At 66.2% G+C, this 109,425-nt stretch carries 121 protein-coding genes, 4 tRNA genes and 4 pseudogenes (1 of these 129 only partly in view); 52 read left to right on the top strand and 77 right to left on the bottom strand.

Annotated features, from left to right (window positions below):
* Positions 1-137, top strand: partial view of a hypothetical protein gene (locus WDM86_23220; GenBank protein MEI9992925.1) — the 3' portion only. 184 nt of this gene lie to the left of the window's left edge; only the last 137 of its 321 coding nucleotides appear in the window; the start codon falls outside the window, past its left edge; the stop codon is at positions 135-137.
* A gap of 7 nt (positions 138-144) precedes the next feature.
* Here WDM86_23220 and WDM86_23215 read toward each other — a convergent pair whose 3' ends face one another.
* The 11 genes from WDM86_23215 to WDM86_23165 form a co-directional block, all read right to left on the bottom strand.
* Positions 145-1,749, bottom strand: coding sequence for an alpha-amylase family glycosyl hydrolase (locus WDM86_23215; GenBank protein ID MEI9992924.1), 1,605 nt, complete (start codon positions 1,747-1,749; stop codon positions 145-147).
* Between the two features lies 1 nt (position 1,750).
* The gene (locus tag WDM86_23210; protein MEI9992923.1) at positions 1,751-2,353 is read right to left on the bottom strand and encodes an ATP-dependent Clp protease proteolytic subunit; all 603 of its coding nucleotides are present in this window, start codon (positions 2,351-2,353) and stop codon (positions 1,751-1,753) included.
* A gap of 135 nt (positions 2,354-2,488) precedes the next feature.
* Entirely contained in the window at positions 2,489-3,253 is a 765-nt protein-coding gene (locus WDM86_23205; protein ID MEI9992922.1) for a Sir2 family NAD-dependent protein deacetylase, read from the bottom strand.
* A 71-nt stretch (positions 3,254-3,324) separates the two neighbouring features.
* Positions 3,325-3,753 (bottom strand): DUF3617 family protein, encoded by a 429-nt coding sequence (locus WDM86_23200; protein ID MEI9992921.1) that lies wholly within the window; start codon positions 3,751-3,753, stop codon positions 3,325-3,327.
* Between the two features lie 62 nt (positions 3,754-3,815).
* Positions 3,816-4,367, bottom strand: coding sequence for an SET domain-containing protein-lysine N-methyltransferase (locus tag WDM86_23195; protein ID MEI9992920.1), 552 nt, complete (start codon positions 4,365-4,367; stop codon positions 3,816-3,818).
* A gap of 73 nt (positions 4,368-4,440) precedes the next feature.
* Positions 4,441-6,222 carry a single-stranded-DNA-specific exonuclease RecJ gene (recJ, locus tag WDM86_23190; GenBank protein MEI9992919.1) on the bottom strand — a complete coding sequence of 594 codons (1,782 nt, stop codon included), beginning with the start codon at positions 6,220-6,222 and terminating at the stop codon, positions 4,441-4,443.
* A 111-nt stretch (positions 6,223-6,333) separates the two neighbouring features.
* A complete protein-coding gene (gene glpX, locus WDM86_23185) occupies positions 6,334-7,338 on the bottom strand; it encodes a class II fructose-bisphosphatase (GenBank protein ID MEI9992918.1) in 1,005 nt (334 codons plus the stop codon).
* On the bottom strand, positions 7,335-8,615 hold the full coding sequence (locus WDM86_23180; protein ID MEI9992917.1) for a homoserine dehydrogenase: 1,281 nt from the start codon (positions 8,613-8,615) through the stop codon (positions 7,335-7,337). Before WDM86_23180 ends, glpX begins: the two co-directional genes overlap by 4 nt.
* The gene (locus tag WDM86_23175) at positions 8,612-9,826 is read right to left on the bottom strand and encodes an LL-diaminopimelate aminotransferase (GenBank protein MEI9992916.1); all 1,215 of its coding nucleotides are present in this window, start codon (positions 9,824-9,826) and stop codon (positions 8,612-8,614) included. The genes WDM86_23180 and WDM86_23175 overlap by 4 nt, the downstream gene beginning before the upstream one ends.
* Before the next feature lie 114 nt (positions 9,827-9,940).
* The gene (locus WDM86_23170) at positions 9,941-11,665 is read right to left on the bottom strand and encodes a hypothetical protein (protein ID MEI9992915.1); all 1,725 of its coding nucleotides are present in this window, start codon (positions 11,663-11,665) and stop codon (positions 9,941-9,943) included.
* A gap of 7 nt (positions 11,666-11,672) precedes the next feature.
* Complete coding sequence (locus tag WDM86_23165; protein ID MEI9992914.1) at positions 11,673-12,932, bottom strand: OmpA family protein; 1,260 nt, start codon at positions 12,930-12,932, stop codon at positions 11,673-11,675.
* A gap of 177 nt (positions 12,933-13,109) precedes the next feature.
* On the opposite strand from WDM86_23165, the gene phaC reads away from it, so the two are divergent.
* Together phaC and WDM86_23155 are read left to right on the top strand one after the other, a co-directional pair.
* The gene (gene phaC, locus WDM86_23160; protein ID MEI9992913.1) at positions 13,110-14,990 is read left to right on the top strand and encodes a class I poly(R)-hydroxyalkanoic acid synthase; all 1,881 of its coding nucleotides are present in this window, start codon (positions 13,110-13,112) and stop codon (positions 14,988-14,990) included.
* A gap of 251 nt (positions 14,991-15,241) precedes the next feature.
* The gene (locus WDM86_23155) at positions 15,242-15,457 is read left to right on the top strand and encodes a hypothetical protein (protein ID MEI9992912.1); all 216 of its coding nucleotides are present in this window, start codon (positions 15,242-15,244) and stop codon (positions 15,455-15,457) included.
* On the opposite strand, the gene WDM86_23150 is transcribed toward WDM86_23155, so the two are convergent.
* The 3 genes from WDM86_23150 to argC are packed head-to-tail and all read right to left on the bottom strand — an operon-like array spanning position 15,454 to position 17,734.
* A complete protein-coding gene (locus WDM86_23150) occupies positions 15,454-16,053 on the bottom strand; it encodes an FMN-binding negative transcriptional regulator (GenBank protein MEI9992911.1) in 600 nt (199 codons plus the stop codon). The two genes, WDM86_23155 and WDM86_23150, sit on opposite strands and share 4 nt — an antisense overlap.
* Entirely contained in the window at positions 16,053-16,781 is a 729-nt protein-coding gene (locus WDM86_23145; GenBank protein ID MEI9992910.1) for a phytanoyl-CoA dioxygenase family protein, read from the bottom strand. Before WDM86_23145 ends, WDM86_23150 begins: the two co-directional genes overlap by 1 nt.
* Before the next feature lie 2 nt (positions 16,782-16,783).
* Complete coding sequence (gene argC, locus WDM86_23140; protein ID MEI9992909.1) at positions 16,784-17,734, bottom strand: N-acetyl-gamma-glutamyl-phosphate reductase; 951 nt, start codon at positions 17,732-17,734, stop codon at positions 16,784-16,786.
* Positions 17,735-17,953: 219 nt separating this feature from the next.
* Here argC and WDM86_23135 point away from each other — a divergent pair, with 219 nt between their 5' ends.
* On the top strand, positions 17,954-18,325 hold the full coding sequence (locus WDM86_23135) for a DUF805 domain-containing protein (protein MEI9992908.1): 372 nt from the start codon (positions 17,954-17,956) through the stop codon (positions 18,323-18,325).
* 110 nt (positions 18,326-18,435) lie between these two features.
* Positions 18,436-18,708 (top strand): hypothetical protein, encoded by a 273-nt coding sequence (locus WDM86_23130; GenBank protein ID MEI9992907.1) that lies wholly within the window; start codon positions 18,436-18,438, stop codon positions 18,706-18,708.
* 83 nt (positions 18,709-18,791) lie between these two features.
* On the opposite strand, the gene WDM86_23125 is transcribed toward WDM86_23130, so the two are convergent.
* Entirely contained in the window at positions 18,792-18,968 is a 177-nt protein-coding gene (locus WDM86_23125) for a hypothetical protein (protein MEI9992906.1), read from the bottom strand.
* A 36-nt stretch (positions 18,969-19,004) separates the two neighbouring features.
* Here WDM86_23125 and WDM86_23120 point away from each other — a divergent pair, with 36 nt between their 5' ends.
* Both WDM86_23120 and WDM86_23115 read left to right on the top strand, forming a co-directional pair.
* A complete protein-coding gene (locus tag WDM86_23120) occupies positions 19,005-19,277 on the top strand; it encodes a hypothetical protein (GenBank protein MEI9992905.1) in 273 nt (90 codons plus the stop codon).
* A 5-nt stretch (positions 19,278-19,282) separates the two neighbouring features.
* Positions 19,283-19,756 carry a YbjN domain-containing protein gene (locus WDM86_23115; protein ID MEI9992904.1) on the top strand — a complete coding sequence of 158 codons (474 nt, stop codon included), beginning with the start codon at positions 19,283-19,285 and terminating at the stop codon, positions 19,754-19,756.
* A 121-nt stretch (positions 19,757-19,877) separates the two neighbouring features.
* Here the strand turns inward: WDM86_23115 and rpsI are convergent, their stop codons facing one another.
* The 4 genes from rpsI to WDM86_23095 all read right to left on the bottom strand — a co-directional run bounded on the left by rpsI (position 19,878) and on the right by WDM86_23095 (position 22,500).
* Entirely contained in the window at positions 19,878-20,315 is a 438-nt protein-coding gene (gene rpsI, locus WDM86_23110; protein ID MEI9992903.1) for a 30S ribosomal protein S9, read from the bottom strand.
* 61 nt (positions 20,316-20,376) lie between these two features.
* Entirely contained in the window at positions 20,377-20,850 is a 474-nt protein-coding gene (gene rplM, locus WDM86_23105) for a 50S ribosomal protein L13 (protein MEI9992902.1), read from the bottom strand.
* A 137-nt stretch (positions 20,851-20,987) separates the two neighbouring features.
* Positions 20,988-22,022, bottom strand: a complete 1,035-nt coding sequence (locus WDM86_23100; GenBank protein ID MEI9992901.1) for an alpha/beta hydrolase fold domain-containing protein — start codon at positions 22,020-22,022, stop codon at positions 20,988-20,990.
* A gap of 109 nt (positions 22,023-22,131) precedes the next feature.
* Positions 22,132-22,500, bottom strand: a complete 369-nt coding sequence (locus WDM86_23095) for a PRC-barrel domain-containing protein (protein ID MEI9992900.1) — start codon at positions 22,498-22,500, stop codon at positions 22,132-22,134.
* Positions 22,501-22,585: 85 nt separating this feature from the next.
* Between WDM86_23095 and WDM86_23090 the strand changes: the two genes are divergently transcribed.
* The 9 genes from WDM86_23090 (at position 22,586) to WDM86_23050 (ending at position 27,720) form a co-directional block, all read left to right on the top strand.
* A complete protein-coding gene (locus WDM86_23090; GenBank protein MEI9992899.1) occupies positions 22,586-23,131 on the top strand; it encodes a hypothetical protein in 546 nt (181 codons plus the stop codon).
* Positions 23,132-23,141: 10 nt separating this feature from the next.
* Complete coding sequence (locus WDM86_23085) at positions 23,142-23,945, top strand: enoyl-CoA hydratase (protein MEI9992898.1); 804 nt, start codon at positions 23,142-23,144, stop codon at positions 23,943-23,945.
* Between the two features lie 29 nt (positions 23,946-23,974).
* Positions 23,975-24,298 (top strand): type II toxin-antitoxin system RelE/ParE family toxin, encoded by a 324-nt coding sequence (locus tag WDM86_23080; GenBank protein MEI9992897.1) that lies wholly within the window; start codon positions 23,975-23,977, stop codon positions 24,296-24,298.
* Positions 24,295-24,579, top strand: coding sequence for an XRE family transcriptional regulator (locus WDM86_23075; GenBank protein ID MEI9992896.1), 285 nt, complete (start codon positions 24,295-24,297; stop codon positions 24,577-24,579). Before WDM86_23080 ends, WDM86_23075 begins: the two co-directional genes overlap by 4 nt.
* Positions 24,580-24,583: 4 nt before the next feature.
* The gene (locus WDM86_23070) at positions 24,584-25,099 is read left to right on the top strand and encodes a CoA-binding protein (protein ID MEI9992895.1); all 516 of its coding nucleotides are present in this window, start codon (positions 24,584-24,586) and stop codon (positions 25,097-25,099) included.
* A gap of 2 nt (positions 25,100-25,101) precedes the next feature.
* Positions 25,102-25,410, top strand: a complete 309-nt coding sequence (locus WDM86_23065) for a hypothetical protein (GenBank protein MEI9992894.1) — start codon at positions 25,102-25,104, stop codon at positions 25,408-25,410.
* A gap of 61 nt (positions 25,411-25,471) precedes the next feature.
* Positions 25,472-25,699, top strand: a complete 228-nt coding sequence (locus tag WDM86_23060) for a hypothetical protein (GenBank protein ID MEI9992893.1) — start codon at positions 25,472-25,474, stop codon at positions 25,697-25,699.
* A 38-nt stretch (positions 25,700-25,737) separates the two neighbouring features.
* Positions 25,738-26,385, top strand: coding sequence for a glutathione S-transferase (locus WDM86_23055; GenBank protein MEI9992892.1), 648 nt, complete (start codon positions 25,738-25,740; stop codon positions 26,383-26,385).
* A gap of 63 nt (positions 26,386-26,448) precedes the next feature.
* The gene (locus WDM86_23050) at positions 26,449-27,720 is read left to right on the top strand and encodes an O-acetylhomoserine aminocarboxypropyltransferase (protein MEI9992891.1); all 1,272 of its coding nucleotides are present in this window, start codon (positions 26,449-26,451) and stop codon (positions 27,718-27,720) included.
* 102 nt (positions 27,721-27,822) lie between these two features.
* Here WDM86_23050 and WDM86_23045 read toward each other — a convergent pair whose 3' ends face one another.
* Positions 27,823-28,905 carry a COX15/CtaA family protein gene (locus WDM86_23045; GenBank protein MEI9992890.1) on the bottom strand — a complete coding sequence of 361 codons (1,083 nt, stop codon included), beginning with the start codon at positions 28,903-28,905 and terminating at the stop codon, positions 27,823-27,825.
* Between the two features lie 92 nt (positions 28,906-28,997).
* Between WDM86_23045 and WDM86_23040 the strand changes: the two genes are divergently transcribed.
* Positions 28,998-30,710, top strand: coding sequence for a hypothetical protein (locus tag WDM86_23040; GenBank protein MEI9992889.1), 1,713 nt, complete (start codon positions 28,998-29,000; stop codon positions 30,708-30,710).
* A 75-nt stretch (positions 30,711-30,785) separates the two neighbouring features.
* On the top strand, positions 30,786-31,004 hold the full coding sequence (locus tag WDM86_23035) for a DUF2842 domain-containing protein (protein ID MEI9992888.1): 219 nt from the start codon (positions 30,786-30,788) through the stop codon (positions 31,002-31,004).
* A gap of 64 nt (positions 31,005-31,068) precedes the next feature.
* Here WDM86_23035 and WDM86_23030 read toward each other — a convergent pair whose 3' ends face one another.
* From WDM86_23030 to WDM86_23020, 3 genes are all read right to left on the bottom strand, one after another.
* On the bottom strand, positions 31,069-32,214 hold the full coding sequence (locus WDM86_23030) for a thiolase family protein (protein MEI9992887.1): 1,146 nt from the start codon (positions 32,212-32,214) through the stop codon (positions 31,069-31,071).
* A 12-nt stretch (positions 32,215-32,226) separates the two neighbouring features.
* Positions 32,227-32,661, bottom strand: coding sequence for an OB-fold domain-containing protein (locus tag WDM86_23025; GenBank protein MEI9992886.1), 435 nt, complete (start codon positions 32,659-32,661; stop codon positions 32,227-32,229).
* 133 nt (positions 32,662-32,794) lie between these two features.
* On the bottom strand, positions 32,795-33,742 hold the full coding sequence (locus WDM86_23020; protein MEI9992885.1) for an aldo/keto reductase family protein: 948 nt from the start codon (positions 33,740-33,742) through the stop codon (positions 32,795-32,797).
* 81 nt (positions 33,743-33,823) lie between these two features.
* On the opposite strand from WDM86_23020, the gene WDM86_23015 reads away from it, so the two are divergent.
* Together WDM86_23015 and WDM86_23010 are read left to right on the top strand one after the other, a co-directional pair.
* The gene (locus WDM86_23015) at positions 33,824-34,561 is read left to right on the top strand and encodes a TIGR02206 family membrane protein (GenBank protein ID MEI9992884.1); all 738 of its coding nucleotides are present in this window, start codon (positions 33,824-33,826) and stop codon (positions 34,559-34,561) included.
* Complete coding sequence (locus tag WDM86_23010; protein MEI9992883.1) at positions 34,558-34,827, top strand: GNAT family N-acetyltransferase; 270 nt, start codon at positions 34,558-34,560, stop codon at positions 34,825-34,827. Before WDM86_23015 ends, WDM86_23010 begins: the two co-directional genes overlap by 4 nt.
* Here the strand turns inward: WDM86_23010 and WDM86_23005 are convergent.
* Positions 34,824-35,294: an NUDIX hydrolase gene (locus WDM86_23005; protein MEI9992882.1), complete on the bottom strand. Its 471-nt coding sequence runs from the start codon at positions 35,292-35,294 to the stop codon at positions 34,824-34,826. The two genes, WDM86_23010 and WDM86_23005, sit on opposite strands and share 4 nt — an antisense overlap.
* Positions 35,295-35,520: 226 nt before the next feature.
* On the opposite strand from WDM86_23005, the gene WDM86_23000 reads away from it, so the two are divergent.
* Positions 35,521-36,063 carry an NAD(P)H-dependent oxidoreductase gene (locus WDM86_23000; protein MEI9992881.1) on the top strand — a complete coding sequence of 181 codons (543 nt, stop codon included), beginning with the start codon at positions 35,521-35,523 and terminating at the stop codon, positions 36,061-36,063.
* 103 nt (positions 36,064-36,166) lie between these two features.
* Here the strand turns inward: WDM86_23000 and WDM86_22995 are convergent, their stop codons facing one another.
* The 15 genes and pseudogenes from WDM86_22995 to WDM86_22925 form a co-directional block, all read right to left on the bottom strand.
* The gene (locus WDM86_22995) at positions 36,167-36,331 is read right to left on the bottom strand and encodes a hypothetical protein (GenBank protein MEI9992880.1); all 165 of its coding nucleotides are present in this window, start codon (positions 36,329-36,331) and stop codon (positions 36,167-36,169) included.
* A 551-nt stretch (positions 36,332-36,882) separates the two neighbouring features.
* Positions 36,883-37,314 carry a hypothetical protein gene (locus tag WDM86_22990; GenBank protein ID MEI9992879.1) on the bottom strand — a complete coding sequence of 144 codons (432 nt, stop codon included), beginning with the start codon at positions 37,312-37,314 and terminating at the stop codon, positions 36,883-36,885.
* Between the two features lie 39 nt (positions 37,315-37,353).
* Positions 37,354-38,201 (bottom strand): annotated as a pseudogene (locus WDM86_22985) (IS5 family transposase).
* A gap of 28 nt (positions 38,202-38,229) precedes the next feature.
* Positions 38,230-38,739, bottom strand: a complete 510-nt coding sequence (locus tag WDM86_22980) for a hypothetical protein (protein ID MEI9992878.1) — start codon at positions 38,737-38,739, stop codon at positions 38,230-38,232.
* Positions 38,736-39,065, bottom strand: coding sequence for a hypothetical protein (locus tag WDM86_22975; protein MEI9992877.1), 330 nt, complete (start codon positions 39,063-39,065; stop codon positions 38,736-38,738). Before WDM86_22975 ends, WDM86_22980 begins: the two co-directional genes overlap by 4 nt.
* A 644-nt stretch (positions 39,066-39,709) precedes the next feature.
* Positions 39,710-39,789, bottom strand: a tRNA-Pro gene (locus WDM86_22970).
* A 109-nt stretch (positions 39,790-39,898) separates the two neighbouring features.
* Positions 39,899-40,144 carry a hypothetical protein gene (locus tag WDM86_22965; GenBank protein MEI9992876.1) on the bottom strand — a complete coding sequence of 82 codons (246 nt, stop codon included), beginning with the start codon at positions 40,142-40,144 and terminating at the stop codon, positions 39,899-39,901.
* A gap of 319 nt (positions 40,145-40,463) precedes the next feature.
* Entirely contained in the window at positions 40,464-40,649 is a 186-nt protein-coding gene (locus WDM86_22960; GenBank protein MEI9992875.1) for an HU family DNA-binding protein, read from the bottom strand.
* Between the two features lie 177 nt (positions 40,650-40,826).
* Entirely contained in the window at positions 40,827-40,931 is a 105-nt protein-coding gene (locus WDM86_22955; protein ID MEI9992874.1) for a 3-oxoacyl-[acyl-carrier-protein] synthase III C-terminal domain-containing protein, read from the bottom strand.
* 104 nt (positions 40,932-41,035) lie between these two features.
* Positions 41,036-41,164 (bottom strand): annotated as a pseudogene (locus WDM86_22950) (3-oxoacyl-ACP synthase).
* A gap of 22 nt (positions 41,165-41,186) precedes the next feature.
* Positions 41,187-41,801: pseudogene (locus WDM86_22945) on the bottom strand (beta-ketoacyl-ACP synthase 3).
* Positions 41,798-42,325: a hypothetical protein gene (locus WDM86_22940; protein ID MEI9992873.1), complete on the bottom strand. Its 528-nt coding sequence runs from the start codon at positions 42,323-42,325 to the stop codon at positions 41,798-41,800. The pseudogene WDM86_22945 and the gene WDM86_22940 overlap by 4 nt, the downstream one beginning before the upstream one ends.
* Positions 42,326-42,885: 560 nt before the next feature.
* Positions 42,886-43,023, bottom strand: a complete 138-nt coding sequence (rpmF, locus tag WDM86_22935) for a 50S ribosomal protein L32 (GenBank protein MEI9992872.1) — start codon at positions 43,021-43,023, stop codon at positions 42,886-42,888.
* 196 nt (positions 43,024-43,219) lie between these two features.
* A complete protein-coding gene (locus WDM86_22930; protein MEI9992871.1) occupies positions 43,220-43,759 on the bottom strand; it encodes a hypothetical protein in 540 nt (179 codons plus the stop codon).
* A gap of 2 nt (positions 43,760-43,761) precedes the next feature.
* Positions 43,762-44,178: a ubiquinol-cytochrome C chaperone family protein gene (locus WDM86_22925; GenBank protein MEI9992870.1), complete on the bottom strand. Its 417-nt coding sequence runs from the start codon at positions 44,176-44,178 to the stop codon at positions 43,762-43,764.
* Positions 44,179-44,383: 205 nt separating this feature from the next.
* Here WDM86_22925 and bamE point away from each other — a divergent pair, with 205 nt between their 5' ends.
* Positions 44,384-44,893 carry an outer membrane protein assembly factor BamE gene (gene bamE, locus WDM86_22920; protein ID MEI9992869.1) on the top strand — a complete coding sequence of 170 codons (510 nt, stop codon included), beginning with the start codon at positions 44,384-44,386 and terminating at the stop codon, positions 44,891-44,893.
* 70 nt (positions 44,894-44,963) lie between these two features.
* On the opposite strand, the gene WDM86_22915 is transcribed toward bamE, so the two are convergent.
* Entirely contained in the window at positions 44,964-47,105 is a 2,142-nt protein-coding gene (locus tag WDM86_22915; GenBank protein ID MEI9992868.1) for a sodium-translocating pyrophosphatase, read from the bottom strand.
* A 181-nt stretch (positions 47,106-47,286) separates the two neighbouring features.
* The gene (locus tag WDM86_22910; GenBank protein MEI9992867.1) at positions 47,287-47,676 is read right to left on the bottom strand and encodes a hypothetical protein; all 390 of its coding nucleotides are present in this window, start codon (positions 47,674-47,676) and stop codon (positions 47,287-47,289) included.
* Here WDM86_22910 and WDM86_22905 point away from each other — a divergent pair.
* From WDM86_22905 to WDM86_22895, 3 genes are read left to right on the top strand one after another with little or no spacing between them, the layout of a single operon-like run.
* A complete protein-coding gene (locus WDM86_22905) occupies positions 47,663-47,947 on the top strand; it encodes a hypothetical protein (GenBank protein MEI9992866.1) in 285 nt (94 codons plus the stop codon). The two genes, WDM86_22910 and WDM86_22905, sit on opposite strands and share 14 nt — an antisense overlap.
* On the top strand, positions 47,944-48,534 hold the full coding sequence (locus WDM86_22900; protein MEI9992865.1) for an arylamine N-acetyltransferase: 591 nt from the start codon (positions 47,944-47,946) through the stop codon (positions 48,532-48,534). Before WDM86_22905 ends, WDM86_22900 begins: the two co-directional genes overlap by 4 nt.
* The gene (locus WDM86_22895; protein MEI9992864.1) at positions 48,528-48,767 is read left to right on the top strand and encodes a hypothetical protein; all 240 of its coding nucleotides are present in this window, start codon (positions 48,528-48,530) and stop codon (positions 48,765-48,767) included. Before WDM86_22900 ends, WDM86_22895 begins: the two co-directional genes overlap by 7 nt.
* An 80-nt stretch (positions 48,768-48,847) precedes the next feature.
* Here the strand turns inward: WDM86_22895 and WDM86_22890 are convergent, their stop codons facing one another.
* Together WDM86_22890 and phaZ are read right to left on the bottom strand one after the other, a co-directional pair.
* Complete coding sequence (locus WDM86_22890) at positions 48,848-49,168, bottom strand: hypothetical protein (GenBank protein MEI9992863.1); 321 nt, start codon at positions 49,166-49,168, stop codon at positions 48,848-48,850.
* A gap of 212 nt (positions 49,169-49,380) precedes the next feature.
* Positions 49,381-50,322, bottom strand: a complete 942-nt coding sequence (phaZ, locus tag WDM86_22885; GenBank protein MEI9992862.1) for a polyhydroxyalkanoate depolymerase — start codon at positions 50,320-50,322, stop codon at positions 49,381-49,383.
* Positions 50,323-50,757: 435 nt separating this feature from the next.
* Here phaZ and WDM86_22880 point away from each other — a divergent pair, with 435 nt between their 5' ends.
* The gene (locus tag WDM86_22880; GenBank protein MEI9992861.1) at positions 50,758-51,414 is read left to right on the top strand and encodes a glutathione S-transferase family protein; all 657 of its coding nucleotides are present in this window, start codon (positions 50,758-50,760) and stop codon (positions 51,412-51,414) included.
* A gap of 27 nt (positions 51,415-51,441) precedes the next feature.
* Here WDM86_22880 and WDM86_22875 read toward each other — a convergent pair whose 3' ends face one another.
* Positions 51,442-51,819, bottom strand: coding sequence for a hypothetical protein (locus WDM86_22875; protein ID MEI9992860.1), 378 nt, complete (start codon positions 51,817-51,819; stop codon positions 51,442-51,444).
* On the opposite strand from WDM86_22875, the gene WDM86_22870 reads away from it, so the two are divergent.
* Together WDM86_22870 and WDM86_22865 are read left to right on the top strand one after the other, a co-directional pair.
* Positions 51,818-52,996, top strand: coding sequence for a multicopper oxidase family protein (locus WDM86_22870; GenBank protein MEI9992859.1), 1,179 nt, complete (start codon positions 51,818-51,820; stop codon positions 52,994-52,996). The two genes, WDM86_22875 and WDM86_22870, sit on opposite strands and share 2 nt — an antisense overlap.
* Before the next feature lie 192 nt (positions 52,997-53,188).
* Entirely contained in the window at positions 53,189-53,689 is a 501-nt protein-coding gene (locus tag WDM86_22865; protein MEI9992858.1) for a multicopper oxidase domain-containing protein, read from the top strand.
* 26 nt (positions 53,690-53,715) lie between these two features.
* On the opposite strand, the gene bfr is transcribed toward WDM86_22865, so the two are convergent.
* The gene (gene bfr / locus WDM86_22860; GenBank protein ID MEI9992857.1) at positions 53,716-54,138 is read right to left on the bottom strand and encodes a bacterioferritin; all 423 of its coding nucleotides are present in this window, start codon (positions 54,136-54,138) and stop codon (positions 53,716-53,718) included.
* Here bfr and WDM86_22855 point away from each other — a divergent pair.
* Complete coding sequence (locus tag WDM86_22855; protein ID MEI9992856.1) at positions 54,118-54,327, top strand: hypothetical protein; 210 nt, start codon at positions 54,118-54,120, stop codon at positions 54,325-54,327. The two genes, bfr and WDM86_22855, sit on opposite strands and share 21 nt — an antisense overlap.
* 211 nt (positions 54,328-54,538) lie before the next feature.
* Here the strand turns inward: WDM86_22855 and WDM86_22850 are convergent, their stop codons facing one another.
* Positions 54,539-55,264, bottom strand: coding sequence for an AMP-binding protein (locus WDM86_22850; protein MEI9992855.1), 726 nt, complete (start codon positions 55,262-55,264; stop codon positions 54,539-54,541).
* Complete coding sequence (locus WDM86_22845) at positions 55,203-56,135, bottom strand: AMP-binding protein (protein MEI9992854.1); 933 nt, start codon at positions 56,133-56,135, stop codon at positions 55,203-55,205. Before WDM86_22845 ends, WDM86_22850 begins: the two co-directional genes overlap by 62 nt.
* A gap of 602 nt (positions 56,136-56,737) precedes the next feature.
* Between WDM86_22845 and lipA the strand changes: the two are divergent.
* Positions 56,738-57,688 (top strand): annotated as a pseudogene (gene lipA, locus WDM86_22840) (lipoyl synthase).
* Positions 57,674-58,135 (top strand): type II toxin-antitoxin system RatA family toxin, encoded by a 462-nt coding sequence (locus WDM86_22835; GenBank protein MEI9992853.1) that lies wholly within the window; start codon positions 57,674-57,676, stop codon positions 58,133-58,135. The pseudogene lipA and the gene WDM86_22835 overlap by 15 nt, the downstream one beginning before the upstream one ends.
* Here the strand turns inward: WDM86_22835 and WDM86_22830 are convergent.
* The 3 genes from WDM86_22830 to WDM86_22820 all read right to left on the bottom strand — a co-directional run bounded on the left by WDM86_22830 (position 58,109) and on the right by WDM86_22820 (position 60,223).
* Complete coding sequence (locus WDM86_22830) at positions 58,109-58,345, bottom strand: CinA family protein (protein ID MEI9992852.1); 237 nt, start codon at positions 58,343-58,345, stop codon at positions 58,109-58,111. The genes WDM86_22835 and WDM86_22830 overlap by 27 nt on opposite strands.
* Positions 58,346-58,622: 277 nt before the next feature.
* A complete protein-coding gene (locus WDM86_22825; GenBank protein MEI9992851.1) occupies positions 58,623-59,072 on the bottom strand; it encodes a phosphatidylglycerophosphatase A in 450 nt (149 codons plus the stop codon).
* The gene (locus WDM86_22820) at positions 59,069-60,223 is read right to left on the bottom strand and encodes a bifunctional 2-C-methyl-D-erythritol 4-phosphate cytidylyltransferase/2-C-methyl-D-erythritol 2,4-cyclodiphosphate synthase (GenBank protein MEI9992850.1); all 1,155 of its coding nucleotides are present in this window, start codon (positions 60,221-60,223) and stop codon (positions 59,069-59,071) included. The genes WDM86_22825 and WDM86_22820 overlap by 4 nt, the downstream gene beginning before the upstream one ends.
* A 135-nt stretch (positions 60,224-60,358) precedes the next feature.
* Here WDM86_22820 and WDM86_22815 point away from each other — a divergent pair, with 135 nt between their 5' ends.
* The 8 genes from WDM86_22815 (at position 60,359) to WDM86_22780 (ending at position 69,967) form a co-directional block, all read left to right on the top strand.
* A complete protein-coding gene (locus tag WDM86_22815) occupies positions 60,359-61,474 on the top strand; it encodes an ATP-binding protein (protein ID MEI9992849.1) in 1,116 nt (371 codons plus the stop codon).
* A gap of 1 nt (position 61,475) precedes the next feature.
* The gene (gene ntrC / locus WDM86_22810; GenBank protein MEI9992848.1) at positions 61,476-62,924 is read left to right on the top strand and encodes a nitrogen regulation protein NR(I); all 1,449 of its coding nucleotides are present in this window, start codon (positions 61,476-61,478) and stop codon (positions 62,922-62,924) included.
* Between the two features lie 168 nt (positions 62,925-63,092).
* Complete coding sequence (locus WDM86_22805) at positions 63,093-65,345, top strand: PAS domain-containing sensor histidine kinase (protein MEI9992847.1); 2,253 nt, start codon at positions 63,093-63,095, stop codon at positions 65,343-65,345.
* Positions 65,314-66,726: a sigma-54 dependent transcriptional regulator gene (locus WDM86_22800; GenBank protein ID MEI9992846.1), complete on the top strand. Its 1,413-nt coding sequence runs from the start codon at positions 65,314-65,316 to the stop codon at positions 66,724-66,726. Before WDM86_22805 ends, WDM86_22800 begins: the two co-directional genes overlap by 32 nt.
* Positions 66,727-66,733: 7 nt before the next feature.
* The gene (locus WDM86_22795; GenBank protein ID MEI9992845.1) at positions 66,734-67,636 is read left to right on the top strand and encodes a D-amino-acid transaminase; all 903 of its coding nucleotides are present in this window, start codon (positions 66,734-66,736) and stop codon (positions 67,634-67,636) included.
* Between the two features lie 82 nt (positions 67,637-67,718).
* Positions 67,719-67,970, top strand: coding sequence for an RNA chaperone Hfq (gene hfq, locus WDM86_22790; protein ID MEI9992844.1), 252 nt, complete (start codon positions 67,719-67,721; stop codon positions 67,968-67,970).
* A gap of 38 nt (positions 67,971-68,008) precedes the next feature.
* The gene (gene hflX, locus WDM86_22785; protein MEI9992843.1) at positions 68,009-69,301 is read left to right on the top strand and encodes a GTPase HflX; all 1,293 of its coding nucleotides are present in this window, start codon (positions 68,009-68,011) and stop codon (positions 69,299-69,301) included.
* A gap of 54 nt (positions 69,302-69,355) precedes the next feature.
* Positions 69,356-69,967 (top strand): hypothetical protein, encoded by a 612-nt coding sequence (locus WDM86_22780; protein MEI9992842.1) that lies wholly within the window; start codon positions 69,356-69,358, stop codon positions 69,965-69,967.
* Here the strand turns inward: WDM86_22780 and mazG are convergent.
* The 4 genes from mazG to WDM86_22760 all read right to left on the bottom strand — a co-directional run bounded on the left by mazG (position 69,960) and on the right by WDM86_22760 (position 72,568).
* A complete protein-coding gene (gene mazG, locus WDM86_22775) occupies positions 69,960-70,760 on the bottom strand; it encodes a nucleoside triphosphate pyrophosphohydrolase (GenBank protein MEI9992841.1) in 801 nt (266 codons plus the stop codon). The two genes, WDM86_22780 and mazG, sit on opposite strands and share 8 nt — an antisense overlap.
* 57 nt (positions 70,761-70,817) lie before the next feature.
* Complete coding sequence (locus tag WDM86_22770) at positions 70,818-71,609, bottom strand: MerR family transcriptional regulator (protein ID MEI9992840.1); 792 nt, start codon at positions 71,607-71,609, stop codon at positions 70,818-70,820.
* A 156-nt stretch (positions 71,610-71,765) separates the two neighbouring features.
* Positions 71,766-71,993 carry a hypothetical protein gene (locus WDM86_22765; GenBank protein MEI9992839.1) on the bottom strand — a complete coding sequence of 76 codons (228 nt, stop codon included), beginning with the start codon at positions 71,991-71,993 and terminating at the stop codon, positions 71,766-71,768.
* Positions 71,990-72,568 carry a hypothetical protein gene (locus WDM86_22760; protein MEI9992838.1) on the bottom strand — a complete coding sequence of 193 codons (579 nt, stop codon included), beginning with the start codon at positions 72,566-72,568 and terminating at the stop codon, positions 71,990-71,992. Before WDM86_22760 ends, WDM86_22765 begins: the two co-directional genes overlap by 4 nt.
* 204 nt (positions 72,569-72,772) lie before the next feature.
* Between WDM86_22760 and WDM86_22755 the strand changes: the two genes are divergently transcribed.
* Entirely contained in the window at positions 72,773-73,345 is a 573-nt protein-coding gene (locus tag WDM86_22755) for a Panacea domain-containing protein (GenBank protein MEI9992837.1), read from the top strand.
* Between the two features lie 20 nt (positions 73,346-73,365).
* On the top strand, positions 73,366-73,725 hold the full coding sequence (locus tag WDM86_22750; protein ID MEI9992836.1) for a hypothetical protein: 360 nt from the start codon (positions 73,366-73,368) through the stop codon (positions 73,723-73,725).
* A 20-nt stretch (positions 73,726-73,745) separates the two neighbouring features.
* Here the strand turns inward: WDM86_22750 and WDM86_22745 are convergent, their stop codons facing one another.
* From WDM86_22745 to WDM86_22715, 7 genes are all read right to left on the bottom strand, one after another.
* Positions 73,746-74,561 (bottom strand): MBL fold metallo-hydrolase, encoded by an 816-nt coding sequence (locus WDM86_22745; protein ID MEI9992835.1) that lies wholly within the window; start codon positions 74,559-74,561, stop codon positions 73,746-73,748.
* Positions 74,558-75,340, bottom strand: coding sequence for a TatD family hydrolase (locus WDM86_22740; protein ID MEI9992834.1), 783 nt, complete (start codon positions 75,338-75,340; stop codon positions 74,558-74,560). The genes WDM86_22745 and WDM86_22740 overlap by 4 nt, the downstream gene beginning before the upstream one ends.
* A 2-nt stretch (positions 75,341-75,342) precedes the next feature.
* Positions 75,343-76,404 (bottom strand): DNA polymerase III subunit delta', encoded by a 1,062-nt coding sequence (locus WDM86_22735; protein MEI9992833.1) that lies wholly within the window; start codon positions 76,402-76,404, stop codon positions 75,343-75,345.
* Positions 76,405-76,555: 151 nt separating this feature from the next.
* Positions 76,556-77,185 carry a dTMP kinase gene (tmk, locus tag WDM86_22730; GenBank protein ID MEI9992832.1) on the bottom strand — a complete coding sequence of 210 codons (630 nt, stop codon included), beginning with the start codon at positions 77,183-77,185 and terminating at the stop codon, positions 76,556-76,558.
* Positions 77,182-78,312, bottom strand: coding sequence for a D-alanyl-D-alanine carboxypeptidase family protein (locus WDM86_22725; GenBank protein MEI9992831.1), 1,131 nt, complete (start codon positions 78,310-78,312; stop codon positions 77,182-77,184). Before WDM86_22725 ends, tmk begins: the two co-directional genes overlap by 4 nt.
* 20 nt (positions 78,313-78,332) lie before the next feature.
* Complete coding sequence (locus tag WDM86_22720; GenBank protein MEI9992830.1) at positions 78,333-79,262, bottom strand: septal ring lytic transglycosylase RlpA family protein; 930 nt, start codon at positions 79,260-79,262, stop codon at positions 78,333-78,335.
* Between the two features lie 156 nt (positions 79,263-79,418).
* Positions 79,419-79,508: transfer RNA gene (locus WDM86_22715), tRNA-Ser, on the bottom strand.
* 185 nt (positions 79,509-79,693) lie between these two features.
* Between WDM86_22715 and WDM86_22710 the strand changes: the two genes are divergently transcribed.
* Together WDM86_22710 and WDM86_22705 are read left to right on the top strand one after the other, a co-directional pair.
* Entirely contained in the window at positions 79,694-81,535 is a 1,842-nt protein-coding gene (locus tag WDM86_22710; protein ID MEI9992829.1) for a beta-propeller domain-containing protein, read from the top strand.
* 15 nt (positions 81,536-81,550) lie between these two features.
* The gene (locus WDM86_22705; GenBank protein MEI9992828.1) at positions 81,551-82,819 is read left to right on the top strand and encodes a dipeptidase; all 1,269 of its coding nucleotides are present in this window, start codon (positions 81,551-81,553) and stop codon (positions 82,817-82,819) included.
* Positions 82,820-83,015: 196 nt separating this feature from the next.
* Here the strand turns inward: WDM86_22705 and WDM86_22700 are convergent, their stop codons facing one another.
* The 4 genes from WDM86_22700 to WDM86_22685 all read right to left on the bottom strand — a co-directional run bounded on the left by WDM86_22700 (position 83,016) and on the right by WDM86_22685 (position 88,475).
* Positions 83,016-83,891: a polysaccharide deacetylase family protein gene (locus WDM86_22700; protein MEI9992827.1), complete on the bottom strand. Its 876-nt coding sequence runs from the start codon at positions 83,889-83,891 to the stop codon at positions 83,016-83,018.
* 91 nt (positions 83,892-83,982) lie between these two features.
* Complete coding sequence (locus tag WDM86_22695; protein ID MEI9992826.1) at positions 83,983-86,205, bottom strand: molybdopterin cofactor-binding domain-containing protein; 2,223 nt, start codon at positions 86,203-86,205, stop codon at positions 83,983-83,985.
* A 4-nt stretch (positions 86,206-86,209) separates the two neighbouring features.
* Complete coding sequence (locus tag WDM86_22690) at positions 86,210-86,665, bottom strand: (2Fe-2S)-binding protein (GenBank protein ID MEI9992825.1); 456 nt, start codon at positions 86,663-86,665, stop codon at positions 86,210-86,212.
* A 7-nt stretch (positions 86,666-86,672) separates the two neighbouring features.
* Positions 86,673-88,475 carry a CapA family protein gene (locus WDM86_22685; GenBank protein ID MEI9992824.1) on the bottom strand — a complete coding sequence of 601 codons (1,803 nt, stop codon included), beginning with the start codon at positions 88,473-88,475 and terminating at the stop codon, positions 86,673-86,675.
* Between the two features lie 171 nt (positions 88,476-88,646).
* Here WDM86_22685 and WDM86_22680 point away from each other — a divergent pair, with 171 nt between their 5' ends.
* Positions 88,647-89,108 carry a cupin domain-containing protein gene (locus WDM86_22680; protein MEI9992823.1) on the top strand — a complete coding sequence of 154 codons (462 nt, stop codon included), beginning with the start codon at positions 88,647-88,649 and terminating at the stop codon, positions 89,106-89,108.
* Positions 89,109-89,130: 22 nt separating this feature from the next.
* Here the strand turns inward: WDM86_22680 and ilvD are convergent, their stop codons facing one another.
* The 7 genes from ilvD to WDM86_22645 all read right to left on the bottom strand — a co-directional run bounded on the left by ilvD (position 89,131) and on the right by WDM86_22645 (position 98,885).
* Complete coding sequence (gene ilvD, locus WDM86_22675; GenBank protein ID MEI9992822.1) at positions 89,131-90,846, bottom strand: dihydroxy-acid dehydratase; 1,716 nt, start codon at positions 90,844-90,846, stop codon at positions 89,131-89,133.
* 311 nt (positions 90,847-91,157) lie between these two features.
* Complete coding sequence (locus WDM86_22670; GenBank protein MEI9992821.1) at positions 91,158-92,228, bottom strand: alkene reductase; 1,071 nt, start codon at positions 92,226-92,228, stop codon at positions 91,158-91,160.
* 144 nt (positions 92,229-92,372) lie between these two features.
* Entirely contained in the window at positions 92,373-93,029 is a 657-nt protein-coding gene (locus tag WDM86_22665) for a Type 1 glutamine amidotransferase-like domain-containing protein (protein MEI9992820.1), read from the bottom strand.
* Positions 93,030-93,061: 32 nt separating this feature from the next.
* Positions 93,062-95,728 (bottom strand): valine--tRNA ligase, encoded by a 2,667-nt coding sequence (locus tag WDM86_22660; protein ID MEI9992819.1) that lies wholly within the window; start codon positions 95,726-95,728, stop codon positions 93,062-93,064.
* 199 nt (positions 95,729-95,927) lie between these two features.
* Positions 95,928-96,551, bottom strand: coding sequence for a DUF2497 domain-containing protein (locus WDM86_22655; GenBank protein MEI9992818.1), 624 nt, complete (start codon positions 96,549-96,551; stop codon positions 95,928-95,930).
* Positions 96,552-96,694: 143 nt separating this feature from the next.
* The gene (locus tag WDM86_22650) at positions 96,695-98,194 is read right to left on the bottom strand and encodes a TolC family outer membrane protein (GenBank protein MEI9992817.1); all 1,500 of its coding nucleotides are present in this window, start codon (positions 98,192-98,194) and stop codon (positions 96,695-96,697) included.
* A gap of 37 nt (positions 98,195-98,231) precedes the next feature.
* Positions 98,232-98,885, bottom strand: a complete 654-nt coding sequence (locus WDM86_22645; protein MEI9992816.1) for a protein-L-isoaspartate O-methyltransferase — start codon at positions 98,883-98,885, stop codon at positions 98,232-98,234.
* Positions 98,886-99,048: 163 nt separating this feature from the next.
* On the opposite strand from WDM86_22645, the gene WDM86_22640 reads away from it, so the two are divergent.
* Positions 99,049-99,122, top strand: a tRNA-Cys gene (locus WDM86_22640).
* 311 nt (positions 99,123-99,433) lie between these two features.
* A tRNA-Asn gene (locus WDM86_22635) sits at positions 99,434-99,508 on the top strand.
* Between the two features lie 58 nt (positions 99,509-99,566).
* On the opposite strand, the gene WDM86_22630 is transcribed toward WDM86_22635, so the two are convergent.
* From WDM86_22630 to WDM86_22620, 3 genes are read right to left on the bottom strand one after another with little or no spacing between them, the layout of a single operon-like run.
* The gene (locus WDM86_22630) at positions 99,567-100,253 is read right to left on the bottom strand and encodes a glutathione S-transferase N-terminal domain-containing protein (protein ID MEI9992815.1); all 687 of its coding nucleotides are present in this window, start codon (positions 100,251-100,253) and stop codon (positions 99,567-99,569) included.
* Complete coding sequence (locus tag WDM86_22625; protein ID MEI9992814.1) at positions 100,250-100,645, bottom strand: response regulator; 396 nt, start codon at positions 100,643-100,645, stop codon at positions 100,250-100,252. Before WDM86_22625 ends, WDM86_22630 begins: the two co-directional genes overlap by 4 nt.
* 14 nt (positions 100,646-100,659) lie before the next feature.
* Positions 100,660-102,072: an HWE histidine kinase domain-containing protein gene (locus WDM86_22620; protein MEI9992813.1), complete on the bottom strand. Its 1,413-nt coding sequence runs from the start codon at positions 102,070-102,072 to the stop codon at positions 100,660-100,662.
* Between the two features lie 304 nt (positions 102,073-102,376).
* Between WDM86_22620 and WDM86_22615 the strand changes: the two genes are divergently transcribed.
* The 6 genes from WDM86_22615 to hisI all read left to right on the top strand — a co-directional run bounded on the left by WDM86_22615 (position 102,377) and on the right by hisI (position 107,859).
* The gene (locus WDM86_22615) at positions 102,377-103,414 is read left to right on the top strand and encodes a cysteine synthase A (protein MEI9992812.1); all 1,038 of its coding nucleotides are present in this window, start codon (positions 102,377-102,379) and stop codon (positions 103,412-103,414) included.
* The gene (gene sseA / locus WDM86_22610; GenBank protein ID MEI9992811.1) at positions 103,411-104,253 is read left to right on the top strand and encodes a 3-mercaptopyruvate sulfurtransferase; all 843 of its coding nucleotides are present in this window, start codon (positions 103,411-103,413) and stop codon (positions 104,251-104,253) included. The genes WDM86_22615 and sseA overlap by 4 nt, the downstream gene beginning before the upstream one ends.
* Complete coding sequence (locus WDM86_22605) at positions 104,250-104,786, top strand: GNAT family N-acetyltransferase (protein MEI9992810.1); 537 nt, start codon at positions 104,250-104,252, stop codon at positions 104,784-104,786. The genes sseA and WDM86_22605 overlap by 4 nt, the downstream gene beginning before the upstream one ends.
* A 49-nt stretch (positions 104,787-104,835) precedes the next feature.
* A complete protein-coding gene (locus tag WDM86_22600) occupies positions 104,836-106,260 on the top strand; it encodes a peptide MFS transporter (protein ID MEI9992809.1) in 1,425 nt (474 codons plus the stop codon).
* A 76-nt stretch (positions 106,261-106,336) separates the two neighbouring features.
* Entirely contained in the window at positions 106,337-107,500 is a 1,164-nt protein-coding gene (gene metC / locus WDM86_22595) for a cystathionine beta-lyase (GenBank protein ID MEI9992808.1), read from the top strand.
* On the top strand, positions 107,497-107,859 hold the full coding sequence (gene hisI, locus WDM86_22590) for a phosphoribosyl-AMP cyclohydrolase (protein MEI9992807.1): 363 nt from the start codon (positions 107,497-107,499) through the stop codon (positions 107,857-107,859). Before metC ends, hisI begins: the two co-directional genes overlap by 4 nt.
* A 12-nt stretch (positions 107,860-107,871) precedes the next feature.
* Here hisI and WDM86_22585 read toward each other — a convergent pair whose 3' ends face one another.
* Together WDM86_22585 and WDM86_22580 are read right to left on the bottom strand one after the other, a co-directional pair.
* The gene (locus tag WDM86_22585; protein ID MEI9992806.1) at positions 107,872-108,090 is read right to left on the bottom strand and encodes a hypothetical protein; all 219 of its coding nucleotides are present in this window, start codon (positions 108,088-108,090) and stop codon (positions 107,872-107,874) included.
* Between the two features lie 21 nt (positions 108,091-108,111).
* Positions 108,112-109,425, bottom strand: a 1,314-nt coding sequence (locus WDM86_22580) for a D-arabinono-1,4-lactone oxidase (protein ID MEI9992805.1), incomplete at its 5' end; no start/stop codon positions are given.

Raw genomic sequence — 109,425 nt, 5'->3', positions numbered from 1 at the left:
CCAGACCGCGGCTCGGAAGCATGATCACAGGCAGCGGAATCGCGGGCGGCGTCAGCACCTGCATGCAGGGTGTCGTGCTGACCGACATCACGTGGCATCACGCTGCGGCCTGCCCCCTCGACTCGAAGGCTCACTGAGCCGCCGCTATTGGACGACGCTGAACCTAGCCGCGAGCGGACCCAGGTTCAGCGTCCGGCCGCTGTCGCTCGAATTGCCGCAGCCAAGGCCAACGACGCTCCCCCGCGCCAGGAGGGGGTGCGTGAACGCCGTGTCCTCGCGGCTCAAGTTGAAGACGCAAAGCATGCGTTCATCCTCATAGTCCCGTGTGAAGGCAAGGACAGGCTTATCGGCATCGAGGAAGGCGATCTCGCCCAGCCGCAGGGCTCGGCTGGCCCTGCGTCCTTTGAGAAAGTGGCGGGCGAATTCGAGCGGGGAGTCCGCGTTGCCCGTCTGCTCCGACACCGCCAGCGCCCGGTGCGCCGGGCCCATCGGCAGCCAGGGCGTGCCGCTGGAGAAGCCGAGATTCCTCGCACCCGCCTCCCAGGGCATCGGCGTACGGCAGCCGTCGCGGCCCTTGGCGATGGGATAATAGAGGTCGCCGACCGGATCCTTGAGCTGGTCGCGGCGCAGATCGACCTCCGGCAGGCCCAGTTCCTCGCCCTGGTAGATCAGGGTCGTGCCGCGCAGCGAACAGAGCAGCGCGAAGAGGAGCTTGGCCAGGGCAGGATCGCCGTCGGGGCCGCCGCCGAAGCGGCTTACGGTCCGGGTCACATCGTGATTGGAGAGCGAGACGCAGGGCCAATGGCGCGGGAAACGCGCGAGATCCTCGAAATAGCGACGGAAGTAGTTCGGAGACAGCTTGCTCGCGATCAAGAGGCCGAAGGTGTAGCCGGCGTGCAGGCCCTCCTCCGGCGGCAGATAGGCGCCCGAGCGTTCGAACTCCTCCGAGAATTCGCCGAACACGAAGCGGTCGTCGAACGCGTCCACCGTGCGGCGGATGATGTCGAGTTCGGCGCGGTTCTCGAACAGGTTCGAGTCGTGCCGATGATGCTGCATATTCGCGGCGTGCGACCAGTTGTAGGCGGTGCGCCCGGCCGGCGGCACGGGCGGGTTGTCGGCCAGCGTCGGGTCGTGGAGATAGGCGTTGGCGACGTCGAGGCGGAAGCCGTCGACGCCGCGCTTCAGCCACAGCGCCAGCACATCGAGCGCGGCGCGTTTCGCCCCCGGGTTGGTCCAGCTCAGCTTGGGCTGCTGGCGCAGGAATTTATGATGGTAATATTGCCGGCGCTCCGGCCGGTAGGCCCAGGCCGGGCCGCCGAACACCGCCAGCCAATTGTTCGGCACCGTGCCGTCGTCCTTCGGATCGGCCCAGACATACCAGTCCTTCTTTGCGCCCGCCGCATCGAGGCTGGCCTGGAACCAGGCATGCTCGTCGGAGGTGTGGCAGAGCACCTCGTCGAGGATGATCTTGAGGCCGCGGTCATGCGCGGCTTTCAGCAGCGCCGCGAAATCGGCCAGCGTGCCGTAATCGGGATGCACGCCGTCATAGTCGGAAACGTCGTAGCCCCAATCGCGGTTCGGCGAGGGATGGATCGGCGACAGCCAGATCGCGTCGACGCCGAGGCCGGCGATGTAATCGAGCTTCGACATCAGCCCGGCGAAATCGCCGTGGCCGTCGCCGTTCCCGTCGCAGAAGCTGCGGATATAGACCTGATAGACGACGGCGCCGCGCCACCACGGCGCCGTCATCTCAGACTTCGCTCGCGCGGGCGACGACCTTGCTCACCAGGCCGTATTTCACCGCCTCTTCCGCGCCCATCCAGAAATTGCGCTCGGTGTCCTTGACGACGCGCTCATAGGGCTGGCCGGTCTCCAGGGCGATCTCGCGGATCAGGCGCTCGCGCATCTTGATGATCTCCTCGGCCTCGATCGAGATGTCCGATGCCTGGCCGCGCACGCCGCCGAGCGGCTGGTGCAGCAGGAAGCGGGTGAACGGCAGGCAGAAGCGGTTCTCCTTCTTGGCGCCCAGGAAAATGTGCGCGCCGGCGGATGCGACCCAGCCGGTGCCGATCATCTTCACCCGCGGTCCCACGAAGCGGATCATGTCGTGGATGGTGTCGCCGGATTCGACATGGCCGCCGGGCGAGTTGAGGATGATGCGGATGTCACCCTCGCCTTCCGCGGCATAGGCGAGCAACTGCGCGCTGACGCGCTCGGCCATCTTCATGTCGACTTCGCCGAAGATCAGCACGGTGCGCGCCTTGAACAGCGCGTTCGTCACCGGCGACGACTGCGGGTCGGGCGCCTTCTTGTCGTTCTTCTCGTCTTCGTCTTCTTCGTCGAGGCGGCGCAATGGAGGTACTCCTGAAACGGTTGGGAATCCGACGGACATTCTAGCCCCTGGCAGGCTAGCGTCCACGTCCTTTCGAGACGTTAATAGCGGCAATAAGCCTTATTTTTCCAGAGGTTTTCACGCGCGGACCCACGCTCAAACCGGCGGCAGAGCGGCCATTGCGGCGCTCATGGTGGGGCCGATATCGCGGTGCAAGACCAGATCGGCATAGGGGTCTTGGTCGGTCGGCTCGCGGTTGACGATGGCGAGCCTGGCGCCGGCCCGCTTGGCGAGCAGCGGGAACCCGGCCGCCGGATAGACCACCAGCGAGGAGCCGAGCACCAGCATCAAATCCGCGGCCAGCGTCGCGCGCCTGGCCAGGTCCATCTCCTTTTCCGGCATGGCCTGGCCGAAGGAGACCGTCGCGGTCTTCACGATGCCGCCGCAGAACGGGCAATTGGGCGGCTCGCCATGGGCGTCGAAATAGGCGCGGATGTCGGCAATCTCCATGCGGGCGCCGCAATTGAGGCATTTGGCGTAGCGCGTGTTGCCGTGCAGCTCGATCACGCGGTCCTCCGGCACGCCGGAATCCTGGTGCAGGTTGTCGATGTTCTGGGTGATGACATGGCTGACCTTGCCGCGCCGCACCAATTCGGCGACGGCCGCGTGGCCGGCGTTGGGCTTCACCGCGTTCCAGGTCTCTTCCATCTCGAAGCGGCGGCGCCAGCTTTCCCGCCGCGCCTCCGGCGAGGCGACGAATTCGTCGAAATCGATCGGCATCATCTTGGTCCAGATGCCGCCGGGCGAGCGGAAATCGGGAATCCCGGACTCGGTGGAAATGCCCGCGCCGGTGAACACCACGGCGCGGCGCGCGGCGCCGAGCAGCGCCGCCAAGTCCTCCGCATCACGATCCACGCTCATTGCGCACCCTTGTCCCTGCCCCGCTCATATAGGAGGGCGCGGGCCGGGCTTCCAGCGTGGACCGGGGCCCGCTAATGCGTCGCGCCGGCGCAATCGGCCTTCAGCCATTTGCCCTCGATGACGCTGTTCACGGTCATGCCGTTCATCGCCATGGAGAACCGCGCATTGTAGTGGGTGTCGCCGTCATAGGTCGTGCTGAAATGCCCGGTGCCCTCCATCTGGCCGTGACAGACCATGTCGGCGGTGACCGTCTGGCCGTCATGATGCATGTTCTGCATCTGGCAGGCCGGGTTGCCGGACGGCGGCGGCGCATCGGAGTTCACCTGCTCGGCCGTCATGCAGAACGTGGCCGAATGGGTCTGCGGCGCCACATTGGCCATTCCGGGCATGTTCATCGTCATGGTTGTGGTGGTGGACCACAGGCCCACCTTGCCGTGACCCGCCAGCGCCGCGGACGGAACCAGGACGCCCGCCGCGACCCATGCCATGTGCCTGCGCATTGCCGAATCCTCCCCGAATCGCGGTGCGATTGTGCCACGGCCCCGCCTTGCGCTGAAGCGTGTCAGGCCGCCTTGGAGCGCCTGGGCGCCTTCAGCGCGTCGATCATCGCCTGCACCAGCGGGTGGAAGTGGCCGCGATAGCGCTTCTGGACCTCGGGCAGCTTCCAATCGGTCTCGGTCAGGCGGACGCGGCAGATCGGCGAGCCGCAGGTGCAGTCCTCGGCATCGACCGTGTATTCGGTCTCGTCGAAATTCCAGGTGCCCTGGTCGAGCGTGATCTCCTCGCCGGCTTCGATGTCCCGCCTGGCCACCAGCACGACCTCGTCGGCCAGCCAGCTATTGGCGTCGCAGGAATGGTTGAGGTTCTCGTCCAGGCTGGGCGCGGTATCGGTTTGCGGCAGCGCCAGATAGGCGTCCGCGCCGACCGCCCAGATCGAGCGCACCCGATAGGGCCCCTCGTCGGCTTGCGCGCGCGAGATCAGTTCGCCGCCGAACTCCATCAGCCTTTCGCCCTTCTTGAAAGGCTCGGCCGCGAACACGCCGTCGTAATGGATCTTCGACTCGCCATGGACCAGCTTGGGACTGACCCAGGTGCGGGAGAGATAGGTTTTCATCGTGCGGCGCGACTCAGGGACCCTCGCGCAAATGATAGACGCGCCCGCCACGCCTGCCACGCGCGATCGACGGTCAGGCCGCCGCCGCGTCTTCGAGATGGAGCTGCACGCGCTTCTGGCCTTGCCATTCCTCGGCGCGCAGGCGGCCGGCGGCGTGGATGCGCTTGCCGCGGCTGGCGAGCAGCGACTTGCCGAACGGAAGATCCGCGACGCGAAAGGCGATGGCGTCGAGCCGCGCGCCGTCGCCGCCCATCAGGCGCAGCCGGACGTGATCCTTGCCGACGACATCGGCGAACATCACCTGCACGTCGGGCACCGCGACGATGGGCTCGGCATTGCCGGCGCCATAGGGACCGGCCTGCGCCATCTCCTCGATGAGGGCGATCGTCGCGCCGGACGGCGACACGGCGACATCCAGTTCGAGCTCGCCCGCCAGATCGTGCGACGCATCGGCGAATTGGCCGGCGAGGAAGGCGCGGAAGCCCTCGACCTGTTCGGGCCTCAGGCCGAAGCCCGCCGCCATGGCGTGGCCGCCGCCGCTCTCGATCAGCCCGGCGTCGCGCGCCGCGCGGATCATGGCGCCGATATCGACGCCCGGCACCGAGCGCGCCGAGCCGCGGCCATAGCCGCCCTCGAAGCCGGCGACGAAGGCAGGCTTGCCGGTGCGCTCCTTGAGCCGCCCCGCCACAATGCCGACGACGCCGGCGTGCCAGCCCTCCTGCGACGCGAAGACGAAGGGCACGGCAGCATCGGCGTCGGCATGGGCGATCGCCTCGTCGAGCATCATCTTTTCGAGCGCCTGGCGCTCGCGGTTGTGGGTGTCGAGGGCCTCGGCCAATTCCAGTGCCGTGGTGGCGTCTTTCGCGGTCAGAAGCTCGACGCCAAGGCTCGAGCGGCCGACGCGGCCCCCCGCATTGATGCGCGGGCCGAACAGGAAGCCCAGCGTGTAGGGTGTAAAGGGCGGCTGGATCTTCGCGACCTGCGACAGCGCGGCGAAGCCCGGCCGTTCGAGCTTGTTCAGGCGGGCGAGGCCGACCCTCACAAAGGCGCGGTTGAGGCCGGTCAGCGGCACGACATCGGCAACGGTCGCCAGGCCCACCAGATCGGCGAAAGCGCGAAGATCGGGCTCGGCGATCGCCTTGCGCGCGTAGAAGCCGCTCTCGCGCAAAGCGCGGTTCAGCGCGACCACGAACAGGAAGGTGATGCCCGCGGCGCTCACATGACCGAGGCCGGATGTGTCGCCCGGCTGGTTCGGATTGACATGGGCCAGGGCCGGCGGCGGGGTCTCGACCGCGTGATGGTCGAGCACCACGACATCGAGCCCGGCATCGCGCGCCACCGTCAGCGGCGCGACCGCACCGGCGCCGCAATCGACGGTGAAGACAAGGCCGACGCCTTCCTCTTTCAGCTTGAGCAGCCCGGCCGCGTTGGGGCCGTAGCCCTCCGCCATGCGGTCGGGGATGTAGATGCGCGCCGCAACGCCGAGCGCGGCGAGGAATTCGCTCAACAGCGCGGCCGAGGCCGAGCCGTCGACGTCATAGTCGCCCCACACCGCGATCTTCTCGCCGGCTTCGAGGGCGCGTTGCGTCCGCGCCACCGCCTTGTCCATGTCCTTGAGCGTCAGCGGCTCGGGCAGGAAGCGTTTCAGCGTCGGCGCGAGATAATCCGCGACATCGCCCGCCGCGACGCCGCGCGCCAGCAGCAGCCGCGCCAGCGCCGGGGAGACATTCGCCGTGCGCGCCAGGGCCTGCACCGCCGCCTCGTCGCCGGCGGCCAGCCGCCAGCGCCGGCCCGTGAAGGAGCGCGCGACCCCGAACGACGGAGATTGAACCGAAGATATTTCACCACCCGTCATCGCCGGGCTTGTCCCGGCGACCCATACTCCCACCTGACGCAGTCGGGCGTTTGGATAGCCGCCACAAGGGCGGCCATGACGATTTTGGTTCGGGTCAATTCCAGACCGTCTCTACTTCTCATCCTTGATATGGCGCGCGCGGACGTGGCGCGCCTTGATCCAGCGCACGGTGCGGGTCGCCGAACGCATCACCACGCTGTGCGTCGTGATGAACTCGCCGTCGTAATGCACGCCTTCGAGCATCGAGCCGTCGGTCACGCCAGTCGCCGCGAACACGCAATCGCCGGACGCCATGTCCAGCAGCGAATATTTGCGCTTGAGGTCGGTGATGCCCCATTTCGCGGCGCGCTCGCGCTCCGAATCGTTGCGGAACACCAGCCGCGACTGCATCTGGCCGCCGACGCAGCGCAGCGCCGCCGCCGCCAGCACGCCCTCGGGCGCGCCGCCCTGGCCGATATAGATGTCGATGCCGGTGGACGGATCGGTGCAGGCGATCACGCCCGCGACGTCGCCGTCGGTGATCAGCCGGATCGCCGCGCCCGCGGCGCGCACCTTCTTGATCAATTCCTCATGCCGCGGCCGGTCCATGATGCAGGCCGTGATGTCCTTCGGCTTAACGCCCTTCGCCTTCGCCATGGCCAGGATGTTCTCGGCCGGATCGGCATCGAGATCGACGACGCCCTCCGGATAGCCGGGCCCGATCGCGAGCTTGTCCATGTAGGTGTCGGGCGCGTTGAGCAGCGTGCCGGGCTCGGCCATCGCCATCACCGCCAGCGCGTTGGCCATCGCCTTGGCGGTCAGCGTGGTGCCTTCGAGCGGATCGAGCGCGATATCGACGGCGAGGCCGCCGGTGCCGACCTGCTCGCCGATATAGAGCATCGGCGCCTCGTCGCGCTCGCCCTCGCCGATCCGCACCGTACCCGAAATGGGTAGTGAGTTGAAGGCGATCCGCATCGCCTCGACGGCGGCGTGGTCGGCGGCGTGTTCGTCGCCGCGGCCGATCTGCTGGGCGGCGGCAATCGCCGCGGCTTCGGTGACGCGCACCGCCTCCAGCGAGAAGGCGCGGTCGAGCGGGCTGTGTTTGCCGGGCGAAATCGCGGGATTCTTGGGATTCACGCTGCCTCCATTGGAATCATGCACGGGCGCGCGCGCACCTTGTCGGAGGTGGCTATCGCCTTCAAGGCGCGTTCGACCGCAGCCTGTGCGGTTTCGTGGGTAATCATGACGATGGACACCGGCTCGCCGGGGCTTCTGGCGCGCTGCACCATGCTGCCGATCGAGACCCGGGCCTCCGCCAGATGGCCGGCGATTTCGGCCAGAACGCCCGGCACATCCAGCACCTCGAACCGCAGGTAATAGGCCGAAACCGCCGCGCCGGGGTCGGACGGCACCAATGGCTTAAGGGTAGCGGCCGGGCGGCCGAAGGCGGGACCGAAATTGCCGCGGGCGATATCGACCAGGTCGGCGACGACCGACAGCGCGGTCGGCGCCTCGCCGGCGCCACGGCCCTCGAAGAAATAGCGCCCGGCCGGTCCGGCATTGGCCATCACGGCGTTGAACACGCCGTCCACATCGGCCAGCGGCGTCCCGGCCTTGACCATGGAGGGCTGCACCCGCTGGTCGATCCCCTGGGCGGTGCGGCGCGCGATGCCGAGCAGCTTGATGCGGAAGCCGAACTCGCGGGCGAAGGCGATGTCCATGGGCGTGATGCCCTCGATGCCGTCGACGGCGATGTTCTTCTGGTCGGGCACGGTGCCGAAGGCGAGGCTCGCCAGCAGTACCAGCTTGTGCGCCGTGTCGCCGCCGCCGACGTCCAGCTTGGGATCTGCCTCGGCATAGCCGAGCGCCTGCGCTTCGGCGAGCACATCGGCGAAGCCGCGCCCGGTCGCCTCCATCTGGGTGAGGATGTAGTTGCAGGTGCCGTTCAGGATGCCGCGCACCGTCTCGACGCCATAGGCGACGAGGCTCTCGCGCAGCGCCTTGACGATCGGGATGCCGCCGGCCACCGCGGCCTCGAATTTGAGCGCGACGCCCGTCTTCTCGGCCAGCGCCGCCAGGCGCGCGCCATGCTTGGCAAGAAGCGCCTTGTTGCCGGTCACGACATGCTTGCCGGCAGCCAGCGCCGCCTCGGCCAGCGACAGCGCCACGCCGTCTTCGCCGCCGATCAGCTCGACGACGACATCGGCATCCGATCTGGCGAGCGCCAGGGCGTCGGCGGTCCAGGCGAATTTCGTCGTGTCGAAACCGCGATCCTTGCCGCGGTCGCGGGCCGACACCGCGACGATCTCGAAGCCGCGCCCGGCGCGCTCGGCGAGCTCGGGGTTGGCCAGCGCCTTGACGACGCCGCCGCCGACCGTGCCGAGGCCGGCCATCGCGATCTTCAAAGGCTTCACTTCGCGGTTTCCAGGACGGACGGCTCGTTGACACGCAGCGACAGGAATTTCTTCACGTTGCGCGCCGCCTGGCGGATGCGGTGCTCGTTCTCGACCAGCGCCACGCGGACATAACCCTCGCCATATTCGCCGAAGCCGGTGCCCGGCAGGACGGCGACCTTGGCATGGATGAGCAACTGTTTTGCGAACTCCATCGAGCCCTTGTCGCGGTAGCTCTCCGGCACCGGCGCCCAGGCGAACATCGAGGCCGGCGGCGAGGGGATGTCCCACCCTGCCCGCTTCATCGATTCCACCAGCACGTCGCGGCGCGACTTGTAGATGGCGCGGATCTCGTCGGCGCAGTCCTGCGGGCCGTTCAGCGCGGCGGCCGCCGCCACCTGGATCGGCGTATAGGCGCCGTAGTCGAGATAGGATTTGATCCGGCCGAGCGCATGGATCAGGTGCTTGTTGCCGGCCGCGAAGCCCATGCGCCAGCCGGGCATGGCATAGGTCTTGGACAGCGACTGGAATTCGATCGCGATGTCCTTGGCGCCGTCGACCTGCAGGATCGAGGGCGGCGGATTCGCGTCATCGAAATAGATGTCGGCATAGGCGAGATCGCTGAGCACCCAGATCTCGTGCTTCTTCGCGAAGGCCACGATCTCCTTGTAGAAATCCAGCCCCACCACCTGCGCCGTCGGATTGGACGGATAGTTCACCACCAGCGCCAGCGGCGAGGGCACCGAGTGCTTCACCGCGCGGCCGAGATTGCTCAGATATTCCTCGGGCGTGCGCGCCGGCACATGGCGGATCGCGGCGCCGGCCAGGATGAAGCCGAAGGCGTGGATCGGATAGGCCGGGTTGGGCACCAGCACGACATCGCCTGGCGCGGTGATCGCCTGGGCGAGGTTGGCGAAGCCCTCCTTGGAGCCGATATTGGCGATGACCTCGCTGTCGGGATCGACCGTGACGCCGAAGCGGCGGGCGTAGAAGGCGGAATAGGCCTTGCGCAGGCCCTTGATGCCGCGGCTCGCCGAATAGCGGTTGGAGCGCGGATCGCGCGCCGTCTCGATCAGCTTGTCGACGATGTGCTGCGGCGTCGGCATGTCGGGATTGCCCATCGAGAAGTCGATGATGTCCTCGCCCGCCGCGCGGGCCCGCGCCTTGAGGATGTTCACTTCCTCGATCACGTAGGGCGGCAGCCGCTTGATGCGGTAGAAATCGGTTTGCATGGCCTTGGAACCTGATGTCGCACGCGAAGCACCGCCTCGCGGGCGGAGCATCATGGCAAAAAGGCCGCGCCGTCAATGTGGTTAGAGGGCATTCTTAACCTGCGCGGGACGCGGTCATCCGCCGCTCATAAGGCGGACGCAGGCGGCCCGTTGGGCGGGCTTCAGCCCCGGCGCCAGGACGACCTCCTGGACGTCGGCGAATTCCTTGCCGGCGGGCTTGTAGCGGACGACGAAGGTGCGGCCCTTGGCATCGGCGACCCGGTAGGACCAGTCCACCCGGGAATCGCCCTGCTTGCCGGCCAGGTAGGCGATGCGGCGCATGCCCTCGCGGATGCCGGCCGCGTAGGCGGGGCCATACGGATCGACGCCGGTGAAGACGCCGGTGGCGGCGGATTTGTCGGTGTCGAAGCCCTTGTCGAAGACCGGGACGCGGATCGCGCGGATTTGGGCGCACGCGCCGAACAGGCCGGCGGGGAGAAGTTCGGTGTCGCCCTGGTCGATGTAGCGTGCGAGGTCCTTCGCGAGGTCGACATTCGTTCGGCCGCGCAACGCGAGGCGGAAATTCTCCACAAGGTCCGGCTTGTGCGCGTCCGGCGCGGCGACATAGGCGTCGCGCATCGCGAACATCACGCTGTCCAGATTACGCGTGCCGCCGCTCGCCCGGCGGATGCGGTCGTCGGCGAGATAGGCGAACAGCATGCCGCGCTGATAGGGAAGCTGCTCGATCGCGTAGTTCGTCCAGAACTCCTTTTCGATGCGGGCGTTCGGCGCGTTGCGCGCGGGCGACGTGTCGTAGGCCAGCAGCATGTCGTTCAGGTCGGCGACGAAATCCTCCAGCGACCAGATGCCGGATTTGAGCAGCGTCCGCTCGGCGTAGAAATCGGTGAAGCCCTCGCTCAGCCAGTATTCCAGCGCCTCGGCCGGTCCGTCGGGCGGGCGGCCGATGCGGCGTGGGATCCAGCTATGCATGTGCTCATGCGCGATGGTGCGGCGGATGCGGCTCTCCGGCGTATCGGTCGTTCCGTACAGAGCGAACGCATCGGTGCGGCCGGTGCCGCCGCTCGATCCCGTGCCGTCGATCGCGAACAGCGTGACGAGGAAGGGGCCCTTCACGTCGTTGCCCCAGAAGGCGCGCTGCACCGCGACGGTGCGGCCGAGCACGTCGGCCAGATGATCGCCCGTGAACGGCCATTTGCCGCGCACCGCGAAGCGCAGCGTGCCGCCGGGGATCGGCCGGCTGTAGACCGCGACGTCGGCGCCGCCAAGGATGGTGCTTTCGCCGATATCGGCGACCGTCATGGCCCGGCCCATCGCGCCATGTTCGAGATCGGACGCGACCTGCCAGCCCCTGGGCAACGGCCCCCAATGGAAGGTCGCCGGCCACAGATCGCCGTCATGCGGCATGACGAAGATGTGCTCGCCCAGTCCCGCGAACCAGCCGGGCTGCAGAACAGCGCCGTGATAGGGATTGCCGTCGCTGCCCTTCGGGTCGCCCGGATAGGCGCTGTTCACGGCATAGCGCAGCGTCACCTGCGCGCCCGGCGCGAAGGCGAGGACGCGATGGGCCGGGTCGGGCGCGCGCAGCGTGGCGCCGCTGACCGCGAAGCCGGAAAGGAAGCGCCAGCGCTTGTCCTCGCCCATGCTGCGGTCGGGCAGATCGAAGGTCAGGCTGCCACGCCCGTCGCCGCGAAAATGCAGCTCGACGGCGAGCGACGTCACCCTGCCCGCTTCGACGACCGGGGTCAGCTTGTAATCGAAGGCCAGCGGCGCGGGCGCCGCGCCGTTCGCGGCCACCCAGCACACCGCCAGCGTGGCGGCGACCCAGCCCGGAACGCGCATCGGCGCCTCAGCCCTGGACGAAGATCTCGGCGCGGCGGTTGCCGGCTTCGCCTTCCGGCATCGATTCGTAATAGACTGGCTGGCTGTCGCCGACCGCCTCGACCAGGACGCGGCTGGCCGGCACGCCTTCGCGGATGATCTCGGCCGCAACCGCGTTCGCGCGCTGCTGCGACTTCTCGAAGATCGCCACCAGATGCTTCTCGACCGGCATGTTGGGGGTGCGGCTGGAGGAATGGCCGACCACCTTGATGAAGCCGGTGGCGCCGCGCTGCTGGAACGCCGACACGGCCGCCCGCACCTGCTCGCGGCCGGCCGCCGTCAGCTTGGTGCTGTCGCCCGGGAACATCACCACCGCCGTCGGCGGCAGGCCGGCGGCGTTGGCGTAGACGCTGGGCGTCGACGGCGCGTTGTTCAGGGCATCGAGATTGGCCACCACCGAGCCGCCCATGGTCTCCGGACCGCCGATGGCCGTCGCGCGGCCCCTGCCGTGACGTAGCGGCACGGCGGCCGCGACCGCGTCGCCGCCAGCCGGAGCAAACGGCGTGGTCGCGACGCCGGCATTGGCGGCGGTCTGCTGGTAGCGGGCGATGATCGGCGACGCCACGAATTGCGAGACGGATCTGTCCAGCGCCGGCGCGGTGGACGGCTTGAAGCCGAGCTGCGCGTCCGACATCGCGGTCGGCTGGGCGCCGGGGATGCCGGAAGCGGAGGCCACGGCCGGTACCGCCGGCTGGGCGCCGGGCGGCGGCGCGATGGGAGCGGACGCCACCGGCGTGGCGGGCGCCGGCGAAGGCGCCGCGGCAGGCGACGGCGCGGGAGCCGGGGCGCTATCGGACGGGGCTGGCGCCGGTGCGGCGGCATCCGATGCCGGCGCCGGAGCGGGGGCCGCGGCCGGCGCGGGCTGCGGCGGCGTCGCGTCGGCGACGGTCGTCGTATCGGTGGCGGGTCCGGGCGGCGCGGCCGCGGCCTCGGTGCCGCCGCGCAGCGCGTCGGCGCTGTAATTGGCGCGGGCGCGGTCGGCGGCGAGCGAGTCGGCAACTTCCTTCTGTTCGTCGGGAGTCGTGGTGCCGCTCGGCTTGTCGGGCACGCTGGCCAGATCGGGCGTCGTCGGCGTCGCGGCATCGGAGGTTGCGGCAGGAGGCGGCGCGGCGTCGGGCGGGTAGCCGTTCTGATCGGCGGCCGGAGCGCTCGCCGGCGTGTCGTCGCCCACCACGTCGTTGTAGGCCGAGTCAAGCGTCGAGCAGGCGCTCGTACCCAGGGCGAACACACACACAGCCGCGAATCGCAATGCCGCTCTGGTCATGCCGTTCAACCTCAACCCAATCGGAATCCGTTAAGCCTTCGGTATACAGGCGCAAGCGGGGCCTTCCAAGCGGAACCGCTCCACAAATCCATGAAATCTTGTGGCAAATTGGCTCTTGCGGCGGATTCCGCTGTCTTGCTTGTGCGCGATGCCACGGGCTATCACACCGACGCACGCGAGCCGGTGACGACCATGCAGAAGAAGCTCGATGATTCGGGGAAGGCCGACGATGCCGCAACGGCATCCGCCAATCGCTATTCCGTCGGCGATCCCGGGGAGTTCGCCCGCAACATGGTGCGCGTCGGGCAGCAATCCCAGAAGCTGCTGGGCGATTTCCTCAAGCGGCAGGTCGACGGCGCGCGCGAGCCGATGGACCCGCTCAATCTTACCGAGCCGTTCCTGCTTCTGGTCAAGGCGATGGCCGCCCATCCCGCCAGCATCGTCGAGGCGCAATTCCAGCTCTGGCGCGACTTCCTGGGCCTGTGGGAGACCACCGCGCGCAAGATGCTGGGCGGCGAGACCGAGCCGGTGGTGTCGCCCAAGCCCGGCGACAAGCGCTTCAAGGACAAGGACTGGCAGGAAAATCAGATCTTCGACTTTATAAAGCAGTCCTACCTGCTGACCGCGAACTGGATGCAGGACACCGTCGCCAAGGTCGAAGGCATCGACGACGATACGAGGAAGCGCGTCGGCTTCTATACCAAGCAGTTCGCCGACGCGATCGCGCCGACCAATTTCATCTTGACCAATCCCGAAGTGCTGCGCGCCACGCTGCAATCCAACGGCGAGAATCTGGTCAAGGGCCTCGACAACCTGCTGGAGGACATCGACCGCGGCAAGGGCCAGCTCTCCATCCGCCAGTCGGCCGACGCCTTCGAGATCGGCCGCAATATCGCGACCACGCCGGGCAAGGTGATCTTCCGCAACGAGCTGCTCGAACTCCTGCAATACGATCCGACCACGGCGGAGGTCTATGAGCGGCCGCTGGTGATCTTCCCGCCCTGGATCAACAAGTTCTACATCCTCGATCTGCGCCCCGAGAACTCGTTCATCAAATGGCTGGTGGGCCAGGGCTACACGGTGTTCGTCGCCTCCTGGGTCAATCCCGACCGCCGTCTCGCGCAGGAGACCTTCGAGGACTACATGCGCAAGGGCATCTTCGCCGCCCTCGACGCGGTCGAGCAGGCGACCGGCGTGCGCGATCCCAACGTGGTCGGCTATTGCATCGGCGGGACGCTGCTGACGGCCACGCTCGGCTACATGGCGGCGACGAAGGACACCCGCGTCCATTCCGCGACCTTCTGGGCGGCGCAGGCCGATTTCAGCGAGGCGGGCGATCTCACCATCTTCGTCGACGAGGCCCAGCTCGAGGCCTTGCGCGAGCAGATGGAGAACGCCGGCGGCGTGCTGGAAGGCTCCAAGATGGCGACCACCTTCAACATGCTGCGCGCCAACGATTTGATCTGGTCCTTCGTGATCAACAACTACATGCTCGGCCGCCAGCCGATGCCGTTCGACCTGCTCTACTGGAATTCCGACACCACGCGGATGCCGGAGAAGACGCATCTGTTCTACCTGCGCGAGTGCTACAAGGAGAACAACCTCGCCAAGGGCAAGATGGTGCTCGGCGGCAAGACGATCGATCTTTCCAAGGTGAAGGTGCCGGTCTATCTGCAATCGGCCCGCGAGGACCACATCGCGCCCTTCCGCTCGATCTTCAAGACGACCAAGCTGTTCAAGGGCCCGATCCGCTTCATCCTGGCCGGCAGCGGGCATATCGCGGGCGTGATCAACGCGCCGGCCGCCAAGAAGTACCAGTACTGGACCAACGACAAGATCCCCGCCACGGTCGAGAAATGGCAGGAAGGCGCCAAGGAGCATGCCGGCTCCTGGTGGCCGGACTGGGACAAATGGCTGGCGAAGCTGTCGGGCAACAAAGTCCCCGCCCGCAAACCCGGCGACGGCAAGCTGCCGACGCTCGGCGACGCGCCGGGCGAGTATGTGAAGGTCAAGGCGCAGTAGGTGCCGCCGCCATTTGAAATATTGGGCGACATCGCGCAGATCGAAACGATTGCGACGGCATCCGGCATCCGAGAATTGTCGCGGTTGAAGAGAATTTACGGCCGAGGACGATGGCGAAAACGCAAAGGCGTTGCACGCATCCGCCTTTCCCAATGGCACGCCGCTTCTGGCTGAGATTCACTGGTATGAAGCCGCCGGGATCGGCCGCAAGGAATTCAAGATCAAGGAAATTCTCTGAACCGACGGGCCCGATGTCAAAGCAACTCGTGATCTGCGTGAACAACCAAGGCTATCCGGCCGCGCTGGAGAAGCGGAAGATCTATGTTTCGCTGCGCGATCCGTCGGCGGAGAAGAACGGCCTGGTGAGGATTGTCGACGAGTCCGGCGACGACTTTCTCTATCCGGCATCCTTCTTCCGTCCGATCGCGCTGCCCGACAAGGTGAAGAAGGCTGTCCTGGCGGCTTAAATCGTCCGCACGCGTCTCATTTCCCGCGCTACCGCGTCGCCGCGCGCTTCAAGGCCGTGCGCCGCGCCTTCGAAATCGGCCGCCTTCAGGTTCTGCGAGAGCTTGAACTTGCCCTCCAGCGTCTCGAAGCGCAGCGAGAAACCGGTGATGGCCTTCAGCAGCATCGCCATCCGTTCCGCCGGCACTTTATCGATCGTCCAGGGCTTCTTCGGCGCCAGATGCGCCTCCTCGGCGGCCGAGAGATCAACCAGCAGCGCGGTCAGCGCCGTTTCGTCGAGGCGCTCGGCGATCCCCTCGCCTTCCACCGCGCTGTAGTTCCAGGTCGGCACCGTCGTTTTGGTCTCGTACCAGTCGGGCGAGATATAGGCGTGGGCGCCCAGGAAGGAGAGCCTCAGCCGCGCGCCGTCGGCTGCCTGCGCCACCGGATTGTTCGCGGCGAGATGAAAGCGCACGCCCTCCGCATCCAAGATCACCGGCGCATAGGCGAATTGCACAGCACCATCATGCGCCAGCGCAATGGTCGCGAAGGGGTGCGCGCGAATGAAGGCGTCGAGCACGGTCCGGTCGTCGACGGCGAAGGCGGCCGGGCGGTACATCAATCGGCTCCCATCAGGTAGCGGTCGAGCGTGGACACGCGGGAGAGATCGCGTTTTTCACGGAACGTCGCGATGGTCGCGTGGCTCTGCCAGCAGATCTGGAGCGTGCGGCGTGGCGCGCCGCTGACGTTGCGGAGTCCCGAATGCACCAGCCGGCCATGAAAGAGCAGCATGTCGCCCGGATCGCCCTCGACCACGATCTCGCACGGATGGTTCATGAATTGGGCATAGTCGTTCATCTCGCCGGGTTCGAATTGGGTGCCCGGAACGAGCCTGGTCGCGCCATTCGCCGCGCCATAGGGATCGAGAAAGCCCAGCCCCACCACCATACCCGGTCCGTTGCCGTCATCGGGCCAGTCGCGGTGCAGGACCTGATAGCCGCCGCCGGGGCTGGGGTCGCGGCCTTGCACCTCCTTGAGGAAGAAGCGGCGCCGCAGGATGTGGAACACGCAGGCCAGCAGCGGCGGCGACAGGCAGATCCGGCGCACCGCGTCGTCATTGTCGAGCATCGCGTGGCGCGTGCCGGCCTCGCGCGGGGCCGGCCATTTGTCCGCCGCGAGAAACAGGACCTCGAACCGGGCGCGCAGATCGTCCAGCAGACCGGCCGGGATGGCGCCGCGCAGCACGACATAGCCGTCCTCGTCGAGGGCGCGGGTAGCAGCCGGCGACAGCGTTGCCGCGGTCACGCCGGCCTGCTCGAGAGCCTCCTCGATCGAGCCGATCGCCATGCTCAGACGAGGCCGGTCGTCTCGGGCAGGCCGAGCATGAGGTTGAGGTTCTGCACCGCGGCGCCCGAAGCGCCCTTGCCCAGATTGTCGAGCACGGCGCTAAGCCGCGCCTGCCCGGTCTTCTCGTTCGAAAAGACATAGAGCTTGAGTCGGTTGGTGTTCCTGAGCGCCTCGGCATCAAGCGTCTTGACGGCGGCGGCCTCGGCGGGGCTTGCGACCTCGACGAGCGGCCGGCCCTTATAGGCGTCGGCCAGCGCGGCGTGCAGGTCGGCGGCTTTCGGCGCGCCGTCGAGCGACCAGAGCTGCAGCGGCACTTCGACGATCATGCCGCGGTAGAAACGGCCGACATAGGGCGAGAAGACCGGCGCGTGGCGGAGCCCGCCGCGCTCGGCCATTTCCGGAACATGCTTGTGCGCGAGCTGCAGCGCATAGGCGCGCGCGACCGTCTCGACATAGGCGGGCGAATCCCGCTTCTCGAATTCCGCGATCATCGCCTTGCCGCCGCCGGAATAGCCGGAGATGCCATGGGCGCTGAGCGGCGCGTCGGCCGCTATCAGCCCCGCCCTGACCAGCGGCCGCACCAAGGCGAGGAAGCCGGTGGACCAGCAGCCCGGATTGGTCAGCCGAGCGGCCTTGGCGATCGCCTCGTAATTGCCGGGCTCGAATTCGGCGAAGCCGAATACCCAGCCGGGCGCGACGCGATGGGCGGTCGAGGCGTCGATCACGCGCACAGCGGGGTTCTCGATCAGCGCCACCGCCTCGCGCGCCGCCTCGTCCGGCAGGCACAGGATGACGACATCGGCGTCGTTCAGGGCGGCGGCCCGGGCGCGCGGGTCTTTCCGCTCGGCATCGCCCAACTGGACCACGGCCAAGTCGCGCCGCCCCGCCAGCCGCTCGCGGATTTCCAGCCCCGTGGTGCCCGCGGCGCCGTCGACGAAAACTTTCTTGCTCATGGCCGTAACTTTCCCACCGGATTAAGCGCGCCTTTCCTTGACAGGAACCCAGCCCACTCCTTACCTCAACCGGGCCGGCGTTGCCTGCGGGATTTATACCGTATGGCGGGGGAGTGTGGGTGCCGGCTCCATTGCGTGCCGCGCATGGCTCGCCCTGGAGGTTCGACTCCTTCGCCCCCACCTTCTGGCGGCTTCCGCCGCGCTCCACGGAGACGAAAAATGGAACCCATCAACTGGTTCATGAATGTCGTCACACAGCATTATTTCGACTTCAACGGACGCGCCCGCCGGGCGGAGTTCTGGTGGTACGTCCTGGTCTACGTCATCGCCGAGGTGATCCTGGGCGTCCTTCAGAGTATCCTCGGTGTCGGCCAGGCGCTGACGAGCCTGTTCGGTCTCGCGCTGTTTCTCCCCAGCCTCGGCGTCAGCGTCCGGCGGCTTCACGATATCGGCCGCAGCGGCTGGTGGTTCCTGATCAGCGTCATCCCGGTCGTCGGCTGGATCCTGATCATCTATTGGTACGCGCAGCCCGGCACGGTCGGCGCCAACGAATTCGGCGCCGATCCCAAGGCGGGCGTCACGCCGGTCTAAGCTATCGATCGGGCTCCTCCCGGCCGCGCAGTTGGCCGGGAGGACACCGCGCGATTATCGCGCGGACGGCTCGTCATCCTTTTGCGAATACCCAGTTTGGGCGGCGCTTCATGGTGCGACCCGTCGTTAAGCGAATACCAGCATTCCAAGCCACATGGGCTTCAGTTCATTTATCGCCACGGAGGGCGCCCGAAACGGCGCTGCGCGCGCGTGCCGAACATTACCGCTCGACGCTCGACAACCTGATGGGGGGCTGCCAGCTGATCGGCTTCGATTGGCGCTATCTCCATCTCAACCGAATGGCGGCCCATCACAGCCGCCGGCCCAACGCCGAACGCTTCAGCCTGCCGGTCGCGGCCGGATTGGAAGAAGAAGACGCCTGATGCCGCCGGCGGCAAAGCAATAAAATGAATTCCGTGCCATTCAACGCTCCACCGTCATCCGACCGTTGAATTTTTCGCGTATTTCAGGTCACATAGATGAAGTCGGAGGAAACGCCCTGGATATTTCCGTTCCAGAGGCGATCATGGCTCGAATTATTGAGAATACCGATCGACGATTGCGGTTGCAGGTGGGTGGCCGCGGTTTGAGTACCTGCATTTGCACGCTTGACCGCGAGAGCAATGTTGCCGAGCTCGCGCATCTCGCGCTCCGTATTCGGTATAGGCGCGAGCGGATCGTGTTTTCCAATATTCGAACTGCTCTGGTGAAGCGCCGGGGGCGGGCGAAGACCTATCGCACGCTGCTTGAAGTCAGCGGCGGACGACAAATCTCGCTCGGTGAATATACCAAGGAAGAGGCATTGGAAGCCGCGCAAGCAATCCGTGATTTCCTCAGGGATTCACACCAGTTGCGGGCAGTCTTTCCCGAAAGCGCGGTGTCGCCGGAAACCCGCGGCGTTGACGACAAAACGGCCTGTTCTGATCTGGGCATGGGACAGTCGCGGGAGTGACACGCATGCGGGCAGGAATTGTGGGCGCCGCGGCGCTGGCCTTGATCCTGACGTCCGGCGCGGCCTTGGCCAGAGACATTCCGGCCGGCGGCTTCACCACCGGCGACATCATCGCCTGGCTGCACAGCAAGGGTTATCCGGCGGAGCTGACGACAGGCTCCGGCGGTTTGCCGCATGTCCGGAGTAATTTGGGTGACGTGACCTTCGGGGTCTACCTGTTCGACTGCAAGGCAGATCGCTGCGGCTCGATACAATTCTCCGCCGGATTCGCCACGCACGGAAAATTCGACATATCCCGGATCAACGAATGGAACCGCGACCATCGCTGGGCGCGCGGCTATTTCGACAGCGTGAACGATCCCTGGATCGAATACGACATCGACCTGACGCCGGGCGGCACCTATGAGCTGCTAGACGACGAATTCGTGACCTGGAACACCATGGTCGACCGGTTCACCAAACTTTACGGGCTGCCATAACGCCGGCGAGACGGAAGGGACGGCGGTCTCACCGAGCGGGAAACTGCGCTCCGCAATATGAAAACAGCGGCCTACATTTCTGTAAGCCACTGTTCTTAAGGAACGAGACGAAGCGTATGGCTCAGCGCTTGCTGAACTGGAACGAACGACGCGCCTTGGGGCGGCCGTATTTCTTGCGCTCCACGGCGCGCGGATCGCGCGTCAGGAAGCCGCCGGGCTTCAGCGCCGCGCGCAGCGTCGGCTCGTAGCGAACCAGCGCGCGCGAGATGCCATGGCGCACCGCGCCGGCCTGCCCCGACAATCCGCCGCCGACGACCGTCACGATCACGTCGAACTGACCATCCCTGTTCGTCGCAATGAGCGGCTGGCGCAGGATCATGCGCAGCACCGGGCGCGCGAAATAGACCTTCTCGTCGCGGCCGTTGACCGTGATCGCGCCGCGGCCGGGCTTGATCCACACCCGCGCCACCGCGTTCTTGCGGCGGCCGGTGGCATAAGCACGGCCCTTGGAGTCGCGGTTGGACTTGGGCTGCTCGCCGGGTTCCGCCTTCTCCGGCACCTTGGCCTTGATCAGCGTCGACTTGAGTTCGCCGAAGCTCTTTACGTCTTCCGCCATGAGCCTAGCTCGCCTTCTTGAAGTTGGTGTTCTTGGGATTCAGCTTCGCCACGTCGAACGGCTCGGGCTGCTGCGCCGCGTGCGGATGCTCCGCCCCCGCATAGACGCGCAGATTGGAGAGCTGGCGCCGGCCGAGCGGGCCGCGCGGCAGCATGCGCTCCACCGCCTTGTGCAGCACGCGCTCGGGGAACTTGCCGCGCATGATCTGGCCCGCGGTGCGCTCCTTGATGCCGCCGATGTAACCGGTGTGGTGGTAGTAGGTCTTGTCCTTCATCTTGTTGCCGGTCAGCACGATCTTGGCGGCGTTGATCACCACGATATTGTCGCCGCAGTCCATGTGGGGCGTGAAGGTCGTCTTGTGCTTGCCGCGCAGGCGCAGCGCGAGGATCGAGGCGAGCCGGCCGACGACGAGCCCTTCGGCATCGACGAGGATCCACTTCTTCTCGATCTCGGACGCCTTGGCCGAGTAGGTTTTCATCGCGATACCTTGTGAGGAATTTCGGTTCAGGGCGCCGCTATTACGCGGCGCGGCCGCGCAGGTCAAGACAAAGCGCCGGGATTCCTGCGCTTTTTTGATGCGGTATCTCAATACCGTAGCGCAAAGCGCGGGCCGGCTCAGGTCCGGGCGAAATCCGCGATGGCGATCGCGGCTTCCCGGCTGATGTCGGGACAGGTAATGGCGAAAATCTCCGTGCCGTGCACGGTGCCGAGCGCCACATGGGCGCGCGCCGGCACCCCGGCCCTCAAGAGCAGGCGGTAGAACGCGATGCCCTCGTCGCGCAAGGGATCGCATTCGTTGACGCTGATCACCGTCGGCGGCAGGCCCTTCACGTCGTCTTCCGTCGCGAAGGCCGGCCAGGCCAAGGGATCGCGCGCCTCATACGCCGCGATGCCATAGCCTATCGCGCCGCGGTTGTTGTGCAGATCGAGCAGGATGCCGTTGTTTTCGATCGACGAGGGATATTGCGCCTGCGGCCACATCCCGGCGATGTAGGGGCAGAGCGCGTAAAGCCCCTTGACGAGGCCGGCGTCGCCTTCCTTCGTCAGCTTCAGGCCGGTGGCGAGCGTCAGGTTGCCGCCGCCGCTCTCGCCCGCGATGACGATCCTTTGGGGATCGATCTTCAAGAGATCCGCATGGGCATGCACCCAGCGCAGCCCGGCGGCACAATCGTTGAGACCGGCGGGAAAGGGTTCCACTTCCGGCGCCGAGGACGCGCGGAGGCAATTGCGGAAATCGACCATCGCGACGGCGACGCCCCGCGCCGCGATGATGCGGCCCCAGGCGCGATACATCCCGTCGAAGCACGACATCGTCGCCATGCCGCCGCCATGGATGTAGTAGACGCAGGGTAGCCGCTCGGCATTGTCGGGCCGGATGAACTGGATCTTGATCGTGTTGCCGTCCGGTTCGGAGCGGAAGGTCTCGGTGCGGACGCTGAGCCCGGCCGAGGGCGCGATCTGCTCGTTGTCCACCAATTCCATCATGGCGGTGAGCTGCGCGGCGGCCGCCTTGGCCGCTTCGGTGTTCTCCTCCGCCAGCATCTGTTCGCGGCTCGCGACGTCGCCGACCGCCGAAATCGGCGGCATGGCGCCCAGGATGGCCTTGATGCGGGGATCGATGCGCGGATCTTCGGCGAGCTTGGAGGCCATGGCGGACGTTCCCCAAAGAGACGCTGCATTTTAGGGACTGTCGGGCGCAAATGAAAAGGCCCGGCTGTGGGGGACAGCCGGGCCTTCTCGCACGACAGGTAGGGGGGGCTTACCAGTCGCGTTTGACGTTGAAGTAGTCGTAGGAGCTTTCGCGGATCTTGCCGAAATCGCCGTCGTTTTTGGTCAGGTCCTCGAGCCGGTAGGTCGGTGCCTTCGAGATGACGTCCTGCGCCACCGGCACGACATAGCCGCCCATGTCCTTGGAGTAGCCGAGCATCGACCACGGAACCGGGAAGAACTTCTCGCCGAGGCCGAGGACGCCGCCCTGGCCCAGCGCCGCGAACATGATGCGGTCGGATTGCTTGTCGAGCACGATGTCCTCGACATGGCCGATCTTGTCGCCGGATTGATCGTATACGTTGGTGCCTTTGACCTTCGAGGCCAGAATCGCTGAGGTGTGACCGCTTGCCGTTGTCATGTAGTATCTCCCTTGGGACGCGGTATCTGAACGCCTTCTTCCTGCCTTCGTTCCGGTTTTCATTCGGTTCCCATTTGGAGTTTTCATGAAATCGCGCCTTGCCGCTCTCGCCTTCGCGTTCGCCATCGGCGGTGTGGCCATCGCCGCGCCGGTTGCGCCGCCGCCGCTCAAGGGATTCGTCAGCGACAAGTCGAAGGACTATTTCGGCTACTTCCTGCCGGCGTCGCCGATCGCGGCCGGCAAGTGGTCGCTGCGCAACCTGTTCGTCGCGCCGCCGGGCGACCTGAAGACCTTCGAAGCCGGCAAATCCGACAAGGCGTTTGGCGGCGTGATGATCGAGTTCGAGGACCTGACCAGCCCGGTGAAGACCGGCGAGGACAGCATTCCGTACCATACCGGTCAGATCCGCGTGCTGCCCATTGCGTATGCCCTCGGCAATGGCCATCTGCGCTTCACCGGCACCGACAAGACGCTCGGCACCGTCACGTTCGAGGGAACGTTCGGCGCCGACTTCTTCAAGAAGCCGACGCCGGACGTGCCGCATCCGGACGACCATCCCGTGCTAAAAGGCAAGCTGACGATCGGCGCCAAGAGCTTCGACGCGGCCTTCAACTGGTTCGGCGGCGACTGAGGAGACTGCAATGAACGCACCCGCAAACCTTCCCCTGGTGCTCGCGGCGCAGGACGGCGCCGTGCTGCGCCTCACGCTCAACCGCGGCGCCGCGCGCAATGCGCTGAGCCAGGGGCTGATGACGGCGCTGCAGGACGCGCTCGATGCGGCGGCGGCCGACACATCCGTCCGCGTCGTCGTCATCGCGGCGGACGGCCCCGCCTTTTCGGCTGGCCACGACCTCAAGGAAATGACCGCGCGCCGCGCCGACGCCGACAAGGGCAAGGCCTATTTCGCCGCGCTGTTCGCCCAGTGCTCGCGGCTGATGCAGTCCATCGTGCGCCATCCCAAGCCGGTGATCGCGCAGGTCCAGGGCATCGCCACCGCCGCCGGCTGCCAGCTCGTCGCGAGCTGCGACCTCGCGGTGGCGTCCGCCACGGCGCAGTTCGCAACGCCGGGCGTCAATATCGGCCTGTTCTGTTCGACGCCGATGGTCGCCTTGTCGCGCAACGTCGCGCGCAAGCAGGCGATGGAGATGCTGCTGACCGGCGAGACGATCGACGCCGAGGAAGCCCGCCGCATCGGCCTGATCAACCGCATCGTCGCGCCCGAGGCGCTGGCGGAAGAGACGGCCAAGCTCGCCGCCCTGATCGCGACCAAGCCGCACGGCACGCTGAAGATCGGCAAGGAGGCGTTCTACCGCCAGGTCGAGATGGGGCTGAGCGAGGCTTACGATTACGCCAGCCAGGTCATGACGCTGAACATGCTCGGCGCCGAGGCGGAAGAAGGCATCGGCGCCTTCGTGGAAAAACGCGATCCGAAATGGCCGGAGTAGCTGGACTTTATATCTGAACCGATATAATCATGAAGCTAGCCATTTTTCTGGGAGATGCCCGCAATACAATCGGCGCGTTCCCCGAATTGGCGCGCCGCGAGGCCGGCTTTCAGCTTGATCGCGTGCAAAACGGGAAGGACCCAGATGATTGGAAACCGCTCGGGATTGTCGGTCCCGGAGTCAGGGAGATTCGAATTCGCGAGCCGGGCGGTGCGTTCCGCGTCGTCTACTACGCGCACTTCGAGGAAGCGGTATATGTCCTTCACGCCTTCCGGAAGAAGACACAAAAGACCGCCAAACGCGACCTGGAACTTGCCGCAAGCCGCTACGCGCAACTGATGGTGCATCGATGAAAATGGAACAATTCGCCAGCGTGTGGGATGCGATCGAGCCGACGCCCGCCGAAGCCGAAGCCATGAAAGCGCGGTCGGCCTTGATGATGGCGGTGCAAGAGACCGTGAAGAAGTGGGATATCAGCCAGGCTCAGGCAGCCAAGAAATTGAAGATCACCCAGCCGCGCCTCAATGATTTGCTGCGCGGCAAGATCAACAAGTTTAGCCTCGATGCCCTGGTCGAACTGGCGTGGCATGCCGGATTGTCCGTTCGCGTCAAAGTCGCCCGTCAGGTTGTCTGAGCCCATGCCCAGCTATCCCGACGACCTCATCAGATCGATCCTGCGTTCGACCAAGACCATCGCCATGGTCGGGGCGTCCGGCAACGACATGCGGCCGTCCTATTTCGCGATGATGTATCTGCTCGCCAAGGGCTACACGATCCATCCGATCAATCCCTCGATGGTCGGCAAGAAGATCCTCGGCCAGACCGTCTACGGTTCGCTCAAGGACGTGCCGGCCCCGGTCGACATGGTCGACATTTTCCGCGCCTCCGACGCGGCGCCGGACATCGTGCGCGAGGCGCTGGCGGAGAAGGACCGGCTCGGCATCAAGACGATCTGGATGCAGCTCGGCGTCGTCAGCGAGGAAGCAGAGAAGCTGGCGCGGGACGCCGGTCTGACCGTGATCATGGACCGCTGCCCCAAGATCGAGCATGGCCGATTCTCGGGCGAGATCGGCTGGATGGGCGTCAACCGCAAGGTGATCGACAACCGCAAGCCCCTGATGTTCGGCAAGGGCGGCAACCTCAAGCGGGTTTGAGCATGAAGGCTCGCCTCTTCGCCGTCGCGCTTTTGTTCGTGCCCGCCGCCCGGGCGCAGTCCGACGCGCCGGCGCTCGCGCTGGCCGAACGCTACATGGCCGCGACCGGCGGGTCCTATGAGCTGATCGAGGAACAGAGCTATGTCGCGGCGAGGATCATGGGCGACACGCCAACCTCGCATGCGCGCCAGATCGCACTGCAGCAGGCGGCGATCCGCAAGAGCGCCGAGAAGATCTACTGCCACGAAACGCGCAAATGCAGCGGCGACAGCGGCTATGATCAGCTCGCCGGTCCGTCGATCCGCGAATAGCCGGGTTTGAAATCCGCCTGCCGCGTACCTACCTCCGTTTCGTCCAACGGGAGTGGTCGCGATGAAAAAGACTCTTGCGGTGCTTTTCGCGGTCGTGGCGCTTGGTCTTGCGACAGCGCCCGCGGCACAGGCGAAGGGCTGCATCAAGGGCGCCATCCTCGGCGGCATCGCGGGGCATTATCTGCACCATCATGCCGTGCTCGGCGCCATGGCCGGCTGCGCCATCGGCCATCACATCGCCGCCCAGCACGATCGCGATGCCAGGGCGGCGCATCGCGGGCATAACTGACTGTTGAATTGCCGTCGCGAATACATAGTCTGCCCCGCATGCTGAGAATCTGGGGCCGCCGCAATTCGATCAATGTGCAGAAGGTCCTATGGACCGTCGGCGAACTCGGCCTGGCGCATGAGCACGTCCCGGCGGGCGGGTCTTTCGGCTTGCTCGATACCGAGGAATTCGGCGCGCTCAATCCGAACCGGCGCGTGCCCGTGATCGACGACGGCGGCACGGTGATCTGGGAGAGCCACGCCATCGTCCGCTATCTCGCCGCGAAATACGGCGCCGGCGCGCTCTGGCCGGACGATCCCGCCATCCGCGCCCATGCCGACCAGTGGACGGACTGGACGCTCGCCGACCTCCAACCCGCCTTCATGAACGGCGTGTTCTGGGGCTTCTACCGCACGCCGGAGGACCAGCGGAACTGGCCGGCGATTCGCAAGGCCATCGCGCGCTGCGCGATCCTGTTCCGGCTGCTCGACCGGCATCTGGAGACCGGCGCCTTCGTCGCCGGCGAAACCTTCACGTTCGGCGACATCCCCGCCGCCGCGCAGCTCTACCGCTATTTCGAGCTCGAAATCGACCGCCCTGCTTTGCCCCATGTCGAGGCGTGGTATGAGCGGCTGAAGGCTCGCCCCGCCTATCGCGAACATGTCATGATCCCGTTCGACGATCTGAAAGGCCGCCTCGCGTTCTGACGCGGCGTTTGATCTATACCCTACAGAATTGGTAGAGTTTCTACCGGTCCACGGAGGTTCCCCATGTCCGACTACGGTTTCAACACGCTGGCGGTGCATGCCGGCGCGCAGCCCGATCCCGCCACCGGCGCGCGGGCCACGCCGATCTACCAGACCACCGCCTATGTGTTCGAGGACGCCGATCACGCCGCGGCGCTGTTCAACCTCCAGGTCTTCGGCAACATCTATTCGCGCATCATGAACCCGACCAATGCGGTCCTGGAGGAGCGGGTCGCAGCACTCGAAGGCGGCCGCGCCGGCCTCGCCGTCGGCTCCGGCCACGCCGCCCAGCTCATCGCGCTGCACACGCTGATGAGCCCCGGCGATAACATCGTCGCGGCGCGCCAGCTCTATGGCGGCTCGATCAACCAGTTCTCGCAAGGCTTCGCCAAGTTCGACTGGCATGTGAAATGGGCCGACACGACCGATCCGGCGTCGTTCAAGGCGCAGATCGACGATCGCACCAGGGCCGTGTTCATCGAGAGCATCGCCAATCCGGGCGGCATCATCAGCGACATCGAGGCGATCGCCGGCATCGCCCATGCCGGCGGCGTGCCGCTGATCGTCGACAACACGCTGGCCTCGCCCTATCTGATCCGCCCCATCGAATGGGGCGCCGACATCGTGCTGCATTCGGCGACGAAATTCCTCGGCGGCCACGGCAATTCGATGGCCGGCATCATCGTCGACAGCGGCAAGTTCAACTGGGGCAGCGGCAAATATCCGACGCTCAGCGAGCCCTGCCCGTCCTATCACGGCATGAAGCTCTGGGAGACGTTCGGGGACATGGCTTACGCCATAGCCTGCCGGGTGCTTGGCCTGCGCGATCTGGGGCCCGCGCTGTCGCCGATGAACGCGTTCCTGGTCATCACCGGCACCGAGACCCTGCCGCTGCGCATGCAGAAGCATTGCGACAACGCGCTGGCGGTCGCCAGATGGCTGCAGCAGAACCCCAAGGTCGCATGGGTCAACTATGCCGGCCTGGAGGACAATCCCTCCTACGGCCTGCACCGCACCTATTGCCCCAAGGGCGCCGGCGCGGTGTTCACCTTTGGGCTGAAGGGCGGCTATGAGGCCGGCGTGAAGGTGGTGAACGGCGTCAAGCTGATCAGCCATCTCGCCAATGTCGGCGACACGCGCAGCCTGATCATCCACCCCGCCTCGACGACGCATCGGCAATTGAACGACGACGAACGCGCCAGGGCCGGCGCCGGCAACGAGGTGATGCGGCTCTCCATCGGCATCGAGAGCGTCGAGGACATCATCGCGGATCTGGATCAGGCGATGGCGGGATGAGACCGCGTTTTTCAGTTGTCATGGCCCGCGAATGCGGGCCATCCAGTTGAAATTCGCAACCTCGCCGCGTAGCGGGTCAAATAATCTTCCGTCGGTAGCGGATCAGGCGTCACCTAGATGGCCCACATTCGCGGGCCATGACACCTTTTGGTTGGGGCATTGGCTCATCTCAAACGCATGCCACACCGCCGTGCAGAGCAGCAGCGCCGCCACGAGCTGGTGCGCCGCCGCGAGGAATTCGGGCGCCTGCAGCAGCAGCGTCGCGATCCCCAGCGCGATCTGGAACAGCGTGAGGTGCAGCAGCGCATTGCCGCTCCGCCGTGCCCAGCCGGTCAGCCTGCCCCGCTCGCGCCACCACAGGACAAAGACGGATATCGCCACGACATACGCGCCCATGCGGTGATCGAATTGCGCCGTGCCGGGGTTCTCGAAGAAATTGATCCACCAGGGCCGCTGCACGAAAGCGTCCTCGGGCAGGAAGCGCCCATCCATCGACGGCCAGGTGTTGTAGAGCAGCCCGCCGTGCAACCCCGCCACCAGCGCGCCCAGCAGCATCTGCACATAGACCAGCGCGGCAACAGCGAAAGGCAAACGCGCTCGCGACGCACGCGGCGATTTTTCGCCGAGCCGCAGATATTCCAGCGCGATCCACACCATCGCCACCAGCAGGATCAGCGCCACGCCGAGATGGATCGCCAGGCGGTATTGCGACACGCTCACCCGCGTCTCCAGCCCGCTCTCCACCATCCACCAGCCGACGAAGCCCTGCAGGCCGCCGAGCACGAACAGCAGCAGCATGCGCGGCCACTCGGCGCGGCGGACCGCGCCCGTCCAGGCGAACCAGACGAACGGCACCAGGAAAATCACGCCGAGCAGCCGGCCCAGGAGCCGGTGCGCCCATTCCCACCAGAAGATGCCCTTGAAGGCGGCAAGGCTCATGCCGGCGTTCTCCTGGATGTATTGCGGGATGCGTTGATACTTGGCGAAGGCCTCGTGCCACTGCGCGTCGTTCAGCGGCGGCAGGGCGCCCAGGATCACGTCCCATTCGGTGATCGACAGGCCGGAGCCGGTGATCCGCGTCAGCCCGCCGACCGTCACCATGCCCAGGATGATCGCCGCCACGCCCAGCAGCCAGAATCCGACCGCCCGGCGGCTGCACCAGAAGTTCGGGGCCGATCCGCTCATGACGCCTGCATAAAGCCCCCGCCGCCCAAGGTCTTGCCGCCATCTTGTCGCGGCGGCCGGCGCATGCTCGAAACAGGGATCGGGAGGACTCCATGAAGATCGCGATTGCCGCAGCAACCCTCGCGCTGGCCGCCACGGCCGCGCTCGCCGCCGACACCATGCCGATGTCGATGCCCATGCCGATGAGCGGCATGGGCATGAAGATGATCGACCCGATGCCCAGCGTCTATATGGGCGAGGCCGACAAGCCCGGCGCGCCGATCTTCAAGGGCTTGGGCAGCCACCGTCACAAGATCTCGACGAGGAACGCGCGGACGCAGCTTCTGTTCGACCAGGGCGTCAATCTGATGTTCGGCTTCAACCATGCCGAGGCGATCCGTTCCTTCCGCGAAGGGGCGCGGCTCGATCCGCATTGCGCGATGTGCTGGTGGGGCGTCGCCATGGCGTTGGGCTCCAACATCAACCTGCCGATGCCCGACGACGCGATCAAGCCGGCCTGGCAGGCGATCTCCAACGCCATAGCGCTCGAGCGCTACGCCTCGCCGGAGGAACGCGATTGGATCAACGCGCTGGCCGAGCGCTATTCCGCCGATCCCAAGGCGGACCGCGCCCGCCTCGACGACGCCTTCGCGCGCGCCATGGGCGAGTTGTGGAAGAAATACCCGAACGACCTCGACGCCGGCACTTTCTATGCCGAGGCGATGATGGACACCCAGCCCTGGGATTATTGGGAACAGGACGGCGTGACGCCGAAGGGCCATGCCCTCGCCATCGTCGCGACGCTCGAAGGCATCATCAAGCGCTCGCCCTATCATCCGGGCGCGCTGCATCTTTATATCCATGCGGTGGAAGCGACGACGACGCCGGAGCGCGCGGAGGTCGCGGCCGACCGGCTCGAAAAGCTGATGCCCGGCGCCGGGCACATCGTGCACATGCCGTCGCACATCTATTACCGCATCGGCCGCTATGAGGACGCCGCGAAGGTCAACACGCTGGCGGCGCTGGTCGACGAGCAATACATCGCCGCCTGCCATGCCCAGGGCTATTATCCGGTCGGCTATTACGGCCACAACATCCACTTCCTGTGGACCTCGTCGGAGATGGAGGGCCGCTACCAGGCCTCCATCGATGCGGCGCGCCGGCTGGTGAACGCCGCCGGCAAGCCCGACGACGTGAAGCGCAATTACGGCGTGCAGCTTTTCATCTTCACGCCCGTCGCCACGCTGCTGCGCTTCGGCAAATGGGACGCCATACTCGCCGAACCCCTGCCGTCCGACGACCTCAAGCTCGATCTCGTCATCGCGCATTTGGCGCGCGGCTTCGCTTATGCCAACAAGGGCGACAAGGCGAACGCGGCGGCCGAGCGCCAGGCGCTGGCCGCGCTCATCGACGATCCGGGCCTCGCCGCGCTCAAGGGCATTCCGGCCCAGCAGATGGCGCAGATCGCGCTGGCCGATCTCGGCGGCGAGATCGCGCGCACCTCCGGCGATCTCGAAACCGCGGTCGCGTTCTTCACCAAGGCCCGCGACCTGGAGGAAGCCCTGCCCTACACCGAGCCGCCCTATTGGCATCAGCCGTCGAGCCATCTGCTTGGCGCCGCGCTGCTGCAGGCCGGCCGCGCCAAGGAGGCGGCGGAGGTCTATGAGCGGAGCCTCAAGACCTACCGCCTCGACGGCTGGGCGCTTTACGGCCTGGCGCAGGCGCAGGACGCGCTCGGCGACAAGACGGCCGCCGCCGCGACACGCAAGGAATTCGACAAGGTATGGAAGCTCGCGGACGTGACGCTGACGAGCTCGCGGTTCTGAGCCGGCGCCGTCCGGCGCTTGACCGCGCCGTCTCGAGGCCTGTTACATGAATCGGTTTTTTGGAAAGTTCGCCGCATGACCGTGCGCGTCAAGAAGCTGATCGGCACGATCCTGATTCTGATCTGGCTGCCGGTCTATGCCCTGCTCGCCTCCGGCTTCGCCGTGCTGGTGCTGCCGCGCGCCAGCGGCCTCGCCGCGTTTGTGTTCTATGCCGTCGCCGGCCTGTTCTGGGCCGTGCCGGTCGGCCTGATGTTCCCGTGGATGTTCCGCGAGCCGAAGGCCGGACACTCCTGAGGCGGCGAAAGCGAAACGCGGCGGGCCGTTACACCCGCCGCGCCGCGATGTCCGCGCAACAGCGCTACGCTTTTTCGAGAATGTGCACCGCACAGGCGCTGCCGGCGCCGACGACATGCGTCAGCCCGATGCGCGCACCCTCGACCTGGCGGCCCCCTGCCTCGCCGCGCAGATGCGTCGTCACCTCGTAGATATTCGCGATGCCCGTGGCGCCGAGCGGATGGCCCTTCGACAGAAGCCCGCCCGAGACGTTCACCGGGATGCGCCCGCCGAGTTGCGTCACGCCGGTGTCGATCAGGCGGCCCGCCTCGCCGTCCTTGCAGATGCCGAGATTCTCGTAATGCACGATCTCCGCCGTCGCGAAGCAGTCGTGCAATTCGATCAGGTCGACCGCGTCGGGTCCGAGGCCCGCCATCTCATACGCCGTCTTGGCGGCCAGCCGCGTGACCGCGTTGAAGTCCATCATCGCGATGTTGCGCGGCGTGTAGGGATCGGACGACAGCGCCGAGGCCCGCACCTTCACCGCGCGGCCCATCAGTCCAAGCTCGCGCGCCTTCTTCTCCGAGCACAGAACCGCCGCCGCCGAACCGTCGACGTTCACCGAGCACATCAGCTTGGTGTTGGGATAGGAGATCATCTCCGCGCCCATCACTTCTTCCAGCGGCGTCTCCTTCTGGTACATCGCCTTGGGATTGAGCGTCGAATGGTGGTGGTTCTTCACCGACACTTTGGCGAACTGCTCGAAGGTCGTGCCGTATTTGCGCGTGTGCTCCAGGCCGACATGGGCGAACACGCTGGGCATCGTGCCGGAGCCGAGCAGGCCTTCGGTCGGAATGCCCTTGCTCCCGCTCCCGCCGCCGAGCAGGCCCGAGCCCATCTGCTCGCTACCGACGCACAGCACGATGTCGTAGACGCCGGCCTTGATCGCCATCCAGCCCTCGCGGAACGCGGTCGCGCCGGTGGCGCAGGCGTTCGCGGTGTTCACCACCGGAATGCCGGTCTGGCCGATCTCGCGCAGGATGCGCTGGCCGACGCCGGCGCTGGCTTCGAACAGGTTGCCGCTATAGAGCGCCTGCATGTCCTGGATGGTCAGCCCGCAATCGTCGAGCGCCATCAGCGCCGCCTGGGCGCCGAGTTCGGGCACGGTCTTCTCGGGGAAGCGCCCGAACTTGATCATGTCGGTTCCGACGACATAGACGTCGTTGCTCATGGTGTGCGCTCCTCAGGTCCTGGGTTCGAAGAAATAGGCGAGATAGGAATTACCGTCCTTGTCCTTCTGCGGGACCGGCCGGATTACGATGTTCACCGGCATATCGAATGCGATCTTTGCCGGATCGGGCTCGACGCCGAGAAGATTGCCCTTCAGCGTGCCGCCGCCATCGACATCGACGATCGCGGAGATGAACGGCACCGGCACGCCGGGAAAATTCCGGTGCACGACGGTGAAGTTGTAGAGCCTGCCGGTGCTCGCGAGCTTGATGGGCTCGACGCCCTGCCGCGCGCCGCACTTGCCGCAGGTCTCGCGCGTGCCGACCGCGACCTCGCCGCATTTGCTGCACTTCGATCCGGCGAGATAGGGCTCGCCATCCTTCGGGACTTTGAGAAACGGCACCGCGCCCTTGGTGGTGGGCGCCGGTTTCACGCCGGCGGCTGACATGGATGACACTCCCTGAGTTTGCGAGGGAGCAAATCGCGGTTGCGGCCACAACGCAACGATTCCCCAGGGGAAACCTGCGCCAGCGGCGCAGGCGTCAACTGGGTCCGCCGCATTCGCGGCGGATGACATCGCGCTAGCTGAGTAGCGCGTCCGCCACGATTGCTTCCGCCTTGGCGAACAGCGCCGGATCGACCTTGGCGCCGCTCGCCGCCGCGTTCTCGTCGAGCTGCGACGGCCGGCTGGCGCCGACGATGGCGCTCGCGACGTTGGGCTCGCGCAGCACCCAGGCCAGCGCGAACTGGCCCAGCGTCAGGCCGGCCTCCTTCGCCAGCGGCTTCAGCTTCTGCACGGCTTGCAGTACGGGCTTGGACATCCAGCGGCCGATGAAGCCGCCCATCGCATCAGACGTTGCGCGGCTGCCGGCCGGCGGCGGCGCGTCGGGATCGTATTTTCCCGTTAGCACGCCCTGCGCCAGCGGCGACCACACGATCTGCGAAATGCCGTTCTTGGCGCTGAGCGGGATGACCTTCTCCTCGGGCTTGCGCCACAGCAGCGAATATTGCGGCTGGCTGGAGACGAAGCGCTCCACCTTCGGCAGGGCGAGTGCGTCTTCGATGTTCTTCGGCGACCATTCCGAGAAGCCGATATAGCGCGTCTTGCCGCTTTTCACCGCCTTGGTGAGGGCTTCCATCGTCTCGTCCAGCGGCGTGTCGGCGTCGTAGCGGTGGCACTGGTAGAGATCGACGAAATCGGTCTTGAGCCGCTTCAGCGAGGCGTCGAGCTGCTTCTCGATCTGCGTCCGCGACAGGCCCTTGTCGCTGTCGCTCATCGGGAAGAACACCTTGGTCGCCAGGACATAGGAGGCGCGCTTACGCTCTGCCAGCGCCTCGCCCAGGAAGGTCTCCGCGGCGCCGCGGCCATAGACGTTCGCGGTGTCGATGAAGTTGATGCCCAGCTCGAAGGCGCGGTTCAGGCAGGCGAGCGCGCTATCTTTCTCCACGCCGACGCCATAAGTCAGCCACGAACCCAGGGAAATCTCCGATACGGTAAGGTCGCTGGCGCCGAGCTTGCGGTACTTCATGGGGCTTCCTTTTGCGGTTCTCGCCTAAGGATCGGAAATCGGCCGCCCCCAAGTCAAAGGAATAACGACGGAGACCCCGGGATGGCCGCGCCTTTCGCCCTGTTCGGCTCCAGTCACATCGTCGCGTTGTGCCTGCCCTTCGTGTTGCCGCTGGCCGCCGCCTGGCTGGTGAAGCCGCTGGTCCACCCCGCCGCGGACCGCGCGGTCCGCTGGACGCTGGGCGCCGCGATGACGGTGAACTGGTTCGGCTGGATGGCGCTGCTGCATGGCAAGGGCTGGCTCGGCGTCGACAACGAATTCCCGCTCAATCTGTGCGACTGGGCGACGATGGCGACCGTCGTGACGCTGTTTTGGCCCAACCAGCGGACCTATGAGCTTGCCTATTTCTGGGCGCTGGCCGGCACGCTGCAAGGGATGCTGACGCCCGATGTCCAGCTCGACTTCCCCGACATCCAGTTCCTGCTGTTCTTCGTCTTCCATGGCGGGATCATCGCCAGCGTCCTCTATGTGACCTTCGGCCTGAAGATGCGGCCCTATCCGTCGTCCCTGCCGCGCGTGATCGCCTGGAGCTGCGTCTATGCCGGCACCGCCGGCCTGTTCGACTGGCTGAGCGGGGCCAATTACGGGATGCTGCGGACCAAGCCGCCCTATCCCACCATCCTCGACGCGATGCCGCCCTGGCCGTGGTATATCGGCGTGCTGATCCTGATGGGGCTGGCCTCGACCGTGGTGTACTACGCGCCGTTCTTCGCCGCAGACCGGCTCCGCGCCGGCAGGGCCCCGCAACCGGGCGCCGCGAAGGCTGTTTCCACGCCATGACCGTCATCGACAATCGCGACCGGAGCCGCTTCGAGCTCGTGGAGGACGGCGAGACCGCCTTCGCCAATTATCGCCGCAGCGGCCTGCACGTGGTCATTCCGCATGTCGAGGCGCCGCCGGCCCTGCGCGGCAAGGGCACGGCAGGCCGGCTGATGGAGGGGATCGTCGCGAAGGCGCGCGCCGAGGGGTTCAAGATCGTGCCCACCTGCTCTTACGCCTATGCTTGGTTTCGCCGCCACAGGGACGCGGCGGACGTGCTGGATTAGGGCGTCTTCGGCGCGAAACTCGCCCCGAACTTCAGGATGAGGCGCCGCAGCTCCGGCTCGCCCACCAGGGCAGCGGCCTCGCCGACGGAGTGCCACTTGGCGTCGCGCGCCGCCTTTTCCGACCAGCTCTTGCGCTGGCGCGTAACCCTTAGCGGATAGAGACTCACCCGGCAGGGCAAACCCGCGCCGTGCTTCATTTCCTTGACATAGTGGAAGACGCCCAGCGCCTCCTCGGCGATCTCGCCGCTGACGCCGGCTTCCTCCATCGCCTCGCGGGCGGCGTCGGCGGACGGGCTCGAGCCCTTTTCCGGCCAGCCCTTGGGCACGATCCAGCGATGGGTGCGGCGCGAGGTGATGAGCAGGATCTCGACGCCGGCCTCGGTGACGCGATAAGGCAACGCCGCCACCTGCGTGCCCGCCGTCGTTCTCGCCGCGACGCTGCGCGGTATGGCCGAAGCTGCTCTCATCTAGGATTATGTAGCCCACGATTCGTTACATGCAAGTGTACGCATTTTTGTCCGCATGCGAACGATTGCCGAGCGTAAACGTCCGACGATGGTTTACGGCCCGGCATACGCGCCGGACATCGCGATGGCCGTCGGTAAATCTCCTTATCGCGCCGCTGACAATTCGCAAGGCCGCGCAGCGCCTTACCCTGCACTCTTCGCATCGTCATCCAGCGAAGACATCGTCATGGGCCGCAACATTCTCGTCGTCAACGGACACCCCGATCCGGGGCCGGAACGCTTTTGCGCCGCGCTCTGCGAAGCCTATGAGGCCGGCGCCCGGACTCGCGGCTACGCCACGCGGCGCCTCGACGTCGGTGCGCTGCACCTTTCCGCGCTGTCCGCCGCGCGCGATGCCGACGCCGCCCCGCTCGACCGTCTGGAGCAGGCTTTCCGCCTGATGCGCGCCGCCGACCGGCTCGCCATCTTCTATCCGCTCCTGTCCGACGGCCCGCCGGAAGAACTGAGCCAGCTCTTCGACTATATCGCCCGGCTGCGCGCCCATCTCGAGCCCGCGGCGCTCGGCGGCACCAAATCCGCCCGTATCGTGGTGACGACCAGCATGCCCGCCTTCCTCTATCGCGGCCGCGCCGAGCCGGTGACGCGCCACAGACTGTGCGGCGTCGCCGCCGGCGAGCCGCTCTTCATCGGCAGCGTCGATACCATCTCCAGCACCCAGCGCACCCGCTGGCTCGAAGAGATGCGCGGGCTGGGCGAGAAGATGAACTGAGGCGGCGTCTTCAGCCTTGGAAATAGCGCACGCGCTCAAGATCGGCGATCAGCCCCCGGGCGGGGTGCACGCGGGACGGCACCGAGACCACCGGCCGAACATTTCAATCCTGGTTTACGACGTCATGGCGGACGCCCGGCAAGACGAGATGGGCGCCGCCCTGATGCGGCATATGCCATCGCGTGATGCCCGAGCGGTTGAGGCGTTCCGCCTGCCGGCGCGTGCCGCGCCGCCAGATGCCGAAACAGGCGATAGGATTGGTGCCCATTTCGCAGCGCCGCCACACGGCGTTCCGCGCCGTGAGGCTGCCGCGGCGCGTTCTCTCCGTACCGCTCCGCCGTACCTTGTCCGCCAATGCCGTATGACGCATGGCGAAGCTGGCGCGCAGGCCGCGCTTCGGTGCCGGTTCTCTGTGCTTGCGACTGCGCATTCTGCGGGTCCTTCGCGATGAGCGGGCTCGCGTTCTGCGTCCCCGCGAATCGCATAAAAGCTCCACAAGAGTCGCACCGCATTGCGGAAACGCAAAACGGACCGTTAGGTATTTGCACGGAGGGGCTTCGACTCGGGCTTCAGTAGGCCGCTTGTCTTCGCGCTGCTCTCGGTAAATCTCAATGCGCTCCGTTCGCAAGAACCGGAATGTTGATCACCAGCTTCAGGCCCGTGTCGTCGTTGGCCGGGAAGCTCGCGTGGTCGAGCGAGAAAGATTGGACCACGACCGAGGCGAAACGGACGCTTGCACGTTTGGAAATCGACCCGGAATAAGAGACGTGAGGTTCTGACTCGGAGTTCCCTAAGCAAGACATCAGATTGAGAACGCAACTAAGCGGCGTCGTTCAACACGATCCCGTTTCCCTTCACATACCATTGTGCGAGACGCCTGAGACGGTTCATTTGACCACGAGTAGTGATCCGCCAAACGGCACCATGATATGAATTTGTGGGTATCGGATAGTAGCCTACTTGTAGCCCCTCTCCGCGAAGCACTTCGGCGGTAAATTGCACGGAGCAAAAAAATTCAGCACTGGTTACAAACTCGCGAGGATCAATGCCTGCCTCGACAACGATTTTTTCAATATCGACCGACATTCCAGTTCCGTCCGTAGACTCCTGGAACGCCATAGATGAAATGCGCCGATTTTTGATATGATGTTCCGAAATTCGCCGGATCAAAATATCTGCCGGAAAAATCTCCTGATGATCATGCGGGACTACTTTACCGTCGGCATCAAGCGGCGGCGGCTGTATTGGCATCGCCAGCTTCCACTAAGAGCCGATCCACGAAGTTTGGATTCATGTTGAGGGATTTGGCTTTGTGAGGCGCCGGAGCATGATGCGGACCATGGCGAGACGGATGAAGGCCGCGACGGTGTTTGCATAGCGTTCGAAGTCGCGGCAAAGGCGTCGATTGCGGCTGATCCAGGCGAAGGTTCTCTCGACCACCCATCGTTTGGGCAAGACAACGAAGCCCTTTGCGATGTCGGATCGTTTGACGATCTCGATCTTCCACGTGCCGGTTCTTGCGGCAGCGGCGCGAACGCGTGGCCCCCGATAACCGCCATCGGCGTAGATGCGCTCGATGAAGGGAAACAGCGCCCGCGTCCGTTTGTCGAGCACCAGCGCCGCGCCGTCGCGGTCCTGGATGCCGGCGGAATGAACGGCAACGCTCAGCAACAGACCGAGCGTGTCGACAAGGATGTGGCGCTTGCGGCCCGTAACCTTCTTGCCCGCATCGAAGCCCTGCGGATCGAGGCTTTTGCCCCTTTTTGAGCCGCCTTGGCGCTCTGGCTGTCGATGATGGCCGCGGTCGGGCTGGCCTCGCGGCCTTCCTTCTCGCGCACCGCCACATAGAGCGCATGGTGGATGCGCTCCAGCGTGCCGTCCCAATCCCACAGCATGAAATAGAAATGCGCCGTGCTCTTCGGCGGCAGGTCTTTGGGCAGCGCCTTCCACTGGCAACCGGTCGAGAGCACATAGAAGATCGCGTTCAGAACTTCACGAACATCGATCTCGCGCCGACGGCCGCCGCGCTTGGCGGGCGGAATCAGCGGCGCGATCAACGCCCACTCCGCATCCGTCAAATCGTTGGGATACCGCAATCCAACCAGCGCCGCCGCCCGGCGATGCTCCGGCTTCCACATCTGGTGCCTCCTTCCGAATCAGGCACCGTCACAGAATCACAACCGATTCCCTCGATTCAATAACTTCCTGGATTGGCTCTAATTGCTTGATCCATTCTCCCACAATCGTGAAATCGTTTTTCAGTTCGACTTCCTCTCCGTCCTCACCTGTTGCAGGTGTCGCCCGCCAAGCGATGACGCTATTTGGCGCTCGAACATGCAATTCTATGTCCGTGTCCCCAATGTGCCATTCGGCTTGAACATCGCCAGCATAGCCGGGCACCAAGTCAGGTGGAGGCAGCCCTTGAAGAAAGAGACGCCCAAGCATGTTGTGCGCAAAAACTGCGGTGGAGAACGAAACAGAGCGCGCGTGGTAGCCATCCCAGCCTTCACGAAGCTGGATCAAGGATTCCAGTTGCCCCTCTAGCTCCTTGGCCCATGCGTTTGACATATCATTCATCGCGATGCGCGCAACGGACGGCGCGAAGCTCACTACTTTCGGTGAGCCCGCCGACGAGGACCCAACGGAAAATGCGGAAGTCGCACCGCTGTTGCTCATTTTACGCGCTCCCAAACCTCTTGCGCAGCGTCAGTTGTTACTTCGGCAAACGTCGTGACGATGGCGTCCCGACCATTGCAGATAAATTGGACGGCATCACGGATCGTTGTCCCTTGAGGCGCGCCGCGCACTGTCAGTGTCATAGCGATTATTTGCTCCCCCTTTGGGGTAACCCCCGAAGCGGCTTCGATGTATTGCCGCCCCAGCGGACTGCCGTCGCTATTCTTGAGCACTCGGCGCAAGTTCACCGAAATATCGTCGGGCTTCTGGGAAGCCGGAATGTTGAGGAACCGCAGCCACCATCCCGGATCAGTCTTATCACCCATACGATGTGGTTTATGTAGCTAACTTCGCACTGGTTGATCGTGAGCTTTTGCGAAGCAAGGGATGAAATGTAGGATTCAAATGCCTGCAACTCCGTCTCAAAACTTTCGATCATCTTTTCAAAGCGGGGATATGTGTTACTGCCGTCTCCCACTTTTCGCCAGTTGTGCAACAAGCGATCCGCTTGAAACTGAATCAATTCGTCTTTCTTGGCAGATAGGAACCGAAAGCGGTCATGCATCGCGCCGGTTGCGATTCCGAATTGCAGAACATTTGTCGGGCGGCCTCCGAACATCTCGAATGACGGCGTCAACGGGGGTTGTTCTTCGACAGCGGGAAATTGGTTTTGAAAAGAGACCAAACCTCACCAGCGCGGATTTGCTGATAGCCGGTCGGCTGACTAAATTGCGCGCCCAGTACGACCTCGTTCAGAGGCGGCGCTTTGTAGTCGGGAAGGTGGTCGGCCGCTGCATTTTCACCCCACTTATATGGGAGATTCGCGAATGCATTGCTATGGCGTCGCGTCACATCCTGCGAACCAAAAGTATGGAGACTCCTATGGGGACTTTTCGCGCCGCTAGTCTCACTTGAGGGCGTTCGTTCCCTTTCCGCGTTCTCACTTTTTCAAGCTAACCCCTTGAAAACATGGTCGGAGCGGCGGGATTTGAACCCACGACCCCCCAGTCCCCCCAGACTGGTGCGCTAACCAGGCTGCGCCACGCTCCGTATCCAATGCATCTCGCGGAAAGAAGCCCGAAGGCCGCCGGCTGTGGGAGCCGTTTTCGCGAAGGTCGCGGACTATAGTCGCCGCGCCGCCAAAGGCAAATCCGCCGCGCTACGCCCGCTTCAGCCGCGCCTTCAACTGCTGCAGTTCCGCCAGCAGGATCTCCAGCCTCACCCGCTGCTCCTCCGCCAGCCCGTCGGCCGGCGCCACGCGCGGCGCCGGCGCCGGATTGGTCGGCACGGCGATGTCCGGCGCCGGCGGTTCGGCGGGCCGTTCCAGCGCGATGACGTTGGAGTGGGACGCGAAGGCGCGCATGACCGGCGCCAGGGCGCCTCGCCCGTCCCAATTCCGCGACATGGCGATGGCCCTTGTCGCGCAGGATCTTCTGCAACGCCCTTGATCGTGAAGCCGTCGCCGTAAAGAAGCGTGCGGATGCCGCGCAGCAGATCGACATCCTCGGGCCGGTAATAGCGCCGGCCGCCGGCGCGCTTCACCGGCTTCACCTGCGCGAAACGGCCTTCCCAGAAGCGCAGCACATGCTGCGGCACGTCCAGTTCGACCGCCACCTCGCTGATGGTGCGGAACGCTTCGGGCGATTTCGCGAGACGAACGGCCGTGGCCAGCACGCGTCAGTCCTTCTTGTCGGGATCGGGCGTCTGCCCGTTGATGATCGCCTTCAATACATGACTCGGGCGAAAGACAAGAACCGGCGCGGCGCGATCGGAACCTCGTCGCCCGTCTTGGGATTGCGCCCCATGCGCTGGCTCTTCTGGCGCACCGCGAAAGTCCCGAAGGAGGAGAGCTTCACCGTCTCGCCGCGCGTCAGCGCCGCGCAGACTTCCTCCAGAAGGTCTTCGACCATCTGGGCCGATTTCGTTGCGCGAAAGGCCGACGGCCTGGAACACGGCCTCGGTCAGGTCGGCACGAGTCAGCGTATCGGTGGACATGGGCCGCGACTCCCTTATGGCTAACCGAGGGTAGTAGCGGAAAAATTATCCGTCAACGTCAAAGGGATAGGAGACACCCTTCACGTTCGCGCTCACCAGCGGATGAGGCTGGCGCCCCAGGTGAAGCCGCCGCCCATCGCTTCGAGGAGGACGAGCTGGCCCTGCTTGATCCGCCCGTCGGCGACCGCCGTGGCCAGCGCCAGGGGGGACCGACGCCGCCGAGGTGTTGCCGTGCTGGGCCCACGGTCGTGACCACCTTCTGCGGCGCGATGCCGAGCTTGCGGGCGGTGCCATCGAGGATGCGCTGGTTGGCCTGGTGCGGCACGAACCAGTCGACGTCGGCGATCGACAGGCCTGCCGCGTCCAGCGAGGCCACGATGGCGGCGGAGATGTTGGTCACGGCGTGACGGAAGACTTCCTTGCCCTGCATGCGCAGATTGGCCGGTGGTCTGAGTCGAGGACGGACCGCCATCGACATAGAGAAGGTCGTGCAGCCTGCCGTCGGAGAACAGCTTGGTGTTGAGGACGCCGCGATCGGAATTGTCGCCCTTGCCTTCGTCCGCCTGCAGAACGACGGCGCCGGCGCCGTCGCCGAACAGCACGCAGGTCGTCCGGTCGTTCCAGTCCAAGAGGCGGCTCATCGACTCCGCGCCGACCAGCAGCACCGTCCTGGCCATGCCGGTCTTGATGAAATTGTCGGCCACGGCCATGCCGTAGATGAAGCCGGAGCACACCGCCTGGATGTCGAAGGCGGCGCCGTGATTCATGTTCAGCCGCGCCTGCAGCGTCGTGGCGGTCGCGGGAAAGGTCTCGTCCGGCGTGGTGGTGGCGCAGACGATCAGGTCGAGCTCATTGGCGTCCATGCCGGCCATGGCGAGGGCGTTGCGCGAGGCCTGGAGCGCGAGGTCGGAGGTCTTCTCGCCCAAGGCGACAACGTGGCGCTGGCGGATGCCGGTGCGTTCGCGGATCCACTCGTCCGAAGTGTCGATGCGCTGGGCGATTTCGCTGTTGGTGAGGACGGTCGGGGGCAGATACGCGCCGCAGCCGACGATTTTCGAACGAATCACGAAGCGACCGCCTCCGGTTCAAGCGTGCGGATGCCGGCGCGGTCGGCGACGATGCGGGCGATGACGTTCGCCTTGGCCATGTCGATGGCCATGTCGAGCGCGCTGGCGAAGCCCAGGGCATCGGCGCCGCCATGGCTCTTTACGACCACGCCGCACAGGGCCGAGGAAGATGCCGCCATTGGAGGCGCGCGGGTCGAGCTTGCGGCGCAGGGCGTTGAGCGCGCCGGTGGCGATAAAGGCGCCGAGACGGCCGAGGAAGGGACCCGGCGCAAGGCATTGCGCAGGTAATGCACGATCAGCTTGGCCGTGCCTTCCGCCGTCTTGAGCGCCACATTGCCGGTGAAGCCGTCGGTCACGATCACGTCCACCGTGCCCTCGGAAATGTCGTCGCCCTCGACGAAGCCGGCGAATTCGATCGGCAGCGAGGGGTTGTTGCGCAGGACATGGGCGGCGCCCTTCACGGCATCGTTGCCCTTCACGTCCTCGGACCCGACATTGAGGATGCCGACGGTCGGCCGCTCCAGGCCGAGGATCGCCCGGGGCGAAGGCCTCGCCCATCACGGCGAAATCGACGAGCTGCTCCTCGCTGGCCACGAGGTTCGCGCCGACGTCGAGAACGACGCTCTGCCCCCGCTTGGTCGGCCACAGCGCGGCGATGGCGGGGCGCGAAATTCCCTCGAGCGTGCCGAGCTGGAACATCGACATCGCCATCAGCGCGCCGGTGTTGCCGGCGGAGATCGCGACCTCGGCCTCCTTGGTCTTCACCGAATCGATGGCGCGCCACATCGAGGTGTTGCGGCCGCGGCGCAGCGCCAGGCTGGGCTTCTCTTCCATGCGCACGCGTTCCGGCGCGTGGCGGATGGTGACGCGGTCGAGCAGCTTGGCGCGCCTGGCGAACAGCGCGTTGAGCTCGGTCTCGTCGCCGTGGAGGATGAACCTGACCGTGGGATGGCGCAGGACCGAGCGCGCCAGCGCGGCCACGACGACGCCCGGCCCGGCGTCGCCGCCCATGGCGTCAATCGAGACGGTCAGTTCGCGGGCCAAGCCTGCCTCGCTATCCCTGTCCGATCGTCAGCGGATCGGGTCAGGCTTCGGTCTTCGCGACTTCGCGGCCGTCATAGTGGCCACAGGCGCCGCACACATGGTGCGGACGCTTCTGCTCGCCGCAGTTCGGGCATTCATTGTGGCTGGCCGGAGCCAGACGGTGGTGCGACCGACGCATGTTGCGCCTGGACGGCGACGTTTTTTCTCTTTGGCACCGCCATGGCGGATAGCTCCTTCAGGAACCCGGGACGGAATCTTCAGGCGCGGCGCACTGTCTGCGCGAGCCTTGCGGACCGGACGGGCAAAACAAGGGGGGCAAGTAACAGGAAACCCCCATCCGGTTTCAAGCCGGATTCCGCCCGGATTTCGGAACCTTAGCTCCGGTCCTTCAGGCCCTTGAGGACGGCGAAGGGGCTTTCCGGCTTCGCTTCCGGCTCGGCCGGTGCGGCAAATTCCACACCCGGAGCACGGGGATAGGGGTCGATCCCCAGCACCAGCTCCTCCAGGAGCGGCGCCGCCAGGTCGTAGGTCAGGCTGTCGATCTCCTCCGGAACCTCGTCGTCCCCTGCCCCGGCGCCCAGCAGGATGCTCTCATGCGGCTTGAGGCGAACCTGCTCGGCTACGTGCAGCTCACGGTGGACCGGTCGCGAAATATGAGTCCGGACGGGCTCCAGCGTCACCACGCAGTCCTGGACGATATCGGCCTCCAGCACGGCGTCATAGGAGAAACGGGTGGCGGAATGCTTGCGCAGATGAACGGTCGAACTGAACGACTCCACCGTGCGGACGTCCGCCCAGGCCGCGATGCGCGCGAGGTCCTCGCCGCTCGCCTCGACGCGAATGTCTTCCTCGCCGCGGCGAAGATCGCCGAGGTCGTAATCGTGCTCGAAGGGCTGTACTTCCGGTGTGCTCATGGTCAATCGAATGTCGTCGGCACGGGGCCCAATTCAAGAGCTCCGGCGGTCGAGTTGTCCGCTTCCAGGCGCTGGCGGGCGGCCAGCGCATAGCGCGCCAGGGCGGCGGCGGCGCGGTCATGCCCCGCCTCGCCGCGATAGATGTTGCGCCGGATGGCCTCCGCCAGCGCCGCCGCGTCGTCGGCGGCGGCCTCGTAGGCGTGCAGCCTGCCGTTGAAGGCGTTGCCGAGCTTCTTCATGCGCGGCCCCATGCCCATGTCGCCATTGCCGAGGTCGCGCAGGGCCTCGTCGAAGGCGACGAAGATCGCGTCCGACAGGGCCTGGGCCAGATCGCTCTTGCCGGCGGCGCGCAGGTGGCCGATGACCAGCCAGGCATGCAGCGCGACCATGTCGAAGCGGCCGTCGATCGTGTCGGCCACCCCCGTATTCCTGGAAAAAGACCGGCTGGCGGGCGGCGGCGACCAGGGCCGCGTGCAGCGTCTGGACGAGGCGGGCGGTCGGCGAGGGGCGGCGCAGGATATTCAACATGTCGGAACTCTTAACTTTCGGCGGTCTTGCCAGCGCGCCCGCCCGAGGCTAGCACGTCTGGCCGGGCGGGATTTATCCGGTTTGAGGTGCGTGCGCATGAAAAAAACGGTTCTGGTCCTCGCCGCCCTGACGCTTCTGGGCGGCTGCACGGCGGTGGTCAACCAGCGCGGCTATTTGCCCGACCCCGACGCCGAAAAGAAGATCTCGGTCGGCAAGGACACCAAGACCTCGATCCAGCAGGCCCTCGGCTATCCCTCGACCGAGGCGACCTTCACCCAGGCCGGCGACGCTTGGTATTATATCACCGCGGTCGAAAAGCAGATCGCCTTCTTCCAGGCCTCGGTCCAGTCGCGCTCCATTCTGGCGGTCTATTTCGACAAGGACGGCAAGGTCACCGACCTCAAGCATTATTCCCTGCATGACGGCCATATCGTCGCCTTCGAGACCCGCGAGACCCCGGCCAAGGGCCGCGAGATGACCTTCCTGCAGCAGCTCTTCAACGCCACGCCCGGCGTGCCGCTCGGCAACAATGGCGGCACCAACAATCCCAATCCCGGCGGCGGCAATGGCGGCCCGCCCGGCGGTGGCGGCGGCGGTTATCCATAGCGCCTGAGCCCGGAAATGAAAAACGCGCGGGACTTTCGTCCCGCGCGTCTTCATTTGTGCATGCCTTCGATCAGAAATTGTGGGCCAGCACCGCGAGGAGCAGGAGCGCCACGATGTTCGTGATCTTGATCATCGGATTGACCGCCGGACCGGCCGTATCCTTGTAGGGATCGCCAACGGTGTCGCCGGTCACGGCGGCCTTGTGGGCGTCCGAGCCCTTGCCGCCGAAATGGCCGTCCTCGATGAACTTCTTGGCGTTGTCCCAGGCGCCGCCGCCCGAGGTCATCGAGATGGCCACGAACAGGCCGGTCACGATCACGCCCATCAGCATCGCACCGAGGGCGTTGAACGCCTCGGTCTTGCCCGCGATCAGATCGACGATCAGGAACAGCACGATGGGCGAGAACACCGGCAGCATCGAAGGCAGGATCATCTCGCGAATGGCCGCCTTGGTCAGCAGATCGACGGCGCGCGCATAGTTCGGCTTCTGCGTGCCGGCCATGATGCCCGGCATCTCGCGGAACTGCTTGCGCACTTCCTCGACCACTGCGCCGGCCGCGCGGCCGACCGCCGTCATCGCCATGCCGCCGAACAGATAGGGCAGCAGACCGCCGACGAACAGGCCGACGACGACCCAGGGATTGTCGAGACCGAAGGTCAGCTTCGACAGATCCAGGTCGGCGAAGAAGCCGGAACCGCCGGCGTGATCGGCGAAGTAGTGCAGATCGGCGGTATAGGCCGCGAACAGCACCAGCGCGCCGAGGCCGGCCGAACCGATGGCGTAGCCCTTGGTCACGGCCTTGGTCGTGTTGCCGACCGCGTCGAGCGCATCCGTCGTCTTGCGCACGTCGCCTTCGAGGCCGGCCATCTCGGCGATGCCGCCGGCATTGTCGGTAACCGGACCGAAGGCATCGAGCGCCACGATCATGCCGGCGAGCGACAGCATGGTCGAAACCGCGATCGCGGTGCCGAACAGGCCTGCCAGCATATAGGTCGCCACGATGCCGCCGCAGATCACGAGCGCCGGCAGCGCCGTCGCTTCCATCGAGATCGCCAGGCCCTGGATGACGTTGGTGCCGTGGCCGGTCACCGAGGACTGCGCGATCACCCGCACCGGACGGTAGTTGGTGCCGGTGTAGTACTCGGTGATCCAGATCAGGAGGCCCGTGACGATGAGACCGACGACGCCGCATTCGAACAGCGACAGGCCGGTATAGGAGGCGCTGCCGCTCGACAGCTCGGTCTTCATGCCGACGAGATAGTCGGTCAGCGGCCACAGGCCGATCAGCGACAGGACGACGGTCGCGATCACGCCCTTGTAGAGCGCGCCCATGATGTTCTTCGACGCGCCGAGGCGGACGAAGAAGGTGCCGATGATCGAGGTCACGATGCTCATGGCCGCGATGGCGAGCGGATAGAGCATCAGCTTGGCCTTGAGCTCGCCGTCGAAGTAGATCGAGGCCAGCACCATCGTGGCGACGGTGGTTACCGCGAAGGTTTCGAACAGGTCGGCCGCCATGCCGGCGCAGTCGCCGACATTGTCGCCGACATTGTCGGCGATGGTGGCGGGGTTGCGGGGGTCGTCCTCGGGGATACCGGCTTCAACCTTGCCGACCATGTCGCCGCCGACGTCGGCGCCCTTGGTGAAGATGCCGCCGCCGAGGCGGGCGAAGATCGAGATCAGCGAGGCACCGAAGCCCAGGCCGACCAGCGAGTCGACGATGATGCGGCTCTGCTCGGGAACGCCGATGTCGAGGCCGAGGCCGGCGGTGAGGACGGCGTAGTAGCCGGCGACCGCCAGAAGGCCGAGACCCACCACCAGCATGCCGGTGACGGCGCCGGAGCGGAACGCGATCGACAGGCCCTCGGCCAGGCCGTGGCGCGCGGCCTCGGCGGTGCGCACATTGGCGCGCACCGAGACGTACATGCCGACATAGCCGGCCGCGCCCGACAGCGTCGAGCCGATCAGGAAGCCGACGGCGACCTGCCAGCCGAGGAAGACGAAGGCGAGAATGAAGATGACGACGCCGACGCCGGCGATCGTGGTGTATTGGCGGTTCAGATAGGCGCCGGCGCCTTCCTGGATCGCCTGGGCGATTTCCTGCATGCGCGCATTGCCGGCGCTGAGGCTGAGGACCGAACGGATGGTCCAGATGCCGTAGAGAAGCGCCAACACGCCCGCCACGAGGACGAGTGTGAGATTGATGGACATGGTAGATCCCTCGAGTTTTCGGTTTTCCGGACGGCGCGAACGAACCGCCCGTCCCCATGGCCGGCGGAAGGACCTAACCGCTTCAAGGGCGGCGAACATATGCCAAAAGCGCCGGCCCGGCGCAACGGCTGTCGGGCCACAATATTTGTCACGAAAAAGGTGGAATTCCGGCCGCCGGCCGTCAGGGCGCCGGCTTGGCCGGGGCCGGCGTCACATTGTCCGCCCGATCGGCTTGGGCGGGGGTCTGGACCGGATGCAGCGGCGCGAACTTGATTCCGGTGTCCTTTGCCCCATCGCCGAAGACGATGCGGGCGACCTTGGCGCTGCCGACGACCTTGCGGGCCTCCAGGACCAGACGGGTGGCGAGCAGCGCGGTGTCGACCTTGGTCGGATCGCTTGCCAGCGAGACCGGCGTCGCGTTCACGTCCCGGACATAGGCGTCCTGGATGAAGACGATCTTGTTGCGGATCTCCAGGGCGGCGGCCTGGGACGACGCGACGAGCTTGGAAGAGATGTAGGAATAGCCCAGCAGCCTGCCGTCCTGGGTCATCGGCGCGATGAGGAACGGCATCTCGACATTGGTGCCGGGATCGCCGGCCTTCTCGCCCGATTCGATATCCAGCCTGGTTCGCCAATACGTCCAGGCGTTTGAGCGCGATCCGCGCGAATCGAACCGCATTTTCGCATCGAAGCTGAAACGCCGCCGCGGCGGCCAGCCCGGCAATGAGAACCGTCGCATTCACGGCTATTATTCCCGCGACGCCAAATACCTGCATGACGGCATCCGCGCCTTCGAATGGCTGATGCGGGTTCTGGCCGCCGATCTGGAGGGGCATTCATGAACATCGACGCCTATCTCGCCCGCATCGGGCTCGACCATCGCCCACCGCCGACGCTGGCGGGGCGGACCGAGGTCCATCGCGCCCACATGCTGGCCGTCCCGTACGAGAATCTCGACGTCCAGCTCGGCCGGCCCGTCACCATCGCGCGGCCGGCGATCTACGAGAAGATCGTGAACCGCCGCCGCGGCGGCTGGTGCTACGAGATGAACGGCATTCTCGGCTGGGCGCTCGGCGAACTCGGCTTCCGCGCGACGCGCGCCACCGGCGCGGTGATGCGCGAAGCCGCCGGCGCGGCGGTGGAGGCCAATCACCTGGTGCTCAAGGTCGAACTGGAGGAGGGGACATATCTCGCCGATGTCGGCTTCGGCGACGGGCCGCTCGAACCGATCCGCGTCGTGCCGGGCGACTTCGCCTCGAATGGCTATGTCTTCAACTTGTCGCGCGCCGACGGCGCGTGGTGGCGGATGCGCAGCCACCCGAACGGCGCCGCGCCGAGTTTCGATTTCCACCTCGATCCCGCCGACGAGACGCGCCTCGCCGCCGCTGCGCCGAGCTTCAGACCGCGCCGGACTCGCACTTCGTGCTGAACCTGTTCTGCTTCGCGCACAGGCCGGGCGGCACGGTACGGCTGCTCCGCGGCCGCGTCCTGCGCACGATCACGCCGGCGGGCTACACCGACCGCGTGCTCGAAAACGCCGACGATCTCGTCGCCACCCTGCGCGAGGATTTCAGGCTAGATGTACCGGAGACCGCGACGCTGTGGCCCAAGATCGTCGCGCGGCACGAGCAGGTCCTGGGGCAGGAGGCCGCCGCGCCATGAACGCGATGCGGCCCGCCGCAAAAGAAAAGACCCGGCGCGAGACTTTCGCACCAGGCCCCTCTCATGCCGGCGTAACGCGTTCAGTCGTGAACGGAGAAGTCCGTCGTTTCGCACAGATTCTGGTTGCGGAACTCGGCGGTGCCGCCGTCGCTGAACACGGCCTTGATGTCGTACGAGCAGGTCGAGCGGCCATCGGTGATGTCGACCGACAGGTCCTCGCCCGGGTCGACCTTCCCGCTCAGGATGTTCTCTTCCCACGAATTCGTCCCGACGTGAGAGACATACAGCTCCGTCAGCTCCGTGCTCGTGTTGTTCTTGACGTTGATCTGCAGGTCTTCCGCGAGAGCCGGCGTTGCAAAGGCCAGGACGGCAGCGACGACCGCGGTTGCGTAAAACTTCATGAATGCGCTCCTTGTTGATGATCCCACATATGGCGCAGCCCCCTGCCACGCGCCTGAGAGTTGCGACACTTTGCGAATGATTTTCGAAAAGGCAATACGAAGTGGGACGGTTCCCGGCGTTCTTTTTTGGAACGTTCGAAGACGATTAACGACAAATGGCTGCGGAACCCGGAACCGTTTGCCGATCCCTGTGGGACCGGATGCGGTGGGCGCTAGGCCGACGTCAGTTGTTCGCGAGGATCATGTTGCGCACGATTGGATAGATCTGCGTTTGCCAGCGCGTGCCGGAAGAACACGCCGTAATGGCCGACTCCGGCCTGCACATAGTGCTTCTTGCGGAACGGCTTGATCGACGGCGTGAGGTCGTGCGCCGCCAGCGTCTGGCCGACGGAGCAGATGTCGTCGCGCTCACCCTCCACGGTGAGCAGCGCCGTCTTCCTGATCGCGCCGGGTTCCACGCGCGTGCCGCGATGCTCGAACTTGCCGAGGGGCAGGTGGAACTCCTGGAACACCTTGCGCACGGTCTCGAGATAGAACTCCGCCGGCAGGTCCGCGACCGAGAAATACTCGTCGTAGAATTTGCGGTTGGCTTCGGCCTTCTCGTCCTCGCCCTTGCGGATATGGTCGAAGAGATCGACATGCGCCCGGATATGGCGCGCCAGGTTCATCGACAGGAACGCCGACACCTGCATGAAGCCTGGATAGACGCGGCGATGGGCGCCCGGATATCGGCGCGGCACGGTGGTGATCAGGTTCTGCTCGAACCATTCGATCGGATGCTCGGTCGCGAGCTGGTTGACCGTCGTCGGGCTGACGCGTGTGTCCACGGGGCCCGCCATCAGCGTCATGCTGCGCGGCTGGCAGGGATGGTCGGCCTGCGCCATCACGGCGGCCGTCGCGAGCAGCGCGGCGCAGGGCTGGCACACCGCCACGACATGCGCGCCCGGCCCCATATGTTCGAAGAAGCGGATCGTGTGGTCGATATAGTCGTCCACGCCGAAGCGGCCGGCGGCCAGCGGGACGTCGCGCGCGTTCTTCCAGTCCGTGATGTAGACGTCGTGGTCGGCCAGCATGGTCTTGACCGTGTGGCGCAGCAGGGTGGGGAAATGCCCGGCCATCGGCGCCACGATCATCACGCGCGGCTGCTCGGACATTGGTCTGTTTCTTGAAGTGGAGCAGGGTGGCGAAGGGCGTCTCCAGCGCCGCCACTTCCGCGACCGGCACCTCACGGCCCTCGACCTCGATGGTCTCGACCTCGTAGCTCGGCCGCTCATGGGTGAGATGAGCGCGGTTCAAAACTTCCGCAGCGGCCGAAATGCTCTTGAGGATGTAGTTCGCGCTCGGGCCAGCGGCCGTGTCGCGGAACACCGCGCTCGTCAGCCCGGCCCAGGCGCGCAAAGGCGCGAGCAAGTCCGACTGGGCCTGATAGGCGTCGTACAACATATCGAGAACCGAACGCCTCTTGGACAGCCCGTTTTGCGGTGCGGCAATAATGGAACGATTTCACGCCCTCACGGCGAAAAATACTAGTGCATTTTATGCTGCGGTGCGAAATAATTGGTTACAACGTTAGCGGAAGAATCGTCGCAATGGGTAAAGCGCTCCTGACGATTTCGAGCAAGAACTATTCGTCCTGGTCGCTGCGCGGCTGGCTGCTTTGCCGCATGGCGGGGCTGGAATTCGACGAGAAAGTGCTCTCGACCGACGACCCCGACACCCGCGCCGAGCTTCTGCTTTTGTCGCCGTCTTTTCTTGTGCCCTGTCTCACCGACGGCGAGATCAAGGTATGGGACACGCTGGCCATCGCGGAATATCTCCACGAGACACATTCCAAGAGCGGTTTGCTGCCCAAGGACCTGAAGGCGCGCACCCATTGCCGGTCGATCTCCGGCGAGATGCATTCCGGCTTCGCCAATCTGCGCTCGGCGCTGCCGATGAACCTCAAGGCGCGCTATCCCGACTTCAAGGTCTGGGCCGGCGCGCAGGCCGACATCGATCGCGTCGTCGCGATCTGGCGCGAATGCCTGAAGCGCTATGACGGGCCCTATCTCTTCGGCGAGAAGCCGACGCTCGCGGACGCGATGTATGCGCCGGTGTGCACGCGCTTCCATACCTATCATGTCAAGCTGGACAGGCTCTGCGCCGATTATTGCGAAACGATCCTCAACCTGCCCGAAATGCTCGAATGGATCGAAGCCGCGAAGGCCGAGCCCGACGCGGTGGAAGAACTCGAAGCCGAGTTCTGATCCGCTGGACAGACAATCTCGACGGCTTTAACCTTCCCTGACGAGTTCCAGTAGCGCGGCGGATTCCTTCCAGCCTGCGCGTGTCCTGAAAATGCCGTTCGGTGTGCACTGCGTCTGTGTGCGGGAAGCCACAACGAGCAGGGGACGCTTATGTCCGGAAAAATCAATCGCATTGTCATTTTCGCTGTCGCAATCGCCAGCGCGGTCGGGGCGGTTGCCGCGCCGCCGAAAAAGCCGGCGCCTGCCGCTTTGGCGGCCGCCGTCGCGGTGCCGGCCGGCGAACGCGCCATCGCCAATCCGCCGCTCTACACGATCACCCAGGCACATCCGCCCGCGTCGGGCGCCGCGCTGCACGCGCCTGACCGCCGCCCAGATCCTGGCGCCGGGCGAGAAGCGGCTCGACATGCACGTCGTCTACACCATCGGCAAGCTCTACAATCCGACCACCAACCGCCTCGACAGCGTGACACTGCGCAGCTACGCGAACAGCGCCGACGGGGCCCGCCGGCGATATGTGGCACCGACCATTCCCGTCGCGCCCGGCGACACGATCCACATCGTGCTGCACAACGACCTGCCGGACGATCCCACCTGCGCCGACATGCCGGGCATGGATATGAACCACCCGCATTGCTTCAACGGCACGAACCTGCACACCCATGGTCTATGGGTCAGCCCGACCGGGAACAGCGACAACGTCCTGCTGTCGATCGATCCGAAGCAGACCTTCGAATACATCTACAACATCCCATCCGATCATCCCGCGGGCACGTTCTGGTATCACACGCACCGCCACGGCTCGACCGCGCTTCAGGTCTCGAGCGGCATGGCCGGCGCGATCATCATCCGGGGCAACCGGCCGCCGACGCCGCTCAAGAACGGCGACATCGACACCCTGCTGAAGGACGTGCCGGAAGAAGTGCTCGTCATGCAGCAGATCCAATACGCCTGCCTGACCAAGGACTACACGATCCAGGTCCAGACCAACTCGGACGGTCAGGTCATTGCCTGGCCGTGCAATCCGGACCAGGTCGGTATCGTCGGACCCTATATCGGCACCGACGGGCAGCTCGGCTACAGCGACAAGAACAATCGCGGCTACGGGCCCGGCAACTGGCTGGCCTCCGACCGCTATACCAGCATCAACGGCATCGTGCTGCCGACCTTCACCGCGACGGCGGGCCAGATGGTGCGCTGGCGCATGATCCATGCCGGCGTGCGCGATACGATCAGCCTGCAATTCTACCGCATGCGGCCGAACGTCAAATTCGCCGGCATCGCGCCGCAGGAAGACCAGTCGTTCATCAATGCGAATTGCGTCGGCGATCCGATCCCCTATCACGCCATCGCGCAGGACGGACTGACCCTGGCGCAGGCACAGCGCACGACGCTGGCGACCTTTCAACCGGGCTATCGTGTCGACGCGCTCGTAATGTTCCCGCAGGCCGGGGACTATTGCGTCATCGATGCGTCGTCGCCGGCGGGAAGCAATATCGAGCGGGCCAGAACGAGCCCGGACGGCTGCTCGGCAAGGTCCATGTCGGTGGGACCGCCCACATCGCCGACATCGGCGCGGAATTGAAGCGCCAGCTTCTTGCCGCGGCGCAGAAATACATGCCCGCCGACATCAAGGGCGCGGTATCGGCGGACATCGCGGACGGCCTGAAGTTCACGCACTTCGTGCCGCATCCCACGATCGCCGAGGCCGAGGTCACCGGCCATCAATATCTCGACTTCAATATCGACGTCGCCGCGACACCGACGAAGTTCGAGGGTGGGATCGGCCGATTATGCGCCCAGGCCCTATGCTCCCGATCGCATCGACCGCAAGCCGGTGCTGGGCAGCGTCGACGAGTGGAAACTGCAATCGCTGTTCGTCAGCCACCCCTTCCACATCCACGTCAATCCGTTCCAGGTCGTCGCGATCTACGATCCCGCGGGCAAGGATGTGAGCGCGCCCGGCGCGGTCGACGATTACGCGCTCGACGCCAACGGCAAGCCGATCAAGGGAACGCCGGATCCGCAATATCCCGGCCTCAAGGGTGTGTGGAAGGACACGCTGTGGGTGAAGAACGTCAACGATCCGAACGGGCCCACACCGGGCGCTTCCATCGGCATGTATATGATCGTCATCCGCACGCGCTACGAGCGCTATATCGGCGAGTTCGTCCTGCACTGCCACATCCTCGACCACGAGGACCAGGGTATGATGCAGAACGTGGAGATCGTGCCGCCGACCTACAGCCCGCCGCCGGCAACCGCGATGCCGGCATGACGCACAATTAGGGAAGGGGAGTGGGATCAGGTCCCGCTCTCGTTCGCCTTGGTCTGGAGCTGGACGTAGTTCTGGATGCCCATCTGCTCGATCAAGCGCATCTGCGTCTGCAGATAGTCGATGTGCTCCTCTTCGCTTTCGAGGATGTGCACGAACAGTTCGCGGCTGCCGAAATCGCCGACGCTCTCGCAGTGCCGGATCGCCTTCTTGAGATCGGGATAGGACTGGTTCTCCAGCGACAGGTCGCAGGTGATAACCTCCTTGACGTTCTCGCCGATCATCAGCTTGCCGAGGTCCTGCAGGTTGGGCAGGCCGCCCAGGAACAGGATGCGCTTGATCAGCGCATCGGCGTGCTTCATCTCGTCGACGGATTCCTCGTATTCGTGCTTGGCGAGGTGGGACAGACCCCAATCGCCGTACATCCGCGAATGCAGGAAGTACTGATTGATCGCCGTCAGCTCATTCTTGAGAACGACATTGAGCAGGCGGAGCGTCTCGGCATCGCCCGGAATGCCGGCATGCGGTTCGGGACCCGGCGCTACTCCGCCGCCAGAAGCTGGGGCCGCGCCGCGGCGCCGTCCATCATTTTTTCGATCGTTTCCTGGCATCGCCCGCAGTTCTTTCTCACGTTGCAATAGGAATACACGTGGTCGGCCGATTCCGCGCCTTGTTCGATCGCGCCGCGAATCTTCACGTCATTCAGCCTATTGCAGACACAGACGATCATCCAGAAACCAATCCCGGGATTGACCCCAACGATATGGTGCGATTGAGAATGATTGTCAACTGGCAGCGGGTACGGCCTCGCCGCGAAACACACGGGTTCCCTCGAAAATCACCAGACAGGCGTCACGCCGCCGCAGCGAGCGCCTTCACCTGCTTTTCGACCTGGACGTAGTCGGTCTTGCCCGTGCCGAGCACGGGGATTTCATCGACGGACAGGATGCGGCGGGGCACCGCCAAGTCGGTGACGCCGTGGTTATGCGCCCAGCCGACCAAGTCGTGCCGACTGGCCTCCTTGTTGGTCGTCATCAGGACGATGAGTTCGCCCTTGCGCCCATCCGGCACCGCAATTGCCGCATGGCTGTGATCGGGCCACAGCGCCGAGGCGATGCTCTCGACCACGGCAAGCGACACCGTCTCGCCGCCGATCTTGGCAAAGCGCTTGAGGCGGCCCTTGATCGCGATGAAGCCTTCTTCGTCGATGGAGACGACGTCGCCGGTGTCATGCCAGCCGCCCTCGGGCGGCTGGATGACACCGGGCTTCTCGGGCTTGATGTAGCCGAGCATGACGTTCGGTCCCTTCACGAACAGCCGGCCGGCGTTCGGAATGCCTTCGACCGGTTCGAGCCTCGCCTCCATGCCGGCCATCAGGCGGCCGACCGTGCCGGGCCGGTTCGCCTCGGGCTGGTTGGCCGCGATGACCGGCGCGGTTTCGGTGACGCCGTAGCCTTCGAGCAGCTCGATCGCGTATTTCTTGCGCAGCAGGGCACGGGTCTCGTCGCGCAGCCGCTCAGCGCCGCACACCGCGAGCCGCAGCGAGTTGAGGTCGCCCTGATTCGCCGGCGCGGGCATATTGCGAGATGAACGTGTCGGTGGAGAGCAGGATCGTCGAGCCCGTCTCCCGGATGCGCTTGACGATCTCGTGCGGCTGCAGCGGCGTTGGGTGACACACGACCTTGATGCCGAGGAGCAGCGGCATCAGCGAGCCGACGGTCAGCCCGAAGCAGTGAAAGGTCGGCAGCGGATTGAACAGGATGTCGGTCTCGTAGAGCGTGAGATGCTCGCGCACCTGCTCGACATTCGAAAGCAGGTTGGCGTGGCTGAGCGCGACGCCCTTCGGTTCGCCCTCGGTGCCCGAGGTGAACAGGATCACGGCCGGTGTGGAATACATCGCGTGGCTGGCGACCAGGCTCGGCACGACGGAGCCGACCGCGGCGAAGACTTTGTCCAGCAGGGAAAGCTTCTCGCGGACGTCCTCGAGATAAACGATCTCGTACGTCTTCTCGAGCTGACCGATCAGGGCCTCGAGCTTGCCAAGCTGAATGAAGCGCTTCGCGGTCACGATGCGCTTGACCTTGGCGGTGTTGAGCGCGCTCTTCAGGCCGGCGGCTCCGCTCGTGAAATTGAGCATCGCGGGAACGCGGCCATAGGCGGAGACCGCGAAGAAGGCGATCACGGCGCCGGCGCCGGTCGGCAGGAGAATGCCGACGGACTCGCCCGACCTGGTGCCTTTCTTCAGCGCATGGCCCAGCGCGAGCGAGGCGCGGATGATCTCTTCATAAGTGAGCACCCGTTCGTCCCCGTCGACGAGCGCGGCGCGGCGCGCGCCGAAGCGCGAGCGCGCATCGATCAAGGCGTGGAAGACGGGCTGCTGCCAGCGGCCGGGTTCGGCCGCCAACACGGGTCCCTTGCCGGACGCTGCGGCGGTATTCGCGACGCTCAATGTTCCACCCCGAGTTTGTCGTTCTGTGCATGCGACATGGCAGCCTCCGTTCGAGCGGCGGCGGCACTCTCTCGATATATTACGAATTATTTGGGGCGTCGCCTACGGACAAAAGTCCTAGAGTCGGCGGACACGGTCGACCCACTGCGACAGCCGCTCGGCGATCAGGTCGCGGACTTCCCCGGTATTGATGGAGGACAGGACATGGGCCACATGGTTGCGCCAGGGCCGGGTTTCGGCCCAGACCTTGTCCGCCTGCGGCCCGACCGCGGCCGAAAGCGGAACCAATGTCGCGGCGGAGATCGGCCGGACGAATTCGTCGCGGAAACGCCGGGGGTCCGAAGAGGGCCACGCCTAGCGCCGCGAGGCCGGCGACGCCGACGACAATGGCGATGGTGCGCACGGGCACTGCGTCAAAGAGCGACTTCGGCGCCGTCCTTTTGCGCGACGGGACACTGCCGCGCGCGAGCACTTTTGTCGCTGCCCTGACCGATTTGCGTGCCGCCATGTGAATCTCCTTGGAGCCCTATGCAACGCATAATGGGAACAATAGTTCAAAATTCCATGATTTCGCTCAGAGAAGCGATTATATCAGCGACGTCATGACCATCGTAATCGACCGCACCAACCCGCCGCGCCACCCGGAAAAGGCGCACCGCCCCGATTCGCCCGTTCCGCGCAAACCGGACTGGATTCGCGTGAAAGCGCCGGTATCGAAGGAATATGCCGCCACGCGGGCGATCGTGCGCGCGAACAACCTGCACACGGTGTGCGAGGAAGCGGCCTGCCCGAACATCGGCGAGTGCTGGACGCAGCGCCACGCCACCATGATGATCATGGGCGACACCTGCACCCGCGCCTGCGCCTTCTGCAACGTGAAGACCGGACTGCCGGCGCCACTCGATCCGGCGGAGCCCGAGCATGTCGCTCAAGCCGTCGCGCAGCTCGGGCTGAAGCATGTCGTGATCACCTCGGTCGACCGCGACGATCTCGCGGACGGCGGGGCAGGGCATTTCGTCGAGGTCATCCGCGCCGTCCGGGCAAAGAGCCCCGGCACGACGATCGAGATCCTCACGCCCGACTTCCTGCGCAAGGAGGGCGCGATCGAGACGGTGATGACCGCGCCGCCCGACGTGTTCAACCACAATCTCGAAACGGTACCGCGGCTCTATCTGACGGTGCGTCCCGGCGCGCGCTATTTCGCGTCGCTGCGGCTGCTCCAGCGCGCCAAGGAGCTGGCGCCGCAAGGCTTCACCAAGTCCGGCCTGATGGTCGGCCTCGGCGAAAGCCGCGAGGAGATCATGCAGGTGATGGACGATCTGCGCGCCGCCGGCGTCGACTTCCTCACCATCGGCCAGTATCTCCAGCCGACGAAGAAACACGCCGCGCTGCAGCGCTTCTGGTCGCCCGACGAGTTCGCGGCGCTGGAGGCGACGGCGCGCGCGAAGGGCTTCGCGATGGTCTCCGCCTCGCCGCTGACGCGCTCGTCCTACCACGCGGACAGCGATTTCGCCGCGTTGAAGGCGGCCAGGGCGCGCGTGAGCGCCCATTCCGAGACCCGCATCGTTCCGTATATGGCCGATCTGATGTTCCGGGTCGTCGCCGATGTCGAGCGCTACCCGGAGTTCCTGCCCTGGGTCGTCGCGCTGCGCGTGCTGTCGCGCGAGCATTTGACGGGGCGCGACGTGCTCAACGCCGAGATGGCCGTGGGCTATGGCGCCTTGCGCGAAAAGTACACGAGCCGGATCATCCTCGATCCCGCCGCGCGCGTCATCGACGTGGCGCAGACTTCGGGTCCGTTCCGGATTTTGGAAAACCACTGGCGGTTCACGCCGCAAGCCGACCGTTGCCGCGTCGAATTCTCGATCGCCTATGAGTTCAAGAGCCGCCTGCTCAACGCCGTCGCCGGCGCGGCTTTCGGCAAGGTCTACATCAAGATGGCCGATGCGTTCGTGGCACGGGCGAAGGCGCTGTCAGATCAGCCGGTGCAGCAGGTTTAGGGCCGCTTCGCAGGTCTTCAGCCGCACCTCGGTCCGCCCGATATCGCCGAAGCGGTGCGCTTCGTGGAGGATCGAACGGCCCTCGCGGCAGGCCGCGACATGGACGAGCCCGATCGGCTTCATCGGCGAGCCGCCGCCGGGACCGGCGATGCCCGTCACCGCAACGGCAAGCTGGGCATTGGAGTTCTCGACCGCGCCTTCCGCCATCATGCGCGCCACGGCTTCGGAGACTTCGCCCCATATCGGCGATCAGATCGCCCGGCACGTTCAAGAGATCCTGCTTGGCGCGGTTGGTGTAGACGATGAAGCCGCGGTCGAACACCGCCGACGAACCCGGTATCTCGGTCAAGAGGCCGCCGATCAGCCCGCCGGTGCAGCTTTCCGCCGTCGCCACCCGCAGCTTGGCGGCGCGCGCGTCGGCGATCACGACTTCGGCGAGGCGGAGGCAGGGCAGAGGAGAACATCGCGAAAGCCTTATCGAAGCCGCTCAGATTAGGCCGCGCCAGCGCAGGGCCGCAACGACGACGGCCGAAAGAAGGCCGGCGATCAGGTCGTCGGTCATGATGCCCCATCCGCCCGGCAGCTTCTCGCCGAGCGACACCGGCCACAGCTTGGAGATATCGAGGGCGCGGAACAGCGCGAAGGCCAGCGCAAAGCCGACGAGGCTCAGCGGCGCCGCGGCGCAGGCGAGCCATTGTCCAGCGACCTCGTCGATCACGCATTCCGACGGATCGATCTTTCCGATCCGTGCCGCATGGATGTCCGTGGTCCAGACGCCGACGAAATAGGTGCCGATGGCGATGACGGCCAGGGCCGCCGGTCCAAGCTTCCAAAGGATCAGCCAGGCGAAGGGCAGCGCCACCAGGCTCGCGGCCGTGCCCGGCGCGAAACGGGCATAGCCGACGCCGAAGACGGTCGAGAGCGCGGTTGCGATCATCCGGGCAGCCTGACGGTCGCGACCGCCTGTGCCGCAAGCCCTTCGCGGCGTCCTTCGAAGCCCAGGCCCTCCGTCGTCGTCGCCTTCACGCTGACGCGCGCGACGTCGAGCTTGAGGATCTCCGCGATGCGCGCCCGCATCGCCTCGCGGTGCGGTCCGACCTTCGGCCGCTCGCAGATGATGGTGACGTCGCAATGCGAGATCGCGCCGCCCTTGGCCGTCACCAGCGACGCGGCATGGGCGAGGAATTTCCACGACGGCGCGCCGCGCCAGCGTTCGTCGCTCGGCGGGAAGTGCTGGCCGATATCGCCTTCGCCGATGGCGCCAAGGATGGCGTCGGTCAGCGCGTGCAGTCCGGCATCGGCATCGGAATGGCCTTCGAGCCCGTGATCGTGCGCCACCTTCACGCCGCAGAGCCAAACGTGATCGCCCGCCGTAAAGCGGTGGACGTCGTAGCCCATGCCGGTGCGGCTCTCGCCCAGCCGGGCACGCAAATGCATTTCGGCGAGAGCGAAGTCCTTGGGTTCCGTCACTTTCATGTTCACGTCTTCGCCCGGAACCGCCGTGATGTGCAGCCCCGCCAGTTCGGCCAGAGCCATGTCGTCCGTGACATCCTGCGCGGCATAGTGCCGGTGCGCGCGCAATATTTTCGTGAACTTGAATCCCTGCGGTGTCTGCGCGCGATGCAGGCCTTCGCGCGACACCGTCGTCCATTTGCTATCCTCGGATCGCTTGAGGGTGTCGGCAACCGCGAGCAGCGGAACCGCGGCGTCGCTACCGGATTCCAGCGCGGCGATCACGCCGGCGATCACGTCCGTGGACACCAGCGGCCGCGCCGCGTCGTGGATGAGGACAATGTCGGGCAGGGCGCCCGCGAGCGCTTCGAGGCCGCGCCGCACCGATTCCTGCCGCGTCGCGCCGCCGACGATGGGCGCGAGCAGGTCCAGGCCCTCGACCGCCTCCGCATAGGCGCGGTCCTGGTCGGGACCGATCGCGACCTGGATCGCGGTCACCTTGGGATGGCGCGCGAACGCCTCGATCGACCGACGCAGAATCGGCTTGCCGAGCAGCGGCGCATATTGTTTCGGCACCGGGCCGCCCGCCCGTTCGCCCCGGCCGGCGGCCACGATCAGGACGGCGATGCCAGACATGGCTTCTCCCAAATCAGCCGGAACTGGGTAGCACGAAAGCGCCGTTCAGCAAGGAAAAGCAGAGCTCTACACCGCACTGCAACAATGTTGTTGCCCAGTTTGTGACCAATGAACTAGACTGCCTATTCAATAGGCATGGTGACGATGGCAGGCGACCAATTTCAGCTCAAGGAGGCGGCAGCAACGGCGGCGATCGCTGGAGCCTTGCCTATGCCCATTTTGGTGGTCGGTCCCGACCTGCATATTCTCTTCGTCAATCCGGCGGCGGAGCAGTTTTTCGACACCGGCGCCGGACTTCTGGTCCGCCAGAATCTTACCGATCTCGTACCCTTCGGCAGCCCCCTGCTGCAACTCGTCGCCCAGGCGCGGGAACGCGGCGCCTCGGTCAGCGAGCGCAATGTCGACCTGACCACGCCGCGCAACGGCGAACGCGTGGCCGATGTAAACGTCACACCGCTCCCGGAACCGGAGGGTGCCGTCGTCGTCATCCTCCAGGAGCGCAGCCTCGCCCAGCGCATCGACCGCCAGCTTCTGCATCGCGGCGCCGTGCGCTCGATGCACGGGATGGCGGCGGTGCTGGCGCACGAGATCAAGAACCCGCTCGCCGGCATCCGCGGCGCGGCGCAACTGCTCGAGGAATCCGGCAGCGACGCCGACAAGACGCTGACGCAACTCATCTGCGACGAGACCGACCGCATCCGGGCCCTGATCGACCGGATGGAATCGTTCGGCGACACGCGCGCCATGCCGCGCACGCCGGTGAACATCCACGAGGTGCTCGACCGCGTGCGCAAGGTGGCGGAGACCGGCTTCGCCAAGGGCGTGACCATCGTCGAATCCTTCGATCCGTCGCTACCGCCGGTGCTGGGCGATCGCGACCAGCTGATCCAGGTGTTCATGAACCTGGTGCGCAATGCCGCCGATGCGCTGCCCGAGGCCGGCGGCGAAATCACGCTGACGACCGGCTATCGCCCTGGCGTGCGCTTCGGCGCCGCGGTCGCGGGCGAGCGGCTCAGCCTGCCGCTGGAAGTGACGGTGCGCGACAACGGCTCCGGCGTGCCGCCGGATCTGATGCCGAATATTTTCGATCCCTTCGTCACCACCAAGCCGCGCGGCTCGGGCCTCGGCCTTGCGCTGGTCGCCAAGATCGTCGGCGACCATGGCGGCGTGATCGAGTGCGAGTCCGGACCGCGCCGGACGATATTCCGAATCCTTCTGCCCAAGGCGGCGGAACAGAGCGAGGGAGGCTGATTTGCCAGCCGGATTGATTCTCGTCTGCGACGACGATTCCGCCATCCGCACGGTGCTGAATCAGGCGCTCGGTCGCGCCGGATACGACGTGCGCACGACAGGCACGGCCGCCGGCCTTTGGCGCTGGGTTTCCGCCGGCGACGGCAATCTCGTGATCACCGATGTCGTGCTGCCGGACGAGAACGGCTTCGATCTCATTCCTCGCATCAAGAAAATCCGGCCCGACCTGCCGGTCGTGGTGATGAGCGCCCAGAATACGATCCTGACCGCGATCACCGCGACGGAACGGGGCGCGTTCGACTACCTGCCCAAGCCTTTCGACCTGAAGGAGCTGACCTCCGTCGTCCAGCGCGCGCTTGCCTCGCCCACGGCCAAACGCGACATCACCGCCGAGCAGCGCGGCGAGGACCGGTTGCCGCTGATCGGCCGCTCGCCCGCCATGCAGGAGATCTATCGCGTCATCGCGCGGCTGACGCAGACCGACCTCACCGTCATGATCATGGGCGAGAGCGGCACCGGCAAGGAACTGGTCGCGCGTGCGCTGCACGATTACGGCAAGCGCCGCCACGGGGCCTTCGTCGCGGTCAATATGGCCGCGATCCCCAAGGAGCTCGTCGAAAGCGAGTTGTTCGGCCATGAGCGCGGCGCCTTCACCGGCGCGACCAATCGCGGCGTCGGCCGCTTCGAACAGGCCGAAGGCGGCACGCTGTTCCTGGACGAGATCGGCGACATGCCGCTCGAAGCGCAGACGCGCCTGCTGCGCGTGCTGCAACAGGGCGAATACACCACGGTCGGCGGCCGCACGCCGATCAAGACCGATGTCCGCATCATCGCCGCGACCAATCGCGACCTGCGCCAGCTCATCCAGCAGGGCCTGTTCCGCGAGGACCTGTACTACCGCCTCAATGTCGTGCCGATGCGGCTGCCGCCTCTGCGCGAGCGCGCCGAGGATGTGCCCGATCTCGTGCGCCACTTTTTGCGCAAGGCGGAGGACGAGGGCCTGCCGTCGAAGCGGCTCGAACCCGAGGCCTTCGACATGCTCAAGCACTATCGCTGGCCGGGCAATGTGCGCGAACTCGAAAACCTTATCCGGCGCCTCGCGGTGCTTCATTCCGGCGACGTCATCCCGACCGCGGCGATTTCCGCCGAACTGAAGGAGCCGGCGCGCATCCGCGATGCTGACGACGGCGACGAACCGGTCTCGCTGAGCACCGCGGTGGAACGCCACCTGACCAAATACTTCCTCGCGCAAGGCGAGAAGCTGCCGCCGCCTGGCCTCTACGACCGCGTGCTGCAGGAGATCGAACGTCCGCTGCTGTCGATCTGCCTGGCCGCGACGCGCGGCAACCAGATACGCGCGGCGCACCTGCTCGGCCTCAATCGCAATACCTTGCGCAAGAAGATCCGCGATCTGGGGTTGGAAGTGATACGGGGCCTGCGCGTCGATTAGGACGGCCAGGGCTTAACCCTGTTGCGCTGCCGCAACGCAGCATTCTTGCAACATCCTGTGGCTTCGCTACACTGTGGCGGATAATTGAACGCCGCTAGCGATTTAGGCGGTTTTCAGCGGAACCCGATGACAACTGCGAACCTTGTGGCAGAGCCGTCCCCAGGCGGCATGCTGAATTGGATACGGGCCATTTCGCGCTCGTCGCTGCTGGATTTCGGCGTCGCCATCCTGGCAGTCCTGTCCGGCTTTCTCACTTACGCAACAGTCACGGGCGTGGGCCCGGTCGCACCGACCGCGGGCGTGCTGACGGCGCTGCTGCTGCTCAATCTGACGCTCGGCCTCGCTTTGGCGGCGCTGATCGCCTGGCGCGTGATCCGATTGTGGATCGCGCGCAATGCCGGAACGGCCGGCGCCCGCCTGCATGTCCGGCTCGTCCTGATCTTCAGCACCATCGCCGTGGTGCCGGCGATCCTGGTCGCGATCTTCTCGACCGTGACCCTCAATCTCGGCATCGAGGGATGGTTCTCCGACCGCGTCCAGGCGGCGATCAACAACACCGAGATCATCTCGGGCCGCTACATGCTCGAAAAGGGCAGGGGCATCGCCAACGACGCCATCCAGATGATGCTGGCGCTGGAGAGCGATCCCACGCTGCTCGACGAGCATCACCAGATCAAGACCGGGCAGATGTTCGCCAGGCTGGCGGACATGGCGGAGAAGCGCGGCCTGCTGGGTTCCTTCATCATCGACAGCCACGGCGACTACAAGGGCAGCAACACGAACTTCAAATATTCCGCGGCGAAAAAGCCGAGCGCCAGCGATCTGGCCTGGGCCGCCGCGAATCCGTCCGCCATCACCTATGGCGACCGCAAGACTGGCATCATGTACGCGCTGATCCGCGTCTCGCTGCTGAACGACGCCTATCTTCTCGTGGCGCGCCCGGTCGATGCGGACGTGTACGACTACTACAAGCGCTCGACGGCGGCGGCGAACGAGTATTTCCGGCTGAAGCAGAACCTGTCCGAGGTCCAGCTCATCTTCGCCGCGCTCTACATCGTCGTTTCCCTGGTCATCCTTTTGGCCGCCATCTGGCTCGGCCTGTGGGCGGCGAACCGGCTGGTGCGGCCGATCTCCAGCCTCATCGGCGCCGCCGAGCGGGTCACGGGCGGCGATCTCAAGGTGCAGGTCGAAGTCGAGCGCGACGACGACGAGGTCGGCGTGCTCGGCCGCGCTTTCAACCGCATGATCAACCAGCTCGACGCCCAACGCTCGGCGCTGGTCTCCGCCAATCGCCAAAACGACGAGCGGCGCCGCTTCACCGAGACGGTGCTGGCCGGCGTCAGCGCCGGCGTGATCGGCCTCGACCATGACGGCATGATCACCATCGTGAACCGTGCTGCGGCGCGCCTGCTGAACGCCGCGCCGGAGGAACTGGAAGGGCGCCACTATTCGGAATCGGTGCCGGAGCTGGCGGCGCTGGTCCGCCGCGCGATCTCCGAACCCGTCGGCCGCGCCGGCGGCGAGGTGACGGTCAAGCGCGGCACCACCACGCGGGCACTCAGTGTCCAGGTGTCGAGCGAGCGCGGGCCCGACGGCAGCGGCTATGTCGCGACGTTCGACGACATCACCGATCTGGTATCGGCGCAGCGCACCGCCGCCTGGGCCGACGTCGCGCGGCGCATCGCGCACGAGATCAAGAATCCGCTGACCCCGATCCAGCTTTCGGCGGAGCGCCTGAAGCGCAAATATGCCAGCGAGGTCACGACGGACCCCGACGTTTTCGCGCAATGCACCGACACGATCATCCGCCAGGTCGGCGACATCGGCCGCATGGTCGACGAATTCTCCTCCTTCGCGCGCATGCCGACGCCGGTGATGCGGCGCGAGAACGCACAGGAATTGATCCAGCAGGCGGTGTTCCTGCAACGCGTCGCCAATCCCCAGATCGCCTTCGAGACGCGGCTGCCCAAGGAGGCCGTCTATTTCGAATGCGACGGACGACTGGTGGCGCAGGCGCTCACCAATGTGCTGAAGAACGCGGGCGAGGGCGTCAACGCGCGGCTCGCCAAGGGCGACGACCATCCTGGCCGCATCGTCATCGCGCTGGAGAAGACCGAGGACCGCGTCGCGTTCCGCGTCACCGATAACGGCATCGGCCTGCCGCACGAGCATCGCGACCGGCTGACCGAGCCCTATGTGACGACGCGCGCCAAGGGCACCGGCCTCGGCCTCGCCATCGTGCGCAAGATTCTGGAAGACCATGGCGGCGAACTGATCCTGCAGGACGCGGGTCACGACGCGGACGAGGGTGTCGAAACGGAGCACGGCGCGGAGGTCCTTCTGGTCTTCCCGCCGCGGCAGAAGAATTCGAAAGACAAGGGACTGGCGGATGAGCAAGAACGGATCGCAGATCGCGTCTGAAATCCTGGTCGTCGACGACGAAGAGGATATTCGCGATCTCATCTCGGGCATATTGCGCGATGAGGGCTACGAGACCCGCGTCGCCGGCGACAGCGATGGCGCGCTCAACGCGGTGCGCGTGCGCCGGCCCCAACTCGTCGTGCTCGATATCTGGCTCCAGGGTTCCAAGCTCGACGGCATCCAGGTGCTCGACACCTTGAAGCGCGAGCAGCCCGACCTTCCGGTGGTGATGATCTCCGGCCACGGCACGATCGAGACCGCCGTCGCCTCGATCAAGAAGGGCGCCTACGACTTCATCGAGAAGCCGTTCAAGGCCGACCGTCTGATCCATGTCGTCGGCCGCGCGCTCGAAGCCTCGCGGCTGCGGCGCGAGGTGCAGGAGCTCAAGCTCAAGACCGGCGACGATTCCGAAATCGTCGGCCAGTCCTCGGCGATCAGCCAGGTGCGCCAGGCGATTGAGAAAGTGGCGCCGACCAACAGCCGCATCTTCGTCACCGGGCCGTCTGGCTCCGGCAAGGAAGTCGTGGCGCGCATGATCCATGCCCGTTCGCGCCGCGCCGGCAACGCCTTCGTCGCGATCAATTGCGCCACCATGGCGCCGTCGCGGATCGAGTCCGAACTGTTCGGTATCGAAGCCGGCGAGGGCCCCCGCAAGACCGGCATGTTCGAGCTCGCGCATAACGGCACGCTCTATCTCGACGAAGTCGCCGACATGCCGCTGGAGACCCAGGGCAAGATCCTGCGCGTGCTGGTCGACCAGACCTTCACCCGCGTCGGCGGCACGATGCGCGTGCAGGTGGACGCCCGCATTGTCTGCTCGACGACACGCGACCTGCGCGCCGAGATCGTGGCCGGCAAGTTCCGCGAGGACCTCTATCACCGGCTGAACGTCGTTCCGGTGCGCGTGCCGTCGCTGGCGGAGCGGCGCGACGACATTCCGCTGCTGGTCGCGCATTTCATGAAGCGGCTGTCGGCGACCTCGGGCCTCGCCATGCGCGAGATCGGCGACGACGCAATGGCGGTGCTGCAAAGCCATTCCTGGCCCGGCAATGTGCGCCAGCTGCGCAACATCGTGGAGCGCCTGTTGATCCTCGCCACCGATGACGCGGCGCAGGTGATCTCGGCCGACCTGCTGCCCGCCGATCTCGGCTCGAGCGCGCCCTGGGGCGGCGGGCGGGGCGGCGATCTGGTGATCTCGCTGCCGTTGCGCGAGGCGCGCGAGATATTCGAGCGCGATTATCTGGTGGCGCAGATCAACCGCTTCGGCGGCAACATCTCGCGCACCGCCGCCTTCATCGGCATGGAGCGCTCGGCGCTGCATCGCAAGCTGAAGTCTCTGGGCGTTGGCCCGAATGGGCGAGAGCAGGGCTTCAACGCGTGAGGCACAAGTGAGCAAGGGTTGGAACGGCCGCCCGCCGGCCGGGCGCATCGCCTATGTCGATGGCCGCTATGTGCGCCACGGCAGCGCCGCGGTGCATGTCGAGGATCGCGGGCTCCAGCTCGGCGACGCGGTCTATGAGGTTTGCGGCGTTGACGACGGCTTTCTGATGGACGAGGACGAGCATCTCGACCGTCTCGAACGCTCGCTGCGCGAAATCGAGATCGCCTTGCCGATGCCGCGCAATGCGCTGAAGCTCGTCATGCGCGAGCTGGTCCGCCGCAACGGCGTGCGCAACGGCTTGCTCTATCTGCAGATATCCCGCGGCGTCGCCCGCCGCGACCACCCGATTCCCAAGGCCGCGCCGCGCCCAAGCCTCATCCTGACGGCGCGGTCGGTTCCGCCGGGAGAGTTCGAGAAGCGCCGGCAGGACGGGGTGACGGTCATCTCGCGTCCCGACGAGCGCTGGGGCCGCCGCGACATCAAGACCGTCCAGCTCCTGCCCAATCTCCTGGCCAAGACCGCGGCACGGCGGGCAGGGGCCTATGAGGCCTGGCTGGTGGACGCGGCGGGGTTCGTCACCGAGGGCAGTTCGACCAATGCCTGGATCGTCGACGCCCAAGGGAACTTGCGGACCCGCCCGCTCAGCCATGCCATCCTGCCGGGGGTCACAAGGCGGGTGATCCTGGAGGCGGCGGAGGCAGCCCAGCTACCCGTTGTGCAGGAAGCCTTCTCCCTGGATGAAACCCATACCGCCCGTGAGGCTTTCATTTCGTCGGCGACCGGCGTCATGCCGGTCGTCGCGATCAACGGCCGTCCGGTCGGCAACGGCAAACCCGGCCCGGTGACGCGGCGGGTGCAGGAACTCTACGGCCTGACTTCGGCGGGGCGCGCCGCGAAAACGGGCACTTAGCCCTTTCGCAAACGCAGCAATGCGGCCTATGCTAGCGCAAGTGCTTCGCAGGGGCGCGGCGCACAATCACTTGGAATCCCCGATGAGCGAAAAACAACAAAATCTGCAAGACACGTTCTTGAATGCAGTCCGAAAAAGCAAATCGGCCGTTACGATCTTTCTGGTCAACGGCGTAAAGCTTCAGGGGAACATCACGTGGTTCGACAATTTCTGCGTTCTTCTGCGCCGGGACGGCCAGGCGCAGCTCGTCTACAAGCACGCGATCTCGACCGTCATGCCGCTGGGACCGATCCAGCTGCAGGAGGAGACGGCGGCCGAGAAGGAAAACGCATAAGCCGTAAACAATCCGGATTCGACGATGCGCGCGACAGCGTGCGCACCGCCTTTGTCATTCATGTCGAGCCGAAAGCGCGCGCCGCCGGTGCACGCCTCGATCGCGACGCGCAGGCGCGTCTCGAAGAGGCGATCGGCCTGACGGCGGCGATCGGGCTTCATGTCGTTGAGAGCTTGATCGTGCCGCTGGTGCGGCCGACGCCGGCGACGCTGATCGGCAGCGGCAAGGTCGAGGAGATCGCGGGGCAGGCGAAAGCGCTTGAGCCGGAAGTGATCATCGTCAACGCCCAATTGTCGCCGGTACAGCAGCGCAATCTGGAAAAGGCCTGGAGCACGAAGGTCCTCGACCGCACCGCGCTGATCCTCGAGATCTTCGGCGAGCGGGCGCGCACCCATGAGGGCCGGCTGCAGGTCGAACTGGCGCATCTGAGCTATCAGCGTTCGCGGCTGGTCCGGTCGTGGACCCATTTGGAGCGGCAGCGCGGCGGCTTCGGCTTTCTCGGCGGTCCTGGCGAAAGCCAGATCGAGACCGACCGGCGGCTGATCAACGACCGCATCGTCCGCATCAAGAAGGATCTCGAAAGCGTCAAGCGGACGCGCGGACTGCAGCGCCAGGCGCGCAAGCGCGTGCCTTATCCGGTGATCGCGCTGGTCGGCTACACCAATGCCGGCAAGTCGACGCTGTTCAACAAGCTGACCTCCGCCGACGTTCTCGCCAAGGACCTCTTGTTCGCGACGCTCGATCCGACCATGCGCGGCCTGAAGCTGCCGAACGGGACGCGGGCCGTGCTGTCCGACACGGTGGGCTTCATCGCCGACCTGCCGACCGAGCTGATCGCCGCCTTCCGCGCCACGCTGGAAGAGGTGCTGGAGGCCGATGTGATCGTCCATGTCCGCGATGCCAGCCATGCCGAGAGCGCCGCCCAGAAGGCCGACGTGCTGAAGGTCCTGGCCGACCTCGGGGTCGAGACCGATGGCGAACGCCCCTTCATCGAAGTCCTCAACAAGATCGACCGGATCGAGCCGGACGTGCGCGCCGGCCTCTTGGCCGGCAACGCGCGGGCCGGCGGACCGGTCGCGGTGTCGGCGCTGACGGGCGATGGCCTCGACCAGCTTTTGCGCCGGTTCGAGAGCGAGGTGACACATGCCAACATCCAGTATCGCCTGACGCTGCCGCACGCCGATGGCGAGGGACTGGCCTGGGCCTATCGCCATGCCCAGGTGCGCGAGCGGCGTGAAGCCAAGTCCGGCGTCGAGCTTCTGCTCACAATCCCTCCACAGGAGACGGCCCGCTTCGAAGCGCGCTTCGGGAAGAATTTGTCGACAGAGTAGGGCGTTAGGGTGTGGACTTCGTGTGAATAACCGTGCGCATCGAGGGCACGCACAATGGGGATGAAACGGTGCATCGTGCTGGTCGTGCTGCTTGCCGGCGGCCAAGCCCAGGCCGGGCCGCGCGACGATGTCGTCGACGTTCTGGCCAAGTGCACGGATGTGACCGACCGGGAAGCCCGGATCGAATGCTACGACCGGGCCGCGCCGCAGCTTCGGGCCGCGGCCGGTCTGCCGCCCGTGGGTCAGGTGCCAACACAGACGCCGCTGCCGGTCCAGACCGAAGCAGCACCCCAGCAAGCTGCGCCGCCGCCTCCGGAGGCTTCGCCGCCACCGCCACAGGAAGGATCGTTCCTCGGTTCCCTCGATCCGTTCGGCGCGGACGCGCCGGCGGCGCCACTTCCGGCCCAGATGGCCTATCAGCCGATCGGGCAGGAGATCCTTCCGCTCACCATCGGCGTGACCGACTATGACGTCGTCCCGGGCGGGCCGTTCACGGTGACGCTGGCCAACGGCCAGGTTTGGCGCGAGCGCAACGGCCATTCCGAAACCCCGCCCTTCAAGTCCGACGGCAGGAATTACGTGCGGATCGAGCACGGACTGATCGGCGGCTACGACCTCTACCTCGTGGGCTATGGCAGGCTCTACAAGGTGATGAGGGTCAAGTGACGCTTTCGGTCTTGGCCCGCTGCCAGAGCGCCTCCATCTCGGCGAGCGTCGCCTCCTTCGGCGTTCGGCCCTGGCGGGTGAGTTCCGCCTCGATCCAGCGGAAGCGGCGGGTGACCTTGGAATTCGTTGTCCGCAGAGCGGCTTCCGGGTCGACCTTCAGATGCCGCGCCAGATTGGCAACGACGAAGAGCAGATCGCCGACCTCGCCTGCGATCTCGGCCTGCGATGCGCCGGCGGCCTGGGCCTCGACGATCTCCGCCGCTTCCTCGGCCACCTTGTCGAGGACAAGCTTGGCGGAATTCCAATCGAACCCGACGCTTGAGAGGCGTTTTTGAAGCTTCTCCGCACGGACCAGCGCGGGTAAAGCGAGCGGAACATTGTCCAGCACGCCGGCCGGGCCCTCGGCGCCGCGCTCGGCCGCCTTCAGCGTCTCCCAGGCGGCGGTCTGCGCCCGGGAATCCGCCGGCACATCCGCGTCGCCGAAGACATGCGGATGGCGGCGGATCATCTTGGTGGTGATCGCCTCGACCACGTCGCCGAAGGCGAACAGTCCGCGCTCCTCGGCCATCCTGGCGTGGAACACGACCTGGAAGAGCAGGTCGCCGAGCTCGTCCTTCAGGCCGGCCCAGTCCTTGTCCTCGATCGCCGCCGAGACCTCATAGGCTTCCTCGATGGTGTAGGGCGCGATGGTCTCGAAGGTCTGCTCGACGTCCCACGGGCAGCCGCCCTCGGGCGCGCGCAGGCGGCGCATGATGTCGAGGAGGGCGGCGAGGTCCTTGCTGGGCGCGGTCATGCCGCTTGATAGCGCATCCGGCGCGGTCGCGGGCCCCACGGCCGGCCGGATTCACAGCTAAAGATCGCCTCGGCCGCCCTCGGCCTTGAGGGCGGCCATGGCCTTGCCGACGAAGTCCCACAGCGCCGGATCCATCGGCAGCTTTGCCTGGGCGTCGGGATCGGCCATCGCGTCCTTCCAGACCTTCGCCGCGCGCTCGCCCAAAGCGGGATCGCCCTGGGTGAATTGCCGTGTCAGCGCCGCCCAGCGCCGCGCCAGATCGGCCGCCGCGGGCGAGGCCGGATCGCCTTGGGCCATCAGGCCGCGGGCTTCGGCGAACAATCCGTCCCATTGCCGGGCTATAGCGTCGGGATCGTGGTCGCCGGCGCGGGCCTTGAGGGCTTCGAGATCGCCGGGTTCGTAGTGCTTGGCGATCAACGGATCGAAAATCGCGTTCATGTCGTCCTTGCCGGGTTTGGCCGTCATCGTCGTCTCCGTGGTCAAAGTTGCGAGATCGTCGATGGTGAGCGCCTCGTTCCGCGCGAGCTTGGCCCGCGCCGCGCGGACCAGGCCGAGGGCGAGGGCGGTCTTTTCCGCCTCCCGCGCCAGCGCCTGTTCCTGGAGCGCCAGGACAAGGTCCAGCCCGACGCCGCGGCCCGACATCAAGCCGGCAATGCGCGCCAGCGGCAGACCGAGCCGCTTGAGCGCGATCACCCGATGCAGGACCGAAAGTTCGGCCGGACCGTAGACCCGCCAGCCGGCCGCGGTCCGCCTGGGCGCCATGAGTTTATGCTGCTCGTAGAGCCGAAGCGCCTTGACGGTGACGCCGAGCCGCCGGGCGGTTTCGGACGGACTGAGATCGCGGTCCATGAAACGAAGACACTCACATCGACGGCGCCGGGGTGTAGGGGCGGACCCAGGGGACGGCGCAAGGGCTTTGGGCTGCTATTCGGTTTATCGTATAAGTAATATTATGGGAAATTATAGATATGGCGCATTGGCTGTTGTCGTCGTTGGGCCTCGCAGTTACGAGCTATCCGCTGCGCAGACGCCCGCCACGAGCGCCTCGATCTTTGCGATCTCGTCCTTCAGCGCCGCCTTCGCCGCTCGCATCGCCTCCGAATACCGCCCGTGGCGGCGGCGGTTCTGGTTGCCGGGTTGGGCGCCGCGCCCGCGCGGTGATGGCAGCTTCGGCGGGTGCTGGCGCGGGCGGCCGCGCTTGCGGGGCTCGGAGCAGGGCGAGGCCTGGGTCATTTTCCGCTATTCGAACCCCCGAAATTTTGAGGGGTGTCCCCCTCCCCTTCGGCACCCTGCCCCTCGATGCCCTGCCGCGCGACAGTCCGGTCCACGGCACTGTCCCGGCCGATGCTTGCCTCCCCAGCGTCGTCCGGCACGCCGTCGTCCGCGTCGTCTTCCTCCGGATCGGGATACAGCACCGGCCAGTCGTCGCCGTCCTTCATGCCGTGCGCCTTCATCCAGGTCTCGACGATCTGCTGGGTGCGGTCGGCGCGTTGGAGGCTCTCGACCGGTCTTTGCGGCGTTACGGCGCGCGGGCGGGGCGGCCCGATGCGGGCCGGCGGTGCGTGAACCTCCGTCCGGCAGATGGTCACGTTGCTGGTGTGCTCGCCCTTGAGCTTGGCCAGCGCCATGCCGACCTTGGCGCTCACCTTCATGAAGGCGATGGCCCGGTTATAGGCAAGGTCCTGACCGGCATCATCTTCTTTTCGGCTGATGGATTGGGCCAGTTCGAGGCTCTTGCGCGCGGTCTCCTGCGCGGATTCCAGCACGGCTTCCAGGGCCGCAACGCCGCGGGGAGTGTGGTTCGTCATCGTCTCTCCGTCCCAAAACCTGTCCGGAACAAAACTAGAACAAGATTGTAGGGAAGGGCAAGTGCAATCTGTGCGGGCGGTCAAATCGGTACCATCCGCCACGCTTTCAAACGGGACGGCGCAGAGCTTAACTCCCCGGAGCGTCGGAATCGTGCGATATTTCCGCAGCGCACGTCCTCGCCCCTAGCTGCGCCGGTGAACTCGATGAAAGCCAACCCCGACAAGTTTCCGACCCTTAAAGTCGACAAACGGAAGGTCGTCGAAAGCATCCTCTATATTCTGGAGAATTTCGTCGGGTTTTCACAGTACGATATCGTGAAATCGGTGTTTCTGGCGGACAAGTCCCACCTTGTGCGGTACGGACGCCCGGTCACCTTCGATACCTACTACGCGCTGAAGGATGGGCCGGTGCCGTCATTCACCTATGACGCGTTGAAACCGACTTTCGATTTCAAGAAGGAGTTCGGTGAGGAGCGTCCATGGATTTCCGTGCCGGACCGCGATAACCCGAAAATCCAGAAGTTCATAGGCGCACGCCGAAAGGCAAACAAACAACTTCTGTCGGAGACCGACATGGAGCTGCTCAACGAAGCCGCAGGAACGGTGCAGTTGCTCGACTTCAGTCAGATACGGCGCTTAACGCATCAAGACCCGGCTTATGAAGAGGCTTGGAAGCGTCGCGGTGATGCCGAGCGCGCACAGATCAAGATGCAGCTTCTCGGCGCCAATGACGAGCAGGTCGAGAACTTGATCTACATCTCTCGCCATAGCGTGTGATGTTCGGCGTTGGGGACGTCGTGGGCTTCTGGACTGAAGATGTCGTGAATCCGGGCGACGACGGCGGAAGCTTCAAATACCATCTTTGCGTCGACGCCCATGCTGGGTTGCATCTATTCGTTTGCAGCGATGGCTATCCATTCGATTTCGAACTCCCAAGGCATCGTTGCCCCGGCCTCTCGCGTGAAATGAGCTATATCTCGCTGTCGCGGGTCATCCAAAGAAGAGATCTGCCCAGAAAACACAAGATGGCTTGTCGGGTTTCCGACGAATTCCTGCGGGAACTCCTCGACTATATTCCAAAGGCCAAATCGCTACCGGCACAGGACAAGCTGGCAGTCACCATCGGAATTGCCGCGCATCTCAACATGGCATCCTGACGCCCGCACAGCAGGTGTCCTTACGCAATCGTCACCACCATCCCGTCATAGGCCGGCTCGATGCCCGGCGGCAGTTCGGCGGCCAGCGTCGCGTAGTCGAGGTCGACATGCATGTTGGTCAGGATGGCGCGGCGCGGCTTCACGCGGGCGATCCATTCCAGCGTGCGCGCGACATGGGCGTGGCTGGGATGCGGCGTGTAGCGCAGCGCGTCGACGATCCAGCACTCCACGCCGTCGAGCGCGGCGAAGGCCGCGTCGTCCAGCGCGTCGACGTCGCTCGAATAGGCGATCGGCCCGAACCGGAAACCGAGGCTGCGGATGCGGCCATGGCCCTGGTGGAAGGCGAGCACCGGGACCGGACCGCCCTTCCCTTCGATCGCGAACGGCGTGAAAGGCTCGGCGATCTGGATGGCGTTGAGGATCGGCGGATAGTCGCTGCCGGCCGGCTGCACGAAGCAATAGCCGAACCGCGCCAGCACGCCCTCATAGGCGATCGCGTCCGCGTAGACGTCGACACGCCGGCGCATGTTCAGCGCCACCATGCGCAGATCGTCCAGGCCGTGGAGCTGGTCGGCATGGTCGTGGGTGATGAGGACGCCGTCGAGCGTGGAGACATGGGCGTCGATCAACTGCTCGCGCATGTCGGGCGCGGTGTCGACCAGGACCCGCGTGGCGCCGGCGGCGGCGGTGCGCGTCACTAGGATGGAACAGCGGCGGCGGCGGTTCTTCGGGTTGGCCGGATCGCAGGCGCCCCAGAAGCCCGCGCCGTCCGCGCCCCCGATGCGCGGCACGCCGCCGGAGGAGCCGCAGCCGAGGATGGTGACGCGGAGGGTCATCCCGGCCTCCGCACCTTGGTGAACAGGCGGAAGAAGTTGTCCGTCGTCGCGGCGGCCAGCGCGTCGGCGCTCACGCCTTTGAGCCCAGCCAGCAGCGCCGCCGTGTTCACGACGAAGGCCGGTTCGTTGCGCTTGCCGCGAAAGGGAATGGGCGCGAGGAAGGGGGCATCGGTCTCGACCAGCAGGCGCTCCAGCGGCACGGTCTTGAGGACGGCGCGCAAGTCGTCGGACTTCTTGAACGTCGCGATGCCGGAGACCGAGATGAACATCCCGAGTTCGACCGCCGCGTCGGCCAGGCGCTGCGTGCCGGTGAAGCAGTGGATCAGGCCGGTGAAGGGCTTGGCCGCCATTTCCTCGCGCAGCACCGCGATGGTCTCGTCGTCGGCGTCGCGGGTGTGGACGATGACGGGAAGCCCGGTCCGCCGCGCGGCGTCGATATGCTCACGGAAATTCGCGACCTGTTCGGCGCGCGGGCTGTGCTCGTAGAAATAGTCGAGGCCGGTCTCGCCGATGCCGACCACTTTGGGATGGCGCGCCGCTTCGATCAGCGGGCCCGGACCGTCGAGCAGCTCGTCCTTGGCTTCGTGCGGATGCACGCCGACGGAGCACCACACATCGTCGAAGCGTTCGGCCACCGCGCGCACGCCGGGGAATTTGGCCAGCGTGGTGCCGATGCTGACGCAGACCCCGACGCCCGCGTCCTTCGCCCGCGCCACGACCGCGTCGAGTTCGGCCGCGAATTCGGGGAAGTCGAGATGGCAATGGCTGTCGACGAGCATGGTCAGAGGGCCCCTGCCCGGCGGCGCGCCTGCGCCAGCTGCCCGGCGGCGCTCAGGAGCGTCTGGCGCGGCTCGAGATTGAGCGCGGCGGTGCGCGCGAAGGTGGCGTTCAGCCGGTTCAGGCATTCGACCCAGCGGTCGAGATGCACGCCGCCTTGCAGCGCACGGGCGCGGATGCGCGCCGTCAGCGCTTCGGCGAGGAATTCGCCGAAGCTCGCAAGCCCGTCGGTGACGCGGTAGAGCTTGTCGCCGAGCGCCAGGATCGCGGCGACGTCCGGCACCGCGGCGCGGTCGAGCAGGTTGTCGGCCTCGCGGGCGAGCGCCACGCTGTCGCCGCAGGCGAGGCGCAGCGCCATGCCGATCGAGCCGCCGGCCAGGCGCGCGAGCGCGGCGCGTTCGGCGGCGCCGGTGTTGGGCAGCAGCCGCTCCAGCTCGGCTTCCAGCAGCGCCGCGTCGAGCGGGCGCAGGTCGAGGCGCTGGCAGCGCGAGCGGATGGTCGGCAGCAGCCGGCCCGGTACATTGCTGAGCAGCAGCAGCATGGCGCGCGGCGGCGGCTCCTCCAGCATCTTGAGCAGCGCGTTGGCGGCGGCATCGTTCATGTCGTCGGCGGTGTCGACGATGGCGACGCGCCAGCCGCCGGCGCCCGAGGTCATGCCGAAGAAGCCGGAGAGCTTGCGCACGACGCCGACCGACAGATCGCTCATCAGCTTGCCGGACTCGTTGAGGCCGCGCTTGAGGACGAGAAGGCCCGGATGCGCGGCGACGGCGATCCGGATCGCATTGGCTTCGCGCTCGGGAACCGAAAGATCTTCGGGACCGTCCGCGGTCGCGCCATGGGCAAGGACGTAACGCGCGATGCGATAGGCGAGCGTCGCCTTGCCGATGCCCGGCGGACCGGTGATCAGCCAGGCGCCCGGCGGATGCCCGCCCCGGATCGCGCGCGCGGCGCGGGCCAAGGCGGCGTCCTGGCCGACGAGACGCAGCGTCTCGCGCGGGTGCGCGAAACCCTCGACGCGGTCGGTCTCGGGGATGTCTTCGGATTTGCTCTTCGCGCGCGGCGCCATGATCGATGATCCAAGCTACTTACCAACCATCCAAAATCCGTCATGGCCGGCCCTGTGCCGGCCATCCCTTAGCACGATCGGCGGAGGTGTTCATGGGTCGCCGGGACAAGCCCGGCGATGACGGCGGAAATAATGGGAATAGGTGCTCAATTCACAACTTGAACCGTCCCGCGACGGCCCGCCAGATCGCGGTGGCCAGCGCGTCCATATCGATGGCCGCATCGATCACGACGCAGCGCTCGGGGTCGCGGCGCGCGATGGCGAGGAAGGCCTGGCGCATGCGCTCATGGAAGGCGAGGTCGAAAGCCTCGAAGCGCATGTCCTTGGAGCGGCCGGCGGTGCGGGCCAGCCCGATCTCGACCGGGATGTCGAGGATCAGCGTCAGGTCGGGGCGGAAGCCGTCGAGCACCAGGGTTTCCATCCGGCGGATCGTCTCGCGCGCCAGGCCGTGGCCGGCGCCCTGATAGGCATAGGTGGAATCGGTAAAGCGGTCGCAGACGACCCATTTGCCGTCCGCCAGCGCCGGCTTGATCGTGCGCGCGACATGGTCGGATCGCGCGGCGAACATCAGCAGGCTCTCGGTCAACGCGTCCCAGCGCTTGGGATCGCCGTTGAGCACCAGCTTGCGGATGTCCTCGGCGCCCGGCGAACCGCCCGGCTCGCGCGTGGCGACGACGTCGACGCCGCGCTTTTCCAGCGCCGCGACCAGGCGCTTGATCTGGGTCGATTTGCCGGAGCCGTCGCCGCCTTCGAGCGTGACGAAACGCGCCCGCCGCTTCATTTGCCGCCGAACAGCGCGCGGATACCCTGGATCATGCGGCCGAAAATGCCGATCTGGTCGACCGGATGGGCGACATAAAGCGGAACGGTCAGGCCGGGAAAGTCCGGCGCGGTGACGACGAGCGTTCCGACCTGCTGGCCCTGCGCCAGGGGCGCCTTCAGCGGCGCGGTGTATTTCACCGAGACCTTCATGCCCGGCCGCGAGTCGACCTGGAGCGTGATCGCGACCGGCGCCTTCACGGTGAGCGGCACGGTCTTGTCGGCGCCGCCGAACACGTCCGCCGTCGCCACCGTGTCGCCGGGCTTGAACAAATCGTAGCGGCGGAATTCGCGAAAGCCGATCTCGATCAGGCGGGCGCCCTCGTCCGCCCGGTCCTTCTCCGAGGCGAGGCCGCTGACGACCAGGATGATGCGCTGTGCGCCGCGCCGCGCCGAGGCGACGAGGCCGTAGCCGGAGGCCGCGATATGGCCGGTCTTCAGGCCGTCGGCGCCAGGCGTGTTGAACAGCACGGGATTGCGGTTGGGCTGGTGGATGTTGCTCCAGATGAAGTCCTTCTCGCCGAAGAAGTGATAGAGCGCGGGATAATCGACGATGATGTGGCGCGCCAGCTTGGCGAGGTCGAAGGCGGACATCATCTGGCCCGCCGGCACGTCGAGACCATCGGGATTGACGAAATGCGACTGGTTGAGGCCGAGCTCGCGCGCCCGCTGGTTCATCATGCCGACGAAGCCTTCCACCGTGCCGCCGAGCGCTTCGGCCACGACGATGGTCGAGTCGTTGCCCGACACGACGATGATGCACTGGATGAGGTTCTCGACCGACATGCGGTCGCCGACATTGACGAAGCACTCCGAGCCGGAGCGCTCGCGCCACGCCCGCTCCGACACCGGGAAGGTGTCGGTGAGCTTCACGCGGCCGTCCTGGATCCGCTTGAACAGCATCTCGATGGTCATCAGTTTGCTCATCGAGGCCGGCGGCATCGGCGTGAAGGCGTCCTTGGCCCACAGCACCTGGCCCGTCTGCGCGTCCATCAGGATGGCGTGGTTTCCCGAAGTGGTGATCTCCGCCGCGGCGGGCGCGGCGGCGGCCAGCAGCAGGAACAGCGCGCCGAGCAGGCGATACCTCATATAGGCGACTCCGTTTGGAACTAGCGGTCGACGACGATTTGCGCGTCGTTACTACCAAGGCTCTCGACGCGGGCCAACGCGGAATCGGCCTCGCCCACATCGTCGAACGGCCCCAGCCGGACGCGGTAGAGCGTGCGCCCGTTCTGCACCACCGACGAGATCTGCAAGCCGCCGCCGACGCGGGCCTGCAGCCGCACGGCGTTCTGGTAGTTGCTGAAGGCGCCGGCCTGGACGTAGAGGTGGGTGACGCCGGGAACCGGAACCCGGCTGACGATGCCGGTCGGCTCGGTCACGACCGCGACATCGGCGCCGCGGATCGGCGGCGGCGGCGGAAGATCGGTGTTGGTGATCGGCGGCGCGACGGCGGTGCCCGGCACGGCGCCGAGCGCGGCGCTGGCGACCGCCCGGGTCGGCGCGGCGGGAACCGCGGAAGCGATTTCCGGCGGCGTCTCGTCCGGCGGCGGCCGCCCGCCCTGCAGGTCGGCGCGCCCGACGAAGGTCACGCGGACCCGCGCCGTGCCCTGCTGCTTGTAGCCCAGAAGATCGGCGGCGCGCTCCGACAGGTCGATGATGCGTCCCTTGGCGAAGGGGCCGCGGTCGTTGACGCGCACCACGATGGTCTTGCCGTTGTCGAGATTGGTGACGCGGACATTCACCGGCAGCGGCAGCGTGCGATGCGCGGCGGTCAGATCGCCGGCGGTGTAGACCTCGCCGTTCGCGGTGCGATGGCCGTAGAAGGTCGGGCCGTACCAGGAGGCGACGCCGGTCTCGTCATAGTCGGGCTGTTCCTTGGGGTAATACCAGGTGCCGTCGATCTGATAGGGCTGGCCGATCTTGTAGACGCCGGCATTGGGCGGGACGCTCACGCCGGGCTCCGGCGTGCTGGCGCAGGCAGCCGCCAGGACGGCCAGCGAAGCCACGGCGAGAAGCCGGCGCGCGTTGCGGATCATTGTCTCGAATCAAGCCGAAGGACGGCGGACACGATAGGCGAGGACCGGCCGGCGCTCAACGCCGCGAGCGCGGCGCGAGCATGAAGGCGACGTTGGGTTTTTAGATCGCTTGCGGAACGAATTCGGGAGTTCAGCTTGGCCCGCCACCCGAAGGGGTGGCGGATGGGGTGAGATTCGAACTCACGGTGACGTCGCCGCCACGCCGGTTTTCAAGACCGGTGCCTTAAACCGCTCGGCCACCCATCCGACTGGGATCGCTCGCTAACATGCTCGTGGGTGACGGTCCAGCAAGGACCGCAAGGGCGTCGCTCCGCACGCCTTCCGCCGCCCCATTTGTGCTTGAATTCCGGATTAGGTCCGGCGCAGGGTTCAATCCAGCCGGAAGCGTGGGGCCGATGCTGTTATCCAGTCGCGTGCGAAAAACAATTGCCATGGCGCTTCTCGCCGTCGGCCTGAGCGGAATTGCCTTTGCGGCGCAGGCCGCCGGCGCGCTCACCGCGTTCTCCTCCGAAGCGCAATTGCAGGGCTATCTCAAGCGGCTCAAACGGCCCCTGCCGCCGCCCCCTCCTCCGCCACCGGCGCCGCCGGCGCCGGGCTCGGCGATAGAATCCGTCATGGTCGCGACCGCGCCCGGCAGCATCACCAACAACCAGGAAACCGGCGTCGACGAGGGAGACATCGTCAAGCAGCACGGCGATACGCTGGTGATCCTTCGGCGCGGCCGGCTGTTCACCGTCTCGCTCGCCGGCGGCGCGATGAAGCCGGTGGATTCGATCGACGCCTATCCGCCCGGCCTCGACGCGCGCGGCGACTGGTACGACGAGATGCTGATCGCCAAGGACCGGATCGTCGTGATCGGCTACAGCTATGAGCGCGGCGGCACGCAGATCAACCGTTTCCACATCGACCCGGCGGGACACCTCGCCTTCGAGGACGCCTATCAGCTTCGGTCGAACGACTATTATTCGTCGCGCAATTACGCCTCGCGGATGATCGGCACGCGGCTGATCCTCTATTCGCCGCATTACCTGCCCTACGACGAGTCCCAAAGCCTTTCCGTGGTGCTGCCCGCGCTGCGCCGCTGGAACGGCAAGGGCGCGGCGCCCAGCTTCGAGCGGATCGGAACGGCGCACGAGATCTACCTGCCGCCGACGCTGCCGATCGACCTGATCGAGGCGATGCACACGGTGGTTTCCTGCGACACCGCCGCCCCGGTGCTGCGCTGCAAGGCGACCGGCGTGTTCGGGCCCGCGAACCGGACGTTCTATGTGTCGACGGACGCGGTCTATGTCTGGCTGTCGCCCTGGTGGGGAGACGAGAAACAGGACGGGCGCGCCGGGTCCCTGCTCTATCGCCTGCCGCTCGACGGCGGGGCGCCGCGGGCGGCGCGCGTGCGCGGCGCGCCGGTGGACCAGTTCGCCTTCCGCCAGGACGGCGCGATGCTGAACGTGCTGGTGCGCGAGGACGGCCGCGGCGACTGGATGTGGGCGCCGGAGCATTCGCGCGGCGCGGTCGCGCTGCTGCGGCTTCCGCTGTCGCTGTTCGGCGACGGCGGCGAGGCGGTGAGCGAACGGCATTATCGGGGCCTGCCGGCGAGCCGGGGCGGCTACGACTTCCACGACCGCTTCGTCGGCGACTATGTGCTCTATGGCGAGGGCAATGGCTGGGGCACGCCCGCGTCCTTCGACACCACGGTGATCGCCGCGCCGCTCCGTGGCGGCGAGGCGGCGGCGCTGACGCTGCCGCACGGCGTCGACCGGATCGAGGCGATGGGCGGCGACGCGGTGGTGATCGGCGGCGACGACAAGAACGTCTATTTCTCGGCCGTCGCGTTGGGCGGCCAGGCGCCGGTGCTCGGCGACCGCTATGTGCTGAAGGCCGCGGCGCAGGGCGAAACCCGCAGCCACGGGTTTTTCTTCAAGCCCGAAGGCGATCGGGGCGACGGTGTGCTCGGCTTGCCGGTCACCACCGCCGCCGATCCGGCTTACCGGCAATTGACCGACAGTTCCGCGGCCATGCTGTTCCTGCGGCGCAGCGGCGGAAAATTCGTCGGCCTGGGCGAACTCACGGCCAGCCTGAAGGGCGTCGCGGACGATGCCTGCGTCGCCTCCTGCACCGACTGGTACGGCAATGCGCGGCCGATCTTCCTGGGCGACCGTACCTTCGCGCTGATGGGCTATGAAATCGTGGAGGGCGCGATCGGGCGCGGCGATGTCCGCGAGACCGGCCGCGCGGTCTTCGCGCCGGCGCCCAAGCCGATGCCCGTGCGCTGAGAGGACAGGCCGAACATGCTCACCCGCAGGACGATGCTGGCAACGGGCGCGGCCCTCGCGGCGGCGCCCGCCATCGCCAAACCGCGGACCGGAGCGGACGCCGCCGCGCGGGCGCTGCACCAGAAGCTGGTCTGCCTCGACACCCATCTCGACACACCGGCGAATTTCGCGCGGCCCGGCTGGGACATCATGCAGCGCCATACGGCGGCGCAATTCAGCCAGGTCGATTATCCGCGCATGGTCGAAGGCGGGCTCGACGGCGGGTTCTTCGCGATCTACACGCCGCAGGGACCGCTGACACCGGACGGCATGATGGCGGCGCGCGACGCGGCGCTGCTGCGCGCCGCGGAGATCCGCGAGATGGTGGCGAAGAACGGCGCGCATTTCGAGCTCGCCTTCAAGCCGGGCGACGCCGCGCGCATCGCGGGCAAGGGCAAGCGGATCGTCTACCAGTCGATCGAGAATTCCTATCCGCTGGGGACCGACGTCACGCTGCTGCGCGGCTTCTATGCGCTCGGCGCTCGCATGGCGGGGCCGATCCATTTCAAGGACAACCAGCTCGGCGATTCCGCCACCGACAAGAGCCGCACCTGGAAGGGCCTGTCGCCGATGGGCCATGACTGGCTGGCGCTGTGCAACGAACTGGGCATCGTGCCCGACGCCTCGCATTCCTCCGACGACGTGTTCGACCAGATGGCAGCGGGCTCCAGGACGCCGGTCATCCTGTCGCATTCCGGCTGCCGCGCGGTGCACGACCATCCGCGCAACATCGACGACGCGCGGCTGAAGCGGCTCGCCGACATCGGCGGGGTCATCCAGATCAATTCGCTGAGCGCCTATCTGATCACCGTGCCGGACAATCCGGAGCGCGAGAAGGCGTTCGGCGCGATCTACGGCAAGCTGCGCGGGCTGGCCGACCTGTCGCCGGCCGATGCGCGGAAGGCGGTGGCGGAAGCCGGCGCCGCGATGAAGGCGCTGGGCGCGAAATATCCGCAGCCGCGCGCGACCTTCGACGACTACATGGCGCACATGCTGCACGCGCTGAAGCTGGTGGGGCCGGAGCATGTCGGCGTCGGCGCCGACTGGGACGGCGGCGGCGGCGTCACCGGCCTGGAGGATTGCGCCGACAATTGGAAGATCACCGCGCGGCTGCTCAAGGAAGGCTATCGCGAGGACGACCTGCGCAAGATATGGAGCGGCAATGTGCTGCGCGTGCTCCAGGCGGCGCAGGACGGCCGCGCCAAGCCGGCCGCCCCGCCGCCGCCGGCCGGAGGCGGTAAGTGAGCATCGCCGAAAGCGCGCTTGCCGGCCTGATGGGGCTGGCGGGGCGCGTGACGCCGGACTTCGTGAGCTTCGAGTCGGGCGCCCCTGCCCTCAAGGCGCGGTTTTAACCGAAGGCAAGATCAGGGCGTGGTCGCTCAGCCGCGACACCGGCTTCGGCCCGACGACCTATCTGCGCCCGCCGGGAATGACAGGCGCGCTACTTCACCTTCAGCGGCGGGGTGAAGTCAGCATAGCGCATCGGCTGGCGGGCGGCGTCGGCGACGGTCGCGTTGGCCGGCGGCGTCTCGTACTGCTTGTATTGCGGCACCTCGTCGAGGCGGGCGAAGCGGTAGCCTTCCTCGATCAGCGCCGGCACCACGGCCTCGACCAGCGCGCCGGACTGGCGGTGCACGCAATGCATCAGCACCACGCCGCCGTCGTGCCGGCGGATCTCGCGCAGATAGCCCTTGGCGCAGGTCTCCGCCGACCAGCCATGGTGCCAGCAGCTCCAGTCCGCCGCGCTCATCACATAGCCGTCGCCGGTCATCGAGATCTCGCCGCCATTCTCCCAATAGATCGGCCCCACATAGTTGCGCAGGATCGGATCGGCGTTGAGGATATCGGCATGCGCGGCGCGCCACGCGCCATAGGGCGCGCGGAAATAGAATTTGTCGGTCGGCTTCATCAGCGGCGCGATCAGGTCGTGCACGACACGAATCTGGCTGATGAGCCGTTCCGGATCGGCGTCGAAGCGCCGGTTCAGCAGCGGATGCGTCGCGCTGTGGTTGGCGAGCAGGTGCCCCTCGGCGGCGATGCGCGCCAGGATGTCGGGATAGCGCCGCGCCATCTCGCCGACGATGAAGAACGTCGCCTTCACGTTCAGCGCCTTCAGCGCGTCGAGCACCGCGGGCGTGTTGGCGTTGGGGCCGTCGTCGAAGGTGAGCGCCACGACATGGGCGTGGCGCAGGCCGGAATTGAAGATGTTCTTGGGCTGGAACAGCGCGATGCGGTCGTCGCCGGCCTGTTGCGCCGACGCCGTGCCGATCATCGCCGCGGCGAATGCCGCGCCGGCGATGAACCTCCAAAACCGCATCGCGCCCAACCCCTTGAACCGACCATGTCCTGATCCGGTACAACTCTAGAGGTCGGCGCCGACCGCAACAAGGCGGGCGCGGCAAACATGGCTAACGCGCGGCCAGGGCCAGGTTGTGGTTGCGAACCGGCAGGTCGCGGATGCGGATGCCGGTCGCCGCGAAAATGGCGTTGGCCAGGGCGGGCGCGACCGGCGGCACGCCCGGCTCTCCGCCGCCGCCCAGGGGCGCGTCGCTTTCGATCAGGTGGACCTCGATCTTCGGGCAATCGGCCAGCCGCACCATCTCATAGTCCGGGAAGTTCGCCTGGACGACGGCGCCCTGGTCGATGGTGATCTCGCCGTTCAGCGCGGCGGTGAGGCCGAAGACGATACCGCCTTCGATCTGCGCGGTCAGCCCGTCCGGGTTCACCGCCATGCCGGCATCGACGGCGGAGACGATGCGATCGACCTTGAGCGCGCCGCCGGGCCCGACCGTAATCTCCACGACATGGGCGACGATAGTCTGGAAGCACTCGAAGATCGCGATGCCCCGCGCGCGCCCCGGCGCCATCGGCGTGCCCCAGCCGGCCTTCTCGGCCACGGTGTCGAGAACCTTCAGATGCCGTGGCGCATTCGCGAGCAGCGCATGGCGGAATTCGAGCGGGTCCTTGCCGGCGGCGTGCGCCAATTCGTCGGCGAAGCTCTCGATAAAGAAGCCGTGCCACGACGCCTCGACGCTGCGCCACGGGCCGACCGGTACATGCGTCGCGACCTTCACCGTGCGGATCGCCTGATCGGGGACGCCGTAGACGATGTGCGCCTCGGTGTTCGCGCCCTCGTCGGTCGTGTAGTCGTTCAGCCAGGCGACGACGTTGCCCTTGCCGTCGAGCGCGCCCTTGAAACGGCTCGTGACATTGGGGCGATAGTAGTCGTGCTGCATGTCCTGGTCGCGGGTGTAGATCAGTTTGACCGGCGTGCCCGGCATCGCCACCGCGGTCTTCACCGCATGCTCGAGGAAATTGAAGAAGCCGGGAAGGCGCCGGCCGAAGCCGCCGCCCATCGGCATCAGGTGATAGGTCACCTTGTCGAGCGAAACGCCGGCCGTCCTGGCGCAGAAGGCGCGCGCGCCGAGGCCGTCCTGGGTGCCGGACCAAACTTCCAGCGCGCCGTCCTTCCACAGCGCCGTCGCGTTCATCGGCTCCATCGGGGCGTGCGCCAGGTACGGCACGGTATAGGTCGCCTCGACGACGCGGCTGCCCAGGAGGCCGCCGGCGCCGTTGCCCTTGGTGATGTCCTTCTTGAGGTCGTTGCCGGCGAGCGCGGCGGCGTGGCGCTTCGCAATTCCGGCCGATGTCACAACGCCGCTGCCGGCGGTGTCCCAGACCGGATCGAGCGCGGCGACCGCGTCGCGGGCGCGCCAGAAGCGGTCGGCGACGACGACGACGGCATCGTCCAATCGCACGACCTTCCCGACGCCGCGCGCCGCTTCGGCGGTGGCGCTATCGACCGATTTCAGCGTGCCGCCGAATACCGGCGATATCTTGATCGCGGCGTAGAGCATGCCGGGCTGTACGACATCGAGGCCGTAGGTCGTCGTGCCGTCGACCTTCCTGGGGATGTCGATGCGCGCGATGTTCCTGCCGACCAGGGTGTAGCGGCTCTTCGGCTTCAGCGACGGATGGGACGACGGCGTATAGGTCGCGGCGTCGGCGACCAGCGAACCGTAGCCGAGGCTGCGGCCGGAGGCGGCGTGAAACACCCGGTTCGCTTTCGTCGCGCAGGACAGCGGATCGACATTCCAGCGCGCGGCGGCGGCCTTGACCAGCATCTCGCGCGCCGCCGCGCCGGCGACGCGCATCCCGTAGACCCCGGTGAAGCGGACCGCCGAGGAGCCACCCGTCGTCTGCACGTTCACGTAAGCCGCCGCGGTGCGGAAGGCGTTGTCGACCACCCCGCGCAGGAAGGCCGGAACGGAATCGGGCGTGAGGCCCTGGCCTTCGAGGATGAAACCTTCCGCCAGCGCGCCGTTGGCGAACAGGGGATCGGGCGGCGCGGCCTCTATCCTGACCTTGCTCCAGTCGGCGTCGAGCTCTTCCGCCGCCATCTGCGACAGCGCGGTGTAGATGCCGGTGCCCATGTCGCAATGGGGTATGACGACGGTGACCGTGTCGTCGGCGGCGATCTTGATCCAGTTGGCGATGAAGCGCTCGTTCGGCTTGGCGGCGAGCGCGTCGGCCCGATCGAGCCGGTGGCTCGGCCATAAGGCATAGCCGACGACGAGAGCGCCGGTCGCGCCGAGGCCGCCGAGCAGGACCATGCGGCGCGTGCTGGCCATCGCGTCAGGCCTTCCGCGTCGCGAGCGCGCGCACCGCGCCCCGGATGCGCGGGTAGGTCCCGCAGCGGCAGATATTGGTGATCGCGGCGGCGAGATCGTCGTCGCTGGGCCGCGGATTGGTCTTGAGCAGCGCGCTGACCGCCATGATCATGCCCGACTGGCAATAGCCGCATTGCGGCACCTGATGATCGATCCAGGCCTGCTGCACCGGCGTGAGGCCGCCCGCGCTCAGGCCCTCGATGGTGGTGATCTCCGCATTCGCCACCGAACCCACCGGCGTGACGCAGCTGCGCTGCGCGTTGCCGTCGACATGCACGGTGCAGGCGCCGCACTGCGCGATGCCACAGCCGAATTTCGTACCGGTGAGGCCGAGCTCGTCGCGGATCACCCAGAGCAGCGGCGCATCGGGCTCGATGTCGAGTTCGTGCTCAATCCCGTTGACCTTGAGCTTGATCGTCACACGCGCCTCACGAACCGCCGCCGGTCGGACCGGTGGAGGCGATGTTGCGGTGGCCTTGCAGCAGCGCGGCCGTGGCGGGGAAATCGCTGCGCGTCAGGTACAGCATATAGCGCGACGCCTCGTCGAGCGGATCGAGATGCGGCACGCCGAGCCCGGCCTGCCGCGTCGAATGGATCGTGAAGCCGGCGATGGCGCCGTCGGGCGCGACCCAGGCCTCGAGCACCGGGCCGAGGCCGGATACGGCGTAGGTCTGCACGCCGGAATAGGTCCAGAAATTTCCCAGGCTGTAGGCGATGAGATGGCCGCGATAGACCTCGACGGCGCGCGGCACATGCGGGCCCTGCCCGATCACGATGTCGGCGCCGGCGTCGATCACGGTGTGGGCGAAGGCGGTGACGTTGCCGCGGTTCTCGCCGACGAAAGTTTCCGGCCCCGGCTTGACATGGACATAGGTCCAGCCCTCGCCGCCGCCATGGAAGGAGACCATGACGAGGTCGTGCGTCTTCTTCAGGTCGCGCACCAGCGCGGCGGCCCGCGTCAGGTCGTTGATGTTCAGCGTGCCGTTGTTGGGCGCGAAGGCGATCAGCGCGACGCGCTTGCCGCTCGGCAGCACCATCTCGCCGTCGCGGGCGCCGTCGCGGTCGAGCCCGCCATAGGCGATGCCGTTGGAGCGCAGCGCCGCCATCGTCGAGTCGCGGCCCGCTTCGCCATAATCGCCCGAATGGTTGTTGGCCAGGCTCACGACATCGACGCCGAGGCTGCGCAGCACGCCGGCATAGAAGGTCGGCCCGTGGAACGCGAAGCACTGGGCGCAATCCTTGCCGGTGCCCTGGCCGCCTTCGTAGAGCGGGCCTTCGAGATTGACGAAGGCGACATCGGCATGGCGGAAAATGCCGGCGAGGTCGGCCCCGACCAGCGTTGCAACGTCCACGCCGGGCTTGAGCGCCGGATTGAGGCCGGTCGAGATGCTCCCCATCATCACGTCGCCGGCGCCGACGATGTCGGTCAGCCGCGTATCGCCCGGCTTGTAGACCGAGGAAAGCCAGATCTGGTTTTCCGGATAGCGCACATCGGCGGCGCCGACGCCGGGCTGAAGCTTCAGCGGCGGCTGCGCATTGGCGGCAATTTGCGGCGAAGGCTTATCGGGCGCCGGCAGATAGACGATCTTCGGCGGCGGTGCGGGGACGATCACGGTCTTTGCCGGCGCGGGCACATAGACGATCTTCGGCGGCAGCGCCGGATCGTGCACGACCACGGTCTTCGGCGGCGACGGGATGTACACGACCTTCGTCGCGCCGCCGCCGGTGTAAGGCGCGATGCCGAGGCGCGCGAGGGCGGTGAGCGTCGCGGGACGGCGGTCGAGCGACGCCAGGTCGTTGGTCGAGGCGATGACCGCGGCGCAATGCGGCGCGTAGTCGGCCAGGATGCGGCAGAAGCCCATCGCGTCCGCCGGCCGGTTGAACGGGAAGAACAGGCTCTGGATGGTCAGCGGCGCGCTGCCGCGATTGCGCAAGACCAAAGCGCGCTTCCAGGGAAGGCCGTAAAACCGGTCGTCGAGTTCGTTCTTGAGGGCGGCAAGACTGGCATCGTCCGGCACATCGCCGATCGCGGCGCCGAGGATCGTGGCGCCCTCGCCTTCCACGGCTTGCGACGGCGGATCGAAATCGCCGGCGGCCAGCTTGGCGTCGTAACGGTAGACCAGCAAATGGACGACGATCAGCGCCAGCAGGGCAAGCGACAGCGGCACCAGCGCGGCGGTCATGAACCAGCCGAACTCGTCCCTGTGATCCCAGCCGTACCCACGCATCATCGAACGGATCCTGCCCATTCGACTTTGGCGCAAGGACCTGTGCCAAGTCGAGACGGCGCAACCCGGCAGGGTTAACGTGGCCGCCGTCAACCAGGCCGCGGCGCTCGCGGCCCGCCTTGAGCGGCAGGCGTTCCGCGGCATAATCGACCTCGCCCCCCGGGGAAGACCGCCATGCCCAAGATCGACATCGCCGCCGTGCCGGAACGCAAGGGCACCTCCTATCCGCCGCAATTCAACGCACCCTGCGCCGAGCGCGTCCGCCAGCGGCTGGGCAATGCCGGCGGGCTCACCGATTTCGGGGTCAATCTCATGCGCCTGCCGCCGGGCAACTGGTCGAGCCAGCGCCACTGGCACAGCCATGAAGACGAATTCGTCTATGTGCTCGACGGCGAACTCACGCTGGTCGAGGACGGCGGCGAGACGGTGCTGCGCGCCGGCGACTGCGCGGCCTTTCCCAAAGGCACCGGCAACGGCCATCACCTGATCAACAAATCGGACGCGACGGCGGTTTATCTCGAAGTCGGCTCGCGCGCGCCAGCCGACGTCACGATCTGCTCCGACATCGACATGATGAGCACCAACGCCGACGGCCGGTTCGTGCACAAGGACGGCACGCCCTATCCCGAGACGTAGAGTCCTCTTGCGATGCGCATGCCTAGATATCCGCGTAGCAGCGGACTTCTTCGTCCGCGCCGGGCGTCGTCAAAGCGCCGTAGCGCGCGGGACCGACATTCTTGGCATAGCGCGCCAGCGCGCCGGTCTTGAAGGCCGGCGCCTTCGGCTTCCAGGCCTTCCTGCGCTCGGCGAGTTCGGCATCGCTGAGTTCGACCGAAATCTCGCCCTTGTCGGCGTCGATGACGATGATGTCGCCGTCCTTGAGGAGGCCGATCGGACCGCCATCGGCCGCTTCCGGCCCGATATGGCCGACGCACAGCCCGCGCGTCGCGCCGGAGAAGCGGCCGTCGGTGATCAGCGCGATGTTCTCCACGCCCTGGCCGTAGATCGCGGCGGTGGTCGAGAGCATTTCGCGCATGCCGGGGCCGCCCTTGGGGCCTTCGTAGCGGATGACGAGGACGTCGCCTTCCCTGTAGTCGCGGCGCTCGACGGCGGCGAAGCAATCCTCTTCGCATTCGAACACGCGGGCCGGGCCGCGATGATGGACGTGCTTGAGGCCGGCGACCTTCACGATGCCGCCCTGCGGCGCGAGGTTGCCCTTGAGGCCGACGACGCCGCCGGTCGGCGCCAGCGGATTCGTCGTGTCGCGCATCACCTTCTGGTGCGGATTGAAGGTCACGTCCTTGAGATTCTCCGCCACCGTCTTGCCCGTCACGGTCATGCAGTCGCCGTGCAGGAAGCCGCCGTCGAGCAGCGCGCGCATCAGCATCGGCACGCCGCCGGCCTCCCACATGTCCTTGGCGACGTACTGGCCGCCGGGCTTGAGGGACGCGAGATAGGGCGTGGAGCGGAACACCTCGGCCACGTCGAACAGGTCGAACTTGATGCCGGCCTCGTTCGCCATCGCCGGCAGGTGCAGCGCCGCGTTGGTCGAGCCGCCGGTCGCGGCGACGACGCGGGCCGCGTTCTCGAACGCCTTGCGGGTGGCGATGTCGCGCGGGCGGATGTTCTTGGCGAGCAATTCCATCACCGCCTCGCCGGCCTGGAGCGCGAAATCGTCGCGGCTGAGCACTTCGGCCGGCGGGCCGGAGGAATAAGGCAGCGCCAGGCCGATCGCTTCGGCGACGCAGGCCATGGTGTTCGCCGTGAACTGGCCGCCGCAGGCGCCGGCGCCGGGACAGGCGACGCATTCCAGCTCGTGCAGGTCGGCGTCGCTCATCTTGCCGGCCGAATGCATGCCGACGCCTTCGAACAGATCGACCACGGTGACGTCCTTGCCGCGGAAATGGCCCGGCTTGATCGAGCCGCCATAGAGGAACACCGACGGCACGTTCAGCCGCAGCATCGACATCATCATGCCGGGAAGGGATTTGTCGCAGCCGGCGATGCCGACCAGCGCGTCATAGCAATGGCCACGCATGGTGAGCTCCACCGAATCCGCGATGACCTCGCGGCTGACGAGCGAGGACTTCATCCCTTCATGGCCCATCGCGATGCCGTCGGTGACGGTGATGGTGCAGAACTCGCGCGGCGTGCCGCCGTTCTCCTTCACGCCCTTCTTGGCCGATTGCGCCTGGCGCATCAGCGCGATGTTGCAGGGCGCGGCCTCGTTCCAGCAGGTGGCGACGCCGACGAAGGGCTGGTGGATCTCCGCCTCGGTCAGGCCCATGGCGTAGTAGTAGGAGCGGTGGGGCGCCCGCTCCGGCCCCTCGGTGACATGGCGGGAAGGAAGCTTGGACTTGTCGAACTTTGTCATTTGCTGCTCGCTTGGCGCCGGCTTCGGCAAGATAATTGTTTGACGGACTCCCGAAGGCGTCCCCCCTCCCCTTAATTCATGCCGGGAAAGGTGCAAGCGCGGCGAAAGCGCAGGCCCTATGCATAGGTAAGATTTCCTGAAATTCAAGACGCAGCTTGGAATAATTCCGAACTACTTGAATGCCAGCCGCGGCGACTTAGATTCATTCCAACAAAGTACCGGTGCGGTCCTCCCCCTCCGACCAGCGCCGGCTCCCTCAAAGCCCAGGCGGGCAATCTCCCCCCGTTGTCCGCCTGGGTCTTTTTTGCGCTCTAAGCCGCCGTCGCCGGCTCCAACGCCGGATAGTCCGTGTAGCCGTGCGGGCCGGGAGCGTAGAACGTCGCCGCGTCCCACGGGTTGAGCGGGGCGTTCGCCTTGAAGCGCTTCTCCAGGTCGGGGTTGGAGATGTAGTCCTTGCCCCAGGCCACGGCGTCCGCCACGCCGGATGCGAGCGCGGCCTGCGCGCTCTCCTTGGTGAAGCCCTCATTCGCGACATAGACGCCGCCGAACGCTTCGCGCAGCGCAGGCCCGATGCTGTCCTCTGCCTGTCGCTCGCGGGCGCAGATGAAGGCGAGCTTGCGCTTGCCGAGCTCCCTGGCGACATGGGTGAAGGTGGTCTTGAGGTCGCTGTCGCCCATGGTGTGCGCGTCGCCGCGCGGCGCCAGATGCATGCCGACGCGATCCGGCCCCCATACCTCGCAAACGGCGTCGGTGACTTCGAGCATCAGGCGCGCGCGCTTCTCGCGGCTGCCGCCATAGGCGTCGGTGCGGTGGTTGGTGCTGTCCTGCAGGAACTGGTCGAGCAGATAGCCGTTGGCGCCGTGGATCTCGACGCCGTCGAAGCCGGCGGCCTTGGCGTTCCGCGCGCCCTTCTTGTAGGCGGCGATGATGCCGGGAATTTCGCTCGTCTCCAGCGCGCGCGGCACTTCGTAGTCCTTTTCCGGGCGCACGAGGCTGACATGGCCTTTCGCGGCGATGGCGCTGGCCGAGACGGGCTGCTTGCCGCCGAGATAGATGGGATCGGAGATGCGGCCGACATGCCAGAGCTGCAGGAAGATGTGGCCGCCCTTCTTGTGCACGGCCTGCACGATCGGCTTCCAGCCCTCGGTCTGTTCGTCGGACCAGATGCCGGGCGTGTTGGGATAGCCGACGCCCATGGCATCGACCGAGGTCGCCTCGGTCAGGATCAGGCCGGCGCCGGCGCGCTGGGCGTAATACTCGATGGCGAGCGGCGCGGGGACGCGGCTGCCCTCCAGGGCCCGGGTGCGCGTGAGCGGCGCCATCCAGATGCGATTGGGCAAGGTAAGAGCGCCCACCTTGATGGGATCGAACAGAGTCGGCATGGGAGATCCTTTGTTTGGCAAATGGCAGGAGGCGATAGTTAGGTATCGGACGGCCGTTCGCCAACGCGGCGAAGGCGCGCCATGCGGGGGCGTGTAATTTGAAAGCCTTGGCGACGCGGGAATTGCCCGCAAAAGCGGCAATATTCAGCCGCGCTCATAGGCCCGGATGCCCGCCGCGTCGCGGACCAGCACGTCGCCGTCGCGCATGGTGCGGTAGGCCATCGCCTGGTCGAGCATGAAAGCGGTCACCTTCTCGGCGGCCTCCGCCGCGGCGTGCGGCGAGTCGTAGTGCGGCACGAGATGGAACGGGATGAGGTTCAGCCCCTCCCAGATGACCGCCGCGTCGTAGCCTTCGGCGAGCTGGTTGGGATCGTCCATCAGGTCGATGCCCCTGAGGTCCGGACAGGCGACGACGGCGCCGGCGCTCTCGCCGCCATAGGCGAGACGATCCTCGGCGAGGAATTTGCCGACCAGCGCATCGAAGCCGCTCCGGCGCATCGCGCGGCGCAGGAGGAACGCGTTGCCGCCGGTCGCCCAGATGAAATCGAGCTTCGAAAGGTCCTGTTCGAGCGAATCCGGACTCCCGAAATATTTCCGCAGGTCGAGATCGGAGACGTCAAGGCCGTGGCCGCGAAGCTCGGCGATCGGATCGTAGACAGTGCGGGCGTAGTCGGCGCGCGAGGCGGGCGCGGTGGCGTCGAGCGCGTTGGAGATCACACCGACGCGGGCTCCCTTCGGCAGCAGGCCGAGCAGAAGGTCGATGCGGTCGCCGAAGCGGTGGGAGGAAAGATAGAGGCGCATCGATATCCGTACGGCTCCATGAATTTGTTTGCTCAGATGGCCAATCTGGCCACCGCTTCCTTCAGACGCGCCGCCGTCGCCGCCGCTTCGGCGCGTTTTTCGCGTTGTTCGGTCAGGACGTCTTCCGGCGCGCGCGCGACGAATTGCTCGTTCGACAGCTTCGCGTCGAAGCGGGCGATTTCGTCATGGGCTTTCTTCAGGTCCTTCTCCAGCCGCGCGCGCTCCTTGGCGAAGTCGATGACATCGCCGAGCGGCAGGCCGACGGTCGCCTCGCCGAGGACGAATTGCGCGGTGCCTTTCGGAAAGTCGTCGATGGTCTCGGCGGTGACGAGACGCGCAAGCTGGAGGATCACGTCCTTCTGGCGCGCCAGGCGGTCGCGCGTCTTCGCGTCGGCGCCCTTCAGCAGCAGCGCGATCTTGGCCGAGGGCGGCACGTTCATCTCGGCGCGGACGGAGCGGACGCCCTTCACCAGATCGATGACCCAGTTCATCTCGGCGCGCGCGGCATCGTCGCCGGTCGCGGCGCCGCGCGGCCATTCCGCTTCGATCAGCAGCGTGGCGCGGGGCGCGCCGCCCTCGGCGGTCTTGGCCCAGAGCTCCTCGGTGATGAAGGGCATGAAGGGATGCAGGATCGCGAGAAGCTGGTCGCGCGCGTAAGCCGCGGTGGCGCGAGTTTCCGCTTTCGCCGCTTCATCCGTGCCGTTGAAGATCGGCTTGGCGATTTCCAGATACCAGTCGCAGAACACGTCATAGACGAAGCGATAGGCCGCGGCTGCCGCCTCGTTGAAGCGCAGCGCTTCGAGATTCGCGGTCACGTCGGCGGCGGCCTGCGCGGTTTCCGCCACGATCCAGCGGTTCACCGTTTGCGTCAGCTTCGCCGGATCGAACCCGGGCACCGTCACGCAGCCGTTCATCTCGCAGAAGCGCGCCGCGTTCCACAGCTTGGTCGCGAAATTGCGGTTGGGCTCGACGCGGCTTGGCCCGATGCGCATGTCGCGCGACAGACCCGCCGCCAGCGCCAGGGTGAAGCGCAGCGCGTCGGCGCCGAACTGATCGACCAGCGTCAGCGGATCGACGACGTTGCCCTTGGTCTTGGACATCTTGGCGCCCTGCTCGTCCAGCACCCGGGTGTGGATGAGCACGCGATGGAACGGCACCTCGCCCATGAAATGGATGCCCATCATCATCATGCGGGCGACCCAGAAGAAGATGATGTCGAAGCCGGTGGAGAGCACGCTGGTCGGGTAGAAGCGCTTCAGCTCTGGCGTTTTGTCGGGCCAGCCCAGCGTCGAAAACGGCCACAGCGCGGAGGAGAACCAGGTGTCGAGCACGTCGGTGTCGCGGTGGAGCGCCTTGCCCGGCGCCTGCGCGCGCGCTTCTTCCTCCGACATCGCGACGTAGATCTGGCCCTCTTCGTCGTACCACGCCGGGATCTGATGGCCCCACCAGAGCTGGCGCGAGATGCACCAGGGGTGGATGTTGCGCATCCAGTTGAAATAGACGCCGGTCCAGTTGTCCGGCGTGAAGCTTGTGCGTCCGTCCTCGACCGCCGCGATCGCCTTCGCGGCGAGCGGGGCGACGTTCAGATACCACTGCTCGGTCAGATAAGGTTCGAGCACGACGGTCTTGGTCTTCTCGTCATGCGGCACGGCATGGGTGATCTGTTCGACGCGCTCGACGAGATTGACCGGTTCGCTCCAGCCGACCAGGTCGACCGCTTCGAGATCGGCCAGGATGGTCTTGCGCGCCGCATCGCGGTCGAGGCCGCGATAGGCCGGCGGCACATTCTCGTTCAGCGTGCCGTCCTTGTTCAGGATGTTGATCAGCGGAAGGTCGTGGCGCTTGCCGACCTCGAAATCGTTGAAGTCGTGGCCCGGCGTGATCTTGACCGCGCCGGTACCCTTCTCCGGGTCAGAATGCTCGTCGGCGATGATCGGGATGTGGCGGTTGGCCAGCGGCACGATGGCCTTGCGGCCGATCAGGTCCTTGTAGCGTTCGTCGCCCGGATGCACCGCGATGGCGGTGTCGCCCAGCATGGTCTCGGGGCGCGTCGTGGCGACGGTGATGAACCGGCCCATCTCGCCCTCGATGGGATATTTCAGGTACCAGAGATGGCCCTTCATCTCGATGCTCTCGACTTCGAGATCGCTGACCGCGGTCTGCAGCTTGGGGTCCCAGTTCACCAGGCGCTTGTCCTTGTAGATCAGGCCCTGCTTGTGGAGCTCGACGAACACTTTGAGGACGGCGCGGCTGAGGCCCTCGTCCATCGTGAAGCGCTCGCGCGACCAGTCGGCGCTGGCGCCGAGGCGGCGAAGCTGCTGGATGATGGCGCCGCCCGACTCGTCCTTCCACTTCCAGACGGCTTCGAGGAATTTTTCGCGGCCCATGGCGACGCGGCTCTGCTGGCGCTCGGCCAGTTGGCGCTCGACGATGAGCTGGGTGGCGATGCCGGCATGGTCGGTGCCGACCTGCCAGAGCACGTCCTTGCCGCGCATGCGCTCGAAGCGGACGAGGATGTCCTGCAGCGTGTTGTTCAGCGCGTGGCCGATGTGCAGCCGCCCGGTGATGTTCGGCGGCGGGATCATGATGCAGAACGGCTCGGCGGCCGGACGGCGGCCGGCCTGGAAGGCGCCCGAGGCTTCCCACTGGGCGTAGATGCGGCCTTCGACCTCGGCGGGCGAGAATGTCTTGTCGAGCATGGATTTCTCTAACATCAACCCTCCCCTACGGGGAGGGTCGAAATCTTTGAGCGCAGCGAAAAGATTTCGGGGAGGGGTCCTGCCGCGCGGCCCGACCCCTCCCCGAAATTTGCTGCGCAAATTTCGACCCTCCCTCAAGGGGAGGGTCGATAGATTACAGAAGGAAAGGTCCGGTCAAGTGCGGGCCGGAAACCGTGGATCAGGCCTTGCCGCCGCGCGCTTTTACGACGCGCTCGACTTCGTTGCGGACCGCGCCTTCGAGCAGCGCGGGGAAGTGCTCGTCCATCCATTCGCGGATCAGCGGCTTCACGGCGGCGAGCAGGTCGGCCTTGTTGCCGTCCATCCACTTGTGCAGCACCGGATCGAAGGCGCCGGTGATGGCGCGCTCGAACACCGCTTCGACCGAGCTGCCTTCCGGGATCGACAAAGCGCGGGCGGGCGCCGGGGCGACGGGTGCCGGCGGCGGTGCGACCGCTTCGGGGATCTTCGCGAAGGTCTCGTCCATCGCCTTGCGGGTCTTGTCGGAGAAGATGTCGTCCTGCGACGCGGCCGGCACGGGCGCCGGCTCCTCGACGGTCTCGAACACCACGTCGTCGGGCTTGGGCGGCGGCGGCGGGGCGGCGGCGCGCACCGGCTCGGGCTTGGGCGCGGGCGGCGCCTCTTCCACTTCCTGGGTCAGTTCCAGCACGTCGGCCTCGGCGTGCATGGCGGGGGCCGGCGCGGCGGCGGCGGGCGGCGCGTCCGCGGAATCCTCGGAGATGATCTTGCGGATGGACGCAAGAATTTCTTCCATCGTCGGTTCGTGCTGCGGATTGGACGCCATGACGGAATCTCCGGACATTCGCGAAAAAGGATTTCACCCGTGACCCTAGGACAGTGGGGTCGAGAAGGCAAAAACTTCGTTAAGAGTCTTGGGCTTTCCGAAGGGTTTTCGGGCGTCCGCCGCGAGAAATAATGTCGCGCGGATCAGTCGCCCAGCCCGATCCAGCGGCCGGCGTCGTCCTCATAGTGGTCGAGCGGATCGTAGAGCTTCACCTTCAGGCCCAAATTCGCCGCCGTCAGGGCGCCGTTGGCGGACAGCACCTGAAAGGCGGCGACCTCGGCATTGCGCTTGGCGGTGACCAGCGCCACGGCGGAATTGAGCAGCTCCTGCTCGGCGTTCAGCACGTCCAATATCGTACGCCCGCCGACCTGTTGCTCTTTCGTGACGCCTTCGAAGGCGATCTCGTTGGCGTGCTCCGCCGCCTCGTTGGAGGCGATGGAGGCTTCGGCGGATTCGAACTGGGCCCAGGCGGTGGTCACCGCGTCGCGCACCTGCCGGTCGGACACCGAGACGTTGAGCGACGCCTGGTTGTGCAATTCCTTGGCCTGGCGGACCGTCGCGTCCTCGACGCCGGCCTGGTAGATCGGCACGTTGAGCTGGCCGGTCACGCTGACGACATGGTCGGCGGTGTGCGGCGGGCCGGCATCGACCTGCAAGGTGCCGGTCGGCGACACCAGCGAGCCCTGGCCGTAGCCATATTGTCCCTGTACGGAGAATGTCGGCAGCAGGGCGCCGAGCGCGTCGTCGACCGCGTAGTCCGCCGCCATCTCATTCTCCCGCGCCGAGGTCATTGCCGGGTTCTGCTTGAGCGCCAGCACGATGGAATCGTCCGCGCCGGTCGGCAGCCCCTTGGGCAGCGCCGGCTCGGTCTCCAGCGTCTCGGGCGGGCGGCCGACGGCCTGGAGGAAGTCGGCGGCGCTGATCGCGAGCTGGCTGCGCGCGGCGGTCAGGTCGGACTGCGCGCCGGCCAGCCGCGCCTGGCTCTGGGCGACGTCGGTGCGCGTCAGCGATCCCGCGTCGAACTGCGCCTGGGTGGCGTCGGCCTGCTTTTGCAGGACCTGCACATTGTGCTCGCGCAGCCTGAGGATCGCGGTGTCGCGCACCACATCCATGTAGGAGGTGGCGGCGCTCAGCAGCACGGTCTGCTCGGCGGCGAGAAGCTGGGCGCGGGCGGCGCGGACCAGCGCCTTGGCGCGGCCGATCTCGGCGATGGTGCGCCCGCCGCGGAAGATCGGCTGGGTGATCGTCAGCGCGCCCTGCAGCGGATGGGCCGAAATCGTCGAGAAGGTGCCGAGGCCCGGCACGAGCTGCGGGAAGAAATAATACTGCTGATAGCCATAGGTGCCGCCGGCCGAGATCGTCGGCCGCCAGCCGCCATTGGCGATGGCGACGCCTTCGTCGGTGGCGCGCAGCGAGGCTTCCTGTGCGGCAAGCTGCGGGTTGGTCTCGTAGGCGACGGCGAGCGCCTCGTTCAGCGTCAGGCTGGGCTTCTCGGTCGAGGGCGGCGGCAGCGGCGACGGCATGGGAGCGGCGGCGGCGAGCGTCGTCGCGGGCTTGGCCTTGTGGCGGCCGGCCGCGTCCGTCGATGTCGCAACACCGAGCGCGAGCAGCGGGATCACCGCGGCGCGGATATAGGTCTGCATCTCAAAAGCCCCTTCCTGCGTCCCGGATATGGGGAGGTCAGAAGACGAATCCAACCACCTTGCGGAAGCCGGCCAGCAGCGGGACCGTGGCGTCGAAATCCAGCCGGCTGCCGACGCCGCCTTTCTCGCGCACATAGAGCCTTGCACGCCCCTGCCCGCCTTCGTTGACGATCGCGGCCAGCCGCCCGCCTTCGGCAAGTTGGGACAAAAGAGACTCGGGCACCGATTCGACCGCGCCCTCGATCAGGATGACGTCGAACGGCGCCATGGCCTTCACGCCCTCGGTCAGCCCGCCCTGGACCACGGTCGCGTTGGCCGCGCCATTGGCCGGGACCATGTCGGAGGCGACGCGGACGAGATCGGCGTCCTGCTCCAGCCCGATCACCGATTTGGCGATCTTGGCCAGGACCACGGTGGAATAGCCGGTGGCGCAGCCGACATCGAGGACGCGATCCTCGGCCCTGGGCGCGGCGAGTTGCACCAGCTTGCCGAAGGTGCGGGGGTCGAGCAGGAAGCGGCCCTGCGCCACCTCGACCGGCACATCGGCATAGGCGGTGGCGCGCTTGGCGGCGGGCACGAAGCGCTCGCGCGGCACCCCCTGCATGGCGGCATGGATGCGCGGATCGGTGACGTCGTTGGTGCGGACCTGGCACTCGACCATGTTGAAGCGCTGGGTGGCGTAGTCGGCCATGGGATTCGCCCGCTTTCTGTAGGACGGCACGGCTTATAGGGGGACGGTTTGGCCCTGACAACGCGGGGCGAAAGCGCGGGCGGTTGTCGGCGGGCGCATGCTTCTGATATAGGGCGCCCCTACCGCCGAAATCCGTGGGCTTCCACGGGTTTAATGCAGACGAGGCCACGTGGCGGAGTGGTGACGCAGCGGACTGCAAATCCGTGAACCCCGGTTCAATTCCGGGCGTGGCCTCCAATCCTCACTTGGTCCAGATCCTCACCGCGAACCAGCCGACCGAGGCCGCGTAGCACGCCGCCATGCTTGCAGGCCGGGACAATCGTACAAGTACATGCCCCGAAACTGTGCACGTTAAGGTTTTATTAACCTTGCCGTAGCAGAGTTCCATTGTCTTCCCTTGAAGACACCCCACCATTACCCAACGCCTTGGGGCCGGGCTAACCACCCGGCCTCTTTTTCTTCGGGCGCCCGGCGGGGCAATCCGGGCGCGGCCAAATTTGGCTTTGCATTGCCAAACAAACGGGTTAGACACCCCGTCCTTAACGTGTTCCTCGGTAGCTCAGCGGTAGAGCAACCGGCTGTTAACCGGTTGGTCGCTGGTTCGAATCCGGCCCGGGGAGCCATTTTTCCGGCGGGCAGGCAAAGCAGCCGCCACGCCAACCCTGCTTTGCCCAGCCGCCGTCAAATAAATGGCGGCGCGATCTCCTCCACCGAAAACGCTTCCAGCACTGCCGGCCTCGCGGCGACGCGTTCGGCGTAGGCCGCCAGCACGGGGTCGAGGCGTGGTGGCCTCGGCAAGGCGCGGCCCCAGCGGATGAACATGAAGAGATAGAGATCGACGGCGCTGAACGCCTCGCCCAGGAGCCACGTGTTCATCGCGAGATGGGCCGAGATCAGGTCGAACGTCTTGCCGATGCGCGCCGCCGTCGCGGCCTTCACCGAGTCGGCATAGGCGGGGTCGTCGACGAATTCGTGGGCGTAGAACCAGGCGCGGAATTGGGTCTGCAGCGCGTTCGAGATCAGCACCATCCATTTGTAATAGGCGCCGCGCTCGCGCGCGCCGGGCGGCGGCGCCAGTTTCGCTTCGGGATGGCGGTCGGCGAGGTAGAGCGCGATGGCGGCGGTCTCGTGGACGGCCAAGCCGTCATCGACCAGCACGGGAATCGTGCCCGACGGATTGAGCTTGAGATAGTCGGCGCTCTTCTGCTCGTTGTTGGCGCGGTCGACCAGGCGCAGCTCGAACGGCGCGCCGATCTCGCGCAGCAGCATGTGCGGCATCAGGCTGGCATTGCCGGGAAAATAATAGAGCGTGTACAGGCGGGCCTCCCGTGCGAGTCGACAGCGCGGGAGCCTACTACCCTCCCTCAAGGGGAAGGTAGATTCGCCAGCGCATCCTTCAACGCCGTCGCCATCGTCGCGAGGTTGAACGGCTTCTGCACGACGATGCCGGCCGACCAGCGGGGGTCCATGCCGCTCCTGCCGTAGCCGGTGGTGAAGAGGAAGCGGACGCCGGCGGCCGCCAGCCGCTCGGCGACCGGATAGACGCGCTCGCCGCCGAGATTGACGTCGAGCACCGCGATGTCGGGCATCCGCGCCTCGATCTGTGCCATCGCCGCGGCGAGCGTTCCGGCGTGGCGCACGTCGCTCGCGCCGAGTTCGGTCAGCATGTCCTCGAGCAGGAAGGAGATGATCGCCTCGTCCTCGACGACGAGCACGCTCAGGCGATCGAGGAATCGCGAACCGGAATCGGCATCGGTCATGGGAACACTGCCTACTATTCCGGCAGCGGAATTTCCATCGTGCAATGTACGCCGGCGGCGGAGAAGGCAATCGCCGGGCGGCCGCCCAGCTCATGCGCGATGCTGCGCTCCAGCAGCCGCGTGCCGAAACCGCGCTTGCGCGGCGCGGCGACGGCGCGCCCGCCCTCCTCGCGCCAATCGACATGCAGCAGGCGTCCCGCGACATGCCAGCGCAGCGCCACCGAGCCGGCCGGCGTCGACAGCGCGCCGTATTTCATCGCGTTGCAGAAGAGTTCGTGCAGAACCATGCCCATGGCGAGCGCGACGCGCGGCGTCAGTTGCACCGACGGCCCCTCGATCGCGACATGGCTGTTCGCCGAGCCCCGCGCCGGCAGGAAGGTGTCGTCTGCGATCGCCGCCAGGTCGGCCCATTCCCAGGCATTGCGGGTGAGCTGGTCGTGCACGCGGCTGAGCGCCAGCAGCCGGCCCTCGAATTCGCCGTCGCCCTGCGTGCCGCGCATCGTCTGGGCCGCGAGCGACTGGATGGTCGCCAGCGTGTTCTTGACGCGGTGGTTGAGCTCGTCGATCAGGCCGCGCTGCTGCGCGTCGGCGCGCTTCTGGCCGGTCAGATCGATCAGCATGTTCACGGCGCCGATCAGCGCGCCATCGCCGCCGAAGATCGGCGTCGGATAGGGCATGAAGGGCACGCGCGTGCCATCCGGCCGCTCGACCACCGCCTCGGGCCCGGCGAGCGAGCGCTTTTCCTTGATCGCGACGGCCATCGGGCATTGGTCGTGCGGCAGCGCAGTGCCGTCGGGCCGGTAGATCTTCCACGAGCCGCACCAGAACTGTTCGCCGATCTTCGGCGCGCAGCCCCAAAGCTGTTCCGCTGCCTTGTTGTAATATTGGAGCCGGCCCTGCGCGTCGGTGGTGTAGATCGCGGCGGGCAGCGCCTCCATCACATGGCGCGCCACCCGGCGGTCCTGGCGCATCTGGTCCTTGATGCGCACGAGTTCGCTGATGTCCTGAAAGCAATTCACGCCGCCCACCAGCGTGCCGTGCTCGTCGAAGATCGGATCGGCATTGGCGAGGATCGTGACCTTGGTCCCGTCCTGCCGCTCGACGGTCAGTTGGCGGTCGCGCACCGGCTCGCCCGTCGCCAGCACATGCGCCATCGGCGAATCGGCGGCGGCGACCAGCTTGCCGTCGCGGTCCACCGCCTTGAAGGCATCGTAATAGCGCCAGTAGGACTCGCCGAGCGCGGGCGCGCGGCCCCACAATTCGGCGGCGCGGCGATTGTACTGGACCAGCAGACCGTCGCGATCGCAGGTGTAGATGCCGATGGGGAGATTCTCGACCAGCGAGGCCGGCGACCGCACGATGCGCTCGAGCGCCAGGGAGGCGACGGTCGCGCCCCTGCTCACGATCGAGTCGGCCGGAATGGACATCGTTCCCCTTTGTGACAGCAGACATACGATTACAGCTTGGGCGAAAACGTATAACGCGAAGGTTCGTTCCGCCTAAGCCTTTGAATCGAAGGAAGAACGGGCGCTGCCTTTGTAGCACGAAGTGGTTAGCGGGCGGTTCCGCTCCTGGGAGCGCTCCCGACTCACCTTGGGCCGGGCCGCGCCGCCGCGTCGGGCCGGCGCGGAGTTTCCGAGATACGGCAAATACTTACGCCGGCTTCCTTTCGTCGCTTGAAGGCCCCTGCCGGCGCGATTAGGTTCGTCTCGCCCCCACGAACGCGCACAGATGGACATAAAAAAAGACGTCGTTGCCGCGATCGGCCGTACTCCGCTTATCCGCCTCAACCGTGTCAGCGAAGCCACCGGCTGCGAGATTCTGGGCAAGGCCGAGTTCATGAATCCCGGCCAGTCGGTCAAGGACCGCGCCGCCCTGTTCATCATCGAGGACGCGATCCGCGAGGGCCGTCTCCACCCCGGCGGTGTGATCGTGGAGGGCACGGCGGGCAATACCGGGATCGGCCTCGCCGTGGTCGGCAATGCGCTCGGCTTCCGGACCGTGATCGTCATTCCCGATACGCAAAGCCAGGAAAAGAAGGACGCGCTGCGCCTTCTGGGCGCCGAGCTGATCGAGGTGCCGGCGGTGCCGTACAAGAACCCGAACAACTATGTGAAGGTCTCCGGCCGCATCGCCGAGCAGCTTGCCAGGACCGAGAAGAACGGCGCGGTGTGGGCGAACCAGTTCGATAATATTGCCAACCGCCAGGCGCATATCGAAGGCACGGGTCCGGAGATCTGGCACCAGACCAATGGGCGGCTCGACGGCTTCACCTGCGCCGTCGGCACGGGCGGCACGCTGGCCGGTTGCGCCATCGCGCTCAAGGAAAAGGACCCGCGGGTGCGGATCGCGGCCGCCGATCCGCTCGGCGCGGCGATCTATTCCTGGGTGAAGACTGGCAAGCTCGACGCGCATGGCAGCTCGATCACCGAGGGCATCGGCCAGAGCCGCGTCACCGCCAATCTCGAAGGTGCGCCGATCGACGATGCCTATGAGATCTCCGACGAGGAGGCGCTGCCGATCGTCTTCGACCTGCTCGAACATGAGGGGCTGTGCCTGGGCGGCTCGACCGGCATCAATGTCGCCGGCGCGGTGCGCATGGCGAGACAGATGGGCAAGGGCCATACCATCGTGACCATCCTGGCCGATTACGGCACGCGCTATCAGAGCAAGCTGTTCAATCCCGATTTCCTGCGGTCCAGGAACCTGCCCGTGCCGGGCTGGTTGGCGCAGCCGCGCAAACCCTTCCCGGTGCCGTTCGAGCCATGAGCGCGGAATCTCCCCTGGTTTCGACCGAATGGCTCGCGGGCCGGATCAACGCGCCGGACGTGCGCGTGGTCGATGCCTCCTGGTATTTGCCGAACATGAACCGCGATCCGCGCGCAGAATACGCCGCGGCGCATATTCCGCGCGCGCTGTTCTTTGACATCGACGATCTGTCGGACGACAAGAACCCGCTGCCGCATATGCTGGCGCCGGCGCCGAAATTCGCCAGCCGCATGCGCAAGCTGGGGCTCGGCGACGGCAACATGATCGTGGTCTATGACAGCGCGGGCGTGTACTCCGCGCCGCGCGCCTGGTGGATGCTGCGCGCCATGGGCCATGAGGACGTCGTGGTGCTGGACGGCGGACTGCCGAAATGGCGCCGCGAGGGACGCCCGCTGGAAGACATGACCGCGATGCCGTTCGCGCGGCATTTCACGGCGCGGCCGAACAACGCGCTGGTGCGCGATTTCCGCCAGATGAAGGCCAATCTCGAAAGCCATGCCGAGCAGGTGATCGACGCGCGCGGCATCCCGCGCTTCAAGGCGATCGAGCCGGAGCCGCGCCCCGGCACGCGCGGCGGCCACATCCCCGGCAGCCTGAACGTTCCGTATACGGAGCTGACCGGCGAGGACGGCACGCTGAAATCGGCGGCGGACCTGCGCGCGACCTTCGGCGCCCATGGCGTGGACCTTGGCCGGCACAGCGTCACCACTTGCGGCTCGGGCATCACCGCGGCGATCGTCCTGCTGGCGATGACGGTGGCGGGGGCGCACGATGTCGCGCTGTATGACGGCTCCTGGGCCGAGTGGGGCGCCAGCGACGCGCCGGTGGAGACCGGATGACCGGCAAGAAAAAGACCGCCAGCCGGCGCATTCCGATGGTCGTTACCTTCCTGGAGATGACCGCCAAGCCCGCCGCACTGCCGCCGCCGGTGCCGCGCGGCAAGGTCGCGATGCTGCGCGCGGTGCATCCGCCGGTGCATTTCTACCGCTATCTCTACGACACGATCGGCGGGCCCTATTTCTGGGTCGAGCGGCAAAAGCTGCCCGAGGCCGCGCTGACACAGATCATCCAGCATCCGCAGGTGGAGCTGTATGTCCTCTACCTCGACGGCAATCCCGCCGGCATGGCGGAGCTGGACATGCGCGACGCGGCCACCGGCCAGCTCGCCTATTTCGGATTGATGCCCGAAGCGATCGGAAAACGACTCGGATATTTCTTTCTCTATCAGGCGGTGATGAACGCCTGGGCGCATCCGATCTCCAAGCTTCTGGTGAACACCTGCACGCTGGATCATCCGCGCGCCCTGCCGCTCTATCAGCGGCTGGGCTTCGTCCCCTACTCCCGCGAGGACCGCTACATCGAATTGCCGTGAGGCCATTCCTTGGGCAGAGTGACCCCTTCACGTGGGGGAAACGATCCGTATGGCGATTATCGACACCGCTCCGCCGGAGAAGACTTTGTTCGGCCATCCGGTCGGGCTGACCTGGCTGTTCACCACGGAGATGTGGGAGCGCTTTTCCTATTACGGCATGCGGGTGCTGCTGCCGATCTACCTGACCGGCTATCTGCTGCTGCCGGGGCATGCCGAGCACGTCATCGGCTATTATACGATGAAACATTTCCTGGAAGGCATCCGCGGGCCGCTGGGCGTGCAGCCGCTCGAGTCGATGATCTATTCGCTCTACACCGGCTTCGTCTATTTCACGCCGCTGATCGGCGGCTTTCTCGCCGACCGTTTCCTGGGCCGGCGCTACACCGTGGTCATCGGCGGCATCCTGATGGCCATCGGCCATTTCATGATGGCGTTCGAGAATTATTTCTTCTTCGCGCTGCTGTTCCTGATCCTGGGCAATGGCGGCTTCAAGCCGAACATCTCGAGCCAGGTCGGCGGCCTCTACAAGCCGGGCGACCAGCGCATCGATCGCGCCTATTCGATCTTCTATGTCGGCATCAATCTGGGCGCGTTCCTGGGACAGGAGTTCGCCGGCAATATCGGCGAGGGGCTCGCGTGGAAATACGGCTTCGGCTCGGCGGGCGTGGCGATGCTGATCGGAACAATCACCTATCTGTTCGCCATGCGCCGGCTGCCGAACGATCGGCCGAGCCGCAAGAACGCGGCGACGGCCGCCGCGCCGCGCACGCCGCTCACCGCCAAGGACTGGTGGGCCGTTGTCCTGCTGTGCCTGTTCTTCATCCCCTGCACGATGTTCTGGGCGACCTATGAGCAATCGGGCAATACGATCGAACTCTGGACGCGCGACATGGTCGACCGTTCGGTCGGCGGGCTCTTCACCATCAGCGTCACCACGCTGCAATCGGTGAACCCGGTGATGATCTTCACCTTCACGGCCGGCGTCGTGGCGCTGTGGTCGTGGCAGGAACGGCGCGGCAAGGAGCCCTCGATCATCAACAAGATGGCGATCGGCTGCACGCTGATCGCGCTGTCCTATCTGCTGCTGGCGGGCGTGCAATACATCGCCGGGCCCACGGGCAAGGTCTATTGGATCTGGGCCATCGTCTATTTCGGCGTGCTGACGGTGGGCGAACTCTATTTCTCGCCCGTCGGGCTTTCGCTCTATGCCAAGGCGGCGCCCCGGCAGCTCGGCTCGCTGATGATGGCGGTGTTCCTGGCGACGAGTTTCCCCGGCAACCTGCTCGCCGGCTATCTCGGCAGCTATTGGGACGGCATGGACAAGGTCACGTTCTTCCTGATGATCGCGGCGATCATCGGCGCCACGGTGCCCATCATCTGGCTGTTCAACTTCCCGATCCGGCGCATCGTGAGCACGCAATCGGAGGCGAGCATGGTCGTCCCGGAGGCGCCGTATCAGGCGCCGCCGGCCTAAACGATCCGGCGTCGCAATCGCCGCGTTGCGGCGGGGGCGCCGGCGCGTTAGTGGAAGGCGCTGAAAGGAGCGCCCCGTGGCGGACGACAAGGAGAGCAAGGACACCAAGCTGACCCGCGCCGGGCGCGAGAGCGCGGCGCATTTCGGCGTGGTCAACACGCCGGTCTACCGCGCCTCGACCATCCTTTATCCCGACATCGCGACGCTCGACGCCCATGCCATGCCGTTCACCTATGGGCGGCGCGGCAATCCGACGGTGCGAAGCCTCGAAGCGGCGATCTGCGAACTGGAAGGCGCCGCGAAGACGGTGCTGGCCGGTTCGGGATTGAACGCGGTGGCGACCGCGATCCTCGCGGTGTGCGGCGCCGGCGATCACCTGCTGGTGGCCGACAGTTGCTATGCCCCGACCCGCGCCTTCTGCGACAAGACGCTGAAGCGCTTCGGCGTGGAGACGACCTACTACGATCCCCTGATCGGCGCCGGCATCGCGGCGCTGTTCAAGCCGAACACGCGGGCGGTGTTCTGCGAAAGCCCGGGCTCGCTCACCTTCGAGGTGCAGGACGTGCCGGCGATCGCCGAGGTCGCGCATGCCCGTGGCGCGGCGGTGCTGCTCGACAACACCTGGGCGACGCCGCTGCACTTCGCGGCACTGGCGAAGGGCGCGGACCTCTCGATCCAGGCGGTGACGAAATATATCGGCGGCCATGCCGACGTGATGATGGGCTATGTCGCCGCGAACGAACGTTACGCGGCGCGGCTTTCCGACCTGCACGGCAATATGGGCATGTATGTCAGCGGCGACGACTGCTTCCTGGCGCTGCGCGGGCTTCGCACGCTCGGCGTTCGCCTCAAGCGGCACCAGCAGACCGCGCTGGCGCTGGCCGGCTGGCTCGAGGGCCGGCCGGAGGTGGCGCGCGTGCTCTATCCCGCGCTCCCGAGCGATCCCGGCCACGCGCTGTGGACGCGCGATTTCAGCGGCGCCTGCGGGCTGTTCGGCGTGGTGCTGAAGCCCGCCAGCCACGCCCAAATCGCCGCCCTGATGGACGGGATGGCCCATTTCGGCATCGGATTCTCCTGGGGTGGCTATGAAAGCCTGATCGTGCCGTCGCACTTGGCCCGCACCGTCGCCCCGCTTGCGCTCGAAGGGCCGCTGATCCGCATCCATGCGGGATTGGAGGACCCGGCGGACCTGATCGCCGATTTGAGCGCCGGCCTCGAACGGCTAAGAGAGGCCGCATGACCGATATCCTGAGCCCCGCCGAATTCGTCGCGCAGGTCGCGTTCAACGCGGACGGGCTGGTGCCCGTGATCGCGCAGCGCGTACAGACCGGCGAAGTGCTGATGTTCGCCTGGATGAACCGCCACACGCTGGAGCGCACGCTGGATACCGGCGAGGTCACCTATTGGTCCCGCTCGCGCAAGAAAGTCTGGGTGAAGGGCGAGGAGTCGGGGCACAAGCAACGCCTCATCGAGGCCTGGATCGATTGCGACGGCGACGTATTGCTGATGAAGGTCGACCAGATCGGCCCCGCCTGCCACACCGGCGCGCCGAGTTGTTTCTACCGGCAGGCGAAGCTGGACGACCTACCCTCCCCTTGAGGGAGGGTAGATTTAGGTCTTCGCCGCCGCCTTGCGCCGCTGGGTGTTCTCGTGGCGGCGGTCGGCCGGCGGGGCGAGGTCGGTGGGATAGGCGTGCACGGTCAGCGCGATGGTCATGCCGACGCCGGCGCCAATAAGCAGGGCCAACGGCCAGTCGTTCATCTCGGCGAGCACGGCAAAGACCAGCGCGCCGAAGATCGCGGAAATCGCGTATTTCGTCCGTTTGCGCATGTCGGCCTCCTTCGAAGCCTGTCAGCCCTCAAATATGCCGCGCAGATGCGCATTCAAGAAGATCATGCCTGGGTCGAGCTTTTCGCGCAGGCGCCGGAAATCCTCGAATTTCGGATAGAGCTCCGCGAATTCCTCGCGGCTGCGCGTGTGGCGCTTGCCCCAGTGCGGCCGGCCCTCGACGCCGCGGAAGATGCTCTCGCACATGTCGAACAACCGCGATGTGTTCACCCGGTGGTATTGATGCACGGCGATTGTGGCGCTTTTGCGCTGGTAGAACGGGCTCAGCCAGACGTCGTCGGCAGCGACGGTGCGGAATTCGATGGGAAAGCCGGTGTTGATCCGGCGCTTGCGGATTTCGGCCACGATCTTGCGGACGGTCTCGGGGCCTTTCTCATAGGGCACCGCGTATTCCATCTCGTTGAAGCGGGTGGTGCGCGGACTGGGAAATATCTCGTGGCTCCAGCGCACGCGGTCGCCCGCGCTCATGCCGCCGGAGAACAACCGGTGCGCCGTCCGGAGCAGGAAGGGCGCATAGGGCAGGACCTCGTTGATCAGCTCGAAGGTCGTGGCGTCGGCGGCGCGCTTTTCGCCGCGCGCCTTCATGTATTCCGCCGAGCGCGGCTCGGGCGCCGGCGCGGTGCTCTCGTTCAGCGCCTTGCACACCGCGACATCGGCATAGGGAAACCAGAAGAATTCGAAATGCCGGTTGGTCGCGACCAGGTCGTCGAGCCGGTCCCACAGATCGTCGATCGGCAGGAGGAAGTTCTTCTCCGCCAGCTTGTAGGCGTCGCGCACCTTCATCGCGATCTCGACCATCACGCCGAGCGTGCCCATCGAGGTGCGCCCCGCCGCGAAGATCTCCGCGTTCTCGTCGGGCGCGCAATGGATGATCTCGCCGCTGGCGAGCAACAGGCGGAAACCGGCGACTTCCGCGGATAGGCTGCCCAGAGTGGCACCGGTACCGTGCGTGCCGGTGCCGACCACGCCGGCCAGCGTCTGGCGGTCGATGTCGCCCATATTCTTGAGGGCGAGGCCCAGGGGGTGGACCAGCGGGCCGATCTCCCACAGATGCGTGGCGGCGCCGAAGGTCGCGACCTGCTTGTCGAGATCAAAGCCCTTGAGGCCGCTGAAGGCCGGCGCGGAGAGATCTATGATCGTGCCGTCGGTGGCGTTCAGCGGGGTGAAGGAATGGCCGGTGCCGGGCACGCGGACCGGCGCCGTGCCGGTGCGCACCGCGGCGGCGAGATCGACCTCGTCCTTCGGCGCCACGATCGCCTTGGGTTTGCAGACGACGCCGCCCGACCAGTTGGACCACTTCCCGCCGACGATTTTCAT

It is taken from the genome of Rhizomicrobium sp., from assembly GCA_037200045.1.
GTDB lineage: Bacteria > Pseudomonadota > Alphaproteobacteria > Micropepsales > Micropepsaceae > Rhizomicrobium.
The sequence above is the reverse complement of the archived record's forward strand: the minus strand, read 5'-3'. Positions and strand labels throughout refer to the sequence as shown.

Excerpts from the sequence above, each read along its gene's own strand:
- rpmF (MEI9992872.1), bottom strand. The coding sequence starts at position 43,023 with ATGCGTCGGTCGCACCACCGTCTGGCTCCGGCCAGCCACAATGAATGC.
- WDM86_23205 (MEI9992922.1), bottom strand. The coding sequence starts at position 3,253 with ATGAGCGTGGATCGTGATGCGGAGGACTTGGCGGCGCTGCTCGGCGCC.
- WDM86_23135 (MEI9992908.1), top strand. The coding sequence starts at position 17,954 with ATGGAACCCATCAACTGGTTCATGAATGTCGTCACACAGCATTATTTC.
- WDM86_23070 (MEI9992895.1), top strand. The coding sequence starts at position 24,584 with ATGCCCAGCTATCCCGACGACCTCATCAGATCGATCCTGCGTTCGACC.
- WDM86_23020 (MEI9992885.1), bottom strand. The coding sequence starts at position 33,742 with ATGAAGTACCGCAAGCTCGGCGCCAGCGACCTTACCGTATCGGAGATT.
- WDM86_23015 (MEI9992884.1), top strand. The coding sequence starts at position 33,824 with ATGGCCGCGCCTTTCGCCCTGTTCGGCTCCAGTCACATCGTCGCGTTG.
- WDM86_22615 (MEI9992812.1), top strand. The coding sequence starts at position 102,377 with ATGGACATAAAAAAAGACGTCGTTGCCGCGATCGGCCGTACTCCGCTT.
- WDM86_22755 (MEI9992837.1), top strand. The coding sequence starts at position 72,773 with ATGAAAGCCAACCCCGACAAGTTTCCGACCCTTAAAGTCGACAAACGG.
- WDM86_22915 (MEI9992868.1), bottom strand. The coding sequence starts at position 47,105 with ATGTCCATCAATCTCACACTCGTCCTCGTGGCGGGCGTGTTGGCGCTT.
- WDM86_22625 (MEI9992814.1), bottom strand. The coding sequence starts at position 100,645 with ATGACCGATGCCGATTCCGGTTCGCGATTCCTCGATCGCCTGAGCGTG.
- WDM86_23035 (MEI9992888.1), top strand. The coding sequence starts at position 30,786 with ATGACCGTGCGCGTCAAGAAGCTGATCGGCACGATCCTGATTCTGATC.
- WDM86_23055 (MEI9992892.1), top strand. The coding sequence starts at position 25,738 with ATGCTGAGAATCTGGGGCCGCCGCAATTCGATCAATGTGCAGAAGGTC.
- WDM86_22695 (MEI9992826.1), bottom strand. The coding sequence starts at position 86,205 with ATGGCCAGCACGCGCCGCATGGTCCTGCTCGGCGGCCTCGGCGCGACC.
- WDM86_22910 (MEI9992867.1), bottom strand. The coding sequence starts at position 47,676 with ATGCCGTTCCTCATCGCGCCGATGACCCAGGACGGCAGGCTGCTGGGC.
- WDM86_22760 (MEI9992838.1), bottom strand. The coding sequence starts at position 72,568 with ATGACGAACCACACTCCCCGCGGCGTTGCGGCCCTGGAAGCCGTGCTG.
- WDM86_22620 (MEI9992813.1), bottom strand. The coding sequence starts at position 102,072 with ATGTCCATTCCGGCCGACTCGATCGTGAGCAGGGGCGCGACCGTCGCC.
- WDM86_23060 (MEI9992893.1), top strand. The coding sequence starts at position 25,472 with ATGAAAAAGACTCTTGCGGTGCTTTTCGCGGTCGTGGCGCTTGGTCTT.
- WDM86_23075 (MEI9992896.1), top strand. The coding sequence starts at position 24,295 with ATGAAAATGGAACAATTCGCCAGCGTGTGGGATGCGATCGAGCCGACG.
- WDM86_22990 (MEI9992879.1), bottom strand. The coding sequence starts at position 37,314 with ATGCCAATACAGCCGCCGCCGCTTGATGCCGACGGTAAAGTAGTCCCG.
- WDM86_22820 (MEI9992850.1), bottom strand. The coding sequence starts at position 60,223 with ATGTCTGGCATCGCCGTCCTGATCGTGGCCGCCGGCCGGGGCGAACGG.
- WDM86_22665 (MEI9992820.1), bottom strand. The coding sequence starts at position 93,029 with ATGCGCCTCTATCTTTCCTCCCACCGCTTCGGCGACCGCATCGACCTT.
- WDM86_22800 (MEI9992846.1), top strand. The coding sequence starts at position 65,314 with ATGAGCAAGAACGGATCGCAGATCGCGTCTGAAATCCTGGTCGTCGAC.
- WDM86_23125 (MEI9992906.1), bottom strand. The coding sequence starts at position 18,968 with ATGCGCGAGCTCGGCAACATTGCTCTCGCGGTCAAGCGTGCAAATGCA.
- WDM86_22705 (MEI9992828.1), top strand. The coding sequence starts at position 81,551 with ATGCTCACCCGCAGGACGATGCTGGCAACGGGCGCGGCCCTCGCGGCG.
- mazG (MEI9992841.1), bottom strand. The coding sequence starts at position 70,760 with ATGACCGCGCCCAGCAAGGACCTCGCCGCCCTCCTCGACATCATGCGC.
- hfq (MEI9992844.1), top strand. The coding sequence starts at position 67,719 with ATGAGCGAAAAACAACAAAATCTGCAAGACACGTTCTTGAATGCAGTC.
- WDM86_23195 (MEI9992920.1), bottom strand. The coding sequence starts at position 4,367 with ATGAAAACCTATCTCTCCCGCACCTGGGTCAGTCCCAAGCTGGTCCAT.
- WDM86_23005 (MEI9992882.1), bottom strand. The coding sequence starts at position 35,294 with ATGAGAGCAGCTTCGGCCATACCGCGCAGCGTCGCGGCGAGAACGACG.
- WDM86_22905 (MEI9992866.1), top strand. The coding sequence starts at position 47,663 with ATGAGGAACGGCATCTCGACATTGGTGCCGGGATCGCCGGCCTTCTCG.
- WDM86_22740 (MEI9992834.1), bottom strand. The coding sequence starts at position 75,340 with ATGCTCGTCGACAGCCATTGCCATCTCGACTTCCCCGAATTCGCGGCC.
- WDM86_22680 (MEI9992823.1), top strand. The coding sequence starts at position 88,647 with ATGCCCAAGATCGACATCGCCGCCGTGCCGGAACGCAAGGGCACCTCC.
- WDM86_23050 (MEI9992891.1), top strand. The coding sequence starts at position 26,449 with ATGTCCGACTACGGTTTCAACACGCTGGCGGTGCATGCCGGCGCGCAG.
- WDM86_22900 (MEI9992865.1), top strand. The coding sequence starts at position 47,944 with ATGAACATCGACGCCTATCTCGCCCGCATCGGGCTCGACCATCGCCCA.
- WDM86_23090 (MEI9992899.1), top strand. The coding sequence starts at position 22,586 with ATGAAATCGCGCCTTGCCGCTCTCGCCTTCGCGTTCGCCATCGGCGGT.
- WDM86_22890 (MEI9992863.1), bottom strand. The coding sequence starts at position 49,168 with ATGAAGTTTTACGCAACCGCGGTCGTCGCTGCCGTCCTGGCCTTTGCA.
- ilvD (MEI9992822.1), bottom strand. The coding sequence starts at position 90,846 with ATGACAAAGTTCGACAAGTCCAAGCTTCCTTCCCGCCATGTCACCGAG.
- WDM86_22830 (MEI9992852.1), bottom strand. The coding sequence starts at position 58,345 with ATGATGGCGGAAGGCGCGGTCGAGAACTCCAATGCCCAGCTTGCCGTT.
- WDM86_22780 (MEI9992842.1), top strand. The coding sequence starts at position 69,356 with ATGGGGATGAAACGGTGCATCGTGCTGGTCGTGCTGCTTGCCGGCGGC.
- WDM86_23095 (MEI9992900.1), bottom strand. The coding sequence starts at position 22,500 with ATGACAACGGCAAGCGGTCACACCTCAGCGATTCTGGCCTCGAAGGTC.
- WDM86_23100 (MEI9992901.1), bottom strand. The coding sequence starts at position 22,022 with ATGGCCTCCAAGCTCGCCGAAGATCCGCGCATCGATCCCCGCATCAAG.
- WDM86_22965 (MEI9992876.1), bottom strand. The coding sequence starts at position 40,144 with ATGTCGCGGAATTGGGACGGGCGAGGCGCCCTGGCGCCGGTCATGCGC.
- WDM86_23045 (MEI9992890.1), bottom strand. The coding sequence starts at position 28,905 with ATGAGCGGATCGGCCCCGAACTTCTGGTGCAGCCGCCGGGCGGTCGGA.
- WDM86_23080 (MEI9992897.1), top strand. The coding sequence starts at position 23,975 with ATGAAGCTAGCCATTTTTCTGGGAGATGCCCGCAATACAATCGGCGCG.
- WDM86_22660 (MEI9992819.1), bottom strand. The coding sequence starts at position 95,728 with ATGCTCGACAAGACATTCTCGCCCGCCGAGGTCGAAGGCCGCATCTAC.
- WDM86_23215 (MEI9992924.1), bottom strand. The coding sequence starts at position 1,749 with ATGACGGCGCCGTGGTGGCGCGGCGCCGTCGTCTATCAGGTCTATATC.
- WDM86_23200 (MEI9992921.1), bottom strand. The coding sequence starts at position 3,753 with ATGCGCAGGCACATGGCATGGGTCGCGGCGGGCGTCCTGGTTCCGTCC.
- WDM86_23030 (MEI9992887.1), bottom strand. The coding sequence starts at position 32,214 with ATGAGCAACGACGTCTATGTCGTCGGAACCGACATGATCAAGTTCGGG.
- WDM86_22975 (MEI9992877.1), bottom strand. The coding sequence starts at position 39,065 with ATGGGTGATAAGACTGATCCGGGATGGTGGCTGCGGTTCCTCAACATT.
- WDM86_23025 (MEI9992886.1), bottom strand. The coding sequence starts at position 32,661 with ATGTCAGCCGCCGGCGTGAAACCGGCGCCCACCACCAAGGGCGCGGTG.
- WDM86_22645 (MEI9992816.1), bottom strand. The coding sequence starts at position 98,885 with ATGGCCGACTACGCCACCCAGCGCTTCAACATGGTCGAGTGCCAGGTC.
- sseA (MEI9992811.1), top strand. The coding sequence starts at position 103,411 with ATGAGCGCGGAATCTCCCCTGGTTTCGACCGAATGGCTCGCGGGCCGG.
- WDM86_22880 (MEI9992861.1), top strand. The coding sequence starts at position 50,758 with ATGGGTAAAGCGCTCCTGACGATTTCGAGCAAGAACTATTCGTCCTGG.
- WDM86_23155 (MEI9992912.1), top strand. The coding sequence starts at position 15,242 with ATGTCAAAGCAACTCGTGATCTGCGTGAACAACCAAGGCTATCCGGCC.
- tmk (MEI9992832.1), bottom strand. The coding sequence starts at position 77,185 with ATGAAGCGGCGGGCGCGTTTCGTCACGCTCGAAGGCGGCGACGGCTCC.
- recJ (MEI9992919.1), bottom strand. The coding sequence starts at position 6,222 with ATGACGGGTGGTGAAATATCTTCGGTTCAATCTCCGTCGTTCGGGGTC.
- argC (MEI9992909.1), bottom strand. The coding sequence starts at position 17,734 with ATGAGCAAGAAAGTTTTCGTCGACGGCGCCGCGGGCACCACGGGGCTG.
- WDM86_22875 (MEI9992860.1), bottom strand. The coding sequence starts at position 51,819 with ATGTCGAGCCGCTTCTCGCCCGGCGCCAGGATCTGGGCGGCGGTCAGG.
- WDM86_22745 (MEI9992835.1), bottom strand. The coding sequence starts at position 74,561 with ATGACCCTCCGCGTCACCATCCTCGGCTGCGGCTCCTCCGGCGGCGTG.
- WDM86_22655 (MEI9992818.1), bottom strand. The coding sequence starts at position 96,551 with ATGGCGTCCAATCCGCAGCACGAACCGACGATGGAAGAAATTCTTGCG.
- phaZ (MEI9992862.1), bottom strand. The coding sequence starts at position 50,322 with ATGTCCGAGCAGCCGCGCGTGATGATCGTGGCGCCGATGGCCGGGCAT.
- WDM86_22735 (MEI9992833.1), bottom strand. The coding sequence starts at position 76,404 with ATGGCGCCGCGCGCGAAGAGCAAATCCGAAGACATCCCCGAGACCGAC.
- WDM86_22960 (MEI9992875.1), bottom strand. The coding sequence starts at position 40,649 with ATGGTCGAAGACCTTCTGGAGGAAGTCTGCGCGGCGCTGACGCGCGGC.
- WDM86_23040 (MEI9992889.1), top strand. The coding sequence starts at position 28,998 with ATGAAGATCGCGATTGCCGCAGCAACCCTCGCGCTGGCCGCCACGGCC.
- WDM86_22980 (MEI9992878.1), bottom strand. The coding sequence starts at position 38,739 with ATGAGCAACAGCGGTGCGACTTCCGCATTTTCCGTTGGGTCCTCGTCG.
- WDM86_23170 (MEI9992915.1), bottom strand. The coding sequence starts at position 11,665 with ATGCGCGTTCCGGGCTGGGTCGCCGCCACGCTGGCGGTGTGCTGGGTG.
- WDM86_23130 (MEI9992907.1), top strand. The coding sequence starts at position 18,436 with ATGGTGCGACCCGTCGTTAAGCGAATACCAGCATTCCAAGCCACATGG.
- WDM86_23145 (MEI9992910.1), bottom strand. The coding sequence starts at position 16,781 with ATGGCGATCGGCTCGATCGAGGAGGCTCTCGAGCAGGCCGGCGTGACC.
- hisI (MEI9992807.1), top strand. The coding sequence starts at position 107,497 with ATGACCGATATCCTGAGCCCCGCCGAATTCGTCGCGCAGGTCGCGTTC.
- WDM86_22870 (MEI9992859.1), top strand. The coding sequence starts at position 51,818 with ATGCACGTCGTCTACACCATCGGCAAGCTCTACAATCCGACCACCAAC.
- WDM86_23115 (MEI9992904.1), top strand. The coding sequence starts at position 19,283 with ATGCGGGCAGGAATTGTGGGCGCCGCGGCGCTGGCCTTGATCCTGACG.
- WDM86_22765 (MEI9992839.1), bottom strand. The coding sequence starts at position 71,993 with ATGACCCAGGCCTCGCCCTGCTCCGAGCCCCGCAAGCGCGGCCGCCCG.
- WDM86_22720 (MEI9992830.1), bottom strand. The coding sequence starts at position 79,262 with ATGATCCGCAACGCGCGCCGGCTTCTCGCCGTGGCTTCGCTGGCCGTC.
- WDM86_22600 (MEI9992809.1), top strand. The coding sequence starts at position 104,836 with ATGGCGATTATCGACACCGCTCCGCCGGAGAAGACTTTGTTCGGCCAT.
- WDM86_22995 (MEI9992880.1), bottom strand. The coding sequence starts at position 36,331 with ATGGGCACCAATCCTATCGCCTGTTTCGGCATCTGGCGGCGCGGCACG.
- WDM86_23065 (MEI9992894.1), top strand. The coding sequence starts at position 25,102 with ATGAAGGCTCGCCTCTTCGCCGTCGCGCTTTTGTTCGTGCCCGCCGCC.
- WDM86_22855 (MEI9992856.1), top strand. The coding sequence starts at position 54,118 with ATGCAGGAAGTACTGATTGATCGCCGTCAGCTCATTCTTGAGAACGAC.
- WDM86_23010 (MEI9992883.1), top strand. The coding sequence starts at position 34,558 with ATGACCGTCATCGACAATCGCGACCGGAGCCGCTTCGAGCTCGTGGAG.
- WDM86_22650 (MEI9992817.1), bottom strand. The coding sequence starts at position 98,194 with ATGCAGACCTATATCCGCGCCGCGGTGATCCCGCTGCTCGCGCTCGGT.
- WDM86_22605 (MEI9992810.1), top strand. The coding sequence starts at position 104,250 with ATGACCGGCAAGAAAAAGACCGCCAGCCGGCGCATTCCGATGGTCGTT.
- WDM86_22850 (MEI9992855.1), bottom strand. The coding sequence starts at position 55,264 with ATGCCCGCGCCGGCGAATCAGGGCGACCTCAACTCGCTGCGGCTCGCG.
- WDM86_22700 (MEI9992827.1), bottom strand. The coding sequence starts at position 83,891 with ATGCGGTTTTGGAGGTTCATCGCCGGCGCGGCATTCGCCGCGGCGATG.
- WDM86_22825 (MEI9992851.1), bottom strand. The coding sequence starts at position 59,072 with ATGATCGCAACCGCGCTCTCGACCGTCTTCGGCGTCGGCTATGCCCGT.
- WDM86_22685 (MEI9992824.1), bottom strand. The coding sequence starts at position 88,475 with ATGATGCGTGGGTACGGCTGGGATCACAGGGACGAGTTCGGCTGGTTC.
- WDM86_22725 (MEI9992831.1), bottom strand. The coding sequence starts at position 78,312 with ATGAGGTATCGCCTGCTCGGCGCGCTGTTCCTGCTGCTGGCCGCCGCC.
- WDM86_23175 (MEI9992916.1), bottom strand. The coding sequence starts at position 9,826 with ATGCAAACCGATTTCTACCGCATCAAGCGGCTGCCGCCCTACGTGATC.
- WDM86_22770 (MEI9992840.1), bottom strand. The coding sequence starts at position 71,609 with ATGGACCGCGATCTCAGTCCGTCCGAAACCGCCCGGCGGCTCGGCGTC.
- WDM86_23085 (MEI9992898.1), top strand. The coding sequence starts at position 23,142 with ATGAACGCACCCGCAAACCTTCCCCTGGTGCTCGCGGCGCAGGACGGC.
- WDM86_22585 (MEI9992806.1), bottom strand. The coding sequence starts at position 108,090 with ATGCGCAAACGGACGAAATACGCGATTTCCGCGATCTTCGGCGCGCTG.
- WDM86_22670 (MEI9992821.1), bottom strand. The coding sequence starts at position 92,228 with ATGCCGACTCTGTTCGATCCCATCAAGGTGGGCGCTCTTACCTTGCCC.
- bamE (MEI9992869.1), top strand. The coding sequence starts at position 44,384 with ATGAAAAAAACGGTTCTGGTCCTCGCCGCCCTGACGCTTCTGGGCGGC.
- WDM86_23000 (MEI9992881.1), top strand. The coding sequence starts at position 35,521 with ATGGGCCGCAACATTCTCGTCGTCAACGGACACCCCGATCCGGGGCCG.
- WDM86_22710 (MEI9992829.1), top strand. The coding sequence starts at position 79,694 with ATGGCGCTTCTCGCCGTCGGCCTGAGCGGAATTGCCTTTGCGGCGCAG.
- WDM86_22815 (MEI9992849.1), top strand. The coding sequence starts at position 60,359 with ATGGTGACGATGGCAGGCGACCAATTTCAGCTCAAGGAGGCGGCAGCA.
- WDM86_23150 (MEI9992911.1), bottom strand. The coding sequence starts at position 16,053 with ATGTACCGCCCGGCCGCCTTCGCCGTCGACGACCGGACCGTGCTCGAC.
- WDM86_22930 (MEI9992871.1), bottom strand. The coding sequence starts at position 43,759 with ATGAGCACACCGGAAGTACAGCCCTTCGAGCACGATTACGACCTCGGC.
- rplM (MEI9992902.1), bottom strand. The coding sequence starts at position 20,850 with ATGAAAACCTACTCGGCCAAGGCGTCCGAGATCGAGAAGAAGTGGATC.
- WDM86_22805 (MEI9992847.1), top strand. The coding sequence starts at position 63,093 with ATGCTGAATTGGATACGGGCCATTTCGCGCTCGTCGCTGCTGGATTTC.